Here is a 109,315-nt window from a genome sequence, read left to right as displayed (position 1 = left end):
CGCGTACTCCGCCCAGCTGCCTGACCATGCTCATGATCGCGGTGATCTGCTTGCCGCTCTTGTCGGCGTAGTGCGTGTCGCCGCCGTACCCCCACCAGTTCCAGCAGCCGCGCGGGTTGTCGAGGGAGGTGGTGGCCTGCGGATACAGGACGATCATGCGGTTGGTGTCGGCGTACTCGTTCAAGTGGGCCTGCGCCATGAACGTGTCGCCGATCTGCCCGTACGTCTGCTGGCACCCGTGCAGTGCAACCATCAGGCGGCACGAGCCGGTCGTGCAGGCCTCCGGGACGTACGCGAAGCCGTCCTTGCCCATGCTGACGGCGGCCGCGTCGCCGCCCGGGACGTGCCGGTTCTGGTCGAAGCGGACGAGGGTGCCGTTGAGCGGGGCGGTGGTCGCGGAGTTCACCGGCGTGCCGAAGAGGTGGGTGAGCATGGACCGTTCGGGATCGGTGCCGCAGGTGTTGATGTACGGGGACGCGGTGGAGGCGCAGGCCACTCTGCCGAGCGGGGAGACCCAGGCGTGCCCGGCGGCCGACGACGTGGCGTAGGAGACGTCGGCGCCGAAGTCCCGGTGGTACGTCGCCAGATCGTCGTTGACCGGCCGGTCGACGGTCCTGTCGTTGCCGCCGTGGTACAGCCAGACCGGGTCACCGGCCAGGTTCGCGACGGGGTCGACGCGGTCGGCCGCCGCGCGCTGCCTGGTCAACTGCTCTAGCTGCGCCGGTGTCTTGCGCTGCATGTACGTGTCCATGCAGGCGTAGAGCGCGGTGTTGACGCTGCCCTGCGCACAGTCGTACGCCCCCGCGCTGAAGATGCCGGCGCCCTCGAAGACGCCGGAGTGGGCGACGTGCAGCTGATCGGCGAGGTACCCGCCGGACGAGACACCGGAGACGTACGTCGACTCGACGGCGTGCGGGGTCAGTTCGCCGGGAGTGGGGGTGGGCACGGCCGCGGTGGCGGTGGGGGCGCTGCCGAGGACGGCGGTGAGGGCGAGGGCGGACGCGGCGGTGACGGCGGTGACGGCGGTGACGGCGGTGACGGCGGTGACGGTGACGGCGCGGACGAGGGGGGACTTTCCGTAGGCCATGCGAACCTCCGGGAACCGGGCGGGCGTGTGGGGGCCGCCATTCTGCGCGGGGCGCGGAGGGGGTGACGAGGTGGGCGGGGGCCACAGCGGCGGGGGCCGGGGTGTGGCCCCTCGCCACTGGCGCGGGGCGTGGCCCCCCGCCACTGGTGCGCCGCCGCGGCCCCGTCCCCGGGCCCCGGCAACGCGCCTTCGGGGGGGGGGGGCTCTCAGCGACTGACACTTCCCGGCCGTCACGTCCCCGTCGTCCGCAGCGGCTACCCGCCAAGGCGGCCGGTCAGCCGCCCACGTACTCCGCGAGATGCTCGCCCGTGAGAGTGGCGCGGGTGGCGACCAGTTCCGCGGGCGTGCCCTCGAAGACGATTTTGCCGCCGTCGTGGCCCGCCCCCGGGCCGAGGTCGATGATCCAGTCCGCGTGCGCCATGACCGCCTGGTGGTGCTCGATGACGATCACGGACTTGCCCGCGTCGACGAGCCGGTCGAGGAGGCCGAGGAGCTGCTCGACGTCGGCGAGGTGGAGGCCGGTGGTCGGCTCGTCGAGTACGTAGACCCCGCCCTTGTCGGCCATGTGCGTGGCCAGCTTGAGGCGCTGCCGCTCGCCGCCGGAGAGCGTGGTGAGGGGCTGGCCGAGGCTGAGGTAGCCGAGGCCGACGTCCGACAGGCGTTCCAGGATGCGGTGGGCCGCGGGCGTCCTGGCCTCGCCGCCACCGCCACCGCCACCGCCACCGCCGCCGTCACTGTCGCCGTCACCGAAGAACTGCAGCGCATCGTCCACGGACATCGCGAGGACCTCGGCGATGTCGCGGCCGCCGAGCCGGTACTCCAGGACCGACGCCTGGAACCGCCGCCCCTCGCAGTCCTCGCAGGGCGTGGCGACGCTCGCCATCACACCCAGGTCGGTGTAGATGACCCCGGCGCCGTTGCAGGCCGGGCAGGCGCCCTCGGAGTTGGCGCTGAACAGCGCGGGCTTCACGCCGTTGGCCTTGGCGAACGCCTTGCGGATCGGGTCGAGCAGGCCCGTGTACGTCGCGGGGTTGCTGCGCCGCGAGCCGCGGATCGGGGTCTGGTCGACGGCGACCACGCCCGCGCCCGTGGGGATCGACTTGTGCACCAGCGAGCTCTTGCCGGACCCGGCGACGCCGGTGACGACGGTGAGCACGCCGAGCGGGACGTCGACGTCGACCCCGCGCAGGTTGTGCGCGTCCGCGCCGCGGATCTCAAGCGCCCCGGTGGGCTCGCGCACGCTCTCCTTCAGCGTGGACCGGTCGTCGAAGTGGCGGCCGGTGACGGTGCCCGACGCCCGCAGCCCCTCGACCGTGCCCTCGAAGCAGACGGTGCCGCCCGCCGTGCCCGCGCCGGGCCCCAGGTCGACGACGTGGTCGGCGATGACGATCGTCTCCGGCTTGTGCTCCACGACGAGCACGGTGTTGCCCTTGTCGCGCAGGCGCAGCAGCAGGTCGTTCATCCGCCGGATGTCGTGGGGGTGCAGGCCGATCGTGGGCTCGTCGAAGACGTACGTGACGTCGGTGAGGGAGGAGCCGAGGTGGCGGATCATCTTCACGCGCTGCGCCTCACCGCCGGACAGCGTCGCCGCGGGCCGGTCGAGCGCGAGATAGCCGAGCCCGATCTCCACGAACGAATCGAGGGTCTGCTGCAGGGCGGTGAGCAACGGCGCCACCGAGCCGTACGCCCCGCTCGTGCCCAGGCCGCGGATCCACTCGGCGAGGTCCCTGATCTCCATCGCGCACAGGTCGGCGATGCTCTTGCGCTTGATCTTCGAGGAACGGGCGCCCTCGCTGAGCCGCGTGCCGTCGCACTCGGGGCAGGTGGTGAACGTGACCGCGCGCTCCACGAACGCCCGGATGTGCGGCTGCATCGACTCCTTGTCCTTGGACAGGAACGACTTCTGGATCTTCGGGATCAACCCTTCGTAGGTGAGGTTCACGCCGTTGACCTTCACCTTGACCGCGTCCCCGTAGAGGAAGTCGTGCAGCTCCTTCTTCGTGTACGCGCGGATCGGCTTGTCCGGGTCGACGAAGCCGGACTGCGCGTACACCTGCACGGTCCACTGGCTGTCCGACTTCCAGCCGGGAATGGTGAACGCGCCCTCGGCGAGCGACTTGGAGTCGTCGTACAGCTGTGTCAGATCGATGTCGGAGACACTGCCCCGCCCCTCGCAGCGCGTGCACATGCCGCCGGTGCGCTGGTACGTCGCTTTCTGCGCCTCGGTCTTGTTGCCGCGCTCGACGGTGATCGCGCCGCTCGCGCGGACCGACGCGGTGTTGAACGAGTACGCACTGGGCGGGCCGATGTGCGGTGTGCCGAGCCGGCTGAACAGGATGCGCAGCATCGCGTTGGCGTCGGTGGCCGTGCCGACCGTGGAACGGGGGTCGCCGCCCATCCGCTGCTGACCGACGGTGATCGCCGTGGTGAGCCCGTCGAGCACGTCGACCTCGGGGCGCGCCTGCGTCGGCATGAAGCCCTGCACGAAGGCGCTGTACGTCTCGTTGATGAGCCGCTGCGACTCCGCGGCGATCGTGTCGAACACCAGCGAGCTCTTGCCGGAGCCGGAGACGCCCGTGAACACCGTAAGGCGGCGCTTCGGGATCTCGATGCTCACGTCCTTGAGGTTGTTCTCGCGGGCGCCGTGCACACGGATCAGGTCATGGCTGTCGGCGGTATGCGGAGTGTTCGCCCGCGCATCGGGCTTCGTGTGCTTGTTGGGCTTGCTGGGCTTGCTCATCGTTGTCTCCGCGGGGCAGCGAGTCCCGTACGTGGCGTCGTACGGGAGGGAGTTGGCGTGAAAGCAGTGCTCTTGGTCACGCTAGCCGGGGGGTCTGACAACCGCGTCCCGGCGCTGGCCCGCAGGAGCAGGAGAGGGGGGAACACAAAAGGCAAGGAGGGAACCTCACTCCTTGCCACTCTCAACTTATAGCGCACAGGGGGCCTTGCGGCAAGGCCCCGGTCGTCCCGCACAATCTCCCCTCCGAGCTCGTCGAACAGGGGATTCTCATGGCTGACGTAATCATCGCCGGCGGCGGTCCGACCGGCCTCATGCTGGCCACGGAGCTGCGCCTCCAGGGCGTGGACGTCCTCATCCTTGAGAAGGAGACGGAGCCGACCAAGCAGTCCCGCGCGCAGGGCCTGCACGTGCGCAGCATCGAGGTCATGGACCAGCGCGGCCTGCTGGAGCGCTTCACGGAGCGGGGTCGGCAGATCACGGCGGGGGGCTTCTTCGCGGGCCTGGGCAAGGCCTGGCCCGAGCGCATGGACACCGCGCACTCCTACGTACTCGCCATTCCGCAGCAGGTCACCGAGCGCCTGCTGGCCGAGCACGCCGCCGAACTCGGCGTCGAGGTCCGGCGCGGCTGCGAGGTCGTCGGCCTCGACCAGGACGACGACGGGGTGACCGTCGAGCTGGCCGACGGCACGCGGCTGCGCTCGCGCTACGCCGTCGGCTGCGACGGCGGCCGCAGCGCCGTGCGCAAGCTGCTCGGCGTCGACTTCCCGGGGGAGCCCAGCAAGGTCGAGACGCTGCTGGGCGAGATGGAGATGACCGTGTCGCCGGAGGAGCTGGCGCAGGTCGTCGCCGAGGTCCGCAAGACGCATCTGCGGTTCGGCGCGATGCCGCTCGGCGACGGGGCGTACCGCGTGATCGTGCCCGCCGACGGGGTGGCGGAGGACCGGACGGCCCCGCCGACCCTGGAGGACTTCCAGAAGCAGCTGCGGGCGTTCGCGGGCACGGACTTCGGCGTGCACTCGCCGCGCTGGCTGTCCCGTTTCGGCGACGCCACGCGGCTCGCCGAGCGCTACCGGGTGGGCCGGGTGCTGCTGGCGGGCGACGCGGCGCACATCCACCCGCCGACCGGCGGGCAGGGTCTCAACCTCGGCGTCCAGGACGCGTTCAACCTGGGCTGGAAGCTGGCGGCCGAGGTGAACGGGTGGGCGCCGGAAGGCCTCCTCGACACGTACGAGGCGGAGCGGCACGCGGTAGCCGCCGAGGTGCTGGACAACACGCGCGCGCAGATGCAGCTGATGTCGGTCGAGCCGGGGGCGCAGGCGGTGCGCAGGCTGCTCGCGGAGCTGATCGACTACGAGCAGGTGAACCGGCACCTGATCGAGAAGATCACGGGAATCGGCATCCGCTACGACTTCGACCTCGACTTCGGCGCCACCGCGGACGGCCACGAGCTGCTCGGCCGCCGCCTGCGGGACGTGGGCCTGAAGCGGGGCCGCCTCTTCGAGCTGATGCACGGCGGCCGCGGCCTGCTGCTCGACCGGACGGGCAGCCTCTCGGCCGGGGGCTGGGAGGGCCGGGTCGACCAGGTGACCGACGTCAGCGAGGAGCTGGACGTACCGGCGGTGCTGCTGCGTCCGGACGGGTACGTGGTGTGGGCCGGTGACGAGCAGGGGGCGCTGGACGGGGCACTGCGCAGGTGGTTCGGCGACGCGACCGGGTGACGGGCGGGAGCGCGCCGCCAGGGGGCCCGGGAGGCGCGCTCCCAGAGTGGCGCTCCCAGAGACGCACTCCCGGGCGCGCGCTCCAACCAGCGCGACCGGCCCGCTCAGGCCGTGCCGCGCGGCCTGAGCACACAGAACTCGTGCCCCTCCGGGTCCTCCAGGCACTTCCACGGGACGTCGCCCTGTCCGAGGTCGAGGTCGACGGCGCCGAGGCCCCGCAGCCGGGCGACCTCGGCCGCCTGGTCCTCACCGGCGTACGGCATGAGGTCGATGTGGACGCGGTCCGGCACGGTCTTCCCGCCAGCGCCGGGCTCGCGCAGGAACTCGAGGTACGGCCCGACCCCCTGCTGCGCGGACCGCAGCACCGCCCGCTCGTCGGTCACCTCGTGCACGGTCCAGTCCGTCGCATCGCCCCAGAACCGCGCCATGGCCCGCGGATCCACGCAGTCGACCACGATGGCGGCGACGGGGCCGGTGTCCCGGTAGATCTCCCGCGGCTCAAGGACACAGAACTCGTTGCCCTCGGGGTCGGCGAGCACCGTCCACGGCACGTCGCCCTGCCCGATGTCGACGGGCTTCGCACCAAGGGCCCGCAGCCGTGCGACCAGCTCCGCCCGGTGCGCCTCGGAGGTGGTGGCGAGATCGATGTGCGTACGGTTCTTCGTCGCCGTCTTGGCCTCCGGAACGCTGACGACGTCGACGCAGACGGCGGCGGCGCCCGGCCAGACGAATCCGCCGCCCGGCTCGACGTTGGTCACACCGGGCGCCTCACTGGCAAGCTCCCAGCCGAGCGCCTCCGCCCAGAACCCGCCGATCGCGGCGTCGTCCAGAGCCTTCATGTTCACGTTCACGGGTCGCAGAGCCATGGCGGTGACGATATGCAGCCCGCACTGGCAGATCCAGACGCTGGCCACCCGGAACAAACGGGATGCGGCCGCCCGACACGATGAGGTGTGATCGCTCCATGGCTATCGCGCTGAGCACTCCGGGAGTTGACGGGCTGGCCGAGGCGGTGAACGTACTGCGGGAGTGGCAGTACGAGGGAGCGCCTCCGCAGTTGCATCCGGGTGACCTGGGCTGGTTCTGGCGCTCGGGCGCGGAGGCGACGGCCGCGGCGGTCAGGACGTGGAGCAGGGCCGGACGGATCCTGGCGATCGGCCTGCTGGACGGCCCGGACCTGCTGCGGCTGACGACCGCACCGGACGTCCACCAGGACGAGGAACTGGCACGGCGGTTGGTCGCCGACGTGACAGATACGACGCGCGGCGTACTGCCGCCCTCGGGCCGGGTGAACATCGAGGCCCCACCCGACACCCTCTTCCCGGCCCTCCTGGCCGACGAGGAGGGCTGGCCTGCCGACGACCCCTGGACGCCCCTGCGCCGCGACCTCACCGCCCCGGTCCGGCTCCCGGACTTGCGCGTCGAGGAGGTCGGCCCCGCACAGGCGCACACGTACGCGGCCGTACTCGGGGCGGCGTTCGACGGTTCGAAGTTCACGGTCGACCGCTGGCAGGCGATGGCGTCCGGCCTGCCGTACACCGACGCACGCTGCCTGCTCGCGTACGACGACGGGGGCGACGCGGTGGCGGCGGTGACGGTCTGGTCGGCGGGACCGGGCAGGCCGGGACTCCTGGAACCGATGGGCGTACACCGTGACCACCGCCGCCGCGGCCACGGCGAACAGATCACCCTCGCCGCGGCAGCCGCACTCCGAGCGATGGGCGCGTCAAGCGCACTCGTCGCCACCCCGTCCTCGAACACGGCCGCTGTGGCGACGTACGAGTCGGCGGGCTTTGAACGCCGCACGGAGACACGGGACCGCTACAGGGACACGTGAGGCCGAAGTCGACGGCGGGGCCGCGTGGGAGACGACAAGGGAGGATGGCAGCCATGCAGCGCATAGAGTTCCTGAACTACCCCATCGGCGACCAAGTGCCCACCCTGCAGTGGGGTTACCGCATCGACGGCACCGATCTGCGCGTGTACGCCGCCGACGCCACCCGCGACCTCTGGCGCCAGGAGCGCCAGGAGCGCGAGGGGGACGGGGAGGGCGACCCGGCCGCCGAGGAACGCTTCCTGCTCGGCCAGCACGACGGCCTCACCCTGGACGAAGTGGGTGACCCCGCACGCCACTTCCTCGGCGACCCGGCCCCGGATTTCGCCGCCCCTTCCGACAACACCACTCCGCTGCTGGGCTGTCAGTGCGGCATCTGGGCCTGCTGGCCCCTGCGGTCCCTCATCACCACGACCCCCGACACCGTCACCTGGTCCTCCTTCCGCCAGCCCTTCCGCAAGGAGTGGGGCGAACTCCCCATGGGCCCCTACGTCTTCGACCGCCCCGCCTACGAAGCCGCGCTCACAGCACCGGTCCAACTCGCCGCGGACCCGCTGCGGACGGTGAATGCGTGACTCGGGTCGGGACAGCCGCGCGGCGGCCGGAGTGGCGTGGCGCACTTTTGCAAGCGGATGCTTGCAAAAGTTAGCGGGGGTGCTGCACCATCGGCGTATGGCATCACTCAACGTTGGCAACCTCGGCGAGTATCTGCGCGAACAGCGGCGCAGTGCGCAGCTGTCGCTGCGGCAGCTCGCCGACGCCACCGGAGTGTCCAATCCGTATCTGAGCCAGATCGAGCGCGGCCTTCGCAAGCCGAGCGCCGAGGTTCTGCAGCAGGTCGCCAAGGCCCTGCGGATCTCCGCCGAGACGCTGTACGTGCGGGCCGGGATCCTCGACGAGAAGGAGCGGGACGAGCTGGAGACGCGCGCCGTCATCCTCGCCGACCCGTCCATCAACGAGCGCCAGAAGCAAGTGCTGTTGCAGATCTACGAGTCGTTCCGCAAGGAGAACGGCTTCGAGACGCCGTCGCACGCGGACGCGGACGCGGATACGGATACGGATGCGGATGCGAGCGACGACGGCAGTGATGCCGGTCCCGAGCAAGCACTCACAAGCTGAACGCCTTCAAGCGTTCTACGCGTTCCATACGTTTCACGTTTCACGTTTCATACGCCTCATACGCCTCACACGCCGACGCGAATCCGGGAGGACCCTCGTCATGGCCATCACCGATGACCTGCGCAAGACCCTGAGCAACCCCACCCCCGCGTACTTCGTCGCCGGGTCCGCGGACCTCGCCTTCCAGCAGGCGAAGAAGGTTCCGGGGCTCGTCGAGCAGCTGATCGCGGAGGCCCCGTCCCGCATCGACGCGGTGCGCAACACCGACCCGAAGACCGTCCAGGACAAGGCCGGTGCCCGCGCCAAGGAGGCGCAGGAGGTCCTCCAGGCCAAGGTCACCGAGGTGCTGGGCACGATCGACACCGACCTGAAGAAGCTCGGCGAGACCGCTCAGGACCTCGCGCTGCGCGGTGTCGGTGTCGCCGCCGAGCTCGCGGTCAAGGCGCGCGAGAAGTACGACGAGGTCGCCGAGCACGGTGAGCAGGCCGTGAAGTCGTGGCGCGGCGAGGCCGCCGAGGAGATCCTCGACCTGGCCGAGACCGTCGAGCCCGACGACGAGCCGAAGCCCGCCTCGGCGACGTCCGCCGAGCCCAAGGGGCCCGTCGCCGTCGCGCCGAAGAGCGCGGCCGCCGCCCCGGTGAAGAAGCCCGCGGCGAAGAAGGCCCCGGCCAAGAAGCCGGCCGCGAAGAAGACGACGCCGCCCGCCAAGTAGGGACAAGCCAAGCGCCGGGGCGGGCACTCACCGAGTGTCCGCCCCGTTGACTGGGTAGCGGGTACCGTGGCCGCGTAATCGATGAGCCGAGACTGGTGGTGGACGTTGTGCTGATGCAAGGGTTCGCGAACTTCATGTGGCTGCTGTCGCTGGCCCTGATCGTCTTCAGCGGATTCGCGCTCATCGACGCCGCGATCCGGCGCGAGGACGCCTATCGCGCGGCGGACAAGAAGACCAAGCCGTTCTGGCTGATCATCCTCGGCATCGCCTTCGTGGTGAACCTGCTCTTCCCGATCCTGTCGTTCCTGCCGATCATCGGGCTCGTTGCCACGATCGTGTACATGGTCGACGTGCGCCCTGCGATCCGGCAGATCACGGGCGGCGGCCGCCGCGGCGGCTCCAGCAGCGACGGGCCTTACGGGCCGTACAACGGCGGTCGGTAGCGGTAGGGCGCATGGCCCGGCGCATGGCCCGGCTGCTCAGCGTGCGCCCGGCGCCCGGTCCAGGAGCAGTATCGCCACGTCGTCCGTCAGGTCTCCGCCGTTGAGGTCGCGGACCTCGTTCACCGCCGCCTCCAGCAGCTCGTCGCCCTGCAACCCCGCCGCGATCTGGCGGCGGACCATCTCCACCATGCCCTCCTGGCCCAGGCGCTGGTTGCCCTGGCCGATGCGGCCCTCGATCAGGCCGTCCGTGTAGAGCATCAGGCTCCACTTGCCGCCCAGCTCCACCTGGCGGCGCGGCCAGCGGGCGCGCGGCAGGAGGCCCAGGGCGGGGCCCCCGTCCTCGTACGGCAGCAGCTCGGCGAGCCGTCCCTCGCGTGCGATCAGCGGCGCCGGGTGCCCGGCGAGGCAGAGACCGGCCCTGCGGCCGTCCGGGGCGATGTCGACCGTGCAGAGGGTCGCGAAGATCTCGTCGTCCGCGCGCTCGTGCTCCAGGACCTTCTGGAGCGTGGAGAGCAGCTCGTCGCCGCACAGGCCCGCGAAGGTCAGCGCGCGCCAGGCTATGCGCAGCTCCACGCCGAGTGCCGCCTCGTCGGGGCCGTGTCCGCAGACGTCGCCGATCATGACGTGCACGGCGCCGTCGGGCGTGCGCACGGTGTCGTAGAAGTCGCCGCCGAGCAGCGCGCGGGAGCGGCCGGGACGGTAGCGGGCGGCGAAGCGCAGCGGTGAGCCCTCCAGGAGCGGGGTCGGCAGCAGACCGCGCTCCAGGCGGGCGTTCTCCTGCGCGCGCAGCCGCGACTCGGTCAGCTGGCGCTGGGCGGCGTCGGCGCGCTTGCGCTCGACCGCGTACCGGATGGCGCGGCTCAGGAGCCTGCCGTCCAGCTCGTCCCGGAACAGGTAGTCCTGCGCGCCGACGCGCACGGCCTCGGCGCCGCGCTCGGAGTCGTCGTTCGCGGTGAGCGCGAGGACGGCGTGCCGGGGCGCGAGGCGCAGCACGTGCTTGAGCGCGACGAGCTCGTCCTCGTCCTCGTCGGTGCCGGTGCCGGTGCCGGTGCCGGTGCCAGCGCTGGTGCCGGGGGCCGGCAGGGCGAGGTCGAGCAGGATGCAGTGCACGTCGTCCGTGAGCAGCCGCTCGGCCTCGGTGAGGTTGCGGGCGGTGCGGATACGGATGGGCTTGCCCGCGGAGTCGAGGAGCTCGGGAACGCTGAGCGAGCCCGCGGGGTCGTCCTCGATCACCAGCAGGGTGAGGCCGGAGCCGTTGCCGCTGGTGCCGTGGCCGCTGGTGCCGTTGCTGCCGGTGCCGGTGCCGGTGCCGGTGATGGCGTCGGTGTCCATGGCGCTGCTGTGGCCGTTGGTGCGGGGGCCTTGGTGGGTCGGCGCCGTCGTGTCGTGCGGGGGCGCCGCATGAGCCTGACCGCCTTCCGCGGCCGGTATCGCTCTCTGCCGCGGTATGGGTACGGGCATCGTCTGGTTCCTTCCCTCCCCCCGAGGGCATGGTGCCGCGCAGGTCGACGCAGCACCGACGGGGACCATAGCGGTAGCCGCGCCTCCATTGGAATGCCGCGCGGCAAACAGCCACCGTCATATGCCGCATCCAGGAACGCAATTGGGCACGGCACGGTCCCTCGGGAGATGACGAACATCACGCCGTGAGGGTTGAGCGAGCCGCCGCGGCGTGCCCTGGGTCACATAGCCCTGCTCGGCGAGGGGAGGGGAGGGGAGGGGAGGGGCGAGAAGGAAAGGGAAGGGAAGGGAAGGGAAGGGAAGGGGGCGTGGCTGGGGAGAGGGTGTGGCGAGCCCGGCTACGTGTCGGGGCGCACGACCCCGAGTATCTGCATCGAGCCCGCGCCCGCGATCGTCACGTTCCGGCCCGGCCGCGGCGCGTGCACGATCGCGCCGTCGCCCAGATACATGCCGACGTGGCTCGCGTCCGAGTGGTAGATGATCAGGTCACCGGGGCGCATGTTCTTGACGTCGACGCGCGGCAGCTGCTTCCACTGCTCCTGCGACGTCCGCGGAATGCCCCGCCCCGCGGCGGCCCACGCCTGGGAGGTGAGCCCCGAGCAGTCGTACGACCCCGGGCCTTCGGCGCCCCACACGTACGGCTTGCCGATCTGGGCGGTGGCGAACTCGACGGCCTTCTTGCCCCGGGCCGACGACTTGCCGTCGATGTCCTTCAGGACACCCGAACTCACCCACGCCGACTGCTTCTTGCGGGCGGCCGCCTCCTCCAGCTTGCGCAGCCGCTCCTGCTCCTTCTTCTCCAGCGTCGACTCGATCTTCTCGGCGGCCGCGATCTTCCTCTTGATCTTCTTCTTCGCGGCGGCCTTCGACTTGCGGTTGGCTTCCAGCTTCGTCCAGCGGGCGGTCGCGTCCTTCGCGTAGATCCGCAGGTCGTCCTGGGTTCTCTCCAGCTCGGTCAGCATGCCCTTGGTGGCCTTCTCGCCCTGTCGCATGCGCCTCGCGCCGTCCAGGAACTGGCCCGGGTCGTCGCTGAGCATCAGCTTGGCCTCGGAGGGCATGCCACCGCCGCGGTACTGCGCGCGGGCCGCGGCGCCCGCGCGGGCCTTCAGCTTCTTGAGTTTCGCCTGGCCCTTGGCGATGTCCTTGGCCAGCTCCACGATCTGCTCGGACTGTTTCTCGGCCTTCTCCTCGGCCGCGTTGTACGCATCCGTGGCCACGCCCGCGTCGTGATAGAGCTCGTCGATCTCCTCGCGGACCTGTTCGAGGGATGTGTCCGTGCGAGGTATCGGGCTCGTGCGGGGCGTCGGACTCGTGCCGGGTGTCGGGCTCGGGTTCGCAAAGGCCGTCCCCGGTGCGGCCAGCACCGTCGCCGCGCAGACCAGTGCCACGGCCGCCACCGTCGGGTATCGCTTCCCAGTCAAGCCCCGCCACCCCCAAAGCTGATTTACCGTCAGTAACTTCCGGTCGACATCGGGATAGTGCCATGTCAGCGCTCGATACGACAGAGTCCGACAGCAACTCCAACCCCCATACGCCCCATGTGACGTACCGCACGCGGCGTTCGTTCCCGCCCGCCGCGTTCACCGGAACATCTCCGGGTCGCGTCCGGGTAGCCCCGGAGCGGCCTGGGGGGTTCACCCCGACGGCCAGGCTCGAAAAGGCCCGAGGTCACCCCGGCCGGGGCGCCAACGCCTCCCACCGCACCGTCACTTCGCCCTGCCGCCACCGTGACGTGCCGTCAAGAACGGGCCAGTCGGCGGTCAGCTCCCGCACCGCCCGGATCCACCGCTGCCGCGCCCCGTACGACGCGTAGGGCGCCGCCGCCGCCCAGGCCCGGTCGAAGTCGCGCAGGAACGCGTGGACCGGCTCGCCCGGCACGTTCCGGTGGATCAGCGCCTTCGGCAGCCGCTCGGCGAGGTCGGACGGCTGCTCCAGGGAACCGAGCCGCGTCGCGAAGGTCACCGTGCGTGGACCCTCGGGCCCGAGCGCGACCCACACGTGCCGACGCCCGATCTCGTCGCAGGTGCCCTCGACCAGCAGCCCGCCGGGGGAGAGGCGGGCGCACAGCCGCTCCCAGACGGCGGCGACCTGCTCCTCGTCGTACTGTCGAAGGACGTTGGCGGCCCGGATCAGGTCCGGCCCCGTGCCGTAAGCCTGCGGACCCCCGCCGGCACCGCCCGGCCCCGGCAGCGGGACCTCGAACCCGCCGTGCCGGAAGGTGAGCCCCTCGCGCGCGTAGGGCGCGGCGGCCGCGACCCGCGCCGGGTCGATCTCGATGCCGACGACACGCGCGCGTGGAGCGACGGTACGCAGCCGCAGCAGCAGCTCGACGGCCGTCCAGGGAGAGGCGCCGTATCCGAGGTCGACGGCGACGGGGTCCGCGGAGCGGCGCAGCGCGGCGCCGTGGACGGCCGCGATCCAGCGGTCCATGCGGCGCAGCCGGTTCGGGTTCGTGGTCCCGCGCGTCACCGTTCCCACGGGGCGGGAGGAGGTGCGTGGGGCCATGGGAGAAGGGTATGCGGCGATGGCGGGCGAGGAACGCTACGTAATGCTTTGGTAAAAACGGACAGGTCGGAAATGGAGCAGCGGGCTCCGGTGTTCTCCCTCTGGAGGAACGTACGCCCTCCCCAAAGCTGTGCCCGTAGCCATGCAAGACCTGTGCCCGTAGCCATGCACGTACGCAAGGAGGACCGTCACGTGAGCCAGTACGTGTCCAGGCTCGGGCGTCGCTCCCAGGCGGCACCCCCAAGACTCCGTATGCCCGGCTCCCAGCGGCGGCCGCGCCGCGTGGCGATGCTGAGCGTGCACACCTCACCCCTGCACCAGCCCGGTACGGGCGACGCGGGCGGCATGAACGTCTACATCGTGGAGCTCGCCAAACGCCTCGCCGCGATCAACATCGAGATCGAGATCTTCACGCGCGCCACCACCGGAGGGCTCCAGCCCACCGTGGAACTCGCGCCCGGCGTCCTCGTGCGCCACGTCGACGCGGGCCCCTACGAAGGACTCGCCAAGGAAGAGCTGCCTGCCCAGCTCTGCGCCTTCACGCACGGCGTCATGCAGGCCTGGGCGGGCCACCGGCCCGGCTACTACGACCTGGTCCACTCCCACTACTGGCTCTCCGGCCACGTCGGCTGGCTCGCCGCCGAACGCTGGGGCGTCCCCCTCGTCCACGCCATGCACACCATGGCGAAGGTCAAGAACGCGGCACTGGCCGCCGGTGACACCCCCGAGCCCGCCGCCCGCGTCATCGGCGAGACGCAGGTCGTCCGGGCCGCCGACCGCCTCATCGCCAACACCTCCGAAGAGGCCGACGAGCTCGTACGCCACTACGAGGCCGAGCCCGGCAAGGTCGCCGTCGTCCACCCCGGCGTCAACCTCGAACGGTTCCGCCCCGCCGACGGACGCGCCGCCGCCCGGCACCGCCTGGGCCTGCCGCAGAACGCCCTCGTACCGCTCTTCGCGGGCCGCATCCAGCCCCTCAAGGCCCCCGACCTGCTGCTGCGCGCCGTCGCCGTCCTGCTGGACGAGCGTCCGGCGCTGCGCTCGAACATCGTCGTCCCCATAGTCGGCGGCCCGAGCGGCAGCGGCCTCGCGAAGCCCGAGGGGCTGCAGAAGCTGGCGGCGAAGCTGGGGATCGCGGACGTCGTCCGCTTCCAGCCGCCCGTCGGGCAGGAGCAGTTGGCGGACTGGTTCAGGGCGGCCTCGGTCCTGGTGATGCCCTCCTACAGCGAGTCCTTCGGTCTCGTCGCCATCGAGGCGCAGGCCGCGGGCACACCGGTCCTCGCGGCCGCGGTGGGCGGGCTGCCCGTCGCCGTACGCGACGAGGTCAGCGGATTCCTCGTCCCCGGCCACGAACCGGCCCTCTACGCGCGCGTGCTCCGCGATTTCGCCGACCGTCCCCAACTTGTGGACCGTATGGGCGCGGCTGCCACCGCGCACGCGCAGTCCTTCGGCTGGGACACGGCGGCGTCCGCGACGGCGGACGTCTACACCGCGGCGATGCACGACTTCCGCACGTCGCGCCGTCACGTACGCTCGCACCATGGTTGAGCGGGCTGAACAGGCGAGGGCCACGACTACGGACACCGCGTCGGTCATCGAAGGAACGCTGAACGACGCCGAGCTCGAATGGGAGTCCCCCGAGCCCGGTTCGTACGTCGTGAAGCTGCCCGGCACCCGGAAGCTCTCCACGACGCTCTCGCTGCGGGTCGGCAACCACGCGCTCTCCCTGAACGCCTTCGTGATCCGTCATCCCGACGAGAACCATGAGGCGGTACACCGCTGGCTCCTGGAGCGGAACCTCCGCCTCTACGGCGTCAGTTACGCGATCGACTCGCTCGGCGACATCTACCTCGCGGGCAAGCTGCCGCTCTCCGCGGTCACCCCCGCCGAACTGGACCGCCTCCTCGGCTCGGTCCTCTCCGCCTCGGACGACTCCTTCAACACGCTCCTGGAGCTGGGCTTCGCGTCGGCGATCCGCAAGGAGTACGAGTGGCGGGTCTCCCGCGGCGAGTCCACGCGGAACCTCGAAGCGTTCAAGCATCTGACTCAGCCGAGCTGACCTGCCCCGACGCTTCCCCTGCGCGTCCGATTCTCTACGCGTCCGGTTCTCTATGCGTCCGATTCTCTACGCGTCCGGGCCGACGATCCCGGCGAGCGCGCGCAGGCCGGGACCGGTGACAACCTCGGGGCGCGCGGGGCACTACGTGCGCGGTGCGGCCACGGAATCTGCACGAGGCGCGACGGCTTCTGCCGCGACAGTGACCTCGACGGCACCGGGAGCATCCGCGACGCCCGGGGCCACCCCACCCGGAGCGACCTCCCCGGGGGTCTCCGCCCCCGCCCCCTCCTCGGGCAGCCCCCGCATCAGCCCCCAGTACCCCAGCGCGGCCCCCGTCCCGAGCACCGCACACGTGCCCCACAGCCACTCCGCACCGAACCGGTCGATCATGAAGCCGGACATCAGGGGAGCGACCAGCGCGGCCACGGACCAGGACATCGTGTACATGCCCTGGTACCGCCCGCGTCCATGAACAGGGGACAGGCGGACGACAAGACCCGTCTGGGTCGGCGCGTTGACGATCTCGGCGAGCGTCCACACGCACACCGTCAGGGCGAAGACGCCGAGCGACCCGGCGAACGCGGTGAGCCCGAAGCCGTACCCGGCGACGACCGAGGAGATCACGAGCAGCCGGCGCGGATCGCGGTGCTCGATGTAGCGGGTGACGGGGATCTGCATGACGACGATGAGCACGCCGTTCACGGCGATGGCGAGCCCGTAGTCGGCGGGCGTGAACCCCGCCTCGCCCATCGCGACGGGCAGCCCCACGGACCCCTGCTGGAAGATCAGCGCGACGACAAAGCTCAGCCCGACCACACCCATGAACCGCCCGTCCCGCAGCACGGTCCCGAGCCCCACCACCGGCTCGGCGGCCTTCTCCACCTCCGTCCGCACGGGCCGCGACTCCGGAAGCTTGGCGAAGACGACGATGGCGCAGACCATCGTCATGGCGGCCTCGATCAGGAACCCGGCCCGATAGCTGTAAGAGGCGATGAACCCGGCACCCGCGGACGAGATCGCGAACCCGAGATTGATGGCCCAATAGTTCAAGGAGAAGGCGCGCACCCGGTCCTCCGGGCGCACGATGTCCGCCATCATCGCCTGCACGGCGGGCCGGGACGCGTTGCTCGCCATGCCGACGAGGAAGGCGACGCCCGCGATGGCGACGGGGTGCTCCATGAACCCGAGAACGGCCACCGACACGGCCGTGGAGGCCTGCGCGATCAGCAGCGTGGGCCGCCGCCCGAGCCGGTCGGTCATCACGCCCGCACCGAGCGAGGACACGACGCCGCCGAGCCCGTGCAGGGCGGCGACGAGCCCGGCGTACGAGGCGGAGTAGCCGCGCTCAAGGGTCAGATACAGCGCCATGAAGGTGGCGACGAAGGCGCCGAGCCGGTTGACCAGGGTGCTGATCCACAGCCACCAGAAGGCGCGGGGCAGCCCGGAGACGCTCTCGCTGACGGCGCGTCTCATTCGTCCTTTGGTGGCGTACGGCATGGAAGTCCCCCCGGAGGTGCAAGCGGCAGAGGCGTAAGTGGCTCTGGCGGCACGCACAAATTACGAGCCGCTCACCCGACCCCGCCACTCAATTGACAACCCCCGTCAACTGTCCCGTCCCGTCCCGACCAGCACGGCACGGCCACCCCCACCTCCCCGCCCGGCCCCTCCATCCCACCCCTCGTCCGCGCGCGCGGGGCGCCCTGGGGTTCGATTACGCTCAGAGGCATGGCCGACGCACCGTACAAGCTGATCCTCCTCCGCCACGGCGAGAGCGAATGGAACGCGAAGAACCTGTTCACCGGCTGGGTGGACGTCAACCTCAACGAGAAGGGCGAGAAGGAGGCGGTCCGCGGCGGTGAGCTGCTCAAGGACGCCGGCCTGCTCCCCGACGTGGTCCACACGTCGCTCCAGAAGCGAGCTATCCGCACCGCCCAGCTCGCCCTCGAATCGGCTGACCGCCACTGGATCCCGGTCCACCGCAGCTGGCGCCTGAACGAGCGCCACTACGGCGCCCTCCAGGGCAAGGACAAGGCCCAGACGCTCGCCGAGTTCGGCGAGGAGCAGTTCATGCTGTGGCGCCGCTCGTACGACACCCCGCCGCCGGCGCTCGACCGCGACGCGGAGTACTCCCAGTTCTCGGACCCGCGCTACGCCACGCTCCCCCCGGAGCTGCGCCCCCAGACGGAGTGCCTGAAGGACGTCGTCGTCCGCATGCTCCCGTACTGGTTCGACGGCATCGTCCCCGACCTCCTGACGGGCAGGACGGTCCTGGTCGCCGCCCACGGCAACAGCCTCCGCGCCCTGGTCAAGCACCTGGACGGCATCTCCGACGCCGACATCGCGGGCCTGAACATCCCCACGGGCATCCCGCTCTCGTACGAGCTGGACGCCGACTTCAAGCCCCTGAACCCGGGCGGCACCTACCTCGACCCGGAGGCCGCGAAGGCGGCGATCGAGGCGGTCAAGAACCAGGGCAAGAAGAAGTAGCCCCGACGCTGCAGGCCCCCCTACCTGCGGGTTCTCCGCGGGTAGGGGGGCCTGTTGCTGTATTGGACCGCGGTAGGACGGTCGTTCTCAGGAGGACAGCGCCCACTGCGGGCCGTTTGGGTTTCCGAGCCAGACGGTCTGCTGATCGCGGGAGACCGTTACGCCGAACGCCCCCGTGCTCGGTGAGCCGTGCTCCTCCCAGGTAGCCGCCGCCGACTCGATCGCGTCCCACAGACGGCGAGTACCGCCCTGGCGGACCTGCCAACCGCTCTCCGTGGGGGCGAGGACGGCGAACGACTGGGTGATGCTGTCCAGCACGAACGTACTGACTGGGCCGCCGTCGATCGCTGTCGAGAAGAACCGGGCGTCCGGTGCCGCGAGCTGTGCCATGAAGGCCGGCCCGGAGCGGGACAGGATCTCTGGCCCGTATGCCGCTTTACGTGCCGTCCCGTCGTCGAGGCCGGGCAGCATGCCAAGGCTCGTCGGTGCGTCCTGTTGGCGGGCGATCATGAAGCTGGGGTCGCCGTCGCTGAACCAGCCGCTCGCGCTCTCATCGGTGACGATGAGTTTGACCAGGCCGAGAGAGCGCATCCAGCCACGGAGGGTGGTGACGATGACACCGCCCGGCCGGACCTGTTCCAGCCAGAAGGGCGGGATGCCACGGAACCCGCACGTGGCGATCAGCCGGTCGTACGGGGCTCCGTCGGCGTGGCCTACGCGGCCGTCCCCCACCAGCACATCGGGGAAGTGACCGGAGCCGGTGAGCGCTTGCCGGGCTCGTCGGGCCACGCCGTCATCCGTCTCGATCGAGGTCACGCTTCCGCTGCCGAGCCGGTGGCACAGCAGCGCTGTCGAATAGCCGGTTCCGGTGCCGATCTCCAGCACCTTCATGCCGTCCTGCACGCCCAAGTCTTCGAGCATCCGCACTACGAGGCTCGGCATGGTCGATGAAGACGTCGGGGTCGCGTTGCTGATCGGTTGCGGGTCGGCCCAGTCGATGTCATGGCCGTTGAACTGGGTCACCCATGTCTCGTCGCTGTAGACGAGCCCGAGCCACTTCGCCTTGCCGGTTGTCTCCGGCATGACCGGTTCCCAGGTGGTGACGCCGGGGGCATCACTCTCCCGGTAGAAGTGGGGGAGAAATGCATGGCGGGGCACGGCTTCCACCGCGGCCCGCCACTGCGGTGAGTGCAGCCGTCCGTCCGTCGCCAGTTGTCGGGCGAGCCTGCGTCGGAGATCGGCCGCGACCGTCTCGACGTCGATCTCATCGGCCACGGAGTCCTCCTTCCAAGAGGTCCGCGAGTGCGGCAGTCATGGGCAGGCCGGTCGGTGGTTCCATCCATGCCCACTGTCCGGAAGGGTTGCACTCGATGAAGATCCACTCCCCGCGTTCGGTCAGGGCGAAGTCGAACGCACCGAAGACGAGTCCGAAGTGCTGCAGATAGGCGCGCATTGACTGTTCGACCGCGGGTGGCGTGGCAAGCGGCGTGTACGTGTGCGTGCCGTAATCCGTACGCCAGTCGAGGAGGCCGGAGTCGATGCGTACCGCGAAGGTCTGCCCGCCGATCACCGTCGCCCGGATGTCGGCGATCTTGTCCACCCGTTTCTGGAAAAGGTGCATGGTGCCGGACACCGAATGGTCGATCTGGTCGGCGGTCACCTCCGTCACGGAGACGGTCTGAGCCCGGCCGTCGACCACGTAGAGCGGGACCGCGATCGGCTTGAAGATGACCGCGCCGCACTCCTCGATGAAGAATCGTGCGTCGTCGGGAACGTTCGTGATCATCGTGGGCGGAACCATGAAGCCGCACGCCGCCGCTGCCGCGAGCCCGGCCGGCTTGTACTCGGCATCGCCGATGCGGTTCGGATGGTTGACGTACAGGCAGTGAGGCAGAGAGGTCAGGATGCCGCCGAGCCCGTAACGCGCCTGTGCCACAGCGAACCGCTCGTCCTGCTTGTCGAGGTGGGGGAAGGCGAATCCAGCGGGGCGCCGGTAGTACACAGAACGTACGGCGCTCACGTCGGCACGGCGGCTCGGGGTCTCCAGGCTTCCCTGCCACCACCTGTCGGTGCCGCCGATCGCGACCGAACACGACAGGGTGGCGGGGAAGTCGCCGGAGTCGAACCGCACGACCGGTACACCCCGGCCGTGCAGTTCGGCGATCACGAAGTCCGCGGTCGGGTCGTCGAGATTGGTGATGACCAGGACCGGGCGATCGTCATGCGTCACCGGAGTCACTGGTCGGTGTCGTTCCCTGTGTCGCTGTCCGGGGAGTCGCTGTTGCGGTCGCCCTGGCCCGTGGTGCCGGTCGCGGGGTTCGTGCCGGAGGACGTGCCGTGGCCCGGGGCCATGGTGGGTGCCCCGGAGGTATCGAAGTACCGGGCGGTCTGTGTCTCCGGGTCCAGTTTCACTGTCGCGTAGGCGGCCTCCTCTGTGGGCGGGTAGGGGGCGATGCGACGTAGGCCCCATGGGGTTGCGGTCAGTTGTCCCTGGGGCAGCGGACTGCCTGTGGGAAAGCGATCCATGTGGTTGAACACGGTCTTCCCTCCTGTCGGATGTCTTGGTCCGGCGCACTATCGGCATGCGGTCTACAGCCGCAGCTCGGCCCAGACGAGCTTCCCCCTGTGGTGCAGGTCGTAGCCCCACCGCCAGCTCAGCGACTGCACGAGGAGTAGGCCACGGCCACCCTCGGAACGGTCGTCCGGCCAACCCGGTTCGGGAGTGCCCCGGCCCTTGTCGGCCACGCCGATCCGGATGACTTCGGCCGTCTCGCGCTGAACCACCACACGAATCACGCGACATCGCGTGTGGCTGACGGCATTACTGATCAGCTCGGAAACAATCAGCGCGCCTGACTCGGCCAACTCGCCTATGTCCCACGTGTCCAGAGCTGCGCAGACAAGCAGGCGTGCACGGCGTGCGGATTCCGGCTCGCACGGCACCGTCTCGCTGAAGCCCGGAGCATCGGTCGTGCTTGGGTCGGCGTCGGTTGTCGTCACGGGGTCGTCCCTCCGAGGCTGGAGGGCCCACGCTTCGACGGATACGTCGGGGCGGGCTCTCCTCCACGCCGTCGAGAGGCAGGAAGGGGGCCCGGCCCGCCTGCTCGATGGCTTGTACCGAGTGAACGGCTCCTGGCCGACGACGAACAGGAAAGGTCGCGCCTGGGCGCTCCGCCACAAGCCGGAAGACTTTGCGCTCCCGTGACCCCGGAGCTGGTTCGTCGAGTGACCGCAGGGTTACGGTCGGGCGATGGCAGTGAACGCCGTCCTCAAACGCCGGATGGAGGAACTCGGGCTCACCCAGGAAGAATTGGCCGGTCGGATGAACTCTGCGCTGGCAGAGATCACCGGCAGGCCCGGTGACGTATCCGACCGCTCGATCCGCAATCTGCTGAATGGCGTCACCAGACGCCCGATCGGACGCACGTGTGCAGCCCTGGAGCGCGTGTTCGGTTGCCCCGTCGAGGATTTGGGGTTCAGCGCACCACGCACCATGCAGCATTCGCAGGAGGCCCGCGTGCGGCGTCGCTCTTTCCTCGCCTCGACAACCGGGAGCGCGGCTGCCGCCATACCCATGGTGGCCCAGCGCCGGACAGTCGGTATGCCTGACGTGGCCCGAGTCGCCGCCGGTATGGGCGCCCTCGTCGACGCTGACGACCGCCAGGGCGGACACGTGGAACTGGAAACGGCCGCCGCCCGGGGACGCAACAGGGTCCTGGAACTCCAGCAGCGCAACGCCGGCGAACGCGTCCGCCGGTCGTTGTACGCACTGGCTGCCGAGTACACCACCATCGCCGCGTGGTCCTGCATCGACGCCCGCAACCTCGACCGGGCCCAGGGCTACCTGAACGAAGCGGCGACGTACGCCGGACTTTCGCAAGACGCCCTTACAGCGATGCGGGTGTGGGTCAACCTTTCGATGCTCGCCTACCAGCGGCAAAACTGGCCCGACGCACTCGCGGCAGCTCAGGCCGCACAAGCCTCCTCCGCAGCGCGTCGCGATCCGTTCTTCGGTTCGCTGGGCCGGGTCCGTGTCGCTCTGGCCTACGCAGCGCTGGGTGACGGCCGTGCGGGCCTGCGCTCACTGGGATCGGCCCAGGACACCTTCACGAAGGCGGCGGAACACGAGCGACCACGTTGGACGGCTTTCTACGGACGGGCCGAACTCGACCACCTCGCCGCAGTCGTGCAGTACAACACCGGACGCCACCCTCAAGCCGAAGCGATGGCGCACCACGCCCTGGCCAGGATCCCGGCCGCGTTCCGGCGCAACCGGGCCCTCGCGACCGCCCAGCTTGCCCTGGCGCAACTCCACCAGGGCGAGGCCGAACAGGCCACAGCCTCGGCCAACGACGTTTTCACGATCATGAGTGGGGACCCGATGCCCGGCCGTATGCGTACTCTCATGGGCGACTTCCACCGAAGCCTGTTCGTCATGGCCCCTTCCACTTCCTACGCACGAGACTGGGCAGACCGCATGCGGACCGAATGGAGCCGGGCGTGACCGACCTGAAGCACTTCCAGCGCGGAAGCCTCCCCGAAGGCTTCCGGCAGATGCTCATCGACGTCCACACCGACGCCTACGCCGACCAGATGGATGACCCTTTCCACCAGCGCTTCGCCTGGTTCGTCGACCACTGGACCGCCATGGACGGCTTCTCCTGTGTGGTGGCGTACGAGGGAGATGAACCGGCCGGCTTCGCCTACGGCGCTCCGCTCGTACCGGGCCGGGAGTGGTGGCGCTCAACCCCCTACAAGCCGAGCGACAACTGCTCCTCCACCTACGCCGTGTCCGAGGTGATGGTGCGCCCGGCTTGGCGCAAGCGGGGGATCGCCGATCGACTGCACGAGGCGCTGGTTGAGGAACGCACCGAAGACATCGCCGTGCTGCTGGTCGACGTCACGCACCCCAAGGTGCAGGCGCTCTACGAGATATGGGGTTACGCCAGAGTCGGCGAGCAGCAGCCGTTCGCCGATTCACCGGTGTACGCGGTCATGGTCAAGGACCTCGGCGAGAGCCCGTAGGGGAGCGGGGCGCCTCACGGCGACCCCGAATCCGTGATGCCCTCCGCGAGTTGGCCCACCGCGTTCAGGATGCTCTGGCCGAAGTCCGTGGGGGCCACCACCACTCCGAACGCCACCGCGAGCGCCATCGTGACCATCTGGTCGCTCCGGCTCCTGGCCTGCACCTTGCGGCGCAGCAGGAAGAAGAGGATGACGGCCAGGAGCACCGCTACGTTGATCGTCAGCACCATCGGCCAGGCCCCCTGCACGTGAAGTGACGTCCCGGCCTTCCTGTTTAACCCAGAACTCCGCGCCGTGGCCGCCCGATTACCTGTGGTTGGCAACAATGTGCTCCCTGGGGGCCGAATCGATGCGCGGCTCAAGCGATTCGCAGGTCGGACTGGGGCGAAGCTGGATCGGTGCGTTGGCCGGACCGGTGATCAGGGGACCGGCCAGATTCCCGTCCACGGGTGGTCGGACGGCATGGGGCCCGTCTCGCCCCTGCGCTTCGCCAGGCGGCGCCTCGCGATGTGGTACGCCCACGCGTGCGTGGCGACCTTCTTCTCCACGCCGAAGTGTTTGCCCGTCGCCGCCTCCAGGACCTGGTGGTACTCCTGGAGAAGGTCCCAGGACATGTTCTCGAAGTCCGCGTCGGCCCAGCCGTACAGGTGCTGGAGCTCGAACCGTACGGCGGCCAGGAACTCCATGTCCCCGCGGTCCTTCGGCTCCGTCCTGCCGCCGTGCGCGCGCACCCACTCCTGGACCTCCGGCGCCGCCCCGTTCCACTTGCTGCCCGAGTCCCTGATCTCCGCGTAGTCCACCCACGCCCAGAACGCCTCCGCGTCGGCGATGTCGGGTGCCTGGCGGTGGTGGTCCGGGCAGAGCAGGGCGAAGTTACGGACGTCCATCGAGCCGCCGAGCGACGTCGGCACGGCGTGCGCCCGGTCGACCGGGGTGCCCCAGCAGATCAGGCACGCCGGGTCCATCCCCAGGTAGTCGGCTATCGCCGCGAGCTTCGGCGGCGTCTTCCTCGCGTTCTCCGTCGTCCCGCGCGGGCGCAGCGGGAGGAGATTCACGTCGTACCAGAAGCCCGCATCCGACCCAGCGTCCTCGGGGTACGCGATCCGCAGTTCGTCCGGCACGTCGTCGCGCTGCCCGTCGGGGTTCCCGAGCCTGTGGAACGGCGTCGTCAGCTCCGTCAGGTACGGGAGCAGGTACCCCATGCCGAACTCCCGGATGATCTCGATGGCGTCGCGGTCGTAGCCGCCGGCGTCGTTGCGGTGGCCCTGCACCTTGAGGAAGAGGTGACGGGGCTTGCCGGGCATCCGGTCTTCCGCGTTCCGGAGGACCTCGAAGATGCGCCGGGCGCAGCGTTCGAAGTTCTCGTACACCGCCATGTCGTGGCACAGCAGGATCGCCTTCTCGCCGGCCGGGCCGGCCGGCCCGGCCGGGCGGGACGGGCGGGACGGGCGGGACGGGCGGGACGGGCGGGACGGGCGTCTGCCGGTACTCGCCTTCTGGCTCTTCCTGCTTCGTTGTTTCTTCTTGGGCATGAGGGGATGTTCGCGCGTGCCCGCCGTGTCGCACGCGGGTTCCAGCAAAGATCCCGGCATGCCCGCGCACGCGTGCGCCGTTGATGCGCCCCGTCCCCGTGGGCATGGAATGGGAAACAGGCAGTACGTCGTACGCCTACGAGGAGGAGACCATGGCAGAGTCCCCCACGCGCATACACGTTCCCGAAGTCCCGCTGGCGTCCTGCGGATGCGGCCCGGGGTGCAGCTGCGGCTGCCAGTCGGGCGGTTCCTGCCAGTGCGGCGGCGGCTGCGGTTGACCCGCTGACACCGCGGCCGGACAGCGTCGTGCCCCGCGCGACAACCTGACATCGCGCGGGGCACACACGGCCGACAAAGGACCTACGCCCCCTCCACCGGCGCCTGCCCCACCGGCTGTATCTCGTCCGCGTGCTCGCCCGTGACCAGGTACACGACCCGCTTCGCGACCGACACCGCGTGGTCCGCGAAGCGCTCGTAGTAGCGGCCGAGGAGCGTCACGTCCACGGCCGTCTCGATGCCGTGCTTCCAACGGTCGTCCATCAGGTGCTGGAACAGCGTGCGGTGCAAATGGTCCATCTCGTCGTCGTCCTGCTCCAGCTGGAGCGCCAGGTCGACGTCCTTGGTGATGATGACCTCCGCCGCCTTCGCCATCAGGCGCTGCGCGAGCTGGCCCATCTCCAGGATCGTGGCGTGCAGGTCCCGCGGCACCGCCGAGTCGGGGAAGCGGAGCCTCGCCAGCTTCGCGACGTGCTGGGCGAGGTCGCCCGAGCGCTCCAGATCGGCGCTCATGCGCAGCGAGGTGACCACGATGCGCAGATCCGTGGCGACCGGCTGCTGGCGCGCCAGCAGGGCTATCGCACGCGCCTCCAGGTCGTGCTGCAGATCGTCGACCTTCTGGTCGGCGGCGATCACGCTCTCCGCCATCTTCAGGTCGGCGTCGAGCATGGCCGTCGTGGCGCGCCCGATCGCGGACCCGACGAGGCGGGCCATCTCGACCAGGCTGTCGCCGATCGAGTCAAGTTCCTCGTGGTACGCGTCCCGCATGTGGCTGTCCCTCTCTCGGTACGTCTCAGGGGGCTGGCCCCTACGCTCCCACGGTGCGGCCCGGACGCGTCCGTTTCCGGCACCCCACATGAATGACCACCGTCATCAAGGTGAACTGTGGGCGACGCGTCACCGCATCCTTGATCACCCGCGCCCCGGACCGGCCGGAGGAAGTGAACCGGCACCGTCCCCACGGTGAACTCTGGGCGACGAGTGTTCGAGCGAGCACCCGTACGGCTGTGACCGGCTCTTACTCGGCGCATAACCTTGAGGCATGGACGTGAACGCGGCGGTCGCCGCAGCGGCAGCGATCGCCGGGGTGTGCACCGGTGTCATCGCCATGCTGGCGTTCCGATGGAGCGAGCGCGACCAGAAACGCCCCACCCGGACCTCCCTGCACACCGATCCCGTACTGCCACCCGGCGTGGACACGGTGCTTTCCGTGCTCCGCTCCTCAGCCGTCGTCCTCGACGAGGCCGACAGCGTGGTCAAGGCGAGCTCGGCGGCGTACGCACTCGGACTCGTACGCGGCGGGAAGCTCGCCGTCGAGCCGATGCTGCAGATGGCCCGCGACACCCGCCGCGACGGCGAGATACGCCAGGTCGAGCTGGACCTGCCGCGGCGCGGCACCGGCCGCGGAGAGGCCCTCGCGGTCTCCGCGCGGGTGGCGCCGCTGGGCTCGCGGCTCGTGCTGCTCCTCGTGGAGGACCTCACCGAGGCCCGCCGCATCGAGGCCGTACGACGCGACTTCGTCGCGAACGTGAGCCACGAGCTGAAGACCCCCGTGGGGGCGCTCTCGCTCCTCTCCGAAGCCGTCATGGACGCCTCGGACGACCCGGAGGCCGTCGAGCGCTTCGCGGGCCGCATGCAGATCGAGGCGACCCGCCTGACCAGCCTCGTCCAGGAACTCATCGACCTCTCCCGGGTACAGAACGACGACCCCCTGGAGGACGCCGAGCCCGTCCGTGTCGACGAACTGGTGGCGGAGGCGATCGACCGCAGCCGCCACCAGGCCTCCCACAAGCAGATCACCATGGCCTCGGGCGGCACCGCCGACCTCCAGATATGGGGCAACCGCGGGCAGCTCGCGGCGGCCCTCGGCAATCTCGTCGAGAACGCCGTGAACTACTCGCCCGCCCGCACCCGCGTGGGCATCGCCGCCCGCCGGGTCTCCGCTCCCGGCGGGGACCTCATCGAGGTCGCGGTCACCGACCAGGGCATCGGCATCTCCGACAAGGACAAGGAGCGCATCTTCGAGCGCTTCTACCGCGTCGACCCGGCCCGCTCGCGGGCCACCGGCGGCACCGGTCTCGGTCTCGCCATCGTCAAGCACGTGGCCGCCTCGCACGGCGGGGAGGTCACCGTGTGGAGCTCCGAGGGTCAGGGCTCCACGTTCACCCTGCGGCTGCCCGAGGCGGCCGCGCACCGCGACCGCGGATCAGGTCACGGCGGCGGACCCGACGACGGGGCCACCTCATCAGGCGACAGCGCCGGAACCGCCGCAACCACCACGTACGAACCCATTCCTGCCCCGGAGGTCCTTCCGTGACCCGAGTGCTCGTCGTCGAGGACGAGGAATCCTTCAGCGACGCCCTGTCCTACATGCTCCGCAAGGAGGGCTTCGAAGTCGCCATCGCGGCGACAGGCCCGGACGGACTCGACGAATTCGAGCGCAACGGCGCCGACCTCGTCCTGCTCGACCTGATGCTGCCGGGCCTGCCCGGTACCGAGGTCTGCCGCCAGCTGCGCAGCCGCTCCAACGTCCCGGTGATCATGGTGACCGCCAAGGACAGCGAGATCGACAAGGTCGTCGGCCTGGAAATAGGAGCCGATGACTACGTAACGAAGCCCTTCTCCTCCCGCGAGCTGGTCGCCCGCATCCGCGCGGTGCTGCGCCGCCGCGGCGAGCCGGAGGAGGTCACCCCGCAGGCGCTGGAGGCCGGACCGGTCCGGATGGACGTCGACCGCCACGTGGTCACGGTCTCCGGCTCCAAGGTCGACTTGCCGCTGAAGGAGTTCGACCTCTTGGAGATGCTGCTGCGCAACGCGGGCCGCGTACTGACCCGTATGCAGCTCATCGACCGCGTCTGGGGCGCGGACTACGTGGGGGACACCAAGACCCTCGACGTTCACGTGAAGCGCCTGCGCGCCAAGATCGAGCCGGACCCGGGGGCGCCGCGCTACCTGGTGACGGTCCGCGGTCTGGGCTACAAGTTCGAGCCGTAAACCGCGGTACGCATGACACGGGGAAGGGCGGGACCTCGGTGAGGTCCCGCCCTTCCCCGTGCTCGTACGTCGATCAGTGCTCGGCGCCGGTCCCGGTGCCGTTCTCCGTACCCGCACCGTGGTCCGCGGCGTCCGAGGACGGGTCCGCGTTGCCGGAGGGGTTGCCCGACGGCTTGCCCGAAGGCTTGCCGGACGGGTTGGTGGCGGACCCGGAGGCGCCCGTGTCGGGCTCCTGCGGCTTGCCGGACTTACCCGGCTTGGACGGCTTGCCGTCCGGGGACTGCGGGAGCTGGCTCGGGCCCCACTTGGAGAAGTAGCTGTCGGCCGGCACGACGAACGCTTCCATCTTCACGTTGCCGGTCCTGCTGAAGGCGAAGGTGACGGGCTGCGCGTTGCCGTCCTTGACCGCCTCGCGGCTGCCGGACAGGACCGCCGAGGCGTTGTCCTTGCCACCGATGACGATGGAGCCGCCGGCCGGAATGGTCAGCGGACCGTTCGGCTTGGAGTCCTTGTCGTCCTTGCCACGCGTGAGCTTGGCCTTCTTGTCGGTGCCGTCGACCGAGATGGAGTTCAGGGTCTGGGCCTTGTCACCGGCGTTGAAGATCGTCGCGGAGACCACGGCGGGTCCCTTCGACTCCAGGTCGGGCTGCGTGATGACCATGGCGTTCTGGATCTTGATGTCGCCGACGGAGATCGCGGCGTTGTCCGGCTTGACCTCCATCGTCTGTGCGTTGTTGCCTGCGGCGCACGCGGTGAGCGAGGCGAGCGAGAACGCGAGGGCGGTGGCGGCGAGGGCGCCGCGTCGAAGGCTGCGGCTCACGGCGGCGGCAACTCCTTGAACGTGGGCGGTACAGGACGGGGCGGGCGGCCGTAAAGCCGTCCTAAGTATGTGTCAGCGCGCTTAGGTTACCGAGCCGTTCCCGCGCAGTCGCACCCGACCCGCCCCTTAGGGCGCCGGACCACGCACGGGCACCCGGGACGGTCGCGGCGGGAGGAGGGCCAGGCGCCGCGCGCGGCGGGCCGCGGTCGTCGCACGAGACGCTCCTCGGTCCGTTCTCGCATAAGCGCGGTCAAGAGTCCGGGTGTCACGCCTTGCGGATTTCCCGTAAGGAATGCGCGGGAGTACGGAGGTGGGTACGGCGAGGAGTGCGGGGAATTGATCATCGCGTCACTTGGTCAATCTTGATCAATTCAGGAATCGCGTCGGGCGTCACTCAGCACATCTCTCCGGCCACCGAACGGAGTATCGGAAGTTCACCGCTTGGAACCGCGCAAACCGGGACGTTCAGCCTCTTCGGGGCCCCTCGGGGGGTGCGTGACGGGGGTGTTTCCGGCTCCCCGGAGAGCCGCTCCGACCTGCGAATACCCCGTTCCGGAGGCCCTGCGAAGCACGTTCTTGTTGCTGTTGTCAAGCCCCGAGATATGCCCTGACCTGCGAAAACGCCATTCAGAAGAGGCGGTTCTCGTGTTAGGATGGATAGCCACGGAAGGGGTACCTGTCACATGACGTTCAAGGTTGGCGACACCGTGGTCTATCCCCATCACGGGGCCGCGCTGATCGAGGCCATCGAAACTCGCCAGATCAAAGGCGTGGACAAGACCTACTTGGTGCTGAAGGTCGCCCAGGGCGACCTGACGGTGCGTGTGCCAGCGGACAATGCGGAGTTCGTCGGCGTGCGTGATGTGGTCGGGCAGGACGGCCTCGACCGGGTCTTCGAAGTACTGCGCGCGCCGTACGCAGAAGAGCCCACGAACTGGTCGCGCCGCTACAAGGCAAATCTCGAGAAGCTCGCCTCCGGCGATGTCATCAAGGTCGCGGAAGTCGTCCGTGACCTGTGGCGTCGGGAGCGCGAGCGTGGACTGTCGGCCGGTGAGAAGCGCATGCTCGCCAAGGCCCGCCAGATCCTGGTGAGCGAGCTCGCCCTCGCGGAGAACACGAACGAGGACAAGGCCGAGGCCCTGCTGGACGAGGTCCTCGCGTCCTGACGCGGACGCCCCGAGGTGCAGGACATGCCTCGGCGCTCCCGCGTCGACCAGGCGCAGCAATGCCGCGGTGCCCGCTGACCCTTCATGGAGTCGCCGGGCGCTGCGGCATGTTCGTACCCAGGCTGTTTCGTACCCGGGCCGATGTGGTGGGGCGACCCCGAAGGGCCGTTGCTGGCGTGCCGGGCTCGTGCGGCTGACTCGACCGAATGTCACGGAAGGGTCCGGTCAAGGCGTCCGTCCCGCCCGGCACGGTGTGGCCATACCCACGTCGGCCGAGCACACAAACCTGAACGGAACCGATGTCTAGCGAATCCCGTACCGCGGTGGTCATTCCCGCGGCTGGGCGGGGCGTGCGCCTCGGCCCGGGCGCCCCCAAAGCGCTTCGCGCGCTGAACGGCACCCCGATGCTGATTCATGCCGTGCGCGCCATGGCTGAGTCCCGCGCGGTCTCCCTCGTCGTCGTGGTGGCGCCCCCGGACGGCGCCGCCGGGGTCAAGACACTCCTCGACGACCACTCGCTGCCCGAGCGGACCGACTTCCTCGTCGTGCCCGGTGGGGAGAGCCGCCAGGAGTCCGTGCGGGCCGGTCTCGACGCGCTGCCGCCCGGTTTCGACATCGTGCTCGTGCACGACGCGGCCCGCCCGCTGGTGCCGGTCGACACGGTCGACGGCGTCATCGAGGCCGTACGCGACGGCGCCCCCGCCGTGGTCCCCGCGCTCCCGCTGGCCGACACGGTCAAGCAGGTCGAGCCCGCGGCGGAGCAGGGCGCGCCCGAGCCGGTCGTCGACACGCCCGAGCGCGCTCGGCTGCGCGCCGTGCAGACCCCGCAGGGCTTCGACCGCGCGACGCTCGTACGCGCCCACGAGAGCGTGACGGGACAGGTGACGGACGACGCGGGCATGGTCGAGCAGCTGGGGCTGCCGGTCGTGTGCGTGCCCGGCCACGAGGAGGCGTTCAAGGTGACGCGTCCCCTGGATCTGGTCCTCGCGGAGGCGGTCCTGGCCCGCAGGAGGGCGAACGATGGCTTCTGAGACCCCGGCCGCCGCCCACGCCGTCCTCCTTCCCCAGGTGGGCATCGGCACCGACATCCACGCCTTCGAAGAGGGCCGCGAGCTGTGGTGCGCGGGCCTGAAGTGGGAGGACCAGGGACCCGGTCTCGCCGGGCACTCCGACGCCGACGTCGTCGCGCACGCCGCGTGCAACGCGCTGTTCTCCGCGGCGGGCCTCGGCGACCTCGGCGCCCACTTCGGCACCGGCCGCCCCGAGTGGTCCGGCGCCTCCGGCCTGACCCTGCTCACCGAGGCCGCCCGCATCGTCAGGGACGCCGGCTTCACCATCGGCAACGTCGCCGTCCAGGTCATCGGCGACCGCCCGAAGATCGGCAAGCGCAGGGACGAGGCCCAGAAGGTGCTCTCCGAGGCGGCGGGCGCACCGGTCTCCGTCTCGGGGGCCACCACCGACGGCCTGGGTTTCCCGGGCCGCGGCGACGGTCTGGCGGCGATCGCCACCGCGTTGGTCGTACGTACGTCGTCGTAGGGCGGGCAATGGGGTATTCGTAGGCCTCGTACAGGCGAATGCCCCGTACGCACACCGCACGAAGGAGTGAGCCATGTCCGCCCAGCTCTCCGACGCCCTGAAAGACCTCCTCGACAGCCCGGTCTTCATCAATGTCGCGACGATCCAGCCCGACGGCAGCCCGCAGGTGTCCCCGGTCTGGGTGAAGCGGGACGGGGACGACGTGTTGTTCTCGACGACGGTCGACCGGCGCAAGGAGAAGAACCTGCGGCGGGATCCGCGGGTGACGGTGCTGGTGCAGCCCGCCGACGCGCCGTACACGTACGCGGAGATCCGGGGGACGGCGGAGATGACGACGGAGGGCGGGCAGGAGCTCATCGACGAGCTGTCGATGAAGTACACGGGCAAGAAGTACGCGGAGTTCAACCCGTCCTCGAAGGACGACACCCAGCGGGTCGTGGTGAGGGTGAGCGCGCGGAAGGTCGTCGGCAGCATCTGAGGACGGGCCTCCGCATCTGAGGACGGGCCTCACGTCACAGTCCGTGCACGGTGGGGCCAGGGGGCGTGGGGCACTGTCCCGCGCCCACTACTCTGGAGTGGTGACGATTCGCCTGTACGACACCAGCGCCCGGCAGATCCGTGACTTCAGCCCGCTCAATGACGGCTGCGTCTCGATCTACCTCTGTGGTGCCACGGTGCAGGCCGCTCCGCACATCGGGCACATCCGGTCCGGCCTGAACTTCGACATCATGCGCCGCTGGTTCGCGTACCGCGGTTACGACGTGACGTTCATCCGGAACGTGACCGACATCGACGACAAGATCATCCGGAAGTCGGGCGAGCAGGGCCGCCCCTGGTGGTCCATCGGGTACGAGAACGAGCGCGCGTTCAACAGCGGTTACGACGCGCTCGGCTGCCTCCCGCCCACCTACGAGCCGCGTGCCACCGGCCACATCACCGAGATGGTCGAGATGATGCGCGGGCTCATCGAGCGCGGGCACGCCTACGAGGCCGACGGCAACGTCTACTTCGACGTGCGCTCCTTCCCGGGCTACCTGGAGCTCTCCAACCAGGAGCTCGACAACCTGCTCCAGCCCGAGAGCGAGGGCGAGACCGGGAAGCGCGACTCGCGTGACTTCGCCATGTGGAAGCGGGCCAAGGAGGGCGAGCCCAGCTGGGAGACGCCCTGGGGGCGCGGTCGGCCCGGCTGGCACCTGGAGTGCTCGGCGATGGCCCACAAGTACCTGGGGCGTGAGTTCGACATCCACGGTGGCGGGATCGACCTGATCTTCCCGCACCACGAGAACGAGATCGCGCAGGCCAAGGCCTTCGGTGACACCTTCGCGCGGTACTGGGTGCACAACGGCTGGGTCACCATGAGCGGCGAGAAGATGTCGAAGTCCCTCGGGAACTCGGTGCTCGTGAGCGAGATGGTCAAGCAGTGGCGCCCGATCGTCCTGCGCTACTACCTGGGCACCCCGCACTACCGCTCGATGATCGAGTACAGCGAGGAGGCCCTGCGCGAGGCCGAGTCCGCGTTCGCCCGCATCGAGGGATTCGTGCAGCGCGTGGTGGAGAAGGCCGGGGGCGTCGTCGAGCCCGCCGCCCAGGTCCCGCCCGCGTTCGCCGACGCCATGGACGACGACATGGGCGTCCCGCAGGCGCTCGCCATCGTGCACACCACGGTCAGGCAGGGCAACAGCGCGCTGGCCGCCGACGACAAGGAAGCCGCCGTCGCGCGCCTCGCCGAGGTGCGGGCCATGCTCGGCGTCCTCGGCCTCGACCCGCTCGACCCGCACTGGGCCGGTGGCGAGGCCGACCGCGGCGAAGACCTGCACGGGGCGGTCGACACCCTGGTCCGACTCGTCCTCGACCAGCGCGAGGCCGCCCGGGCACGCAAGGACTGGGGCACCGCCGACGCCATCCGCGACCAGCTCAACCAGTCGGGCCTCGTCATCGAGGACAGCCCGACCGGCCCCCGCTGGACGCTCGGCCCGCGCTAGGCCACAGTCGATGTGCGCCCGGATGTGCCTCTCGGCCTTCCGGGCGGCACACTTCATAGACGTACACCGAGGTACGCAGACGTACACCGAGGTACACAGACGCACACCCGCGCGCGTACGCACGTACGCGCCCACGCATCACAACAGACAGGTAGGTCATGGCCGCTAACAACCGCCGCATGTCCGGCAAGAAGGGCGCGCAGGTCGGCAGCGGCGGCAATCGGCGCCGCGGCCTGGAGGGCAAGGGCCCGACGCCGCCCGCCGAGGCCCGCAAGGGGCACGTGAAGAACCGCATCGCCAACGCCAAGGCCAAGAAGGCCGCGGGCGGACGCCGTCCCGCCACGCTCAAGGGGCGCGGCGGCAAGGGCACGTCCGAGATGGTCGTCGGCCGCAACCCGGTCTTCGAGGCGCTGCGCGACGGCGTGCCCGCTTCCACGCTCTACGTCCAGCAGTTCATCGACAACGACGAGCGGGTCCGCGAGGCGCTGCAGCTCGCGGCCGAGCGCGGCGGCATCCACCTGATGGAGGCGCCCCGCCCCGAGCTCGACCGCATGACGAACGGCCTCAACCACCAGGGCCTCGTGCTCCAGGTCCCGCCGTACGAGTACGCGCACCCGGAGGACCTCGTCGCCGCCGCGTTCGACGAGGGCAAGGACCCGCTGATCGTCGCCCTCGACGGCGTGACGGACCCGCGCAACCTCGGCGCGGTCGTCCGCTCCGTCTGCGCGTTCGGCGGCCACGGCGTGCTCGTGCCCGAGCGGCGCGCCGCCGGTATGACGGCCGGTGCGTGGAAGACGTCCGCGGGCACCGCCGCGCGGACGCCGGTCGCGCGCGCCACGAACCTGACGCGCGCCCTGGAGCAGTACAAGAAGGCGGGCGTCGCCGTGGTCGGCCTCGCCGCCGACGGCGAGCACGAGGTCGGTGACCTGGAGGCCCTCGCGGGCCCGGTCGTCATCGTCGTCGGCAGCGAGGGCAAGGGCCTCTCGCGTCTCGTCGGCGAGACCTGCGACTACCGCGTGCGGATTCCGATGCCCGGTGGCGCGGAGTCCCTCAACGCCGGTGTCGCAGCGGGTGTCGTGCTGTACGAGGCGGCGCGGCGTCGCGCCTGATCGACTGTGATGTCCGGGCCGCGGTGGTGGTCGCGGTGATCTCTTGACGCGGTCCGGACATTTCTCCATGGTCAAGGCAGTGTCCTAAACACACATCACTCGGTTAGATGAGTGTGGACACCAGAACACCCCGCACTCCCACTGGGGGAAGCTCGTCAGGTTTTGACGATGCTCCCGCGCTGAGCATGGTGAAGGTGCCGAGCGACCCGGCGCAGGTCATCGTCAATCACGCGAGTTTCCGCGTGCAGCTTCCCGCCGCTGGGCGCACTCAATCCCCGCGCATCTCACGGCACTTGGGCACGTCCGACGAGACGGCGCGCATGCCCGCCGCCGGTGCGGCCGCCAAGCGCCGTGCGCCCGTCGTCTGGAGCGGGAAGTCCGCGCCGGACGACACGGGCGCCATCAGATTGCTGCAAGCCGTGCGCGGCGGCGGCGTACGCCGTTCGGCCGCGGAGGCCGGTCCGTACGGCGGCGGGGAGGACGCGGGCGCCACCCAGGTCATCCCCCGCGTCGACGACGGCCCCGAGACCGTCGAGACGCCCGCCGTGATCGGCCCGCGGGCCCCCGAACCCGGCACCCGGATGCTGCCGCAGATGCGGCTGCCCGGCAGCGACTACGACGAGCGGCTCGAGCAGGAGTACGCCGACCGCGACTACGAAGACGCGTACGACGACGCCGACGACACGTACGACGACGGCACGGAGCGGCCACGCAGGCACGGCTCGGACCCGGTCCGGCACGCCTATTACCCGGGCCGCCGCATGAACCTCGGCGTGGTCCTGCTCCCGATGCGCGTCTTCCTCGGGTTCATCTCCATCTACGCCGGCATGGGCAAGCTCTGCGACCCCGTCTACTTCGACGGCGGCCAGCGCGGCTCCATGGTCAAGTGGCTGAACTCGCTGCACCCCTGGGCGCTCGCCGAGCCACTGCGCGACTTCGCCCTCCAGCACCCCGTGGGCGCCGGCCTGTGCATCGCCTTCCTCCAGGTCGTCGTCGGCGTCCTGACGGTCCTCGGCCTCTGGCAGCGGATCGCCGCGTCGGTCGGCGTGCTCCTGTCGGCGGCGCTCATCGTCACCGTGAGCTGGAAGACCGTCCCCGCCTACGACGCGCCCGACATCATCTACCTCGCCGCGTGGTCGCCGCTGATCATCGCGGGCGCGCCCGTCTACTCCATCGACGGACGTCTCGCCGGTGAGGCGTGGCGCACGCTCGGGCCGCGCTCCGACATCTGGGACCTGCGGCGGCGCGTGCTGCGGCGGGGCGGTCTGATCGGCGGGGTCGTCATCGGCCTGACGCTGCTCATCGGCTCCATGCTGGGCGGCGCGGTGCGGGACGCGGACCGTGTCACCGTGCCCGGCCCCGGCGAGGCCCCGCGCAACGAACTGCCCGGCTCCGCGCTCCCCCAGGACCCGGCGAAGAAGCGGCAGAAGAAGCAGTCGCAGAGCCCGTCCGCGTCGTCGAGTTCGCCGACGCGGGGCCGCGGCACCGCGAGCCCCACGCAGGGCGCCACGGCTCCGGGCACGGCCCGTGAGACGGGCACGGTCGGTTCGGGCGGACGGCCCAGCCAGACGCAGGGCAGCAGCACGGCGGGCCAGGCACCGCCGCAGCAGTCGGCGCCGCAGCAGCCGGCCGCGGGAACGACCGCGGGGCCCTCGTCCAGCGGCGGTTCGGGCGGCGGTACGGGCGGTGCCGGTGCGTCCGGCGGTTCCGGCGGCGGTTCGGGCGGCGAGCAGCCCCGCGGCCTGCTGGGCGGTGTGCTGGGCCGCTGAGGACGCGCTACGTTCTGAGGACGTCGTACGCACGTACGCCGATGGGCCCCGCACAGCGAGTGTGCGGGGCCCATCGGCGTACCGGAGCCGTAGAGGTAGCGGGGGGCCGGGGGGTCAACGCCCCTGTGCGGCAAGCTCCTTGGCGGCCTCGGTGAGGTCCTTCGCGGTGTCGATCGCGCGCCAGTAGGCGCCCTGCGGCAGCGGGAAGCCCGCGAGGCGCTTCGCGCGGGCAAGCCGCGGGAACGTGGTGCGCTCGTGGTCGCCGAGGTCCGGCAGGAGCGAGGTGAAGTCGGCCGCGAAGACGTACACACCCGCGTTGATGAGGTACGGGGACGGCGGCGCCTCGACGAAGTCCGTGATGTGGCCGAACGCGTCGGTCTCGACGGCGCCCCACGGGATGCGGGGGCGGGCCAGGGCGAGGGTCGCGGTGGCGTCGCGCTCGGCGTGGAAGGCCGCCATCTCGCGCAGCGAGAAACGGGTCCAGATGTCGCCGTTCGTCGCGTACCAGGGCTGGTCCGCGTGCGGCAGGTGCCGGGCGGCGTACTTGAGGCCGCCGCCGCGGCCCAGGGGTTCCTTCTCGACGACCGTGCTGACGTTCAGCGGCAGGTCGGCGGAGTCGAGCCACTCCTGGAGCACCTCGGCGAGGTGGCCGCAGGAGACGACGGCGTCCGTCACGCCTTCCTCGGCGAGCCAGGCAAGTTGATGGCCGATGATCGGGGTCCCCGTGCCGGGGATCTCGACCATCGGCTTGGGCCGGTCGTCGGTGTACGGGCGGAGCCGGGAGCCCTGGCCACCGGCCAGGACGACAGCCTGCGTGGGCTTCAGCGTGGTCATGCCGGAAACCCTACGCGGCGCTGTGCGGCGGCCCGCTCAGCCCTTCTGATGGGCCGCGGCCACGCCCGTGGCGAAGGACGTGTCGCAGACGGGCCTGGCGTAGGACTGGGCGCGCGTCGGGCCGTAGACGCGCACGGCGGCACGGCCGAGCGCGCGGGCCAGCGCGGCACAGTGCCGGGCGAGCGAGGGGTGGCGGTTCACCTCCTGCTGGAGGTGTGTGAGCGCCACGCCCGGGTTCTTCTCCTGGAGTTCCAGGAGGAGCCGGTCGCGCAGGACGTCCTGCGGGGCGCGGGACTTGGCGGGCTTGGAGAGGTTGTCGGCGGATGCGGTGAGCATCGAGTCCGAGGCGTTCCCCGACCAGTTGACGCTGGTGACCGCGAGGGTCCCGGAAAGCACCAGCATCACGGGCAGGACGAGAGCGAGCGTGCGGCCGATGCGGCGGGCGGGGCCCCGGTGGGCTCGGCGCGACTTCTGGGTGTAGTTGGCGGAGTGCGTCACGCGAGGAGCGTAGCGCTAGGTGATGATTTGGCGACATTTAGTCACCCGGTCGAGCGACAGGGAATCAGGTTTCTCTGGACCGGTGTTGACGCCGCTCCGGTGAAATGACCGTTGTGCCGGGGTATTTGTCGACAACGGGTTCGGGGCGGGGCGGGCCGGACGGGCGTACGCGAAGGGCCCCGCACGCGTGGTGCGGGGCCCTACGGGACTTGGAGCCCGTCAGTCGCTGAGGCGCTCACCCGTCGAGGTGGAGAACACGTGGGTCTCACCCGGACGGGGTACGACGTGCAGCTGCGCGCCCTTGTCCGGGACCTGGCGGCCGTTGACGCGGACGACGAGGTCCTTCTGCTCGCCGCCGACCTCGGCGGTGCCGTAGACGTAGCCGTCGGCGCCGAGCTCCTCGACGACGTTCACGGAGACGGCGAGGCCGGCCGGAGCGTCCTCGGTCTCCTTCGTGAGGGACTTCGCGGCGGCGCCGTTCTGCTCGACGATGTCGAAGTGCTCGGGCCGGACGCCGACGGTGACGGTACGGTCCCCGCGGTCGGCGGCGGCGCTGAGGGCCTCCCGGTTGACGGGCACCACGCTGTTCCCGAACTTCACACCGCCATCGGTGATCGGGACCTCGACGAGGTTCATGGCGGGGGAGCCGATGAACCCGGCGACGAAGAGGTTGGCGGGGCGGTCGTACATGTTGCGGGGGCTGTCCACCTGCTGGAGGAGCCCGTCCTTCAGTACGGCCACCCGGTCGCCCATGGTCATGGCCTCGACCTGGTCGTGCGTGACGTACACGGTGGTGATGCCGAGTCGGCGCTGGAGGCTCGCGATCTGCGTACGCGTCGACACACGCAGCTTGGCGTCGAGGTTGGAGAGCGGCTCGTCCATGAGGAAGACCTGCGGCTCACGCACGATGGCGCGCCCCATGGCGACACGCTGACGCTGACCACCCGACAGGGCCTTCGGCTTGCGGCCGAGGTACTCGGTGAGGTCGAGGATCTTGGCGGCGTCCTCGACCTTCTGCCGGATCTCCGCCTTGTTCACACCGGCGATCTTCAGGGCGAAGCCCATGTTGTCGGCGACGGTCATGTGCGGGTACAGCGCGTAGTTCTGGAACACCATGGCGATGTCCCGGTCCTTCGGCGGCAGGTGCGTGACGTCGCGGTCACCGATGCGGATGGCGCCGGCGTTCACGTCCTCGAGCCCCGCGAGCATGCGGAGCGAGGTGGACTTGCCGCAGCCGGACGGGCCGACGAGGACGAGGAACTCGCCGTCCTCGATCTCGATGTCGAGACCGTCCACGGCGGGCTTGTCGCCACCCGGGTAGATGCGGGTCGCCTTGTCGAACGTAACAGTGGCCATGGTGAGGGCCCCCTTCACCGGCAGGAACGTGCCGGACGATCCGAGTAGAGGGAGTGGTGTAGTCCACCTGAGTGAACTGCTCGTGACCGTACCCCGGGGGTCAGCGGTCTGTCAGCAGTCGCGGCGCTGTGACCTTCGAGGAAATTTTCGACGGGGGTGGGGGCGGTGTTGGTTACACTGCACGGGCACGTGCGGCTGCGCCGGGCGTGCGGTGTGCCTCCTTAGCTCAGATGGCCAGAGCAACGCACTTGTAATGCGTAGGTCGTCGGTTCGAATCCGACAGGGGGCTCTCTCTTTCAGTGGCGGCCCGCCACCCTGTCCGCCCATTGGGCCAGGCGCGAGGACTCCGCCGTGTGGGTGGTCTGTTCGCGGATGTCGGCCGCGTTGTACGTCGCGTACATCGCGTGGACTCCGAGCCAGCGGAGCGGTTCCGGTTCCCAGCGGCGGACCTTGTGGTTGACCCAGGGGAGCGTGGTGAGGTCTGTGGGGCCCGCCTGGCCCGAGTCCTGTTGGACCAGGTCGCGCAGGGTGCGGGCGGCCAGGTTGGTCGTGGCGACGCCCGAGCCCACGTAGCCGCCCGCCCAGCCGAGGCCCGTGGCGCGGTCCAGGGTGACCGTGGCGCACCAGTCGCGCGGGACGCCGAGGACGCCGGACCAGGCGTGGGCGATGCCGACGCCGGTGAGCTGGGGGAAGAAGCGGGTGAGGATCGCGCGGAGTGCGTCGATCGTGGCGGGCTGGGTGCGGCCGTCGTTGTCGGTCTTCGAGCCGTAGCGGTACGGGACGCCGCGGCCGCCGAGCGCGATGCGGCCGTCGGCGGTGCGCTGGGCGTACATGTACGCGTGCGCCATGTCGCCGAGTGTTTCCCGGCCTTCCCAGCCGATCGCCGCCCACTGGGCTTCGGTCAGGGGTGCTGTGGCGATCATCGATGAGTTCATGGGGAGCCACGTGCGGCGTTGGCCCTTCAGGGACGCCGTGAAGCCCTCCGTGCAGCGCAGGATGTAGGGGGCGCGGACCGTTCCGTACGGGGTGATCGCGTGTTTTGGGTTGATCTCCGTTACCGGCGTCGACTCGTGGATGGTGACGCCCAGGGCCTCCACGGTCGCGGCCAGGCCCTGGACCAGCTTGACCGGGTGCAGGCGGGCGCCGTGCGGGGTCCACGTCGAGCCCACCGCTCCGGCCACGCGCACCCGCTCCGCCGTCTCGCGGGCGCCGTGCAGGGTGCGGTCCTTCTCGCCGTACGACAGTTCCGTGTCGTGGAACGCCTTCAGGCGGGCCAACTGGGCCGGTGTGTGGGCGATTTCCAGTACGCCGCCATGGTGGATGTCCGCGTCGATCGACTCCTCGTTCGCTACGCGGATCACTTCGGTGACGGTTTCGTTCATGGCTCGCTGGAGGCGGACTGCCGCCTCGTGGCCGTGCAGTTTCGCGTAGCGGTCGCGGCCCGCGATGCCGTTGTAGAGCCAGCCGCCGTTGCGGCCGCTCGCGCCGTAGCCGCAGAACTTCTGCTCCAGGACGGTGACGCGGAGGAAAGGGGCGGCCTTCTTCAAGTAGTACGCCGTCCACAGGCCGGTGTAACCGCCGCCGACGATGCAGACGTCCGCCGTGGCGTCGGATGTCAGGGGCTCGCGGGCGGCGGGCAGGCCGTGGTCCGCGTACCAGAACGATATGCCGCCGTTGACCGTGCCGGGCCCGTGGTGCGTGTTGTTCGCGTTCGCGCTGCTCATGGGCGGACGTTACTGCGCAGGTGGGGGCCGTGGGCAGGGGTCGGTGCGGCCGTTTCGCGCGGAGAGGCGTAAGTCCCTGGGGGTGGGTCCTTCGGCCGTCGGTGCGCGGGGTAGATTCCGATACTTTGAGCGGTACGTGTCGAATTCGATGGAGGGGTCATTCATGGCCGTACACAAGGCCGGGCACAAGGCAGCGCGCGTTGCTGCCGCGGTGGCGCTGATCTCGGTGGCCGCGTCCGCCTGTGGCCCCGGCGACGACGACGCCAAGGGCGGCGGCCGCGTCAGCGAGAAGCCCGCGGCGTCCAGTAGCGACAAGTCCCCGGACGCCGGTGCTCCGGAAGCCGAGGCCCCGTCGGCCGCCGGCGCGCAACTCGCCGATGTGCCCGCCTCGGTGAAGGGCGGCGTGATCACCGTCGGCGATCCCAAGGCCAAGCATACGGTCAAGATCTACGAGGACCCGCGCTGCCCGTTCTGCAAGAAGTTCGAGGACGGCGGGGCGCAGGCGCTGGTCAAGCCGGTCGCCGACGGCAAGGTCAAGGTCGAGTACACGATCGCCTCGTTCCTCGACAACAACCTCGGCGGCAGCGGCTCGGTGAACGCGGCGAACGCGCTGCGGGCCTCCGTGGAGGCGGGCAAGTTCCCGCAGTTCCACGCCGCCGTCTTCGCCAACCAGGCCGCGGAGGAGTCGGACGACGCCTACACCCCGGCGTTCCTGCTGAAGATCGCCGACAAGGTCGAGGGGCTGCGTGGCGGCGCCTTCGACAAGGCGGTCACCAACGGGACGTACAAGAAGTGGGTCGGCGAGGCGATGGAGTCCTTCAGCGCCGACGGCGTCAAGGGCACGCCGACCGTCTTCATCGACGGCAAGAAGGCCGACAGCGGCGCGCTGTACGAGCAGGCGGCGTTCGCCAAGGAGTTGAAGGCGAAAGGGATTTCCTGACCTGGGGGCGGAGGCGGGGGTGGGGCAGGGCGCGGCGGGGTGCGGGTTCGGGGTCGCCCCCCCCGCGCGGAAATCCCCGTGCGGTCGTACAGGCCCGTCGGTAGTGTCCCGGACGTGATCGATATTCGCATTCCGGACGAGCTGGTCGAGTCGCAGCACCTGTACGCGGGAGAGCCGGGGCGTGCCTTCATCGCCGCGCTCCCCGCGCGCGTACGGGAGTTCGTGGAGCGCTGGGACCTGACCGTCGACGGCGACCCGATGCACGGCATGGCGGCGCTCGTGCTGCCCGTGGTGCGCGCGGACGGTACGCCCGCCGCGGTCAAGTTCCAGCTCCTGGACGAGGAGACCGAGGGCGAGCCGGTCGCGCTGCGCGTGTGGGACGGCGACGGGGCGGTGCGCCTCCTCGACCACGACGCCGCCACCGGCACGATGCTGCTCGAACGGCTCGACTCCGGGCGGATGTTGTCCACGATGGCCGACACCCGCAAGGCCGTCCTCGTCCTCGCCGAACTCCTCGCCCGGCTCACCGCGACGCCCGCCCCCGAAGGCATGCGCGGGCTCGGCGACATCGCCGCCGAGATGGTCGACGGCCTGCCGAAGGCGCTGAAGGCGATCGCGGACCCCGGCGAGCGTGCCCTCGTCGAGCGGTGCGGGGGCGCGGTGCGCGAGGTCATGGGGGAGCCCGGCGACCGGATGCTGCACTGGGACCTGCACTTCGAGAACGTCCTGGCGAGCGACCGCGAACCGTGGCTCGCCATCGACCCGAAGCCGCTCGCGGGCGACCCCGGCTTCGACCTCTGGCCCGCCCTCGACAACAAGTTCGACGCGGACGACGTGCTGTGGCGGTTCGACGCGATGACGGAGGTCCTTGCCCTCGACCGTGAGAGGGCGCGGGCCTGGACGCTCGGGCGGGTCCTGCAGAACGCGTTGTGGGAGGCCGAGGACGGGCGGCCGATGGTGGCCGACGACATGGAGATCGCGCGGCGGTTGCTGGGCCGGTAACCGCTCGGCAGGCGAGACGGCGTTGACTCGGCGCGGGGCGCGTGGCTTGCTGCCCCCATGATTCGTACCGCCACGCCCGCAGATGTCCCCGTCATCCACGCCCTGGTCCGTGACCTCGCCACGTACGAGAAGGTGCCCGACGAGGCGAAGGCCACCGAGGAGCAACTGCGCGAGGCGCTCTTCGGGGAGCGTCCCGCCGCCTTCGCGCACATCGCCGAGGACGACGCGTCCGGCGACGTGGTCGGGTTCGCGCTGTGGTTCCTCAACTTCTCGACGTGGCGCGGTGTGCACGGCATCTACCTGGAGGACCTGTACGTACGTCCCGAGGCGCGCGGCGGCGGGCACGGCAGGGCGCTCCTCACCGAGCTCGCGCGGATCTGCGTGGAGCGCGGCTACGAGCGCCTCGAATGGTCCGTACTCGACTGGAACGAGCCGTCGATCGACTTCTACCGGTCGCTGGGGGCGCTGCCCCAGGACGAGTGGACCGTGTACCGGCTGACCGACGGCGCGCTGGACGCGCTCGGCCGTTCATAGAGCGCGCCGGGCCGCGGCCAGGACACCGCGGAACCGGTCAGAACTCGTCCACCGTGTGCGGCAGCAGCGGCGTGCGCAGGGCCGCGTCCAGCGCCGCCGCCGTGCCCGGGGTGTGCTCCGTGGCGAGGCCCGCGCGGACCAGGGCGTCCGTCGTCGTGCCGCCCAGGTAGCAGGCCGCCAGGTCGCGCACGTCGAGGGTGAGGTCCGCGGGGTCCCCCGTCCTCTCGTACGTACAGCCCTCGGCGGACGCCGTCAGGCGGTGGCGGCCCTCGTTGGCCGGGAGGCGGTCGTCGCGTACGTCGAGGACCACGTCCACCGGGGCCGCCCAGGAGCGGGCCTCCAGTGCTCCGCGCACGTCGACGAGGCGGACCCAGAGCGCCGGGAACTCGCCGGTCACGCGCACCTGGTCGCGGTCGGCGGAGAAGAGGTGCAGCGGGTCGTCGACGGGCCGTCCCCACGCGCGGATGAGGCCCGTCAGGTCGATCGACGCGAGGTAGCGCCAGAGGGCGGCCGCGGCGGCGGGTGTGTCCGCCTCCAGCTCGTCCAGGCGGACGAGACCGGGGGCGTCGTCGCGGGTCCTGGTGCGGTAGATCGCGTAACCGGCGACAGTGTCGTCAGTGGCGCCGAGGACGACCACCCGGGGTGGTGACAGCTCGTCGTCCTCCTCGTCCTCCTCCACCAGCCACTCCTCGCGCCACCACGCCTCACCGCGGGCGATGCGGCCTGCGCGGTCGGCGCGTGTGCGGTCGTAGTACTCCCCGAGCACGCCGTACGCCTCGGAGGGGGCGATCAGGCGCAGCGGGCGGTCGTCCGGGGTGATGCGCAGGGCGAGCGGGCGCCGGGAGTCGATCTCCACGGTGTGGCCGTGGGTGGCGGGGCCGAAGCCGAACCTTCCGTAGATCGCGTCCTCCGACGCCCACAGGGCCGCGATCGGCGCGCCGTCCGCCGACGCCCGCGCGAACAGCTCCGCGAGCATGCCGGAGAGCACGCCGCGCCGCCGGTGCGTCGGTGCCACGGAGACGAACGTCAGGCAGGGGCAGGGCAGCTCGCCGCCCGGCACGGACACGGTGAAGGGGAACGCCGCGACGAGTCCGACGAGTTCGTCTCCCTCGTACGCCCCGACGCGGGTGCAGCCGCGCAGCAGGTCGTGGTGGTGTTTGCGCTTCTCGTCCTCCGGGTTCTCGTGGAAGACGAGGTAGGAGAGGGAGAGCGCGCGGTCGATCCCGGCCTCGGGGATGTCGCGGAACTGGACGGATTCCATGCCCATATAACGGACGGTAGTTCCCGCATGCCGCGCGGGCACCCGGGTTTTCGCCGTCAGGCGGGGCGGGCCGTCGGGGTCAGGGGACGAGGACGACCTTGCCCATCGTGGCGCGGGACTCCAGGGCGCGGTGTGCGGCGGCGGCCTCCGCGAGGGGGAAGCGCTGCACGGCCGGAGTGAAGTGGCCCAGCGACGCGGCGGTGAGGGCGGCGAGCTCCAGCGTGCGGACCGGGTTGTCGCCGTCCGCCTTCCGCATCATCGCCGGGCCGAGCACGTTGAGCTGCGTGATGCCGCGCGCGGCGAGCTCCTCCTCGGTGAACTCGAGATCCTCGCCGTCGTCGTCGGCCTGTGGCCCCTTGCCCGACCAGCCGAAGACGATGTGCGTGCCGCCGGGGCCGAGCAGGTCCACCGCGTGCCGTCCCGCGTCGCCGCCCACGCCGTCGAAGACGACGGTGGCCGCGCGGCCGTCGAGCTGCTCCGCGAGGTACGTGCGGACCTCGTCGGGCCACTTCGGGTCGGTGTAGTCCACGGCGAGGTCGGCGCCGTTCGCGCGGACGCGGGCCGTCTTCTCCGGGCCGCCCGCCAGGCCGATCACGGTGGCGCCGCGGTGCTTGGCGTACTTCGTGAGGAGCGTGCCGATGCCGCCCGCGGCGGCGGGGACCACGGCCACGGAGTCGGGCGTCAGCGTGGCGAACCGCAGGATGCCCATCGTCGTACGTCCCGTGCCGATCAGGGCGACCGCCTCCGCGGAGTCGAGGTCGTCCGGGACCTCGTGCAGGCGGGACGCCTCGGTGACGACGCGCTCGGCGTAGCCCCCGGGGGCGAAGCCGATGTGGGCGACGACGCGCTTGCCCAGCCAGTGCGCGGGGACGTCGTCGCCGAGCTCGTCGACGATGCCCGCGATCTCCCGGCCCGGGATGGTGGGCAGGGCCGGGAGTTCGGGGAGCGGGCCCTGTATGCCCTCGCGGATCGCGGTATCGAGGAGGTGCACGCCGGCCGCCGCCACGGTGATGCGGACCTGGCCCTTCGCCGGTTCGGGGTCCGGCGTCTCTTCGAGGACGAGGTTCTCGGCGGGGCCGAAGGCGTGGAGGCGGATGGCGCGCATGAGGTGCTCCTTGAGGGGGTGTCGATGTACGACCCGGAGTGTCGACGTACCCCCACCCTTCAACCTGAAGTGGACTTGAGGTCAAGCGTCGACCTGGTCAGTGCCAGCGACACCGCCTCCACCGCGCTGTTGAACGACACCTCGGACAGCAGCCCCGGCGCCGCGACCTGATCGCCCACTACGTAGACGCCGTTTCCGCGGTCGATCGCGGGACGGTCCCTCCAGGTCGTGCCCGGGCGGTCCAGCGCGCCCGTACGGCCGTTCGCGACCGAGGCGCGGCGCCACGTGACACGTTCGCGCCAGCCCGGGAAGCCGAGGTCGAGCAGGTGCTCCGCGTGGGCCACGCCGTCGGCCTTGGTCTCGTCGGGGGAGAGGGGGATCTGGGCCTGTACGAGCTGCTCACCGGCGGGTGCGAGCGTACGGTCCTGGGCGGTGAAACGCTCCACCCAGCCCGTCCTGTCCAGGTCGGAGACGACGAACAGGTCACCCCTTCGGGAACGGAACGCCACGTCGACGAGTGTCGTGCGGCCGCTCTCCCAGCGCAGGGACGCGTCGCCGAGGAGCCGCCGGGCCGCGTCGAGGGACGTCGCGACGATGACTGGCCCGTCCTGGGGGAGGGCGTCGAGCGTGTCCACCCGGTCCAGCGTCTCCGTGCGTACGCCCATGTTCCAGGCCAGCGCGGCCATGCGGTCGACGACGGAACCCCAGCCGCCGCGCGGGTAGTGCGCCTGCGGGGGCAGCTTGGTGGTGCGGCGCAGCCTTTCGTGCACGAAGCGGGCGGAGAGCGAGCCGGGGTCGTGGTGGTAGGTGGCGACGGCTACGTAGTGCGCGGCGGCGCGTGCGCCCTCCTCGCCGACCTCCTCCGTGGCCCACGACATGAAGTCACGGTCGACCGGGGCCTGTTCCGTCTTGCGGTGCAGCAGTTTGAGCATCGCGAGGGGCGGGGTGCGGCGCAGTGCGCCCCCGTGGAGCAGGCGCAGGCGGGCGCCTTCGAGGGGTGGGAGAGGGGCGAGCGGGCCGATGAGGTCGCGCTGCTTGAGCCAGGTCCACAGGGGGCCGCCGTTGTAGAGGGCGTGGGGGCCCTCGTTCGTCTTGTACGTGCCTTCGGAGGTGCGGGCGCGGCCGCCGAGGGTGTGGTGGGCCTCGCGGAGGGTGACGCGGGCGCCCGCCTCGGCGGCGCTGATGGCCGCGGTGAGACCGGCGAGGCCGCCGCCGATGACGGTGAGCTTGAGGCTTGGCGTGGTGGGGGGCTTGGACGTGGGCATGGAGGTGGGCTCCCTCGGGCCGGGTGCTTGGACTTCACCTCTTGGACGGACGGGGGCCGCCGGAATGTGACATCGGGTCGGGGAACGGGTTCTCGGGTGGTCGGCGGGCGTTGTCAGTGGCGGGGTGCACGATGGGGGGATGGCGCAGAGGACGAAACCGGTGCGGGTGGTCGAGGCGGTACGACGGGCCGCGGTGCGGTTGCCTCCGCTGCGGCCGTACGACGGAGGGGAGTTGCGGCCCGACGGGGACTACGACGGGGTGGAGTTCCGGGACCTGGACCTGGGCGGGCAGGACGGTGGTGGGGCCCTGTTCATGGACTGCGCGGTGACGGGGTGCGCGGTCGACGAGACGCGGCTGGTCAGGGCGCGGTTCGTGGACTCCGTGCTGACGGAGCCGCGCGGGGTGGGGACCGATCTCGCCGAGGCGTCGCTGCGGGACGTCGAGGTCGTCGACGCGCGGCTCGGGGGCGTGCAGTTGCACGGGGGCGTGCTGGAGCGGGTCGTGGTGCGCGGCGGGAAGATCGACTACGTGAACCTGCGGAAGGCGCGGCTGCGGGACGTCGTGTTCGAGGGGTGCGTGCTGGTGGAGCCGGACTTCGGGCAGGCGTCGCTCGAGCGGGTGGAGTTCCGGGACTGTGTGGTGCGGGGGGCCGATTTCACGGGGGTGCGGATGAAGGACGTCGACCTGCGGGACGCGGCGGAGCTGGACATCGCGCGGGGCATCGAGCGTCTCGCCGGTGCGGTGATCAGCCCGTCCCAGCTGATGGAACTGGCTCCGGCGTTCGCGGCGCAGGTGGGGGTGCGGGTGGCGGGGCCTGGGGAGTAGCCCCAGCTTTCTTGGCCCTTACCGGGTCCGGGGGAAGCGGGACAGGAGGGACCAGATCGCGGGGTTGTCCGCGAGGGAGTCGTGGAGGTCCGTCAGGTCGGCGACCAGGTCGTGCAGGAAGTCGCGCGCCTCGCGGCGGAGCTCGGTGTGGGAGAACGTCAGCGGCGCCTCGTCCGGGTCCATCCAGTCCGCCTCGATGTCCACCCAGCCGAAACGGCGGGCGAACAGCATGCGGTCCGTCGACTCCGTGAAGTCGAGCTCCGCGTACTGGGGGCGGGAGGCGCGGCTGCCCATCGGATCCTTGTCGAGCGTCTCGACGATGTCGCACAGCGCCCACGCGAAGTCCAGCACGGGAACCCATCCCCAGGCTGTGGACAACTCCCGGTCGGCCTTGGTGTCCGCCAGATACACGTCTCCGCAGAACAGGTCGTGCCGCAGCGCGTGGACGTCCGCGCGGCCGTAGTCCAGCTGGGCGGGGTCGGGGAAGCGGCGGGAGAGGGCGTAGCCGATGTCGAGCACGGGTCGATGGTGTCATGGCCCGGGCGTGTGGGTCGGCGTCATGCGGCTGACCTGCAGAAACGATGCCGCTCATGCGTTCGAGTGAACGGTTTGCGGTTCCGTGGGGGCTGGGAGGCCTAGGCTGACAGTGTCGCGTTGAGCGAAGGAGGTTCCGTCATGGCAGCACTGCCACTTCCGGAGTACGAGCCCTGTCAGGAGTTCGACCGCCGGTCTCTGGTGAGTCTGGTCCAGGACCGGGTGCCTGCCATGCCGGTGGAGGAAGCCTTCGTCTGGTTCAACGCGGTTGCCCCCAAGGGGTGGCGCGTGGAGTTGATCGAAGGGGAGATCCACGTGACGCCTCCACCCAATGGGGAGCATGAGGAATTCGTCGCCGAGATGAGCCATCAGGTGGCCGTTCGGCGGCCGGGGAAGGAACTGCGTTCCTATACGGGCATCGGCCTGTACCTGCCAGGTGCCTCTTTGTCCGGTCAAGTCGAGCCCGACCTGGTGATTGCCCCGAAGGGCAGCTTCGCCAACGATGACAAGTACCACGACCCCGCCGCCGTCCTCCTCGTGGCGGAAGTGACCTCCCGGTCCACCGGCGACAACGACCGTCACAAGAAGATCCTCGGTTACGCCCGCGCGGGCATCCCCGTCTACCTGCTCATCGACCGCGAGGCGGGGAACGCCGTGCTGTACACGGAGCCCGCGGGCGAGGAGTACGAGCACCAGGAGATCTTCAAGCTCTCCAAGGTCGTTCCCCTTCCGGAGCCTCTCGGCTTCGAGCTCGACACCAGCGAGTTCTGAACCGCCTTACGACGGCCTCACGGCAGCAGGCGTTGTTCCTTGGCCACTGAGACCGCTCCCGCCCTCGTGTCCACGCCCAGCTTGTCGTAGATGCGGCCCAGGTGGGTTTTGACCGTGGCCTCGCTGATGAACAGGGCTCGGGCGATGTCGCGGTTGCCGAGGCCCTGGGAGAGCTGGCCGAGGATGTCGCGTTCGCGGTCGGTGAGCGTGGGCCGGGGGGCGCGCATGCGGGCCATGACGCGGGTGGCGACCGGGGGTGAGAGCGCGGTGCGGCCCTGGGACGCGGCCTGGATCGCGGAGAAGAGTTCCTCGGGGCGCTCCGCCTTGAGCAGGTAGCCCGTCGCGCCCGCCTCGATGGCGCGGGTGATGTCCGCGTCCGTGTCGTAGGTCGTCAGGACCAGGACGTGCGGGGTCGGGGCCGGGGCCGACGTGATGCGGCGGGTGGCTTCCACGCCGTCGATGCCCTCGCCCAGTTGCAGGTCCATCAGGACCACGTCCGGCGTCAGTTTCGCGGCCAGCGCCACCGCTTCCTCGCCCGTGCCCGCCTCGCCGACCACCTCGATGTCCGGTGCGCTGCCGAGCAGGGCGAGCAGGCCCGCGCGTACGACGACGTGGTCGTCGCAGACCAGCAGGCGGACGGGGGCGGGGATGGGGGCGGGCGCGGTGTCGGTCACTGGGCCTCCAGCGGGGTCAGCGGGATCAGTGGGGTCAGCGGGATCGATACGGAGAGGACCGCGCCCTCGCCGGGCGCCGACTCGATCGTCAGTGTGCCGCCGAGCTGGCGGGCCCGCGCGCGGATCGCGGGCAGGCCGTGTCCGCGTACGCCCGTACCCGTACCCGTACCCGTGCCCGCTGCGGTCGGCGGCGTGAAACCGCGGCCGTCGTCCGCCACGTCCAGGACCACCTGGTCGTCGAGGAACGTGAGGGTCAGCGCCGCCGTCGTCGCGTCCGCGTGCTCGCGTACGTTCGCCAGGGCGCCCTGCGCGATGCGCAGCAGCGCCGAGCTGACCCGGTCGGGCAGCGGCGGCGGGGTGCCCTCCGCGTGGAAGCGGACGGTGAGTCCCGCCCCCGACTCGCGCTCCGACTCGCGCTCCGACTCGCGCTCCGCGAGGGCCCGCAGCGCCTGGGCCACGTCGCCGCCGTCCGCGAGGTCCGCGGGAGCCAGGTCCTGCACGAAGCGGCGGGCCTCCGCGAGACCGTGCTCCGTGATCGACTCCGCGGTGCGGACGTGCGTGCGCGCCTTCGCCGGGTCCGTGTCCCAGACGCGGTCGGCGGCCTGCAGCAGCATCTGCTGACTGGACAGGCCCTGCGCGAGGGTGTCGTGGATCTCCATGGACAGGCGCTGTCGCTCGGCGAGGGTGCCCTCGCGGCGCTCCGTGGCGGCCAGTTCGCGGCGCGTACGGATCAAGTCGTCGATCAGTTCGCGCTGGCGGGCGGCCTGGCGCTGCATGTACAGGAAGACGGCCGCCGCGACGGCCGCCCACGCGGGCGGCGCGAACAGCAGTATCGGGTCGAAGGCGCCCGCGAGTTGCAGCTGTGCGACGACCACGAAGGCGGTCAGGACGGCCACCAGGAAGAGGGCTGCGCGCGGCGGCAGCGTACGGAGCCCGGTGTAGAAGAGCGGCACCGCGCACCACGCGAAGCTCGGCGCGAGTATGACGATCACGACCCAGACGGCCACGACGAGGCTCAGCCAGATCAGGCGGCGCGGCGCGGTGGGGCGGGCGCCGACGGTGGGGCCGAGCACGTAGAGGAGGGCGAGGGAGACCGCGAGCGCGATGATCCACGGGGTGCGGGGCTCACCGGGGTGCCGCATCAGGAAGCGTGCCAGCGACGACCCGAGGAGCAGGAAGAACGCGGTGTGCATGACGGCCGCGAGCCAGCGGGCGTCGGGGTCCGGCGTGCGGGGGTCGAGCCCTGGTGCGCGGGGGTCGAGGCCCGGTGTGCGGGGGTCGAGGCCCGGTGTGCGCTGTCCCATGGCGGGGCCTCCTTCTCGTACTGCCATCCTGAACTGGGCAAACACCCCCATTGTGGCCCGCCGGGGCCCCGCAGGGGTCAGCCGATCGGTTGACCCTGGTGTCGGCCGAGTCGCGCGCGGCAGCGAGCCGGTACGTGGAGGGGTGGGGCGTGGATGCGAGCTGAGGATGGATGGCAGAGGGAAGCACCTCCCCTCGAACCCCACTTCCACGGACCACCACCCCAGGAGCCCCCGATGCAGAAGCTCTCCCGCCGCACCCGCGTCCTCACCGTCGCCGCCACCGCCGCCGTCCTCGGCGCCGGTACCTTCGGTGCCGTCTCCGCCACCGCAGGCACCCCCGACGCCGCCTCGAAGGCCGCCGTCACCGCCGACGCGGGCAACAAGAACCTGACGCAGTCCACGCACCTCACCGTCGCCGCCGCCACCAAGGCCGCGCAGGCCACCCTCGACGCGGCGAAGAAGGAGAACCAGCGCGTCTCCGTCGCCGTCGTCGACCGCAACGGCAACACCATCGTCGAGCTGCGCGGCGACGGCGCGGGCCCGCAGTCCCCCGAGTCCGCCGTGAAGAAGGCGTACACCGCCGTGTCCTGGAACGCGCCCACCTCCGAGCTGACCAAGCGCCTGGAGCAGGCCCCGAACCTGAAGGACATCCCCGGCACCCTGTTCCTCGCGGGCGGCGCGCCGGTCACCGCCAAGGGCGCGCCCGTCGCGGGCATCGGTGTCGCGGGCGCCCCGAGCGGCGACCTGGACGAGAAGTTCGCGAAGGCGGGCGTGGCGGCGCTCAACCGCTGAGCCGCACGCAACCGCTGAGCGCGCGCGACCGCTGACCATCTTCCTGCGCAGGCTGTTCCCGGTCCCCGCGCCCGTCCGCGCGGGGGCCCGCACGACGAGGAGATCCGCCATGAACACCACCGCTGCCGACCGGCGGCTGCTCGACGCCGCCCGGGCCGGGAACGCCGCCGAAGTGACCGCCGCCCTCGACGAGGGCGCCCGCGTCGAGGCACGCGACACCGAGCTGCGCAGCCCGCTGCTGCTCGCCGCCACCGGCGACCACGTGGAGGCGGCCCGCGTACTTGTCGCCGCCGGTGCCGACGTCAACGCGCAGGACCACCGTTCCGACAGTCCGTGGCTGGTCACCGGCGTGACGGGCAGCGTCGCCATGTTGCGCGTACTGCTGCCCGCGGGACCTGACCTGAAGCTGCGCAACCGCTTCGGCGGGATCTCCGTGATCCCCGCGTCGGAGCGCGGGCATGTCGCGTACGTACGGGAAGTGCTGCGTGTCACCGACACCGACGTCGACCACGTCAACGACCTCGGCTGGACGGCCCTCCTCGAAGCCGTGATCCTCGGCGACGGCGGCCGCGCGCACCAGGAGATAGTCGAGCTGCTCCTCGCCGCGGGCGCGACGCCGGACCTCGCGGACCGGGACGGCGTCACCCCGCTCGCGCATGCCGAGCGGCGCGGTTTCGACCGCATCGCGGCGCTGCTGCGGAACGTGTCATGAAGGCGCCCGCGGCAGCCCGGCGGCGGGCGCTCGCCGCCACGACGGCCGTACTGGCACGCGGCCCGCACGAGGACGTCGCCGAGTCCGCGGACGGCCGTACCGCGTAGGTCGCCGTGTCCGCGGACTGCCGTACCGCGTACGTCGCCGTGTCCGCGGCCGGCCGCACCGCGTACGTCACGGGCGGCTTCACCCGCGACGGCTATGGGAACGGCATCTCGGTCGTCGACGCGGAGGACGGCTCGGTGCGCCGACTCCCGGCCGGGGAGCGACCGTTGGGCGTCGCGGTGCTCTGACCTGACTCCGCCGCGACACCGGGCGGCGGCCATACCGCCCCGCCCCGAACATTTGCCGCATAAGATCACCGGCGTGCAACTGCGATCCACGGCCGCCCGAGCCGCCACCGCCACCTGTGCCCTCACCCTGCTCGCGACCGTCGCCGGCTGCAGCGGCGCGGGTGTCGACGGCACGCCGGGCGCCGACGGCCTGCGCGACCCGTACTTCCCCAAGCTGGGCAACGGCGGCTACGACGTGGCGCACTACGGCCTGACCCTCGGCTACGACCCCGACTCCCGGCACCTCACCGGGACCGCGGAGATCACCGCCCGCGCCACCAAGAACCTCAGCTCCTTCGACCTGGACCTCAAGGGCCTGGACGTCTCCGGCATCACCGTCGAGGGCAAGGCCGCCCGCTTCCAGCGCGCGGGCCACGAGCTGCGGGTCCGCCCGGCCGACGAGCTCGACCGGGGCGAGACGTTCCGCGCGGTCGTCCGCTACTCCGGCACTCCGGAGACCATCACCGACGACGACGGCGCCGAAGAGGGCTGGCTCAAGACGGACGACGGCGCGCTCGCGCTCGGCGAACCGGCCGGGTCGATGGCGTGGTTCCCCGGCAATCATCACCCGAGCGACAAGGCCTCGTACGACATACAGGTCACCGTTCCCAAGGGCCTGAAGGCCGTCTCCAACGGCGAGTTGACGCGCGAGTCGACGAAGAACGGCCGCACCACGTTCGCCTGGCACAGCGCCGAACCCATGGCGAGCTACCTGGCGACCGTGGCCATCGGCGAGTACGAGATGCAGACGTCGACGACGGAGGACGGGCTGCCCGTCATCACGGCCGTCGACCCCTCGCAGGCGAAGGCGAGCAAGAAGGTCCTTGCGAAGATCCCGGACGTCATCGAGTGGTCCGAGTACAACTTCGGCCCCTACCCCTTCTCCTCCGCCGGAGCGATCGTCGACCGCGAGGACGACGCGGGCTACGCGCTTGAGACCCAGAACCGCCCCGTCTTCCCGGGTGCCCCCGACACCGACCTCCTCGTCCACGAGCTGGCCCACCAGTGGTTCGGCAACTCCGTCACGCCCAAGTCGTGGCGCGACATGTGGCTCAACGAGGGCTTCGCGACGTACGCGACGTGGCTGTACGACGAGGACCACGACGGGGACAGCGCCCAGAAGACCTTCGACGCGCTCTACAAGGGCGACTACTACGAGGACAAGGCGGACAACGAAGCGATCTGGGCGTTCCCGCCCGCCAGGCCCACGGACGCCGCGAGCATCTCCGACCCGCCCGTCTACGAACGGGCCGCCATGGTCATCCACAAGATCCGTCAGGCCGTCGGCGACGACACGTTCTACGACATCGTGCAGGGCTGGACGAAGACGTACCGGCACAAGAACGCGGACACCAAGGACTTCACGGAGTACGTCGAGCAGAACGCGGGCGGCGACGACGCGCGCGACGAGGTCAGCAAGATCTGGGGCGACTGGCTGTACGGGGACGGAAAGCCGGACCGCCCCTGACCCGTGTGTCACCGGGCCGCCCCCGGCCCGTGTGTCAGAGGGGCTTGCGCAGGACCGCGCACGGGCGGTGCAGGGCGCGGTCCTCGCGGTGCCCGATGACGAGGTAGCCGAGCGCGGTCCAGAAGCGGAGCGCCTTCGGGTTGTTCTCCAGGACGGCGAGGCGTACGGCGTCGCGTCCCGCCGCCCGGAACCGCTCCTCGACGAGCGCCGTCACCTCCCGCCCCACGCCCGTGCGGTGCAGGTCCGCGTCGACCAGGAGCAGCCCGATCCACGGGTCGGGGTCGGTGGGGTCCGGGTGGTGGGCGAGCGTGAGGACGACGCCGACGAGACGGCCCCGCGAGCGCGCGAGCAGCACCTCGGCGTCCGGGTGCGCGAGCTCGTCCGCGAGGGCCTTGGCGACCCGCTCGACGCGGATGTCGTCGGGGTCGGGGAAGTCGCCGCTGAGCGCGAAGAACGCGCGGTTCGACGCGTAGAGCCCGGTCACCTCGGTGAGGAGGTGGCCGGGCAGCGCGCCGTCGACGGCGACGAGCGGTTCGAGGATCATGCGGGGCAGGTTAAGGCTTGGTGGCTGCGGGGCCCGCGAGGTCCGTGAGCGCCGCGCGTTGCTTGCGCAGGGCGCGCCATTCACTGAAGGCGCCCCAGGCCGCGCAGCCGAACGCGCCCACGAAGCAGGCGACCCAGCCGGACGAGCGTTCCTGCGGGTCGAGCAGTTTGTCGACGGTGAGGACGCCGAAGAACACGGCGGAGGTGAGGGCGCCGTAGAACTTCTGGCGTGTGATGCGCTGCTGTCTGCGCGGGCCTTCGGAGAGGCGCAGGGCGTAGATCGCGACGTCACCGAAGAGGTGCTCGGCGCGCCCGTAGGCGTCGTGCTTTTCGGTTGCCGCGAGATGCTGCCGCACCTCCTCCACGTGGGCGCGGGCCTCGGCGGCCTTCATGCCGTGCCGCCCGCGCAGCAGCCCGTCCAGGCGCGCCAGCCACTGCTCGTCGTCCAGGCCACCGACCGGCCGGGACGGCGTGAACCAGCCGTTGATCCTCTCCTCGGGCAGCAGGAACGCGGCGACGGCCAGCGGGATGCCGAGCAGCATGAGGACCGGCGCGGGCACGCGGAACAGCCGCTCGTCGGAGAGCGTGTTGGCGAGGGCGATGGTGGCGGCGAGGGCGACGGCCGCTCCCGCCAGGAACCACCACATGCCCCGGAACAGCCCGGCGGCACGGGCGACGAAGGCGACGCACCCCGCGCTGACTGCGACGCCGATCCCCGTGAGCCCCGCGACCGAGGACCAGTTCACCCCGACCCACAGCCCGTCCTGGATCCAGACGAGACCGAAGACGGCGAACACGAGGAACCCCATGGAGCCGAGCGCGGCGCCGAGCCGCTCGGCGGGCCGCAGCCCACGCGTGTCGATCCCGGCCCGGTACGTCTCGCTGACCCGTTCGGCGGCGACGCCACGGGCGTACGAGGTCGGGTCCCCGAACACCTCACGGGCGGGCTGCCCGGCCTCCTCGACGAGCTGACGTGCCTCGGCGAGCACCTCATCGGCGAACCCGACCGGCACCTCCTCGTCGAAGGCGAGCCGCACCTGGACGGTGTCGGCCCAGTCCTCGTCCTCCTTGCGCGCCCAACTGATCTCAGCTGCGGGTGTCTTGCTCATGTGCTTCCCCCTCGGCCGGCAGGAGCGAGGCGACGGTACGGGAGAAGTTCCCCCAAGCGGCCTGGTCACGCCGCAGTCTCGCCCGCCCCTCCTCGGTGATCCGGTAGTACTTCCGCCCTGGTCCGCCGTCGCCCGCCCCCCACTCGACCTCGACGGCGCCTTCCTCTTCGAGGCGCGTGAGGGCGGGATAGAGGGTCGCGGGCTTCACCCCGTCGAGCCCCGCGTCGCCGAGCCGACTGAGCAGGGCGTACCCGTAGCTCTTCGGCTCGCCGTCGAGGATGCCGAGCAGGCAGAGGGGGAGCGCGGCGCGGGTCCAGGCGGTGGGTGGGGCGTCGGCCACGGGTTCCTCTCTTCGGCGGATGGTTCGTGTCTTCGGTTTCGCGAACTATTCCAGTATCCAGAATAGTCGCCCATCTGTACAACCCTGTCCCGTCACCGTCACCGCTGCCATCTCACCGAAGCTCGAACCAGACGTTCTTGCCCTCACCGCCCTCACCGTGAGGCCGAGCCGCAGGCGCTACGCCCCAGTCGTCGGCAAGGGCCTGCACGAGCAGCAACCCACGCCCGTGCTCGCTGTCCCGCGAAACGTCGAGCGCGGCGAGGGGTTCGGTGGCCGCGTGATCGTCGTACACGGCGACGCGCACGCCGTCGCGCAGGACCACGGTCTCCAGGTCGATGGTCAGTGAGCCTGTGTGCGTCACGGCGTTGGTCACGATCTCGGAGACGAGGGTGCGGGCGGTGTCGGTGAGGTCGGGCCGGTGGCCGTTGGCGGTGAGGAGCATCGCGACGGTGTCGCGGCAGATCTTGGGGGAGAGGGGGGTGTTGGGGGTGGTGAGACGGTAGGTCTGCGACGTTCTGCTCGGCTGGTCATCCATCAGGTCAACTCCCTTTGCGGGAAAGGCTGGTGTGCGGCGAGCCACCGTGGCTTGGTCGCCCGGGGCGGCGACTGCTCTGCGGGTTCACTGGCGGGCCGTGCGGTTGACCTCGAAAGTAGGGACAACCTTGCCCAGGGGCAAGGTTGTCGCTTCGGGTTCACCCGAGTGAGTGGACCGGCTCATCGCGACACGGCAGACTCGGACCCGAAGGGAAAGTGACGATGCCGCTGAGAGAAAACCCCACCGCTCGACAGGTCAGACTGGGCGCCGAACTCCGGAAGTTGAGGGAACTGGCAGGCAGGACGGCACGTGAAGCCGCAGGTCTGCTATCCACCGACCAGGCGAAGATCAGCCACATGGAGTCGGGCCGCATCGGGATCAGCGAGGAGCGGATCCGGCGCCTCGCGGCGTTCTACTCGTGCGACGACGTGAAGCTGGTCGATGCGCTTTGCGTCATCGCGGGGGAGTCGCGCGGGCAGGGTTGGTGGGACGAGTACAGGGGTGTGCTGGCACCGGGGTTCCTGAACATCGCGGAGTTGGAGCATCACGCGACGTGTCTGCGCAGCGTTCAGACGCTGAATGTGCCCGGTGTTCTCCAGACCGAGGAGTACGTGCGAGCGCTGCACGGCAGCCGCGCTTCCACGCTGCCCGCTGCGGAAGTCGACGTACGCGTGGAGTACCGGCTGAGGCGCCGGAGGATCTTCGAGCGGGACGTGCCGCCACCATTCGAAGCGATCGTGCACGAGGCGGCGTTGCGTATGCGCTTCGGCGGCCGAAAGGTCGCCAAGGGGCAGCTGAAGTACTTGCTGGAGGCTTCGGACTGGCCGTCGGTGACGGTCCGGGTCATCCCGTTCACCAACGAGCACTTCATCGAGGTGACCAGCCCTCTGCTGTACGCGGGAGGCGTCGTGCCGCAGTTGGATACCGTGCAGATGGACAGTCCCGTGGGCGGTCTCTTCATCGGTGCCGCCGCTGAACTAAAGAGGTACAGAAGGCTTCTGGACTTGGCCGAGCAGTCCTCGTTGTCCGAGGTGGAGTCCCGCCATCTCATCCGCCGCATCGTGCGAGAGCTATGAGAGGTCGAGAAATGCCTGGCACGCAGTGGCAGAAGTCGTCCTTCTCAGGCGTGGAGGGTCCGAACTGTGTCGAACTGGCCAGCGTCGAAGGGCACCTCCTCCTCCGCGAGAGCGACGACCCGGACACGGTGATAGCCACCACGCCCGCGCGCCTGAACGCCTTGGTCCGCTGGCAGAAGTCCCAGCGCCGAAGTCCAAAGGTTCGGGAGCCTGCTCGACACCGCTGAACGTGTCTCACTGAGCGTGCAGGAGTCCTGGCAACTCATCCACCGGATTGCGAGAGAGCTATGAGGTCCCCTTCTATGCCGAGGCAATGGCAGAAGTCGTCCTTCTCGGGTATCGACGCCGAGAACTGCGTCGAGCTCGCCCGAGACGAGGAGCACCTCCTCCTCCGCGAGAGCGACGACCCGGACACGGTGATAGCCACCACGCCCGCGCGCCTGAACGCCTTGGTCCGCTGGCAGAAGTCCCGCTGACTCGACGGCAGGTGCTGAGTCACGTCAGGAGATCGCGCGCCTCGGCTAGACCTTGATCCCCGACAGCTTCGACAACCTCAACAACTCTGCGTTGCTCCTGCGGTGCAGGGACGACAGCACACGGAACACCTCACGCGAGGTCGAGAAGCGGGTCCGCAGTCTCATGGCCGATCTCGGCCTGTTCTTCGGTGCGCTGGACTTCGCCGTCACCCCCGAGGGGCGTTGGGTCTTCTTCGAAGTGAACCCCAACGGCCAGTGGCACTGGCTTGCTGTCAAGGCCGGGGTGCCGCTCGTTGAAGCCATGGCGGACGCACTACAAGGAGAGACCGCATGACCGAAGCGCCCGCATGGGCCGACGCCGCTCGTGCCCTCGCCGACAGGGTGACCGCGAACGCGCCCGGATGGCATGAAGCCGTCAGCAACACCCCGCGCCACCAACTCGTCCCGCGCTGGTGGCAGCGCATCCCGAACAGTCCCACGCAGGTGTGGGAGCTGGTGAGCCCGCCCGAGAGCTCCGCCGAGCTTCTGCACGCCGCCTACACGGACGAGACGCTGGTAACCCGCGTCGGCCCCACGCACGCCGACCACGCGGCCCCGGGTGAGCGTGCGCAGGGTGACCCCACGTCGTCCAGCACGCTGCCGGGACTCATCGTGTCCATGGCTCATCGGCTCGACGTGCAGCCCGGGCAACGTGTGCTCGACGTGGGCACCGGTTCCGGGTACTCCGCCGGTCTGTTCGCGCGCCGCTTCGGGGACGAGCACGTGACGAGCGTGGACGTGGACCCGTACTTGGTCGAGGTTGCCCGTGCGCGTCTCGCCGAGTTCGGGCGAGCCCCTCGACTGGAAGCTGTCGACGCGACGGGGGAACTCCCCGATGACGAGTACGACCGCATCATGGCGACCGTTTCCGTGCGGCCCGTCCCCGCCTCGTGGCTCCGCGCGCTCTCCCCCGAGGGACGAGTCGTCACGACCGTTGCGCACACCGCCCTGCTGATCACAGCGGACATGGGCACGGACGGAATCGCGCGGGGCACGGTGCAGCCCGATCCGGCGACGTTCATGGAGACCCGGCGCGAAGCGGACTACCCGGGGAAGCTGGACGACGTGTTCGTGACCGCCCGAGTACGCACGGGCGATGACGTACGGACCCCCGAGGGGGCGATTCCCGACCTGTGGCAGGAATGGCCGCTCCGGTGGCTGTTCGAGCTGGACACACCCGGGGTCGAGACCCGCGCGGCCACGTACCCGGACGACGGTCGGCGCGTGGTGTGGCTGCTCGCCGCGGACGGCTCATGGGCCCGGGCCGAGGATGGACCGTCGCCCCTGGTGCACCAGGGTGGTCCCCGCCGGCTCTGGGACGCTCTGGAACGTGTTCGCAGGAGATGGGAGGAGAACGGCAGGTTCTCTCTGCACTCGATGCGCGCGGAACTCCCCCCCGAGGGCAGCCACCTGCTGACTCCTGACGAGTCATGGCGCTTCACCATCTGACACTGCCCCGGACCTGCGGTCATCGATCAGGGGCGCGGATGCCGAAGGGCCCCGGCAGCGGTGCTGCCGGGGCCCTTCGTACGGTCAGGGTCGGGGCCCTGGTGCCGTCAGGCGTCGACTCAGACGTTGACGCCGAAGTCCTGGGCGATGCCGACCAGGCCCGAGGCGTAGCCCTGGCCGACCGCGCGGAACTTCCACTCGGCGCCGTTGCGGTACAGCTCGCCGAAGACCATGGCGGTCTCGGTGGCGGCGTCCTCGGAGAGGTCGTAGCGCGCGATCTCCGTGCCACCGGCCTGGTTGATGATGCGGATGAAGGCGTTCCGCACCTGGCCGAAGTTCTGCGAGCGGTTCTCGGCGTCGTAGATCGAGACCGGGAAGACGATCTTCTCGATGTCGGCCGGGAGGCCCGCGAGGTTCACGTTGATCTGCTCGTCGTCGCCCTCGCCCTGGCCCGTGACGTTGTCACCGGTGTGGACGATGGTCTGGTCCGGCGTCGCCTTGTTGTTGAAGAAGACGAAGTGACCGTCCGAGTAGACCTTGCCCTCGGTGTTCACCGCGATCGCGGAGGCGTCCAGGTCGAAGTCGGTGCCAGTGGTGGTGCGGACGTCCCAGCCGAGGCCCACGGTGACGGCGGTCAGGCCCGGAGCCTCCTTGGTGAGCGAGACGTTGCCACCCTTGGACAGGCTTACTGCCATTGTTGGGAGTCCCTTCCCTCGTTGCATACGTACGGGCTTCGTACTGGGGACGAAGCTACCGTCACCCCTAACAACGCGGACCAGGGTCCCCAGGGTTCCGCATCGCTTTACTTTCTTTACCCGTGTCCGCGGAGAGACGTGCGAAAAGGGTGTGACGTGAGCCCGACAGACGCGGGACCATAGGGGCATGTCCGGTCCCCATGTCATCCGCGGCTCCGTCTCCCTGCCCGAGGCCGAGCTCATGTGGCGTTTCTCGCGGTCTTCGGGGCCGGGCGGGCAGCACGTGAACACCAGTGACTCCCAGGTGGAGCTGCGGTTCGACCTCGCGAACACGGACGCGCTGCCCGAGGTGTGGAAGCGGCGCGCCCTCGAACGGCTCGGGCCGCGGCTCGTCGACGGCGTCATCGCCGTACGCGCGAGCGAGCACCGGTCGCAGTGGCGGAACCGGGAGATGGCGGCGACGCGGCTCGCCTCCCTGCTCGCCGAGGCGACCGCGCCGCCGCCCAAGCCGCGGCGCGCCACCAAGATTCCTCGCGGCATCAACGAGCGGCGCCTTCGCAACAAGAAACAGCGGAGCGAGACCAAGCGGGGGCGCTCCGGGCGGGGCTGGGGCTGACGCGCCCCTGTCGAATCGGTGTCCCCCGACGGGGCCGCGCTAGCCCAGTTGGCGGTAGCGGCCGCGGAAGTAGGTGAGGGGACCGGACTCACCGGCCGGTACCGACGCCGTCAGTACGCGGGCGATCACCAGCGTGTGGTCGCCCGCCGCCACCGTCTGTTCCGTGCGGCACTCCAGTGTCGCCAGCGCGCCGCCCACCATCGGGGCCCCGGACGCCGCGCCCCGTACGTAGGGGATGTCCTCGAAGAGCAGGCGGTCGCTGATGCGGCCCTTCATCGCGAAGCGGCCCGCGATGTGCCGCTGGCTCTCGGCGAGTACCGACACCGCCCACAGCGGCTGCTCGGCCAGCAGGTCGTCCATCCGGGAGCCCTCGCGCAGGCTGACCATGACCAGGGGAGGGTCGAGGGAGACGGAGAGGAAGGCCGTGGCCGTCATGCCCACGTCCTCGCCCAGCGGGGCGGTCGGGTCGTCCGGGTCCAGGCCGGGCTCGCGCGCCGTCACCAGGACCACGCCCGCGGCCAGGCGGGACATCGCCGCGCGGAACTCGTCGTTGCTCACCCCATCAGCATGCCCATCCGATGACGGGGAACGTGGGGCAGGCGGGGCCGGGAGAGTCTTCAGTACGTGAGCCACATCGTCGAAGCTAGCCCGTGCGTGTCATACAAAACATCGGGCTCCGGTCCCAGAGGGGTCCTAGGACTGAGGGCGGACCGGCCGACGCGGGAGGCGACGTAGCTGGCACGGAGTGCCACGACCTGCGGTGGACTAGTCCAAGGGACTGGACCAACGGCGGCTTCTCACCTGTGACTTGAGTCACAGGACCCATATTTTGTTGACCCTGTGTACCGAGTGAGCTGCTCGCTGTGATTCAGTGACGGTGGCAATAAGACACTGGACGACAGTGAAAGACACTGAGGGCACAAAGGCACAAGGTCAAGGTCACGGAAGACCACCGCCAACAGAGGTCCACACCGAAGAAACACTGCGGGCGCCGCGCATCCTGGAGTTGCTGTCGAGGTCTCGGGGAGAACGAGCATGGAGACCGAGTCGGAGCCGTACGTCCGTCTTGCGACCCTGCGGCAGCTGCACCAGGTGGTAGCGGAGCTGAACACGGCCCGGAGCCTGGCGGACACGCTGCAGACCGTCGCCGACGGCGTCGTCAACGGCCTTGGCTATGAATTGGCCTGCGTCAATCTCGTGCGCCCGGACGGCGACCTCGTCGTCGCCGCCTTCGCGGGCAACCCCTCCGCCGAAGCCCTCATCACCGGACGTGTCGGCTCCCGCGACGCCTGGGAGCGCCGGCTCGCCATGGGCGAGGCCTGGGGAGCCCTGCGCTTCATCTCGTACACCGAGGGCTGGGTCCTCGACGACGACGACGTCCCGCAGTGGTACACCGAAGGCCCCGAGCCCCGCTTCGAGGACGAGTGGCACCCCTCCGACCGCCTCTTCGCCCCCATGTACGCGACCGGGGCCGCCGGCGGTGAACTCCTCGGCGTGATCTCCGTGGACCGGCCACGCAACGGCCGCAGGCCCGGCGCCTGGGGCCGCGAGGCCCTCCAGATGTACGCCTTCCAGGCCGCCATCGCGATCAGCAACGCCCGCCTCCGGGCCAACATGCAGCGCGCCCTGGTCCGCCTGGAGAGGGAACAGCAGGCACTGCGGGCCAGCGAGGAGTCCTTCCGGCAGGCCTTCGAGTACGCGCCCTCCGGCATGGCCATCGCCGAGATGGGCGGCGACCAGCACGGGCGGATCCTGCGCACCAACGACGCGCTGTGCCGCCTCCTCGGACGGCCCGCCTCCGCCATGCGGCGCTACTCGTTCTCCGATCTCGTCCACCCCGAGGACATCGGCACCCTGCTGCGCACCAGCGCCGAGGGCGGCCGCGCCGAACTGCGGCTCGCACGGCGCGACAGCACGTACGTGTGGGTGTCGCTGCGCAACTCCGTCGTCGCCGACGCCGCCGACGGGCCCCGCTTCCTCCTCACGCACGTCGAGGACATCGAGGACCGCAAGCGCCGCGAGCTGCAGCTCGCCCACCGGGCCAGCCACGACTCCCTCACCGGACTGCCCAACTCCGCCGAGCTCCGCGCCCGCCTCAGTGCCCGTCTCTGTCGCAGGCCCCACGCGGGCCAGCCCAGCGCGGTGGACTCCCTCGACGCGGCCTACGAACACGGCTTCGACTTCGGGCACGCCTCCCATCATCAGCAGGAAGAGGGCTTCGACCACCACGTCCACACTGTCGCCCCCGAGGGCGGCGACGGCGACGTGGACGACGGCAGGAAGGGCCTCGCGGTCCTCTTCTGCGACCTCGACGGCTTCAAGTCCATCAACGACCGCTTCGGCCACCACACCGGCGACGCCGTCCTCATCGAGGTCGCCCGCCGCCTGACCAGCGGGGTGCGGGACGGGGACACCGTGGCGCGGCTCGGCGGCGACGAGTTCGTCGTCCTCGCCGACGGGCTCGGCCGCGCCGACGCCCAGGACCTCGCCGTCCGGCTGCGGAACGCGATCATCCCGCCGATCCGCGTCGACGGAAGAGCGGTCCGCGTAGGGGCGAGTTTCGGCATCGGATGGGCCCACTGCGGGATGTCGGCCGACGAAGTGTTGCACTCCGCTGACCAGCGGATGTACGTGGAGAAACGGTCCCGTGCCAAACAGCACAGGCGGGCCGGATAACGCCCTGGATGAGGCCGACGCCACCCCTTGGCCACCAGGGAACCGGGTAGGCTCCCCGCGTCAGCGATGTGAGGGAGTGACCAGGGAATGACGCCCGGCAATAACGGCGAGAACACGCCGAGCGCGCCGCAGGGCGACGACGATCCGTTCGGCTACCTGTACGAGGACGGGCAGGCCGCCGGAGCGACCCCGCCCAGCGGCGGGGGCGGCTACGGGTACCCGGGTCCCCGGTCCTCGTACAACCACGTCCGCGCGGTAGGCGACCGGCGCCCGGCGTACGGCCAGCAGACCTACGGCGGTCAGCAGGCGTACGGCCAGCAGACGTACGGCCAGCAGGTCCCGCACCAGCAGCAGGCCCAGCAGCCCCAGCAGGGCTACGGGCAGCCCAACGCCCACTACACCGCCCCGGAGGCGCAGCCCGGCGGTGCGCCCGTCGCGTCGCCGCAGTACGCGCCCGCGGGTGGCGGTGGCCGTGGCCGCGGGCCGAACACCAAGGGTCTGCTGATCGCGGCGGTCGCCGTCGTCGCGGTCGTCGCGCTCGGTATCGGCGCCGCGCTGATCACCGGCAACGACGACGACAAGGGCTCGGACGCGGGGGCGGGCAGCACGCCGTCGCAGGCCGAGAGCGTCAAGCCCAGCGACAAGCCGACCAAGAAGCCCGAGAAGAAGGCGGAGCTCCCCGAGACGGACGCGAAGGCCCTGAAGCTGGAGGGCGGCACGACGACGGCGTCCGACGTACAGGGCGCCAAGGCGGGCGGCGGGGTCTACGTCGCCGGGTTCGACAAGGTCGGCGCGCAGCTGACGTGGACGGTCGACGGGATTCCGAAGGCCGGGTCGTACAGCCTCCGCGTGAACTACGGAGTGCCGGGCAAGGACTCCAACGCCACCATCCTCGTCAACGGCAAGAAGCAGACCCGTCCCCTGAACATGAAGAACTTCGCCCACGCGGAGGAAGGGGACTGGGAGAAGGGCTGGACCAACACCTGGGCGGTGGTCCAGCTCACCAAGGGCACCAACACCGTCACCCTCACCTGCGCACAGAGCGACCTGTGCGGGACGACCGGAGCGAACATCGACCAGATGTGGCTCGTCGAGGGAAGCAACGGCTAGCCGCCGGGGCTGCTGACTACTTCAGCAGCCCCAGGAACCCCGCCACCGTCCCGGCCATCGCCTCGCGAGCCGGGGCGAGGTATTTCCGGGGGTCCACGCCCGTCTCGTGGGCGCCGAGGTAGGCGCGGACCTCGCCCGTGAACGCCGCGTTGAGGGCCGTGCCCACGTTGATCTTCACCATGCCGGACGTGATCGCCTGCCGGATCTCGTCGTCCGGTACGCCACTTGAGCCGTGCAGGACGAGGGGTACGGGTACGGCGGCCGCGAGGGCGGCGATCAACTCGTGGTCCAGGGATGCCGTGCGTTCCGTCATCGCGTGCGAGGAGCCCACCGCCACCGCGAGGGCGTCCACGCCCGTCTCCGCGACGTACGCGGCCGCCTCCGCCGGATCAGTCCGCACGCCCGGCGTGTGCGCGTCCAGCGGCGCCTCACCCTCCTTGCCGCCCACCTTGCCGAGCTCCGCCTCGACCCAGATGCCACGCTCGTGGCCCCAACGGACCGCGTCCGCCGTCGCCTTCAGGTTCTCGCCGTACGACAGCTTCGACGCGTCGAACATCACCGAGCTGAACCCCTCGGGGTGCGCGGCGCGCAGCAGTTCGGCGTCCGTGACGTGGTCCAGGTGGAGCGAGAGCGGCGCCGACGAGGCGCGGGCCACCGCCGCCGTCGCCGCCGCGATCGCGGAGAGGCGGCCGCCGTGGAACTTCACCGCGTTCTCCGATATCTGCAGGATGGCGGGGGTCCCGGCCCGCTCCGCGCCCAGCGCGACCGCCTCCGCGTGCTCCAGGGTGATGACGTTGAACGCGGCGACGCCGTGACCCGCGGCGCGGGCCTCCGAGACGAGTTCGCCGGTGCTGACCAGTGGCACGGTTCTCTCCCATTGCTCCAGGCCGGTTGCTCCAGGCCGATTGCTTCAGGCGGTGCGGCGGTTCAGGCCGCGGTGACCTGCCCGGTCACCGCGACACGAGGCAGCAGATCTTTGTACGTGGAGGGGTCGAACTCACCCGCCACCGGCGCCACCACCGTCGCTGCCGACAGGGCCACGGCGCGGGCCAGGCGGTCCGGCCACGGAAGGCGTTCGGCCAGGCCGGAGAGGAGGCCCGCGACCGCCGAGTCGCCCGCGCCGGTCGGGTTGCCGCGGACCCGCTTCGGGGGCCGGGCGCGCCAGCCGCCGTCCGCGGTGACGGCGAGGAGGCCGTCGGCGCCGAGTGAGGCGACCACGGCGTGGGCGCCTCTGCGGCGGGCGTCGCGGGTGGCACGGTTGGGCTCGTGGGAGCCGGTGAGCTCGGCGAGTTCGTCCGCGTTGGGCTTGACGATGTCGGGGCGGGCGGCGACGCCCCGGCGCAGCGGCTCCCCGCTCGTGTCGAGCAGGACGGGGACGCGGGCGGCCCGTGCGGACCGTATGAGGAGGGCGTACGCGCCGACGGGGACGCCCGGCGGGAGGCTGCCGCAGAGGGCGACCGCGGTCAGGTCGTCGCGGTGCAGCAACTCCTCGTAGGAGTCCAGGAAAGCGGCCCACTCGGCGGGGGTGACGGCCGGGCCCGGCTCGTTGAGCTGGGTGGTGTCGCCGGTCGCCGCGTCGACGACGGCGAGTGTGCGGCGGGTGTTGCCCGCGACCGGGGCGAGGGCGTCCGTGATGCGCGGCTCGGCGGCGAGGCGTTCGCGCAGGGTGCGGCCGGTGTCGCCGCCCGCGAAACCGGTGACGGTGACGTCGTGGCCGAGGGCGGCGAGCACGCGGGCGACGTTCAGGCCCTTGCCGCCGGGGCGTTCGGTCACCTCGGTGACGCGGTGCGAGGCGTGCGGGGTGAGAGTGGGGACGCGGTAGGTGATGTCGAGCGCGGCGTTCAGTGTGACGGTGAGGATCACTCGTACCACCCCCGAAGTGCCTGTTCGTTCGACGTTCTCAGCGACGTGCCAAGCGACGTGCCCAGCGACGTTCGCAGGGCTCTGATCATGCCAAACAGAAGGCGGTTGGCCCAGGGGGGTGGGCCAACCGCCTTCTGTTCGGGTGGGGTTCGGGTGGGGTTGTCAGGGGGTTAGAAGGGTTCAACCACCCATTCGCCCTTGCGCATGACGCCCTTGACGTCGAAGGCCGCGTCCAGGACCACCAGGTCCGCGTCCTTGCCGGGCTCAAGGGAGCCCACCTTGTCGTACTGGCCGAGGAGCTTGGCCGGGTTGGCGGAGACGGCGCGGACCGTGTCCTCGACGGACAGCCCGTCGACGGTCACCGAGCGCTTGAACGCGCGGTCCTGGGTGAGGGTCGAGCCCGCGATCGAGCCGCCCTCGACGAGCCGCGCGACGCTGTCCTTCACCTCGACCTCCAGCGGGCCGAGCATGTAGCGCCCGTCGCCGAAGCCCGCCGCGTCCATCGCGTCGGTGATCAGCGCGACGCGGTCCGTGCCCGCGTGGTGGAAGGCCAGCTCGAAGGCGGCCGGGTGGAGGTGGGTGCCGTCGTTGATGAGCTCGACGGTGATCCGCTCGTCCTCCAGGAGCGCGGCGATCGGGCCCGGCGCGCGGTGGCCGAGGCCCGGCATGGCGTTGAACAGGTGCGTGGCGACGGTGGCGCCCGCGTCGATCGCCTCGACGGTCTGCTCGTACGTCGCGTCCGTGTGGCCGATCGCCGCGATGACGCCGTGCTCGGCGAGGAGGCGTACGGAGTCGATGCCGCCCGGGAGTTCGGTGGCGAGCGTGACCATCCTGGCCTGGCCGCGGGCCGCGTCGAGGAGCTTGCGGACGTCGGCGGGGTCGGGGTGGCGCAGCAGGCCCTCGCTGTGGGCGCCCTTGCGGCACGGGGAGATGAACGGGCCCTCGAAGTGGATGCCCGCGAGGTCGCCCTGCTCGGCGAGTTCGGAGAGGATGCCCGCGCGCTGGGCCAGGAAGTCCATCTCGCCGGTGACCGTGGAGGCGACGACGGTGGTGGTGCCGTGCAGGCGGTGCGTGTGGATGCCCTTGAGGACGTCCTCGACGGTGCCCGAGGTGAAGGAGGCGCCGCCGCCGCCGTGGTTGTGGATGTCCACGAAGCCGGGGACCAGCCAGTGGCCGGTGAGGTCGAGCCTCTCCGTCCGTGTGTCCGTCTGTGTGGCCGTCTGTGTGTCCGTCTCCGTGTCCGTCTCCGTGTCCGCGGGAGCGCTCCCGCTGATGCGGCTTCCTTCGACGATCACTCGGCCGTTGGTGAGGGTCCCGGTGGGCAGTACCACCTGTGCACCGGCGAGAACCTTGCTAGTGGCCATCAGGTGGGTACCTCCGTGGGGTGGGTGTTGGTGTCGGTGGCCGTGCTCTTCGAGGGTTCTTGGTTGACCAGGTCCCAGGCCAGCAGGCCCGCGCCCAGGCACCCCGCCGTGTCGCCGAGGGCCGCGGGGACGATCTCCGGCAGCGTCTGGAACTCGACGACGCGCGCCGCGACGGCCGCCCGCAGCGGCGTGAACAACGTTTCCCCCGCCTCGGCGAGGCCGCCACCGATGATCAGGGTGTGCGGGTCCAGCAGAGTGAGGGCGGTGAGCAGGCCGTCGGCGAGCGCGTCGACGGCGTTCCGCCAGACCTCCTCGGCCCTCGGGTCACCGGACTCCACGGCCTTCGCGCAGTCCGCGGCGTCCGCCTCCGGGTCGCCGCTCGCCTCGGCCCACGCCTTGCTGACCGCGGACGCGGAGGCGAGGCGCTCCAGGCAGCCGCGCTGGCCGCAGCCGCAGGGCGGGCCGCCGGGGCGTACGACGATGTGGCCGATCTCGCCGGCCGAACCGTGCGCGCCGGGTTCGATGGCGCCGCCGATGCCGATGGCGCCCGCGATGCCGGTACCCAGGGGGACGAACAGGAAGCGGTCGGCGCCCTTGCCCGCGCCGATGCGGCCCTCGGCGAGGCCGCCCGTGCGGACGTCGTGGCCCAGGGCCACGGGGACGCCTTCCAGGCGGGTGCTGAGGAGGTCCCGGAGGGGGACGTTGCTCCAGCCGAGGTTGGCCGCGTACACGGCGAGGCCGCGCTCGGCGTCGACGATGCCGGGGACGGCCACTCCTGCCGCCGCGGCGGGTTCGCCGTAGTGGGCGATGCCGTGGGCGCGGAGGTCCGCGGCGAAGTCGAGGATCGTCTCCACGACTGCGTCGGCGCCGCGGGAGCGGCCTGTGGGGCGGCGGGCCTCGTGCAGCAGGGTGCCGTCCGCCCCTACCAGGGCGGCCTTCATTCCGGTGCCGCCCACATCGAGGGCGATGACGTGTCTCACGGGGACAGTCTCGCGCGTCACCCCGTGAGAGGTCTAGTCCACTTCTGGGGGGCGTGTTGGGGCGGGGGGCTTTTTGGGGGGCGTGTCCCTGTTTCGCTGCGGTGTCGTGGGGGCGGAGATACCCCGCCGCTCCGCGGCGGTCTTCCCACCCGCCCGCCCGTTGCCCCGCACCTGTCGCCCCCGGTAAAGCCCCGCCGCTCCGCGCCGGAACCACCCCGCCGCTCCGCGCCGGAACCACCCCGCCGCTCCGCGCCGGTCTCCCCACCCGCCCACCCGTTGCCCTGCACCTGTCGCCCCCGGTAAAGCCCCGCCGCTCCGCGGCGGTTCTCCCACCCGCCCGCCCGTTGCCCTGCACCTGTCGCCGCCGGTAAGACTCCGCCGCTCCGCGGCGGGTTCCTACGGGGTGGGTCGGTGCGGGGTGAACGGGTGGGTGGGTGGGAGTGATCCGCCGCGGAGCGGCGGGCCAGGGCGTTGCGTCCAGCGGGGCGGGTGGGTTCCGGTGAGGGCTTCCGCCGCGAGCGGCGGGTGGGGTAGGGGCGGCTACTGGTTCGGCCCCGCTGCGTCCAGCGAAGCGGGTGGGTTCCGGTGGGGGCTTTCGCCGCGAGCGGCGGGGGCAGGGTCCCCTCCCGGGGCGGGGTCAGGTGTGGTTACTGGTTTGGGCGCCCCGCCAGGATCACGCTGCGAGTGAGGTTGCGCGGGTGGTCCGGGTCGTAGCCTCGGGACTCGGCCAGGGCCACCGCAAGGCGTTGTGCGCGGATGAGGTCGGCCAGGGGGTCGACCTCCTGGCGGGCTACCAGTTCGCCGCCGACGCGGGCCACGTCCTCCGCCAGGCCGTCGGGCAGCATGCCGAACATCCAGGTCACCCGGCCGGGGCCGGTGATGGAGATGGGGCCGTGGCGGTACTCCATCGCCGGGTAGGACTCCGTCCAGGCGCCCGCGGCCTCCCGCATCTTCAGGGCGGCTTCGAGCGCGAGACCGTACGTCCAGCCGCGGCCGAGGAACGTCCACTGTTCCGCTCCGACGACCGTCGTCGGCAGCGGCTCCGTCACCGCGAGTTCCGCGTCCACCGCCGCGTCCCGCACCGTCTTCAGGCCGGGGATGTGACCGAGGCCGGCGCGCAGGAAGGCGAAGGCCGTCGTGGCGAAGCGGGTCTGGACGACCGATTCCTCGTCCGCCCAGTCCAGGACCGCCACCGAGTCCGCCGCGTCCATGACGGGCGTCTTCGGGTCGGCGGTGAGCGCGAGGGTCGGGACCGTGCCCTTGAGGCGGTTCAGGAGGTCGAGGACCTCCGTCGTCGTGCCGGAGCGGGTGATCGCCACGACGCGGTCGTACGTACGGTCCGCGGGGAACTCCGAGGAGGCGAACGCGTCCGTCTCGCCCAGGCCCGCCGCCTCGCGCAGCGTCGCGTAGGCGATGGCCATGAACCAGGACGTCCCGCAGCCGGTGACGGCGACCCGCTCACCGGGCCTCGGCAGATCGTCGAAGGCGGCGGCCGCTTCCACCGCCCGGCGCCAGCAGGCGGGCTGAGTGGCTATTTCTTCTGCGGTACGCGACATGCGCCAAGGCTCCTCGTCAGTGCGGGATGTTCCATGTGCCGTGCATGAACGAACGTTGTGCTGTGCCGGGATGTTGACAGCGGCCTCATGTGCATAGCAGTCGCCGGGCGCGGCCTGCAACGCTCGGGGCCGGTGGGACGCCGTTGCACAAGTGAGACTCGGGTGGTGTAGACCTTGTGTCCGGACTCGGGAGAAAATCGCAGTTCGGCAAGGTGCGGAACGTAGAAGCAAAGCAATGAGGGTGGGACAGCTGTGCAGCGGCGCGTGACAGGACTGACCGCGGCGGTGGCCGCACTTGGCATGGCGGGCGTACTCGCCGGCTGCGGCGGTCCCGGCGACTCCGGCGACGTCACCCTCAAGCTGGTGGCCGCCGACTACGGCGACTCCGCGGCGAACAGCTCCAAGAAGTACTGGGACAAGGTCGTCAAGGGGTTCGAGGAAGAGAACCCCGGCATCAAGGTCGACGTCACCGTGCACTCCTGGAACGACGTGGACCGCGAGGTCAAGGAGATGGTCAAGAAGGGCGACGCCCCGGACCTGGCGCAGATCGGCGCGTACGCCGACTACGCCGCGCAGGGCAAGCTCTACGAGGCCGACGAGCTCCTCTCCATCGCCACGCAGGCCGACTTCCTCGCGCCGCTCTCGCGCGCCGGTGAAGTGAACCGCATCCAGTACGGCATGCCGTTCGCCTCCTCCACCCGCCTGCTCTTCTACAACACCAAGCTCTTCAAGGACGCGAACCTCACGCCGCCGCAGAGCTGGAGCGAGCTGCAGGCCGACGCGAAGGCGCTGAAGGCGCGCGGCGTGAAGATCCCGTACGCGCTGCCGCTCGGCCCCGAGGAGGCGCCCGCCGAGACGCTGATGTGGATGCTCAGCGGCGGCGGCGGTTACACCGACAACGTCGGCTCGTACGCCATCGACTCCCCGCAGAACGCCAAGACGTTCGCCTGGCTGCGGGACGAGCTCGTCGGCAAGGGCCTGACCGGCCCGACGGCGCCCGCGGAGATGAACCGCGCGGAGGCGTTCGCGGCGTTCTCGCGCGGCGAGGTCGGCATGCTCAACGGCCACCCGACGCTGATGAAGATGGCCGCCAAGAAGGGCGTGAAGTTCGGCATGGTGCCGGCGCCCGGCGTCAACGGCAAGGCGCAGGCCACGATGGGTGTCGCCGACTGGATGATGGCGTTCAAGCAGAACGGTCACCGCAAGGAGGCCGGCAAGTTCCTGGACTACGCGTACAGCAAGAAGAACGTCCTCGACTTCTCGAACGAGTACGACATCCTGCCGGTGACGACCTCCGCGTCCGAGGCGATGGCCAAGGACCGCGGTCACACGGAGCTCGGCAAGTTCCTCGACGAGCTCCCGACCTCCGAGCTGTACCCGGTGGGCAAGACGTCGTGGGCGCAGGTCTCCGCCGACATCAAGAAGGACATCGGCAAGACGGTCGGCGACGGCGGCGACCCGAAGTCGGTGCTGGGCCGGATCCAGAGCCGGGCGATGACCGAGGAGAACGCCGAGTAGCGTGCTGGCATGACCGTTCACGACCCGGATGAGCCGGACGCCTCGGATGGACACTCCGATCTCTCCGGGCTCTCCGACCTCTCCGGCCGCGACCGTGCCGTGCTCGCCCTCGAACGGCGGTCGTGGCCCGGTCCCGGAGCCAAGGAACGTGCCATCCGCGAGGAACTCGGGATGGTGCCGGTGCGCTACTACCAAATCCTGAACGCCCTTCTCGACGACACCCGCGCGCTCGCGCACGACCCGATTACGGTCAATCGGCTGCGCCGGGTGCGGGAGTCCCGGCGCGACGAGCGCTGACGCGGCTAAGGTCGGGCCCATGGGTGACCCTACGTACTCACAGTCGGACCTGCCCGAGCCCGTGACGCCCGCCGGGCGCGACGGCCTCGCCGCGCTCCTCGCCCGGCCCGAGCGCGCGGTCGTGGCGCTGGACTTCGACGGCACGCTCGCGCCGATCGTCGCCGATCCGGAGCAGGCGCGCGCCCACCCGGACGCGGCGACCGTGCTCGCCGCGCTCGCCCCGCGCCTGCGGTCGGCGGCCGTGGTCACGGGCCGCCCGGCGGGCGTCGCCGTGCGTTACGGCGGGTTCGCGGGCGTGCCGGGCCTGGAGCACCTCGCCGTCCTGGGGCACTACGGCGCCGAGCGCTGGGACGCCGTCACCGGCACGGTGCGCGCCGCCGAGCCGCACCCCGGGGTCGCGGCCGTGCGCGCCGAGCTCCCCGGGTTCCTGGACGCGATCGGCGCCTGGCGTGGCACGTGGATAGAGGAGAAGGGGCGGGCCGTCGCGGTGCACACGCGCCGCGCGGAGGACCCTCAGGCGGCCTTCGACGCGCTGCGGGAGCCGCTCGCCGAGCTGGCGGACCGGCACGGCCTGATCGTCGAGCCGGGCCGCCTCGTCCTGGAGCTGCGCCCGCCCGGCATGGACAAGGGCGTGGCCCTCGCCGAGTACCTGCGGGAGGTCGGTGCCGAGTCCGTCCTGTACGCGGGCGACGACCTCGGCGACCTGCCGGCCTTCGGCGCCGTGGAGAAGCTCCGCTCGGAGGGTGTGGCGGGGCTGCTCGTGTGCAGCGGCAGCTCGGAGGTCGCGGAGCTGGCGGGCCGGGCGGACCTGGTGGTGGACGGACCCGCGGGCGTGGTGCGGCTGCTGTCGTGGATCGGCGCGCAACTTCAGTGACCCCCGGGCGCTCCGGTGACCGGCCCTCCGGTGACCGGCGCTCCAGTGACTCCGAGTCATGCCGTTGACCGTAGTGAGGGGCCCCGCGCCGGGCCCATGGACAAACGGAAGGGGTGCTTGGACTGCGCGGGGCCGGGGCCGGGACCGGGACGGCTGCCGGTGGGGACTGTCCGCGGTCAGCCCGTGAGCGCCCGCAGCTGGTCCAGGAACCACTGCGCGGGCGGCAGCGCGGTCGCCGCCGCCGCGAGGCGCTTCGTGCGTTCGGCGCGCTCGTCCCACGGCATGAGCAGCGCCGTGTGCAGCGCGTCGGCCGTGGCCGTCACGTCGTACGGGTTCACGGAGAGCGCGTCCTCGCCGAGCTCCTCGTGGGCGCCCGCCTCCCGCGAGAGGACCAGCGCGCAGCCGTCGTCGGAGACGACGGGGACCTCCTTGGCGACGAGGTTCATGCCGTCGCGGATGGGGTTGACCAGGGCCACGTCCGCCATGCGGTAGGCGGCGAGTGAGCGCGCGAAGTCGTCCTTGACGTGCAGGACGACGGGGGTCCAGCCGTCCGTCCCGTACTGGGAGTTGATCTCCGTGGCGACCCGGGAGACCTCCTCCGTGTAGTCGCGGTAGACGGCGAGGTCCTGCCGGGACGGGTAGGCGAAGGCGACGTGCACGACGCGTTCGCGCCACTCGGGGCGGGTCTCGAGGAGTTCCCGGTAGGCCAGCAGGCCGCGCACGATGTTCTTGGACAGCTCGGTGCGATCCACCCGCACGATCCGCTTGCGCGGCTCCCCGTCCTGCTCGCCCGCCTGCTCCCGCAGCGTCCGCATCCGCTCCTCGACGTCGTCCCACCGCGACCGCTCCCGCAGGAAGTCCGCGTCGGCACCGAGCCCGTGCACCCCGATCCGGGTGCCCGACGTGCCGCCGACGACCCGCACGCAGCACTCGGTGAACGCGTCGGCCCACCGCCCGGTGAGGAAGCCGAGCCGGTCCGCGCCGAGCATCCCGCGCAGCAGCTGTTCGGCCACGTCGTCGGGGAGCATCCGGAAGTAGTCGGCGGGCGCCCACGGGGTGTGCGAGAAGTGGCCGATGCGCAGGTCCTCGCGGAGTTCGCGCAGCATGCCGGGCACCAGCGCCAGGTGGTAGTCCTGCACCAGGACTGCCGCCCCCGGCGCCGCCTCGCGGGCCAGCGCCTCGGCGAACGCCCGGTTGTACGTCTCGTACGCCGCCCACTGCGCCCGGAACTCCGGTCCGAAGGCCGGTTCCAGGGGCGTCTGGTACAGCATGTGGTGGACGAACCACAGCACGGAGTTCGCGATGCCGTTGTACGCGTCGGCGTGGACGCGCGCGTCGATGTCCAGCATCCGTACGCCGGGTTCCCCGACTCCGCGCCGCACGGCCTCGCGGTCGCCCTCGCCGAGCGCCGCGCACACCCACAGCGCGTCCGCCTGGTCGCCGATCGCGCTGAGTCCTGAGACGAGCCCGCCGCCGCCGCGCTTCGTGGTCAGCTCACCGTCCTCTCCGACGGTGTACGAGACGGGGCCGCGGTTGGACGCGACGAGGACCTGCGCTGCTGACGGTGCGGACTCGGAGACCATGTGGCAAAACGTAGCCCGTCCTGTAAACCCTCAAACGTACGGCGGCCGGACTCTCCGGGAAGGGGATCCGGCGGCGGGGTGCGGCGGTGTGCCGCCGTGTGCCAGGACGTGCCGTCGTGTGCCGCTGGGCCGGGTGGGGTCAGTCGCGGCGCTTGCGTGCCGCGACGATCACCAGCACGCCGAGCCCGCAGAGCGCGGTCGCGGTCCCGCTGAAGAGCAGGGCCCGGGAACTGCCCGTGTCGGCGAGCTCACCGCCCGCGCCGTGCCGCTCTTGGCGGTGCTGCTCCTGGGCGGGTGCGTCGGCGGAGGGCTCGGCGAACGGCTGGAAGACCGCGGCGGCGGCGGGCGCCGCGGTCGCGGTCGGGACCCCGGCGGCGACGGCGAGGGCGACACTGGCCGTGGCGAGCGCCAGTCCGCCCACCCGCCGCATGACTCGCATGGCATCTCTTGCCCACGCACATCTGACCGACGTACATCTGACCCACATAAAAGAACAATGTAGGCAAAGCGCATGACATCCGTCGGTTACGCCACGCGACGATGCGCGTACTCGGAGATATCGGCCATCGGCGGCCGCTCCTCCGTGTCCACCGCGTGTGTCCTCGGCTCGAACCCGTGCACTCCCCGGACGAACTGCGTCAGCTCAGGGCGTACGAGATGACCGCGCGCGAGCCGCACCTGCGCCGTCCGGTATATCGCCGCCGCCATCCGCCCGAGCGCCTGCCCGTCCTGGTGCCGGTGCCTGCGCACCCCCACGTCGACCTGCGCCAGCGCGTCCAGGCCCACGGTGTGCAGCGCGTCGACGAGCAGGCCCAGCTCCACGCCGTACCCGACGGGGAACGGCAGCCGCTCCAGGAGCGACCTGCGCGCCGCGTACTCGCCGCCCAGCGGCTGCACGAACCCGGCGAGCCGCGGCCAGTGCATGTTCAGGAGCGGCCGCGCCATCAGCTCCGTCACCCGGCCGCCCTGCCCGTCCGCCCCCGCGAGCGGGCGGTCGTACATCGCCTTCACGAACGCCACGTCCGGGTCGGTGAGCAGCGGGCCGACTATCCCGGAGACGAAGTCGGCGGAGAACTCCTTCAGGTCCGCGTCGACGAACGCCACGATGTCGCCGCTCGTCGCGAGCAGCGACCGCCACAGCACCTCGCCCTTGCCCGCGACGGCGGGCAGCCGCGGCAGGATCGCGTCGCGGTGGACGACCTTGGCGCCCGCGGCGGCGGCGACCTCCGCCGTACGGTCCGTGGAGCCGGAGTCGACGACGAGCAGCTCGTCGACCAGCGGAACCTTCTCCATCAGCTCGCGGCGGATCTCGGCGACGATCTCGCCGACCGTCCTCTCCTCGTCGAGCGCGGGCAGCACGACGCTCACCGACGCGCCGCCCGCCCGTTTGGCGGCGGCGAGGCGGTCCCGGGGGCGGTCGGCGACGGACCAGGAACGCCTGCTCAGCCAGTGCTCGACCTCTTCCAGCACGGTCGTGGTCCTCCCATATGTGATCCATCTCGCTGTTCGGACGACTATCTCAAGGGTCCGGGGCTTCGGTTACAGTCTTGAACAACGCCGGTGGCCATCGCATGTCGGGGTCACCACCGCGTTCACGCACAACAATCGAAACCCATAATCGAATACCGCTCATCCAGAGGGGCAGAGGGATACGGCCCGTTGAAGCCCCGGCAACCACCCAGTCGGTCTCGCGCAGTCAAGCGCAGCGAGGCTCCCGGCTAGCGAAGGTGCCAATTCCGTCTCGCGGCGAGATGCGTCGCGAGGAAGATGAGGAGAAAGGGCCTCGCCTCCATGGCTGTGCAGACTGTCGCCACCGAAAGCACCACCTCTTCCGTCTCTTCCGTAGACCTCGGGCCCGCGTCCGGCCTCTCCTGCCGTGAGTGCGGCACCAAGTTCCCGCTCGGCCCGATCTTCGCCTGCGTCGAGTGTTTCGGCCCCCTCGAAGTCGCGTACGACCTGCCGCTCGGTGACCCGGAAGCCCTGCGCAAGCAGATCGAGGCGGGCCCCGCCAACATCTGGCGCTACGCCCCCCTCCTGCCGGTCCCCGCCGACGTGGCCGACAAGCCGAACCTGAACCCCGGCTGGACCAAGCTCGTCAAGGCCGACAACCTCGCCAGGGAACTCGGCGTCCAACAGGGCAAGTTGTTCGTCAAGGACGACTCCGGCAACCCCACGCACTCCTTCAAGGACCGCGTCGTCGCGCAGGCGCTCGAAGCGGCGCGCGCCTTCGGCTTCACCACGCTGTCCTGCTCCTCCACGGGCAACCTCGCGGGCGCGGTGGGCGCCGCGGCGGCCCGCGCCGGCTTCCGGTCCTGCGTGTTCATCCCGCACGACCTGGAGCAGGGCAAGGTCGTCATGGCCGCGGTCTACGGCGGCGAGCTCGTCGGCATCGAGGGTAACTACGACGACGTGAACCGCTTCTGCTCCGAGCTCATCGGCGACCCGCTGGGCGAGGGCTGGGGCTTCGTCAACGTCAACCTGCGGCCGTACTACGGCGAGGGCTCCAAGACCCTCGCGTACGAGATCTGCGAGCAGCTCGGCTGGGAGCTGCCCGACCAGCTGGTCATCCCGATCGCGTCCGGCTCGCAGCTCACGAAGATCGACAAGGGGCTCAAGGAGCTCATCGCCCTCGGCCTGGTCGAGGACAAGCCCTACAAGATCTTCGGCGCGCAGGCGGAGGGCTGCTCGCCGGTGTCGGCGGCGTTCAAGGCGGGCCACGACGTGGTCCGCCCGCAGAAGCCGAACACGATCGCCAAGTCCCTCGCGATCGGCAACCCGGCCGACGGGCCGTACGTGCTGGACATCGCGCGGCGTACGGGGGGTGCGGTGGAGGACGTGAACGACGAGCAGGTCGTCGAGGCGATCAAGATCCTTGCCCGCACGGAAGGGATCTTCGCGGAGACGGCGGGCGGTGTGACGGTGGGCGTCACGAAGAAGCTTTTTGAGGCGGGGCTCCTTGACCCGGCCCTCACCACGGTCGTCCTGAACACCGGGGACGGCCTGAAAACCCTCGACGCCGTTGCCGAGACCTCTCAGGCGACGGCGACGATCAAGCCGAGCCTTGAGGCGTTTCGCTCCGCGGGTCTTGCCGGCTGAGGTTGTTGCTTCCCTGCGGGACGGCTGTGGCTGGTCGCGCAGTTCCCCGCGCCCCTGACGGGGCGCCACCTGACCGCCCCCTGACATACCGAGGTGAACCGTATGAGCGTCAACGTCCGTATCCCCACCATTCTCCGTACCTACACCGGCGGCAAGGCCGAGGTCGTCGCCGAGGGGGCGAACCTCGGGGAGGTCATCGCCGACCTGGAGAAGAACCACAACGGCATCGCCGCCCGCGTCCTGGACGACCAGGGCAAGCTGCGCCGCTTCGTCAACGTGTACGTGAACGACGACGACGTCCGGTTCGAGCAGGGTCTTGAGACGGCCACTCCGGACGGCGCGGGCGTCTCGATCATTCCCGCCGTCGCCGGCGGCTGATCTTTTCGCAACCACTCTGCGTTATCTGAATTGCCCCCTCCGCGAGAGAAACGGAGGGGGCAATTCTGCATGGTTGAGCGCGGTACAGTTGGGAAGCGCGCCCCGCCGCCCGTGCCGAGCGCATATACGAAGTCGGCCTCTGTCCGACAAGAAGTAGCCAAAGAGCGCTGCCCATTTGAACCTTTTGCGGCTTTTGCCTGGCCCGACTTGCCCTGAATTCGGACGGAATCTCCGTAAATTACCGATCGGGCGTGCCCAGAATTCTCGTCCGATTGACCTGTTGCAGACGGCAGTTGGACAGATACATTCAGCGGCGGTCGACGCGTTCCGGCGCACACCCCTACCAGTGGGGGGTGAGGTCTGACCCGGGTCCGCGAAGTGCGGTCCTGTGCAAGGGCCAGTAATAGGGGAGTTAGGCATGGCTCAGGGCACCGTCAAGTGGTTCAACGCGGAGAAGGGGTACGGCTTCATCGCGGTCGACGGTGGTGCGGATGTTTTCGTCCACTACAGCGCGATCCAGATGGACGGTTACCGCACCCTTGAAGAAGGTCAGCGAGTCGAGTTCGAGATCTCGCAGGGCCAGAAGGGTCCGCAGGCGGACATGGTCAAACTCGCCGTCTAGCTCGGCGCGACCGACCACCGAAGCAAGCATCGCGAGGGGCTCGTATCCCAACAGGGGTACGGGCCCCTCGTGTGTGCCGGACCGGCCCCGGGATGCTTCCGGACCTCTCCCTCGGATCCCCCCGGGATCCGTGAGAGGCGCTTGCACTCGCAGGGGTCGAGTGCTAATCATTGGGCTTAGCACTCTCCCAGTGAGAGTGACAGAACTTGGATCGGGTCGGTGAGGCCCGCAGGCCGGGTGGGGCAAGGAACCACAAGGGCTGCAGGCCGTCCGTCGCGGGCACCAGCACGGTCCGTTTGCTTTTCCACCCCGTCCGGGAGGACCACTTCACATGGCCAAGATCATCGCGTTCGACGAGGAGGCACGGCGCGGCCTCGAGCGCGGCATGAACCAGCTCGCCGACGCCGTCAAGGTGACCCTGGGCCCCAAGGGTCGCAACGTCGTCCTCGAGAAGAAGTGGGGCGCCCCCACGATCACCAACGATGGTGTTTCCATCGCCAAGGAGATCGAGCTCGAGGACCCGTACGAGAAGATCGGCGCCGAGCTGGTCAAGGAGGTCGCGAAGAAGACGGACGACGTCGCCGGTGACGGCACGACGACCGCGACCGTCCTGGCCCAGGCCCTGGTGCGCGAGGGTCTGCGCAACGTGGCCGCCGGTGCCAACCCGATGGCCCTGAAGCGCGGCATCGAGAAGGCCGTCGAGGCCGTCTCCGGCGCCCTGCTCGAGCAGGCCAAGGATGTCGAGACCAAGGAGCAGATCGCTTCCACGGCCTCCATCTCCGCCGCCGACACGCAGATCGGCGAGCTCATCGCCGAGGCGATGGACAAGGTCGGCAAGGAAGGCGTCATCACCGTCGAGGAGTCCCAGACCTTCGGTCTGGAGCTCGAGCTCACCGAGGGTATGCGCTTCGACAAGGGCTACATCTCGGCGTACTTCGCCACCGACATGGAGCGTATGGAGGCGTCGCTCGACGACCCGTACATCCTGATCGTCAACTCGAAGATCTCGAACGTGAAGGACCTCCTTCCGCTCCTCGAGAAGGTCATGCAGTCCGGCAAGCCGCTGCTGATCATCGCCGAGGACGTCGAGGGCGAGGCCCTGTCGACCCTGGTCGTCAACAAGATCCGTGGCACCTTCAAGTCCGTCGCCGTCAAGGCCCCGGGCTTCGGTGACCGCCGCAAGGCCATGCTCGGCGACATCGCCATCCTCACCGGTGGCACGGTCATCTCCGAGGAGGTCGGCCTCAAGCTGGAGAACGCCGGTCTCGACCTGCTCGGCCGCGCCCGCAAGGTCGTCATCACCAAGGACGAGACGACGATCGTCGACGGTGCCGGTGACAGCGACCAGGTCCAGGGCCGCGTCAACCAGATCCGCGCCGAGATCGAGAACAGCGACTCGGACTACGACCGCGAGAAGCTCCAGGAGCGCCTGGCGAAGCTCGCGGGCGGCGTGGCCGTCATCAAGGCCGGTGCCGCGACCGAGGTCGAGCTCAAGGAGCGCAAGCACCGCATCGAGGACGCCGTGCGCAACGCCAAGGCGGCCGTCGAAGAGGGCATCGTCGCCGGTGGTGGCGTCGCTCTCCTCCAGGCCACCGCGGTCTTCGAGAAGCTGGAGCTCGAGGGTGACGAGGCGACCGGCGCCAACGCCGTGAAGCTCGCCCTGGAGGCCCCGCTCAAGCAGATCGCCGTCAACGGTGGTCTCGAGGGTGGCGTCGTCGTGGAGAAGGTCCGCAACCTCACCGTCGGCCACGGCCTCAACGCCGCGACCGGTGAGTACGTGGACATGATCGCCGAGGGCATCCTCGACCCGGCGAAGGTCACGCGCTCTGCCCTGCAGAACGCCGCGTCCATCGCCGCGCTGTTCCTCACCACCGAGGCCGTCATCGCCGACAAGCCGGAGAAGGCGGGCGCTGCCCCGGCCGGCGGCGGCATGCCGGGCGGTGACATGGACTTCTGATCGACCTCTGGTTGATCACGTCCTGACGTACCGAGGGCGGCACTCCTTCTCACGAAGGGGTGCCGCCCTCGGGCGTTTCTCGTGGGTGGGACCGGCTACGGCAGGCGGTCCAGGATCCAGGTGCAGAGTTCCTCGGTGACCAGGGTGTGCGGCTCGTTCCGGGAGGCGCAGAGGAACTCGTCCAGCTCGCTCTCCTTCTCCGCCGCGGCCGTCACCGGCTCGTACAGCTTCTCGTGCGTGTCGATGTCGCGCAGGGCGATCGCGCTGACCGTCGGCACGAAGCAGTGTTCGCGGATGTCCGCATGGGAGCGGAGGCCGATCAGGGCCGGGATCTTGTTCAGCTCGTCGGCGAGGATGCCGAAGCCTTCCAGGGTGCCGCCCGGCGCGCCGTCGATCTCGGGCAGCCCCGACGTATTGACGTGCGGCCGCCGCAACGTCACCACCCGCAGCTGCGCGACGAGTTCGTCCTCCCCCGCGGGCTGCGTGTAGAGCCGCGTACCGGTGATCGCCAGCCCCTTCCCGTGGAACGCCTGCTCACCGGGCCGTATCCCGTTGCTCTCTCCGATACGCACCCCGTTCGCCACACCGATCTTCTTGGGCCGCGAAGGCCACCCGCCCACCCGCTCCAGCTCCGCGAGGAACGTGCCGCGCTCCTTGTCGGTCTCCGGGTCGTCACCCCACTCGCTGATGTGCTGCCACAGCAGCTGCCGCGCGGCCGGGCTGTTCATCTGGTTGGAGAACGCGGCGTTGAGGCTGCGGATGTAGTGCGCGAACGCCTGCAGCGCGATCGGGATCCACGCGCCGCGGTGCGGGCTGTCGTACGAGAAGTACAGCGCGGTCTGGTGGTCGTTCGCCTGCCCGCCCTCGTGCTCCATCTTGGCCAGCGCGTACCGCGTGACGAGGCCGCCCATGCTGAACCCGCCGACGGTCAGCGGGTGGTCGCCCGTGCGGCGCGCGATGGCCTCCAGGATCGCGGCCCGTACGACCTCGGCGTTCTCGAGTATCGACGCACTGCGCTCGTCGAACCCGAGCAGGATGACGTCGCGGCCGCGGTTGCGGAGTTCGGTCAGGAACGGGTACGGGCCGCGCTCCAGGATCTCCCAGGAGAAGTCCAGCTCGCTCGGCCCGCTGTTGAAGCCGTCGCCGAGGATCACCGGGCGGGTCAGGCCCTTCTCCTTGTCGGCGAGGTACACCCAGGCGGTGCCGCCGGGCAGCGCCCACTCGTCGTCGGGCGTCGGCGCCTCGGCGGGGGCCTCCCGTGCCTCCTTCGGGCCGGGGGCCAGGGTGATGCGGGCGGCGGCACCGATCGCCTCGGCGACCTCGCGCTCGTCCAGTTGCTCCAGGTCGGGCTGAGTGGGCTCGTTGGAGTCGGTCATGAGGGTCCCCTCCGGTCGTGTCCGGTCATGTCGTGTCCGGTCGTGCCGCTTCGATGACGTGGGGTGCCATCATCGGCACGGCCCGTGATCGGGGGTGGGGCCCCAGCGGCCTTTCGGACAGCACGCGTTCGGCCGTTCCCGTGCGGGGCGCGGGCAGGGGCGGGGCTGTCGGCCGGGGGTGACCGGGCGGTACGGGGCGGGGGCGGCGGCGGAGCGGTGGTGTGTCGGCCACGTGGGGGCGGGACGGGGGGCTTCTGCTGCCCGCCCGGCGGGGAAAGTATGTCGCGAAGACGACGCGCGTCAGTCGGCGTAGTCCTTGAGCTTCTCGGTGGCCAAGGTGATGTTCACCGGCTCGGGCAGCCGGACGGTGTCCCCGAAGGGGTAGGTCGGGCAGCGCTGGTACGCCCCGTTCATGGGTTCGCTGAAGACGACGAGTGCGCCCTTGTCGCGGTCGACGAGCAGGTAGACGGGGACGTCCGCCGCCGCGTAGCCGTCGTGCTTCTCCACGCGGTCACGGAGGTGAGTGTCCGAGTCCTTCGAGGTGACCCCGACGACCATCAGAACGCCCTCGGTGTCGGCCCACATGCCTTCCTGGCCCACGAAGTGGTCGACCGGTGCGAGGGCACCGTCCGCGTAGGCCCTGCCGTTCCGGTACGCCTCCACCTTCAGATCCTGTTCGGGGTACAGCAGCAGTTCGGGGCGCTGCTGCATGCACTGGGTCAGCAGCCACATGACGATGGCCCTGTGGCGCTGGTCCGGCATCGGCTTGACCTTCAGCTTTCCTCGGATGAATTCGAGCTTCACCGCGTCGGGAGCATGCTTCTCCAGATGCTCGAACTCCTCGACGGTCATCTGGGCGTGCTCTTCGATGCTGGGGGTCATGGCGTCGCCTCCTCCCCTACATCGTGCCCCGCTTCTGGTGCGAGTGAGCCGCACGCTCATGGCTGTGTCCTCTCCTGTGAGCGGGATGCCGCTGCGCGGGCGGTGGCAGCATGCGCGTGGACCCGGGCCGATGGCAGCGCTGAGGGGTGGCGCCGGTGTCCGGGCCCGCCCCGGCAGGGGCCGCACACTCCGCCGGGCAGGACCTCCGGGCGGCCGGGAGCCCCGCAGGTGCCGCACTCCAGGACGCGGAGCGTGGGGAGGGCGATGGGCTCCGGTGGCAGTTTCGTCGTGAGGCGGCTGCGGACCAGGGCCGCCGGGCTGTGGACGGGGCTCGGCAGCCCGCAGGTCAGCGCACGCAGGATGTCCGCCTCGGCGGCGCCGCGCGCGAACCACTCCCTGACCTGCGGTTCAAGACGTACGCAGTCGCCGTACGAGAGGGACAGCGCGGGGGCCGTTCGGCCGAGGGCCGCGAGCAGGACGAACGCGCGGCTGCGGGTGGGGGGCCGGTGCCTGTCCGGTCCCGCTTCCCCTGGCCCCGCTACTTCTGACCCCGGTTCCTCCGATCCTTCTCCCTCCGGTACGTCGCCCCGTGTGAACGCCGTCCACCAGGCCTCGTCCCGCGCGGTGCGGGAGAACCACGTTCGGGTGATCCAGCGGGCGCTGCCGCTGCCGCTCAGGTGTTCCCTGCCGCGCCTCAAGTGCCCGGCTTCCTGGATCCTGTTGAGGGCCGTACGGAGGGCGCACTGCCCGTACGGGAGGTACTTGGCCAGTGTCTTCACGGAGATGTCCGTGCCCTCGGGCAGCCGGTCGAGGTACGCGGCGATGGACGCCTCGCGGGGCGGCAGGTGGAGGAAGTCGTCGTTCGTCCGGGGGAGTTGGGCCGGGGTGGAGCGTTTCCCGTAACCCGGGTTGGCCATCGGGTGGGGGTCCGCGTGTGGGGTCGCGTGCGCGGGCAGGAAGGCGGCACTAAGCTTGGCGTCAGCCATGGATCGGAACTTGTTCTTTCGATCGTGATGGTTAAACCCCCGCAGGTGTTCCAGCACCGGGCGGGGGTTGTTCGTTATGCGGGCACGCTAAGCGGTTGTCACGCTGCGTGGCAAGTCGAACGCGAAAAGTGTTTGGCCGGTCAACTCTCGGGGAGGGTGGGTGGGTTGAGGCCCGCCTCCCTTTCCACTGAAAGGGGGCTCGGTGATCGCGGCTTGAGCGTCGGGGTGGGTGCGGGGGCGGCGTCTTCGGTGGGCCGGTGTCTTCGTCGGTCACCGGGGCCGCCCGGGGTTTTGCGGAGTGTGGCGGTTCCGGGTCGGGAGTAAAGGGCGCTCCGCTGCGCTGCGCGTCGGCTGCGCCGATTCCGCTCCGCTCCACCCTTGACTCCCGCCCCTGCACCGCAGTTGAACGTTGACCCGGACGGCCAGGGGTGAGGCGGCGGACCTCTCTGGATGGGTCATCGGCTTTCGCTGCCGGGTGCGGCCCGGCTCAACGTGAGGCGTCCTCACCGCATGCGTGCGGCTGCGCTGCTCGGGTCATCTGCTCGCGTTGCCGGGTGCGGCCCGGCCCAACGTGAGGCGCCGTCACGGTCTGGGTCGGGTCATCGGCTTTCGTTGCATGGTGCGGACCGGCCCAACGTGGGTGGGAGTGGTGGTCGGTCTGCCGAAGGGCTGCCCGGGGCCGTCCCCTCCGGCACCTACTTTGGGAAAGTTGCGAATCGGCTGGCCGCGCGCCCCCTCGGCAGACCGAATGCGCCCCCTGTCGGGTGGGATTGCTGACTCGGCTGCGTGAGAGCAGTGCTCTGGGTGACGGCGTGCGGCGTGCGGGGTGCGCGGGAGGGGTGGCGGTCGGGTCGGGCCGCCCCCTCTCCGGCACCTACTTTGGGAAAGTTGCGAATGCCTTCGCCGCGCGCCCCCCCGGCAGATGCCGATGCGCCCCCCGGCATGTCCTCTCTGCCGCGCCGGATGCGCGAGATCGGTGACGTGGGTGGGGGCGTGTGGGGTGTGGGTGGGGGGCGTGCGCCGGGTCGGTTCGCAACTTTCCCAAAGTAGGTGCCGGAGGGGGCCGGGGCCGGGGGCGGCGGCGCTTCGGTCTGCCCGGGGTGGTCACCCCGCGCACACCGTACCGACCTCACCCCCGACCATGACGGCGACGGTGAGGGCGACTCACGTTGGACCGGTCCGCACCCTGCAACGAGAGCCGATGACCCGCCCCAAACCCTGAGGACGACTCACGTTGGGCCGGTCCGCACCCGGCCGCGAGAGCGGATGACCCGACCGGCGAGGCCGCGCGGCTGGCGGCGCCGCCACCGGGGCGGTCGGCCACGTTGGACCGGGCCGCACCCGGCAGCGAAAGAGAGTGACCCACCCAACCGCCCCCGCAGCCCCCACCCCTGGCCGTCCGGGTTAACGTTCAACTGCGGTGGAGGGGCGGCAGTCAAGGGTGGAGCGCAGCGGAATCGGCGCAGCCGACGCGACCGTAGGGAGCGCCCTTTACTGGCGGCCTGGAGGCGCCACAATCCGCTAAAAACCGGGCGGCCCCGGTGACCATCAAAGGTGCAGGGTCAGTCCAACTTGCCTGTCAGTGACCCCGGTTCCGGTGCCTCGTCAGTCGTGCTTGATGTTGGTGATGAACGTGGACCACGTTGCGGCTCGGAACACGAGGTTCGGGCCTTCGGGGTTCTTGGAGTCTCGGACGGGGATGAAGTCGGGACTCCCGGGGTGCCCGTCGGCGACCTCCAGGCAGTCGCCGCCATCTCCGGCGCTGTGGCTGGACTTGCGCCAAACGGTCACGCTCAGGTCGTACTTAGGGATGCTGTTCCTCATGGGCGTAATCGTGCGCCATCGAATCGACTAGGGCCAGGGAGCCTTGGGGTGGAAGACCCAACGCTTGCAGGAGATTGAACGTCATGGAGTGACGGGCGACTGTCGCCGGGTCGTCGATCAGCCTTCCTGTGTCCAGCCCTTCGATGAAGCAGAGAGGCGGGGCGTCCGCGAACTCCATGAGCTTCAAGGAACCGCCCATCCCGGCGTGTGCTCCGGCGCTGAACGGCAGTACCTGCATGATGATGCGGTGTCGGCGAGCCAGATCGGCTACATGGCGCAGGGCCTCCGCCATGGTCGCGGGCCCACCGACTGGGCGCCGGAGCGCGGCCTCGTCCAGAATCACCCACAACAACGGGGTTGTTGGATTGTCCATGAGGCATCCACGGTCCATGCGGGTCGCCACCAGCTCCGAGATCTGCTCGTCCGTGGCCATCGGCCGGTAGGACCGGAACAGGGCGGCGGAGTATGCCGGCGTCTGGATCAGGCCGGGGACCAGCAGCGGCAGGTAGTGCCTGATCGTCGTCGCCACCGCTTCCGCCTCCGCCGCCTCCGCGAAGTGGTCCGGGTACTTGGACTTGGCCAGCGCACCGCAGTTACGGGCGAAAAAGCCCCCCGTCCCCAGCACCTCATCGAAGTGCACCGCGTACTCCAAGTGCATCCGCCGCGTCCCCGCCTCCAGTTGGCCGATAAATGAGCCGCTGACGAAGAGGGGCGCCCCCAGCGCCTCCTGGGAGAGGCCCGCCCGCTCGCGCGCGTGGCGGAGTTCGCAGCCCAGGAGGGCTCTGGGGTTCGACGAGGGGTCGAGGTCCTTGGGGCGGGTCATGGGCAACTCCTCCACTGAACACGGAGCGTTGTTGGGACGCCTGCACTTTTCAGCCTACGCACAGTTGGACACTCTGGGTGATGGAACGAGAACACTCAGTGTGAAAGGCGGAGGTCATGGCGCTGACGGCGGAGGAACGGGTGCGGGCGGCGGAGGAAGCCGTACGGCAGTTGAAGGCGGGGCTCGCGGAGGTGGGGGTCACGTTGCCCTCGCTGCGGATCGACCCGCTGACCGCGGCGGCCGAGGGGGCGTTGCCTCTCGTGGAGCTGGGGCGCTGCAACCTGGACACCGCGCTGCGGCTGGCCGCCGTGCTGGAGGAGGCGCGGTGAACGGGGAGGATCCGCGGGTGCCGGATACGGGGACGTACGCCGTCGACTACCGGGACGGGAGTGTGGGGGAGGTGATGGGCTGTGAGGGGGGACTAGTGCAGCTCAGACCGATCGGCGGGGGCAGGGAGTGGGACTGTCCGCCGGCGGCGGTCGGTGACGCGGAGCCAGGTGAGGTGCTCCGGGCGAAGGTGAAGCAACTGAACCGGCAGGTGCAGGCGCGGCCCTGGTGAGCGGGTCGGCGAGTCGGTGACGCGTGGCACCGGGCGTCGAGCGCGACACGACGTGGGACATCCTGCTCAAGGCGTGGCGGGAGCTGCACGTGCCGGAGGGCCGGCAGGCCGAGATCGATGAGGGGAAGGTGGTCCTGAGGCCGCCGCCGGACCGGCATCACAGCGGTATAGCTGATGCCCTGCAGAGGGTTCTCTACCGATCGGCTCCGGATGAGCTGGGGGTCTACCAGACCCTCGGCCTCCACATCGCCCCCCTGGGCAAGCTGTACGTCCCGGCCCTCGTACTCGCCCCGCGCGAGGCCGTGGACGCGGCGGAGGCGCTGCTCGTCGTCCGTCGACACGGCGGGCTTCCCGGGCTGACTGAGGCAGCGGGGCCTGACGCGCGAACGGCGCTCCGCACGGGCCGTACCGCACCCGTGCGGAGCGCCGCCCTGTCCGTCAGGTCAGGAGAAGTACAGGGAACGGAACTTGACGTTGGGGTCGGCCTCCCCGCCCACGCCTACGTCCGTGCGGGTGCCTGTGCACTCGTCCTCCGAGAAGAGCATCACCTTCGATGCGGTCCAGTTCTTGAACTTCCAGGCGTCCTTGCTCTTCCCGGATTCGACTTCGGCGACCTCAAGACACACCTCCGAGTCGGGGTCTTCCAGCTTTGTGCTCTGCGGGTTCGCGGGGTCGCCCCACGCGTAGAGGGCGTGGCCGTCGGCCGCGGCGGCCGAGTTGGGCACGGCCGTGAGGAGAACGAGGGCGCCGAGGGCTGCGCCGATGGTGTGACGTAGACGCATGAGGTGAGTTCCGTTTCTTGCCGGGGGCTAGGGCCCCCGAAGCATGACGGCAACCTGATGGACTTCCCTGTATGCGTCACTCAAAACCACCCGCAAGAAGTGTGCAGAAACGAATTTCCTACGGCCGTGTGGGTGAGCGCCGGACCGCTGCGAGGCGGGTCAAGCCGCCGGGAGGGCGGTGAAGGTGGCCTGCTCGTGGTTGGCGTCCAGGGCGCATGCCTCGCGGGCCCTCACCGCACGGTCGACCTGGTCCTTGTCGTGGATGCGGGTCTTGCGGGAGACCGTGAGGAGCACGATGCGGCGGGCCGGGCGCGGACCTCGGGCCCCATCGAATGGCTTCTAGTCCGTGGTGCGGGCGTTGTCGAGGGCTGTGCGGAGGTGGCCGGCGGAGGTGGTGAGGAGGGTGGCGGCCGTGGGGCCGTCGACGCCGCCGAGGATGGTGAGGATGGCGTTCTTCACCTCCCCGTCGGTGGCGGTGAGAGCCGCCTCGATCTCCTCGTCGGACGCGCCGGTGGCGAGGGCGACGATGCGGCGGGAGCGGGCCCGCAGCTTCTCGTTGGACGCGCGCACGTCCACCATCAGGTTTCCGTACGTCTTGCCGAGGCGGATCATCGTGATCGTCGACAGCATGTTGAGGACGAGCTTCTGGGCCGTGCCCGCCTTGAGGCGGGTGGAGCCGGTGAGGAGCTCGGGGCCTACGACGACCTCGATGCCGTGTTCGGCCGCGGCGGCCAGCGCGCTGTCCGCGTTGCAGGAGAGGCCGATGGTGAGCGCGCCGTAGTGGGAGCGGGCGTACTCGACGGCGCCGATCGCGTAGGGGGTGCGGCCCGACGCGGAGATGCCTACGACGACGTCGTCCTCGGTGAGGTTCAGGCCCTCCAGGTCCTCGGCGGCGAGCTCCTTGCTGTCCTCCGCGCCCTCGACCGCCTTGACCATGGCGCTCGGCCCGCCCGCGATGAGCCCGACGACGTCACCCGGGTCGGTGTTGAACGTGGGCGGGCACTCGGACGCGTCGAGCACGCCGAGGCGTCCCGCCGTGCCCGCGCCCGCGTAGATCAGCCGGCCGCCGCGGGCCATGCGCTCGGCGGTGCCGTCGATGGCGGCGGCGATGGCGGAGAGCTGCTCCGCGACCGCGGTGGCCACGGAGGCGTCCTCGCCGTTCATGATCTTCGCGATCTTCTCGGTGGGCAGCCGGTCGATCTCGGAGAGCTCGGGCCGGAACGCCTCGGTGGTGAGGGTGGCGAGCTGGGCGCGGAGCTCTCCGTAGGTGTCGCGCGGCTCGCTCGCGCCGCTCGTGCCGGTCGCGTCGGTGGTCGAGGTCATGGCGTCTGCGGCTCTTTCGTGTGCGGGGGGTGGTCGGGGTGGGAGGGGTCAGCGACTGGCTGCGCCGCCGCGTGGGCGGTGGCGGTGCGCGAGTGCTTCGTAGGACGCGGCGAGCGCGGGGGCCGCCGTCTCGTACGTCCGCTGCGCCACGCCCACGAACAGGCAGTCCACGACGAGGAGTTGACTCGTACGGGACGACATCGCGGCGGGGCGGAGCTCGCTCTCGCGGGCCGTGGAGGTGGTCAGTATGTGATCGGCGTACTGGGAGACCGCCGCGCCGGGGCGACCGGTGATCGCGATGGTCGTGGCGCCGTGCTCGAAGGCGACGCGGAGGGGTTCGATGACGTCGCCGGTCGAACCGGAGTGGGTGATCGCGATCGCCACGTCCTTGGCGCGCAGTGTCACGGCGTTGGTGACGGCGAGGTGCGGGTCGGAGTGCGCGTGCGCGATGTGCCCGATGCGGAGCAGCTTCTGGGCGAGGTCCTGGGCGACGAGGCCCGAGGCGGCGACGCCGTAGATCTCCACGCGGCGGGCGGTGGCGAGCGCGGCGACGGCGGCGCCGAGCTGCACGGTGTCGAGGCCCGCGGCGGTGTCGGCGAGGGTCTGCTGCTCGTCGTAGGCCAGCTTCGCGACGACGTCCGCGATCGGGTCGTCGACGGCGATGTCCGCGGTGACGGCGGGGGCGCGGCCCGACTGCTGCTGGGCGGCGAGGCCGGCCAGGGCGAGGCGCAGGTCGCGGTAGCCGGGGTAGCCGAGGAGGCGGGCGGTGCGCACGACGGTCGCCTCGCTGGTGCCGGTGAGCTCGGCGAGTCCGGTGACCGTGAGGGCGGCGCATCCCGCGGGGTCGCCGGCGACGGCCTCGGCGACCCGCTGCATGGAGCGGGTCATCGACGGCGCGAGCGTCCGCACCTTGGCCGCGAGGGCGGCGGGGGCGGGGGGCGCGGCGTCCGCGAAAATTTCCTTCACATCATGGGTCACCTTTGAAAGATATTTTCGGACTGGTGGCCGGTCAAGACCCCGTTGGTCCTGAGCTCGGGCGGGACCTCGGTCATCTTCGGGGGCCCGCTGCGGCTTTTTCTTCGCGGTGCGTACGGGGCGACAATGGCTGCATGGACACGATCGACCCCCTGGAGCAGGCGTTGCACGCCGCTCGCGCCCTTGTCCTCGCCGACCTGGTGGCCCGAGAGGTCGCCCAGGCCGAGGTCGTCTCGCTCGTCGAGGAATCGGTGGCGCACCGCCGCTGGTGGGTCGAGCAGTGGCCCGAGGGCATCGAGTACGTCGCCGGTCTCGTCGCCCAGGACGTGCAGGACGCGCTCCTGGAGCGGTACGGGCGGTGGCCGCTGTGCCCGGTCTGCGGCTCGGGCGACCCGCACGCGCTGGACGTGGAACCGGAGCTGGGGCCCGATCCGCACTGGGTGTGCGGGAAGGCGGGCGTGGTGGTGGCGCCGGTCGGGGGTCTGACGTGACCGTCTACATAGACCCGCCCACGTGGCCGGGGCACGGCCGCATGTGGTCCCACCTGGTCAGCGACGTCTCCTTCGAGGAGCTGCACGCGTTCGCGGCCGCGGTGGGCTGCCCGCCGCGTGCCTTCGAGCGCGATCACTACGACGTGCCCGCGGAACGGTACGCGGACGCGGTGCGGGCGGGCGCGGTGGAGATCGGCTCGAAGGAGCTGGTGCGGAGGCTTACGGGGGCGGGGTTGCGGCGGCCCAAGGGGCGGCCGGCTTAAGGGGCGAACGCCGGGCGCCCAGGGGTGAACGCCGGGCGCCCGTTCAGTTCCAGGAGGGGCTTCTGGTGTCGTCCTCGGCGGGGGTGGGGGAGGTTGCCGCGGACGACGTGACCACGCGAGTGGGGTTGCCGCGGTGCAGGCGCAGGGAGACCGCTACCGCCGCGATCGCCGTCGCCGTCATCGCCGCTCCCGCCCACGCCGTCGCCCCGTAGCCGAGCTTCAGGTCGATCACCGTGCCGCCCAGCCAGGGGCCGCCCGTGTTGCCGAGGTTGAACGCCGCCGTCGTGGTCGCGCCCGCCAGGGTGGGGGCGGCGCCCGCGACGTTGAACATGCGGGCGTTGAGCGCCGGGGCCGTGTAGAACGCGGAGACGCCGAGCAGGAACGAGAGCGTGATCGCGGCGGCGGGGGTCGCGGCGAACAGGGCCAGGGAGATCAGGAAGACCGTGGACGCGGCGATGCCGGTCAGGAGGACGCCGAACAGGTGGGCGTCCGCCACGCGGCCGCCGATGGTCGTGCCGACGAGGGCGCCGACGCCGAAGAGGCCGAGGACCGAAGGGACCCAGCTCTCGGAGAGGCCGGACACGTCCGTGAGGAGCGGGGAGAGGTACGAGAACGCGCAGAAGACGCCGCCCGCGGCGAGGGCGGTGATCGCGATCGACAGCCAGACCTGGCGGTCCGCGTAGATCGACAGTTCCTTCTTCAGCTGGGGCTTCTCGGCGGGGAGCGGGATGCGGGGGATGAGGGTGAGGACACCGACGAGTGCTACGGCGGACGCGGCGCCCACCGCCCAGAACGCGGAGCGCCAGCCCAGGTTCTCGCCGAGGAACGCGCCCACGGGGACGCCGAGCACGTTCGCTATGGACAGGCCGCCGATCATGACCGCCATGGCGCGGGCCCGCTGGTTGAACTCGACCATCGCGATGGCGACGGCCGCGCCGACCGCCCAGAACCCGGCGCAGGCGAGGGCGCTGATGACGCGGGACGCGAAGAGAATCTCGTAGGTGGGTGCGAGGGCGCCTGCGACCTGGCCCAGGCCGAAGACCGTGATGAGGGTGATGAGCGTGGTGCGGCGGGGGAGGCGGAGGGTCGCCACGGCGAGGAGGGGGGCGCCGATGACCATGCCGATGGCGAAGGCGGAGATGAGGAGACCGGCGCGGGGGATGGAGACGTTCATGTCGTCGGCGATGGGCGGCAGGAGCCCGGAGAGCATGAACTCACTGGTGCCCAGTGCGAAGACGGCCAGGCCGAGCATGTAGACGGCGACGGGCATGCGGGCGGCTGCGCCGGGCTTGGGTGGGGGGACGGAGTTCGGCATAACAGGAGTGAACGTATGCGTAGCAGCTGTCATTCCCGGCGGCCGGACGCCGGTCAGGCCCGGCGCAGGCCGTACGCGTGGTGCGGTGTGCGGTCCGGGAGGCGGGTGTAGCCCGCTGCCGTGGCCACCCGCTGGGACGCCGTGTTCTCGGGGGTCGTCAGGGCCAGCAGGGACGTCACCTCGGGGTGGGTGAAGGCCCAGGTGGAGAGCGCGCGGAGGGCCGTCGTCGCGTAACCGTTGCCGCGGGCCCACTCCACCAGGTCGTAGCCGACCTCCACGCATCCGTCGTCGTCCGGCGGCCCGTGGAAGCCCATGCCGCCGACGGCCACCTCGTCCGCGGTGCGGACCAGGGCGTACAGGCCCCATCCGGGACGGTGCACCCCGGCGACGTACGCCTTGAACAGCAGGCCCGCGGCCGCCTGCGTACCTCCGAAGGGCGCGCCGCCGAGCCACGTGAGACCACCCGTGCCGCCCTCGGCGAGGTCCGCCGCCGCCGCGGGGGTGACCTCGCGGAGGGAGAGCTCGCCCGCGGGCAGGGCGTGCGGGTTGTGCCAGCGCCACCGCGTGACCCGGGCGCGGCCCGGCAGGTCGCCGCGGCCCGTGGCCCACAGCAGGGTCGTCCACGGCGTGCCGCCCGCGGGCGTCGGCGGGACGTGCGGGAAGAGGTGGGACAGGACCGCCTCGGGGAGGGGGGCGGGCGGCTCCGTGTCCACGCCCAGCGCGTGGGCGATGTCGTACGTGTGGAGCAGCAGCTCCGTCACGCCCATCGCCGCGAAGCCCGACGCGTCCGCGCCGCCCGACGGGTAGGAGTGGTAGGCGCGGACGCCGCGCGGTGTCGTGCGGACCACCGCGGACAGCAGGCCGCCGGCCGCCTCGATCGCGTGGATCGCGCCCTCGGGGCCCGTGCCTTTGTCGAGTGCGGTGTCGAAGGGCACCCAGCCGTCGGTGGCGCGGCCCGTCAGCTGGCACGCGTACGCGGCGAGTACGCCCGCGATGTGTTCGGAGGTCTTCAGGCCGCTCCAGTCGAGCCCGCCCGCCTTCGCGCTCCAGTCGCGGTCCACCGCCGCGCGCAGCACCGCGGTCGCGTGCGCGACGGCCTCGTCGATCTGGTCCCCACCCATGTGCACCATGGGGGAGAGCGTACGTACGAGGTTGGTCAGGGCGACAGGAGTTTTAGTTCCGTCGCCAGGTTCTCGCGCGCCGGGGTCTCCCAGTTCGACATCCCGTACGGGGTGCGGAACAGGCGGGGCAGCGCCATGAGCTGCCGCAGGACCTCCGCCCTGCCCTGCCGGAACGCCTCGTCCGGCACGAACGCGTACTCCTCGCGGACCGCCGCCGCGTACGCCGCGTACGCGTCCGAGGGCGCCGCCAGGATCGCCAGGTCGGCGTCGCACAGCGTCTCGCCGTTGGTGTCGCCCTCGGCGGGGTCGTGCGTGACGGTGAGCCGGACCAGGCGGGCGACCTCCGCCGTCCGCTCCTCCGTCAGGCCCGCCTCGGGCAGTGCGCGTTCGGCCAGGCGGGCGGAGCGCTCCTCGTTCTCGGAGCGCTCGGGGGCGTACACCGCGTCGTGGAACCACGCGGCCAGGCGGACGAGTTCGGGGTCCTCGGCGTGCTCTTCCAGTACGTCGATGTGGTCAAGGACCGCCGCCAGGTGATCGGTGGTGTGGTAGCGGCGCTGCGGCTCGGCCCAGCGGGCGAGGAGGCGCTCCGCGTAAGCGGCGGGGTCGGTGCCGGACGTGCCTCCGCTCGCGCGGAGCAGAGTCGCGGCCCAGCGGGCGTGCAGGTCCTTGTCGTCGGCCATGGAGCCGACCCTAGCCCGAAGGCCCCGGCCCTGGCCCGGAGGCCCCGGCCCCAGTCCGAAGGCCCCCGCCGCACGGTTTCGCCGTTGCCATGCGCGGCCGTACGCGGTTGGCTGCCGCCATGACCACCACTGACGAGAACACATACGAACCCGAGCGGGCAGGACGACTCCTGCGTGCCGAACGCGACGCCCTCGTACCGCTGTTGCGGGCCGCTCCCGACGACGCGTACGCGATCCGCACCTGCTGTCCGGGCTGGACCGTGCGGCACGTCCTCGCCCATTGCGGCTCGGCGCTGATGCGGGTCGTGGAGGGCCGCTTCGAGGAGGGCGTGTACTCGCCCGAGTGCAATGACCGTGACATAGCGGAGCGCGCCGACTGGTCCCACTCGCGTGTCGTGGACGAGCTGGAGCACGCCATGACGGAGGCCGGGCCCGTCCTCGCCGCCGCCAAGGGGTACCTGGACGGCGTCGCGCTGGGCGAGTGGGTGCACGCCGGTGACGTACGCGAGGCGTGGGGGAAGCCGGGCGCGTACGGGGGTGACGGGCTCGACGACGCGCTGGCGCTGCTCGGACAGTTCAGCAGGTCGGCGCATGCCGCGTCGCCGCTGCCGCTGCACGCGGACCTCGACGGCAGGGACGAGCCGCTGATCCTGGGCGTCGCCGACGGCACGCGGCCGCCCGCCCGCTACATCGGGGACGCCCCGACGCTGATCCGGCTGTGCGCGGGACGCCCGCTGGCCGGTACGCGGTACGAGTTGGCGGGCGCCACGGAGAAGGAGTTGGCGTTGTTCGGTTGAGGGGGAGGCGGGGGAGGGGAGGAGGCGGAGGGGGCGGCGGTAATTGGGGGGCCTTCGGTGGTCAGTGTCACGGTCAGTGTTCGTGGCCGCCGCCCTTCTCCTCCGCCGCGCCGTCCCCCTTCTCCGCCGCGCCGCCCCCCTTCCCCTCCGCCCCGCCCGCGTACACCGTGAACGCCGCCGTGCGGACCTCGCCCCCGTGCTTGAAGTCCAGGAACAGGCGGTACGCGCCCTTGCTCGGCGCCGCCGTGCCGAACGAGATGCCGGGGCCCGCCTCCGTCTTCCCGTCGCCCGGCGTGCCGTTCGGGTGTACGTGGAGGTAGGCGAGGTCGCCCGAGCGCAGCGCCACCAAGTGGCCGTACGCCCCCAGGTAGGGCTGGAGATCGGTCACCGGCCTGCCGTTCTTCGCCACGCTCAGCGTGAGGTCGCCGCCCGCGCCCGTCTTCAGGTCGCCCTTCAGCGTGACGTCGTAGCCGTCGACCTTCGTGGTCGTGCTGTGCGCGGGCAGGGTGCGCGGTTCGTACGTCCCCGCCACGCCGAGGTCCGCGCCCAGCGTCAGGCCCTCCTTCGCGCCCTCGGGGCGGAAGTCGGCGAAGACGCGGTAGCCGCCCGCCTCGGGGAGCCGGACGTCGGTCGACCAGGTGCCGTCCGCCGCGCGCGTCGGGTGGAGGTGGCGGTAGGTCGTCAGGTCGCGCGAGGCGACGATGAGGTGCAGCTCCTTGTCGTGCTCCTTCGCGTACGCGGTGACGTTCCGGCCCGTCGCGTCCTCGACGACGGTGAAGCGGAGCTGTTGTTTCCTGTCCGCCGCGATGTGGGCGTCCGCGAGCTTCAGCGTGTAGCCGCGGTCGGAGATCTGTAGGCCGCCGGGAGTGTGTCCCGCCTTCTCCTTCTCCGTCTCCTCCCTCGTGTCCTCGTGTTCCCCGTGCCGGGCCGTCGACGTCCTGTCACTGTCCCTGCCCCTGTCCGTGACCGGGTCCACGCCCGTGCCGACGCCGTACGCGGTGCCGAAGGTCGCGGCGACTGCGGCGGCGAATGCGGTGATCTTCAGGCCGGTGTTCATGACGGCTCCTCCGGGGTTCCGGTGCGGTATGCGACATGACGAAGATACCCCTGGGGGGTATTAAGTCAAGACGGAAGTTCTGCTTGCGGACGGTACCCCCTAGGGGTATACATGGATTCCGTCAGCGATACCCGGGCCGGGTATCGGCGCCCCACCCGTACAGGAGACCCAGACATGGCCACCACCACCCCCGGTGCCGCCGCGGCGGCCGCCTCCGCCGCCGAGGTCGAACTCGCCATCGGTGGCATGACCTGCGCCTCCTGCGCCGCCCGCATCGAGAAGAAGCTCAACCGCATGGACGGCGTCGAGGCGACCGTCAACTACGCCACCGAGAAGGCCAAGGTCACCTACCGCGGCGACGACGTCTCCGTGGGGGACCTCATCGCCACCGTCGAAGCCACCGGCTACACCGCACAGGAACCCGCCCCCGCGCCGACAGGGAGCTCGGTCGACGGCGGCAGGGACGAGGGCGCCGACGAAGACGGCGACGCGCTGCGGCCCCTGCGCCGGCGCCTGACCGCCGCCGTCCTCCTCTCCGTGCCGGTCATCGCGATGGCGATGGCCCCGGCGCTCCAGTTCGAGTACTGGCAGTGGCTGTCGCTCACCCTCGCCGCACCCGTCGTGACATACGCGGCCTGGCCCTTCCACAAGGCGGCGTTCACCAACGCGCGGCACGGCGCGGCGACGATGGACACGCTGATCTCCGTCGGTACGTCGGCGGCGTTCCTCTGGTCCCTGTGGGCGCTGTTCTTCGGCACCGCGGGCACGCCCGGCATGACGCACCCCTTCGAGCTGACCATCGCCCGCAGCGACGGTGCCGGGAACATCTACCTGGAGGCCGCGGCCGGCGTCACCGCGTTCATCCTCGCCGGGCGCTACTTCGAGGCCCGGTCGAAGCGGAAGGCGGGCGCCGCCCTCAAGGCGCTGCTCCAGCTCGGGGCGAAGGACGTCACCGTGCTGCGGGAGGGCGGACGGGAGGGCGGACCTGAGGGCGTGCGTGAAGAGACGGTCCCGGTCGGCGAGCTGCGGGTCGGTGACCGGTTCCTGGTGCGGCCCGGCGAGAAGATCGCCACGGACGGCAGGGTCGTCGAGGGCACCTCGGCCGTGGACGCCTCCATGCTCACCGGCGAGTCCGTACCCGTGGAAGTGGGCGTGGACGAACCGGTCACCGGTGCCACGCTCAACGTCGGCGGGCGGCTCGTCGTCGAGGCCACCCGCGTCGGCGCCGACACCCAGCTCGCCCGGATGGCCAAGCTCGTCGAGGACGCGCAGAACGGCAAGGCCGCGGCCCAGCGCCTCGCCGACCGGATCTCCGCGGTGTTCGTGCCGGTCGTCATCGGCCTGGCGCTCGCCACCCTCGGGTTCTGGCTCGGCAACGGGGCGGGACTCACCGCCGCCTTCACCGCCGCGGTCGCCGTACTGATCATCGCCTGCCCGTGCGCCCTGGGCCTCGCCACGCCGACCGCCCTCATGGTCGGCACCGGCCGCGGCGCCCAGCTCGGCATCCTCATCAAGGGCCCGGAGGTCCTGGAGTCCACCCGCAAGGTCGACACGATCGTCCTGGACAAGACCGGCACCGTCACGACCGGCAGGATGACGCTCCTCGCCACCCACACCGCTCCCGCCATCCACACCGCTCCCGCCACCCACACCGCCCCCGGCACCCCGGTCGCCGACGTCCTGCGCCTGGCCGGTGCCCTGGAGCACGCCTCGGAGCACCCCATCGCCCAGGCGGTCGCCGCCGGTGCCGCCGCCGAGGTGGGCGAACTGCCCGTTCCGGAGGACTTCGTCAACGTCGCGGGGCTCGGCGTGCAGGGCATCGTCGAGGGGCACGCGGTGCTGGTCGGCCGCGAGCAGCTGCTCGGCGAGTGGGAGATCCGGCTGCCCGCCGAGCTGGCGCGCGCCAAGTCCGAGGCCGAGGCGGCGGGACGTACCGCCATCGCGGTCGCCTGGGACGGCGAGGCGCGGGCGGTCCTGGAGGTCGCCGACGCGGTCAAGGACACGAGTGCCGAGGCCGTCGAGCGACTGCGTGCGCTCGGTCTGACCCCGATCCTGCTGACCGGCGACAACAAGGCGGTCGCCGCATCGGTCGCCGCGGAGGTCGGCATCGCCCCGGAGGACGTGATCGCCGAGGTCATGCCGCAGGACAAGGTCGACGTGGTGAAGCGGCTGCAGGCGGAGGGACGCAGCGTGGCGATGGTCGGCGACGGCGTCAACGACGCGGCCGCGCTGGCCCAGGCCGACCTGGGGCTCGCGATGGGCACGGGCACGGACGCGGCGATCGAGGCGGGCGACCTGACGCTCGTACGGGGTGACCTGCGGGCGGCGGCCGACGCGATCAGGCTCTCGCGGCGCACCCTCGGCACGATCAGGTCGAACCTGTTCTGGGCCTTCGCCTACAACGTCGGCGCGCTGCCGCTGGCCGCCGCCGGACTGCTCAACCCGATGATCGCGGGCGCGGCCATGGCGTTCTCGTCGGTCTTCGTGGTCGGGAACAGCTTGAGGCTGCGGGGATTCAAGCCGCTGTCCTGACAGGCTTCCCGCGCATTCTTCACGGGGTTTCCCCCGGTTTCTCCGCACGTTTCCCCCACCCCGGTGCGAGCGACTCGGCTCGCACCGGGGTGTGCCGGTGTGTTCTGCGCGTAGGCTGGTAATTGGACTAGACCTATGTGCCCGGGATCGCGAGCAGCGAGCAGAAGGAAGAGACATCCATGAGCAAGCGTGCAGTCCTGGAGGTGATCGCCCTCGACGCCGAGGACGCCGTCGCCGCCCAGGCCGGCGGAGCTGACCGCCTCGAGCTGGTGACCGACATGGCCGCGGACGGCCTCACCCCGTCCCGCGAGACCTTCGCCGGGATCCGCTCCGCCGTCGACATCTCGCTGCGCGTCATGCTCAGGCTGACCGACGGTTTCTCCGTGGGCGACGCGGGTGACGGGGGTGGAGTCGACGCACTGCTGCGCCGCACCCGCGAACTCCGCAGCGAGGGCGCCGACGAGTTCGTGCTCGGCTTCCTCGACGAGGCGGGCGGCGCCGACCTGCCGACCGTCGAAGCGCTGGTGGAGGCCCTCGACGGCTGCCGCTGGACCTTCCACCGGGCCATCGACCGCGCCGCCGACCGCGACGCCCTGCGCAAGCAGCTCGCCGACCTGCCCGGCCTTGACACCTACCTCACCGCGGGCTCCGCCGACGGCGTCGACGACGGCCTGCCGACGCTGCTCGCCGAGTCGGCCCGGCGCGGCGAGCCCGGGTACGAGCCGCAGCTCCTCATCGGCGGCGGGCTGCGCCTCGACCACCTGCCGCGGCTGCGGGCCGCCGGTGTCGACGCGTTCCACATCGGCGGGGCCGCGCGCCCCGACGGCTGGTCGGCGCCCGTCTCCGCCGCCGCCGTCGCCCAGTGGCGGGCCGCGCTCGACGACTGACCGGGTCCCCGCCCGCTCGTTCCGCTTTCCCGTTTGATCGTTCCTCCGCGGGACGCGATAGAACTGGGTCGACACTGAGGGGACTTCATGCCGACACCAGAGAAAACGCGTCCCGCGGAGCGGATGCTCACCGCCGGAACGCTGCCCGTGGCCGCGACACTGCTCACCGGAACGATCGCGCTCTACATCGCGCTCGTCGCGTTCGGGAACATCACCGACTACGAGACGAACCAGCAGTTCGTACGCCATGTCCTCGCGATGGACACCACCTTCAAGGACAACGGCCTGAAGTGGCGCGCGGTGGAGTCCACCGCCCTCCAGGACGCGGCGTACGTCGGGATCATCGCCTGGGAGACCCTGGCGGCGCTGGTCCTCGGCACGGCGACGGTCCTGTGGGTGCGGGCCCTGCGCCGCCCCGCGGAGCGGCGCAGGGCCCAACTCACCGGCAGCATAGGCCTGATGATGATCCTTCTCCTCTTCGGAGTCGGCTTCATCGGGATCGGCGGCGAATGGTTCGCCATGTGGCAGTCGGAAGCCTGGAACGGGCTCGACGCGGCCATCCGCATGATCACGTTCGCGGGCATCGTGCTCATCGTCACGCACTTGCCGGCGGCGACGGGGACAGTCCGCGAGGAGGGCAGACCCTGAGCCTTACGCCAACTGCTTCGGCAGATCGGCCGCATGGACGACGATCAGGCCCGACACGGCACGGGTCAGCGCCACATACAGGCGGCGCAGGCCCGTGCGTTCGTCGGGCTCACCGGCCACGACGGCGGACGGTTCGTCGAGCACCACGTAGTCGTACTCCAGGCCCTTCGCGAGGGACGCGGGCACGAGCGTGAGCCGGGTGTCGGGCGTCGTCTCCTGACCGGGGTCGAGATACGTGATCCCGGCTGCCGTCAGCGCGGCGGCGAGGGCGGGGACGCGGGCGTCCGCGGCGATCAGGCCGACGGAGCCCTCCTGCCGCAGCGACTCGGCGCACGCGTCGAGACAGCCGGCGTCGAGGCGGTCCGCGTCGCCCGCGTCGAGGCAGCCCGCGTCGAGGCCCTCCGCGGCGTCGTCCGCGGTGCCCGCCACCCGGCGCACCGCGAGCGACCCCGGCGACTCACGCACCGAGTCGACCGCCGCCAGACCGGGCGCGATGTCCGGCAGCAGCCGCGACGCGTACGCGATGACCTCGCGCGGTACGCGGAAACCGGCCGTCAGCTCCTCTACCACGGCACTCTCCTTGCCCAGGTGTGCCAGCGCCTCGTCCCAACTCCGGGTCGCCCACGGGGTGGTGCCCTGCGCGAGGTCGCCCAGCACGGTCGCCGAGCCGGTCGTGCAGCGGCGGCCCACCGCGCGGTACTGCATGGGGGACAGGTCCTGCGCCTCGTCCAGCACCACGTGACCGAGGGAATGGGTGCGGGCGACGAGGTCGGTGGCCTCGTCGATGAGGACGGCGTCCGCGGCGGACCACTTGGCGGACTTCACGCTCCGCGCGGGCTTGGCCCAAAGGACGGCCTTCTGCTCATCCTCACTCAGCACCCCCTCCGCGTGCGCGGCGAGGAACCCGGCGTCGGACAGCAGCCGCAGCACGAGCTTGGCGGGGTCGACGGCCGGCCACACGGCCTTCACGGCCGCCTTCACCGCGGCGTTGCGGGCGACGGCGTCCTGCACGCGGTCGTCCGGGGCCTCGCCCGCCTGCTCCATGCGGACGAGCACGGCGTGCGCGATGCGCTGCGGCAGGGCGTCGCGCGCGGCCCCGTACCGGATATCCCGTGCGAGCAACTCCTCGACGATCTCGACCAGTTCGTACGAGGGAATCCGCCACCGGCGCGAACCGCGCACCACCATGATCGGCTCGGTGGGGAGGCTGACGTGCGACCGTACGGCGTTGCGCAGCACCTCGGCCATGCGGGCGTCACCCTTGACGAGGGCGGCCCCGGCGTCGTCCGTGCCGCGCACCTCCACGTGGGCGACGAGGTCGTCGACGGTGGCCTGCTTGACCTCCAGCTCGCCGAGGGCGGGGAGGACCTGCTCGATGTAGTGCAGGAAGGAGGCGTTCGGTCCGATGACGAGGGTGCCGGTGCGGGCGAGTCGCTCGCGGTGCGCGTAGAGCAGGTAGGCGACCCGGTGCAGCCCGACGGCGGTCTTGCCGGTCCCGGGCCCGCCCTGCACGCAGACGCTGCCGCTGAGCCCACTCCGGACGATCTCGTCCTGCTCGGGCTGGATGGTGGCGACGATGTCGCGCATCGGCCCCACGCGCGGCCGCTCGATCTCCTGCTGGAGGAGCTTGCTGGTCCGCTCGGCCTCGCCCGGGTCACTGAGGTGCTCGTCCTCGTACGCGGTGAGGTCCCCGCTCGTGTACCCGAAGCGGCGGCGCAGCGCGATGTCCATCGGGTCCTTCTTCGAGGCCCGGTAGAACGGCTGCGAGACGGGCGCGCGCCAGTCGATGACCATCGGGTCCCCGTCGGCGTCGTGCACGTGCCGCCGCCCGATGTAGAACTGCTCCCCTTCGGCACCCTCGGCCTGTTCGGCGCCGGGTGCGTGCAGGTAGTCGAGCCGCCCGAAGAACAGCGGCGTATGAGCAAGATCGGCAAGGGACTTGATCCGCTCCTCGAGCTGCCGCGACAGGACGGCGGCGTTCACCCAGTTCGCGGTGACGTCACGAATGTCGAGGGCCTCGGCGTCCTCACGCATGGCGCGCAGGGCGGACCGGGACGCGGCGAGATGCGAACGTTCTCTGGCCAGGGGCCCGGCGGGTTCGGGAGGTTCGGGGTGGGCGTGCTGATCGTGCTGCTCGTGCTGGGCGTGCACGGGTTGCCTCCGGCGGTTCTGCGGTGTCGTGTGCGGGCCTCTGCTCTGCCGCTGCTCGGGCGAGAAGACCGCCCGGTTTCCGTCCGGACGGCAGCGCTCCGCGGGGGAGGCGGGGAAGGGAGCATCCTAGGACGGGGGTGGGTGCGGGGGCCAACGGATTATGGGGGGCGGGGGCGCGGGCGTTTTTAGAGGCGCGGGGAACGGCGCGATCAGCCACGACGGACCCGCGCCCGGGAACGGGTTGCAGCGCCACGGCGCGGGGGGCTTTTGGGGGCGCGGGGAACGGCGCGATCAGCCACGACGGACCCGCGCCCGGGGACGGGTTGCAGCGCCATGGCGCGGGGGGTTTTTAGGGGCGCGGGGAACGGCGCGATCAGCCACGACGGGCGCGCGCCCGGGGGCGGGTTGCAGCGCCATGGCGCGGGGGGTTTTTAGGGGCGCGGGGAACTGCGCGATCAGCCACGACGGGGCCGCGCCCGGGGGCAGGCCGTTGCGCCACGGCGCGGGGGGCTTTTGGGGGTGCGGGGAACTGCGCGATCAGCCACGGCGGGGCCGCGCCCGGGGGCGGGTTGCAGCGCCACGGCGCGGGGGGCTTTTGGGGGCGCGGGGAACTGCGCGATCAGCCACGGCGGACCCGCGCCACGGCGTGGGGAACTGTGCGAGCGGTCACGGCGGGCGGGCCCGCACCGCCCCCCTCACTCGTCCGCGAGTTCCGCCACGCCCGTCACCCGATGCAAGGGATACGTGCGGACCTCGTCCGCCGTGTGGTCGTAGGCCGTGACGAACCCGCCCTCGACCCGCACCGGGGCGATCACGCGCTGGCTCGCCGTGCCCTCCGCGTTGACGTAGCCGATCCAGAGCGCCTCACCCGTCAGCACCGCCGCCTGCATCGTGGCAAGGGTCTCCGCCGCCGTCGTACGGGGAAGGCTGCCGTCCGACGGCGACGTCGACGTCGGCGCCTCCTTGCGCGGCGCCGTCGACGCCAGATCACCCGCCCGGATCGCCCGCACCGCCGCACCGATGAGCGTGTCGCCGGGCAGCGGCGGACCGTCCGGCACCGGCTCGGGGGCCGAACGCGGAGGCGTGCGGTGGGCGTGCGCGCGGGTGATGAGGACGTCGCCCTCCGCGCTCTCCGCCGCCGGTGCGAAACCCATCGCACGCAGCCCGTCGAGGAGCGTGCCGGGGTCCGCCTGGGCGGCGAGCACGGTGGGCGCGAGGCGGCGCAGCCGCAGGCTCTGGGCGCGCTTGTCGGCGAGGATCTCGTTGAGGAGTGCCTCGTCGTCGCAGCGGACGTACGCGGAGGCGGCGCCGATCCGCAGGTGGCCGTGTTTCCGCGCCACGTCGTCGATCAGATACGCGAGGGGCTGCGGGACGGGGGTGCGTGAGTGCGCGGTCAGGAACGCGTGCAGGTCGGACGCGGACTGCCCGGCGTCGAGCGCACGGCGTACGGAACCGGGTGTGAAGCGGTAGACGGTGGCGCCGCCCTTGGACTCCACGTCGGCGAGGACGGCGAGGGCGTCGCCGAGCGGCCGCTCCAGCGGGCCGGGGGCCACGGCGGTGAGGTCGGCCTGGAGCAGGACGTGGTCGAGGGGCTCGGGGAGGAGGGGGGCGAGGAGCCGGGTGGCGTGGGCGGCGGCGAGGCTCCGCTCGGCGGACGTGCGGTCGACGCGCGGCTCGGAGGAGGACGACGTGCGGTCGACATCCGGCCCGGACAACGACGTGCCGTCGACGTCCGCCCCGGACAACGACGTGCCGTCGACGTCCGGCTCGGACAACGACGAGCGGTCGACGCCCGGCCCGGCCAACGACGCGCTGTCAGCGCGAAGCCCGGCCAACGACGTGCTGTCAACCCCCGGCCGCCCGGACGACGACGTCCCGGACAACGACGCGCTGTCACCCCCCGGCCAGGACAACAACGCCCGCCCGTGCGACGACAACGCCCCCCTCCCCGTCACACCCAGCATCTCCGCCTCGTTCAGCGTCCACTGGGCGATGCGGGAGCGCAGGTCCTGCGGGGTCGGTGAGTCGGACGGGTTCGCGGCGCCGTCCTGGGCCGCGCGGCCGCGGGAGGCGGAAGGACGCTCCCAGCGGAGCCAGGCCAGGAGGGACTCGGGGGCGGGTGCCGTGCCCTCGGGCAGCGTGGCGGCGAGTGCGAGGACCCGGTGCCGTACCTCGGGGGCCGTCGAACGGTCCAGGTGCGGGCCGAGCGCGGACAGCGTGCGGTCCTTGCCGTCGCGGCCGCCCACGAGCCCCGCCGTGCGCGTCGCCGCGAGCCAGGCCGTGGCCAGCGCCGCCCACCGCTCGGCCGCGGGCAGCTCCTGCCACGCGTCGTACGCGGGCGTCGCGGCGTACCGCTCGTCGGCCTCGCCGTCGGAGGCGAGGAGCCCCGCCGCGTAGGCCAGTTCGACCCAGAACGCGGCGAGCGGCTCGGACGTGTCGAGCGCCACCGCGGTCCGCTTCAGGTCGCGCACGCTGAGACCGCCCGCGCGCAGCACCGCGGGCCCGCCCTCGTCCCAGTCCTTGAGGAGCTCCTCGACGGTGGCGAGCGCGGTGTACGCCTGCCCGGCGGCGGCCGCGTCCACAACCTGTGGACGGTATTCGCGGGCGGCCTCGATGGACGGCGGCACCGGCTCGGGCGTGCGGTGGGCGCGGCCCCCGCGCAGGTGCAGGGCCGCCTCGCGGGGCAGTACGACCGTGCCGGGCGCGGTGGGAAGGAGCAGGCCCCGGTCGAGGAGCCAGCGCAGGTGGCGTGCCGGGTCGGCGGTGACCTGGCCGTAGGGCGGGCCCCACACGAGCCGGGACAGCACCTCGACGGAGTCCGCGGGCGCCTCGTCGAGCAGCGCCGACATCCGCGTACGGTCCGTGAAGAGCGCGGTCAGCGACCGTACGGCCGACACCGGGTCGTGCGTCGTGGGCAGACCGGCCGCCGCGACGATGTCCTGGACCCGGGTCGGCGACATCCCGGCCGTGGCCTCGGCGACGGTGGGGCCGAGGCCGGTCGGGGACGGGTGCTGCGGGCTCGGGGCGAGGAGCTCGCGGGCGGTGCGGACGAGCCGCAGCCGGTCGTCGGGCCCCCACACCAACGCCTGCTCGTGGAGGGTGGCGAGGGCGCGCGGCAGGGCGGCCTCGACGGCGGCGTCCCCGTCGTCCCCGGCGAGCAGGTCGCGCACGTCCCCGTACGAGGCGGGTTCCGGTGCCACGGCGAGCACCTCGGCGACCTGCTGCGCGAACCGGTCGAGCCGCTCCAGCGCCCGCACCACGGAGGCCCGGGTCCCCGCACGGGTGGCGAGCTGCGTGAGGTCGTTCGGCACGGGGTTCAGGAGATCGGGCCGGGTCCGCAACAGGTCGGCGAGCGCGCCGTCCTCCCGCGACCGGAGTGCTTCGGCGAGGGATCGGGGCGTGTCCGCGCCACGCGACGGTGCGGGGTCGCTCGCGTCGGCGTTGTCCGTGGGCTGCGGCTCGGTGCTCATCCGGTTCACGGTAGCGGGTCGGGCCGTGTCCCCGGTGTGCTGACGCCCGTCCGGACTCAGCCGCACCCGCCCTACCCCTGCCGCCCGTCCAGCGGCCCGAACACCGCGAGCGCCTCCGTGTCGCTGTCGCGGGCCCGCAGGTAGTGGTCCGCCCAGTCCGCGATGCCGGGGTAGTCGCACTCCCGGGTCAGGCGGGTGACGGCGGCGTCGATGTCGTACCGGGTCGTGCGCAGGTCGATGCCGGGGCCCAGGAGGGCCCAGTGGGCGCCCGGGCGGCCGTAGGGCATGCCGACGCTGCCGGGGTTGATGACCGTGCGGCCGTGGGCGAGGCGGACGAACGGCATGTGGGTGTGGCCGCACACCACCGTGCGTACGGCGGGGTCGACGCCTTCGAGGACCTCCGCCCACCGTTCGGGGCGGGAGTCGACCAGGACGATCTCCTCGTCGTCGCGGGGCGTGGCGTGGCAGAAGAGGACGTCGCCGAGGCCGGAGAGGGTGAGGCGCGCCGACTGCGGGAGCCGCTCCAGGAGGTCGAGGTGGTCCGCGCCGAGCCGGTCGGCCGCCCAGGGGCCGATGGGGTCGGGGATGGTGTCGCGGTGGCCGCGGCGGTATTCGAGCAGCTCGCGGTCGGCGTTGCCGCTGATCAGGACGGCGCGGTCGCCCAGCTCGGCCAGCCGGTCGAGGACCTCGGCGGGCTGCGGGCCCGCCGTGATGTCACCGGTCAGCACCACCCGGTCCGCGGCCCGCACCTCCGGCTCCGCGAGGACGGCTTCGAGGGCGGGCAGGACGCCGTGGATGTCGGAGAGAACGGCCACTCGGGTCAGCATGATCACAACCATGCGGTGGCGGTCCCGTCCCGGTACAGCCGCTTTCGCTCCGCGCGTACCGCCGCCGGTGCGGCACACTGGACGTTTGGCCTACGGAAAGGGCGCTCGCGTGAACGGTCCCCTCATCGTCCAGTCGGACAAGACCCTCCTGCTCGAGGTCGACCACGAGCAGGCGGACGCCTGCCGCCGTGCCATCGCGCCCTTCGCGGAGCTGGAGCGGGCGCCCGAGCACATCCACACCTACCGGGTCACCCCGCTCGGGCTGTGGAACGCGCGGGCCGCCGGGCACGACGCGGAGCAGGTCGTCGACGCGCTCGTGGAGTTCTCGCGGTACCCCGTGCCGCACGCGCTGCTCGTCGACGTCGCCGAGACGATGGCGCGGTACGGACGGCTCACGCTCTCCAAGCACCCCACCCACGGACTCGTCCTCACCACCACCGACCGGCCGGTGCTCGAGGAGATCCTGCGGTCGAAGAAGGTGCAGCCGCTCGTCGGTGAGCGCCTCGACCCGGACACCGTCGCCGTGCACCCCTCCGAGCGCGGCCAGGTCAAGCAGACGCTGCTGAAGCTGGGCTGGCCCGCCGAGGACCTCGCCGGATACGTCGACGGCGAGGCGCACAAGATCGACCTGGACGAGGCGGGCTGGTCGCTGCGCCCCTACCAGCAGCAGGCCGTCGAAGGGTTCTGGCACGGCGGCAGCGGTGTGGTCGTGCTGCCCTGCGGCGCCGGCAAGACGCTGGTCGGCGCGGGCGCCATGGCGCAGGCCAAGGCCACCACCCTCATCCTCGTCACCAACACGGTCTCCGCCCGCCAGTGGAAGCACGAACTGGTGAAGCGGACCTCCCTGACGGAGGACGAGATCGGCGAGTACAGCGGGACGCGGAAGGAGATCCGGCCCGTCACGATCGCCACGTACCAGGTGCTCACGACGAAGCGGAAGGGCATCTACCCGCACCTCGAACTCTTCGACTCGCGCGACTGGGGTCTCGTCATCTACGACGAGGTGCACCTGCTGCCCGCGCCCGTCTTCAAGTTCACCGCCGACCTCCAGGCCCGCCGCCGCCTCGGCCTGACCGCGACCCTCGTACGTGAGGACGGGCGCGAGTCCGACGTCTTCTCGCTCATCGGGCCCAAACGGTTCGACGCCCCGTGGAAGGAGATCGAGGCGCAGGGCTACATCGCGCCCGCCGACTGCGTCGAGGTCCGCGTCAACCTCACCGACAGCGAGCGGCTCGCGTACGCCACCGCGGAGGCCGAGGAGAAGTACCGCTTCTGCGCCACCACGGCGACCAAGCGGAAGGTGACGGAGGCGCTGGTCAAGAAGCACGCGGGCGAGCAGACACTCGTCATCGGGCAGTACATCGACCAGCTCGACGAGCTCGGCGAACACCTCGACGCGCCCGTCATCAAGGGCGAGACGACCAACGCGCAGCGCGAGAAGCTCTTCGGCGCGTTCCGCGAGGGCGAGATCTCCGTCCTCGTCGTCTCCAAGGTCGCCAACTTCTCCATCGACCTGCCCGAGGCGACCGTCGCCATCCAGGTGTCCGGCACGTTCGGGTCGCGGCAGGAGGAGGCGCAGCGGCTCGGCCGTGTCCTGCGGCCCAAGGCCGACGGGCACGAGGCGCGTTTCTACTCCGTCGTCGCGCGCGACACCATCGACCAGGACTTCGCCGCCCACCGGCAGCGGTTCCTCGCCGAGCAGGGGTACGCGTACCGGATCGTGGACGCGGACGAGCTCCTGGCCGGGGGCTGAGAGGCGGCGGGGGCTGCCGGTGCGTTTCCCGGCCGTCTCCCGTCCCGCGCCGCCCGTCGGTACCCTGGGGACCGCCGGGCGGCCGACGCGACCGGCCACGTCAAGGGCAAGGAGGGCACCATGCCTCACCAGGAAATCTACGAGGTGCTCTACACCGAGCCGGCGGCGCAGGACCGTGACCGCCTCGACCCCGCCCGCAGGGCGTCTTTCGACAAGGCCATCGACATACTCGCGCGCGACCCGTACACCGAGCGCTCCCGGTCGATCGGCGTCGGCGAGCAGGACCGGGAGATCCGCCTCACCTCACAGATCGTGGCTGAGTACATGGTGTCGCGAGGTCGTCTGCTCCTTGTCGTCCTTCGGGTGTTCGACGACGCGGACATCCTGCTGGCCGAGGACTGAGACCCGCAGCACCGGCCAGGCCGCCAGTGCGAGCAGCGCGTACGGGGACGCCAGTGCCTGCTGCCACCACGGGAGGTGCAGGTCCAGGTCGCCCTCGTGCGGGAGCAGCCAGAACGTGCGGGCCGCGAAGAGGACGGCCACCGCGGCCGCGACGCGCGGGCGGCCCGCCGCGATCAGGACGGCCGACAGCGGCACGCACCACACCCAGTGGTGCGACCAGCTGATCGGGGAGACCAGCAGCGCCGTGAACGCGGCCAGGAGCAGCGCGCGCGGCTCGTCGGGCGCGCGACGGACCAGCCAGAGCCCGACGACGGCCGCCACGGCCGCCGGGAC

General features: G+C 71.0%; 109 protein-coding genes, 1 tRNA gene and 1 riboswitch (2 of these 111 running past the window's edge). Of the genes, 54 read left to right on the top strand and 56 right to left on the bottom strand.

Annotated features, from left to right (window positions below; genetic code table 11):
- Positions 1-1,087 carry the 5' portion of a PHB depolymerase family esterase gene (locus tag NOO62_RS39290; protein WP_414930852.1) on the bottom strand. It extends 32 nt beyond the left edge of the window, so the window shows 1,087 of its 1,119 coding nt (coding positions 1-1,087); its start codon is at positions 1,085-1,087; its stop codon lies off the left edge, out of view.
- A 274-nt stretch (positions 1,088-1,361) separates the two neighbouring features.
- Complete coding sequence (locus NOO62_RS18620) at positions 1,362-3,827, bottom strand: excinuclease ABC subunit UvrA (protein ID WP_268772019.1); 2,466 nt, start codon at positions 3,825-3,827, stop codon at positions 1,362-1,364.
- A gap of 269 nt (positions 3,828-4,096) precedes the next feature.
- Here NOO62_RS18620 and rox point away from each other — a divergent pair, with 269 nt between their 5' ends.
- A complete protein-coding gene (rox, locus tag NOO62_RS18615; RefSeq protein ID WP_268772017.1) occupies positions 4,097-5,545 on the top strand; it encodes a rifampin monooxygenase in 1,449 nt (482 codons plus the stop codon).
- Positions 5,546-5,649: 104 nt separating this feature from the next.
- On the opposite strand, the gene NOO62_RS18610 is transcribed toward rox, so the two are convergent.
- Complete coding sequence (locus NOO62_RS18610) at positions 5,650-6,411, bottom strand: VOC family protein (RefSeq protein WP_268772016.1); 762 nt, start codon at positions 6,409-6,411, stop codon at positions 5,650-5,652.
- Positions 6,412-6,509: 98 nt separating this feature from the next.
- Between NOO62_RS18610 and NOO62_RS18605 the strand changes: the two genes are divergently transcribed.
- The 5 genes from NOO62_RS18605 (at position 6,510) to NOO62_RS18585 (ending at position 9,653) form a co-directional block, all read left to right on the top strand.
- Entirely contained in the window at positions 6,510-7,382 is an 873-nt protein-coding gene (locus NOO62_RS18605) for a GNAT family N-acetyltransferase (RefSeq protein ID WP_268772015.1), read from the top strand.
- Between the two features lie 53 nt (positions 7,383-7,435).
- On the top strand, positions 7,436-7,954 hold the full coding sequence (locus tag NOO62_RS18600) for a hypothetical protein (RefSeq protein ID WP_268772014.1): 519 nt from the start codon (positions 7,436-7,438) through the stop codon (positions 7,952-7,954).
- Between the two features lie 97 nt (positions 7,955-8,051).
- Positions 8,052-8,498, top strand: a complete 447-nt coding sequence (locus NOO62_RS18595; RefSeq protein WP_268772013.1) for a helix-turn-helix domain-containing protein — start codon at positions 8,052-8,054, stop codon at positions 8,496-8,498.
- Between the two features lie 100 nt (positions 8,499-8,598).
- A complete protein-coding gene (locus NOO62_RS18590; protein WP_268772012.1) occupies positions 8,599-9,210 on the top strand; it encodes a hypothetical protein in 612 nt (203 codons plus the stop codon).
- Between the two features lie 113 nt (positions 9,211-9,323).
- Positions 9,324-9,653: a DUF2516 family protein gene (locus NOO62_RS18585; protein WP_268772011.1), complete on the top strand. Its 330-nt coding sequence runs from the start codon at positions 9,324-9,326 to the stop codon at positions 9,651-9,653.
- A gap of 36 nt (positions 9,654-9,689) precedes the next feature.
- Here the strand turns inward: NOO62_RS18585 and NOO62_RS18580 are convergent, their stop codons facing one another.
- The 3 genes from NOO62_RS18580 to NOO62_RS18570 all read right to left on the bottom strand — a co-directional run bounded on the left by NOO62_RS18580 (position 9,690) and on the right by NOO62_RS18570 (position 13,619).
- The gene (locus NOO62_RS18580; protein ID WP_268772010.1) at positions 9,690-11,114 is read right to left on the bottom strand and encodes a PP2C family protein-serine/threonine phosphatase; all 1,425 of its coding nucleotides are present in this window, start codon (positions 11,112-11,114) and stop codon (positions 9,690-9,692) included.
- 338 nt (positions 11,115-11,452) lie between these two features.
- Positions 11,453-12,535, bottom strand: coding sequence for a C40 family peptidase (locus NOO62_RS18575; RefSeq protein WP_268772009.1), 1,083 nt, complete (start codon positions 12,533-12,535; stop codon positions 11,453-11,455).
- Between the two features lie 247 nt (positions 12,536-12,782).
- Positions 12,783-13,619, bottom strand: a complete 837-nt coding sequence (locus NOO62_RS18570; protein WP_268772008.1) for a class I SAM-dependent methyltransferase — start codon at positions 13,617-13,619, stop codon at positions 12,783-12,785.
- 192 nt (positions 13,620-13,811) lie between these two features.
- Here NOO62_RS18570 and mshA point away from each other — a divergent pair, with 192 nt between their 5' ends.
- A complete protein-coding gene (gene mshA / locus NOO62_RS18565) occupies positions 13,812-15,167 on the top strand; it encodes a D-inositol-3-phosphate glycosyltransferase (protein ID WP_268772007.1) in 1,356 nt (451 codons plus the stop codon).
- Positions 15,160-15,678: a YbjN domain-containing protein gene (locus NOO62_RS18560; RefSeq protein WP_268772006.1), complete on the top strand. Its 519-nt coding sequence runs from the start codon at positions 15,160-15,162 to the stop codon at positions 15,676-15,678. The genes mshA and NOO62_RS18560 overlap by 8 nt, the downstream gene beginning before the upstream one ends.
- A gap of 141 nt (positions 15,679-15,819) precedes the next feature.
- On the opposite strand, the gene NOO62_RS18555 is transcribed toward NOO62_RS18560, so the two are convergent.
- Positions 15,820-17,151, bottom strand: coding sequence for an MDR family MFS transporter (locus NOO62_RS18555; protein ID WP_414930851.1), 1,332 nt, complete (start codon positions 17,149-17,151; stop codon positions 15,820-15,822).
- Positions 17,152-17,403: 252 nt separating this feature from the next.
- Here NOO62_RS18555 and NOO62_RS18550 point away from each other — a divergent pair, with 252 nt between their 5' ends.
- Positions 17,404-18,165, top strand: coding sequence for a phosphoglyceromutase (locus tag NOO62_RS18550; protein ID WP_062773105.1), 762 nt, complete (start codon positions 17,404-17,406; stop codon positions 18,163-18,165).
- An 87-nt stretch (positions 18,166-18,252) separates the two neighbouring features.
- Here the strand turns inward: NOO62_RS18550 and tgmC are convergent, their stop codons facing one another.
- From tgmC to NOO62_RS18530, 4 genes are read right to left on the bottom strand one after another with little or no spacing between them, the layout of a single operon-like run.
- Entirely contained in the window at positions 18,253-19,440 is a 1,188-nt protein-coding gene (gene tgmC / locus NOO62_RS18545) for an ATP-grasp peptide maturase system methyltransferase (RefSeq protein ID WP_268772004.1), read from the bottom strand.
- Positions 19,430-20,395 (bottom strand): ATP-grasp ribosomal peptide maturase, encoded by a 966-nt coding sequence (gene tgmB / locus NOO62_RS18540; protein ID WP_268772003.1) that lies wholly within the window; start codon positions 20,393-20,395, stop codon positions 19,430-19,432. Before tgmB ends, tgmC begins: the two co-directional genes overlap by 11 nt.
- Before the next feature lie 5 nt (positions 20,396-20,400).
- Entirely contained in the window at positions 20,401-20,703 is a 303-nt protein-coding gene (gene tgmA, locus NOO62_RS18535; RefSeq protein WP_268772002.1) for a putative ATP-grasp-modified RiPP, read from the bottom strand.
- Positions 20,704-20,754: 51 nt separating this feature from the next.
- Complete coding sequence (locus NOO62_RS18530; RefSeq protein WP_268772001.1) at positions 20,755-21,165, bottom strand: ATP-binding protein; 411 nt, start codon at positions 21,163-21,165, stop codon at positions 20,755-20,757.
- Between the two features lie 250 nt (positions 21,166-21,415).
- On the opposite strand from NOO62_RS18530, the gene NOO62_RS18525 reads away from it, so the two are divergent.
- Positions 21,416-22,669 carry a helix-turn-helix domain-containing protein gene (locus NOO62_RS18525; RefSeq protein ID WP_268772000.1) on the top strand — a complete coding sequence of 418 codons (1,254 nt, stop codon included), beginning with the start codon at positions 21,416-21,418 and terminating at the stop codon, positions 22,667-22,669.
- The gene (locus NOO62_RS18520) at positions 22,654-23,190 is read left to right on the top strand and encodes a GNAT family N-acetyltransferase (protein WP_268771999.1); all 537 of its coding nucleotides are present in this window, start codon (positions 22,654-22,656) and stop codon (positions 23,188-23,190) included. The genes NOO62_RS18525 and NOO62_RS18520 overlap by 16 nt, the downstream gene beginning before the upstream one ends.
- A 14-nt stretch (positions 23,191-23,204) precedes the next feature.
- Here the strand turns inward: NOO62_RS18520 and NOO62_RS18515 are convergent, their stop codons facing one another.
- The 3 genes from NOO62_RS18515 to phoU all read right to left on the bottom strand — a co-directional run bounded on the left by NOO62_RS18515 (position 23,205) and on the right by phoU (position 25,766).
- On the bottom strand, positions 23,205-23,420 hold the full coding sequence (locus NOO62_RS18515; protein ID WP_268771997.1) for a hypothetical protein: 216 nt from the start codon (positions 23,418-23,420) through the stop codon (positions 23,205-23,207).
- Between the two features lie 189 nt (positions 23,421-23,609).
- A complete protein-coding gene (locus NOO62_RS18510) occupies positions 23,610-24,722 on the bottom strand; it encodes a hypothetical protein (protein WP_268771996.1) in 1,113 nt (370 codons plus the stop codon).
- Positions 24,723-25,082: 360 nt separating this feature from the next.
- Positions 25,083-25,766 (bottom strand): phosphate signaling complex protein PhoU, encoded by a 684-nt coding sequence (phoU, locus tag NOO62_RS18505; RefSeq protein ID WP_268771995.1) that lies wholly within the window; start codon positions 25,764-25,766, stop codon positions 25,083-25,085.
- Between the two features lie 274 nt (positions 25,767-26,040).
- Here phoU and NOO62_RS18500 point away from each other — a divergent pair, with 274 nt between their 5' ends.
- Positions 26,041-27,315, top strand: coding sequence for a sensor histidine kinase (locus NOO62_RS18500; protein ID WP_268771994.1), 1,275 nt, complete (start codon positions 26,041-26,043; stop codon positions 27,313-27,315).
- Positions 27,312-27,992 (top strand): response regulator transcription factor, encoded by a 681-nt coding sequence (locus NOO62_RS18495; protein ID WP_030682312.1) that lies wholly within the window; start codon positions 27,312-27,314, stop codon positions 27,990-27,992. The genes NOO62_RS18500 and NOO62_RS18495 overlap by 4 nt, the downstream gene beginning before the upstream one ends.
- 73 nt (positions 27,993-28,065) lie before the next feature.
- On the opposite strand, the gene NOO62_RS18490 is transcribed toward NOO62_RS18495, so the two are convergent.
- On the bottom strand, positions 28,066-28,812 hold the full coding sequence (locus tag NOO62_RS18490; protein WP_268771993.1) for a copper chaperone PCu(A)C: 747 nt from the start codon (positions 28,810-28,812) through the stop codon (positions 28,066-28,068).
- 683 nt (positions 28,813-29,495) lie between these two features.
- Between NOO62_RS18490 and NOO62_RS18485 the strand changes: the two genes are divergently transcribed.
- The 7 genes from NOO62_RS18485 (at position 29,496) to NOO62_RS18455 (ending at position 36,374) form a co-directional block, all read left to right on the top strand.
- Positions 29,496-29,978 carry a CarD family transcriptional regulator gene (locus NOO62_RS18485; protein WP_003953493.1) on the top strand — a complete coding sequence of 161 codons (483 nt, stop codon included), beginning with the start codon at positions 29,496-29,498 and terminating at the stop codon, positions 29,976-29,978.
- Between the two features lie 299 nt (positions 29,979-30,277).
- Positions 30,278-31,009 (top strand): 2-C-methyl-D-erythritol 4-phosphate cytidylyltransferase, encoded by a 732-nt coding sequence (gene ispD / locus NOO62_RS18480; protein WP_268771992.1) that lies wholly within the window; start codon positions 30,278-30,280, stop codon positions 31,007-31,009.
- On the top strand, positions 30,999-31,514 hold the full coding sequence (gene ispF, locus NOO62_RS18475) for a 2-C-methyl-D-erythritol 2,4-cyclodiphosphate synthase (protein ID WP_268771991.1): 516 nt from the start codon (positions 30,999-31,001) through the stop codon (positions 31,512-31,514). Before ispD ends, ispF begins: the two co-directional genes overlap by 11 nt.
- Before the next feature lie 73 nt (positions 31,515-31,587).
- Positions 31,588-31,992, top strand: coding sequence for a PPOX class F420-dependent oxidoreductase (locus tag NOO62_RS18470; RefSeq protein ID WP_268771990.1), 405 nt, complete (start codon positions 31,588-31,590; stop codon positions 31,990-31,992).
- A 100-nt stretch (positions 31,993-32,092) separates the two neighbouring features.
- Positions 32,093-33,496: a cysteine--tRNA ligase gene (cysS, locus tag NOO62_RS18465; RefSeq protein WP_268771989.1), complete on the top strand. Its 1,404-nt coding sequence runs from the start codon at positions 32,093-32,095 to the stop codon at positions 33,494-33,496.
- A 158-nt stretch (positions 33,497-33,654) separates the two neighbouring features.
- Complete coding sequence (rlmB, locus tag NOO62_RS18460) at positions 33,655-34,605, top strand: 23S rRNA (guanosine(2251)-2'-O)-methyltransferase RlmB (RefSeq protein ID WP_268771987.1); 951 nt, start codon at positions 33,655-33,657, stop codon at positions 34,603-34,605.
- Positions 34,606-34,712: 107 nt separating this feature from the next.
- Positions 34,713-36,374 (top strand): DoxX family membrane protein, encoded by a 1,662-nt coding sequence (locus tag NOO62_RS18455; protein ID WP_268771986.1) that lies wholly within the window; start codon positions 34,713-34,715, stop codon positions 36,372-36,374.
- Between the two features lie 114 nt (positions 36,375-36,488).
- On the opposite strand, the gene NOO62_RS18450 is transcribed toward NOO62_RS18455, so the two are convergent.
- The 3 genes from NOO62_RS18450 to NOO62_RS18440 form a co-directional block, all read right to left on the bottom strand.
- Positions 36,489-37,208, bottom strand: a complete 720-nt coding sequence (locus NOO62_RS18450; protein ID WP_268771985.1) for a nucleotidyltransferase family protein — start codon at positions 37,206-37,208, stop codon at positions 36,489-36,491.
- A gap of 36 nt (positions 37,209-37,244) precedes the next feature.
- Positions 37,245-37,706: a hypothetical protein gene (locus tag NOO62_RS18445; protein ID WP_268771984.1), complete on the bottom strand. Its 462-nt coding sequence runs from the start codon at positions 37,704-37,706 to the stop codon at positions 37,245-37,247.
- Between the two features lie 219 nt (positions 37,707-37,925).
- Entirely contained in the window at positions 37,926-39,062 is a 1,137-nt protein-coding gene (locus NOO62_RS18440) for an ABC transporter ATP-binding protein (RefSeq protein ID WP_268771983.1), read from the bottom strand.
- A gap of 215 nt (positions 39,063-39,277) precedes the next feature.
- Here NOO62_RS18440 and NOO62_RS18435 point away from each other — a divergent pair.
- A tRNA-Thr gene (locus NOO62_RS18435) sits at positions 39,278-39,351 on the top strand.
- A gap of 7 nt (positions 39,352-39,358) precedes the next feature.
- Here the strand turns inward: NOO62_RS18435 and NOO62_RS18430 are convergent.
- Positions 39,359-40,786: an NAD(P)/FAD-dependent oxidoreductase gene (locus NOO62_RS18430; RefSeq protein WP_268771982.1), complete on the bottom strand. Its 1,428-nt coding sequence runs from the start codon at positions 40,784-40,786 to the stop codon at positions 39,359-39,361.
- A gap of 163 nt (positions 40,787-40,949) precedes the next feature.
- On the opposite strand from NOO62_RS18430, the gene NOO62_RS18425 reads away from it, so the two are divergent.
- The 3 genes from NOO62_RS18425 (at position 40,950) to NOO62_RS18415 (ending at position 43,262) form a co-directional block, all read left to right on the top strand.
- Positions 40,950-41,726: a DsbA family protein gene (locus NOO62_RS18425; RefSeq protein ID WP_268771981.1), complete on the top strand. Its 777-nt coding sequence runs from the start codon at positions 40,950-40,952 to the stop codon at positions 41,724-41,726.
- 114 nt (positions 41,727-41,840) lie between these two features.
- Positions 41,841-42,728 (top strand): aminoglycoside phosphotransferase family protein, encoded by an 888-nt coding sequence (locus NOO62_RS18420; protein WP_268771980.1) that lies wholly within the window; start codon positions 41,841-41,843, stop codon positions 42,726-42,728.
- A 57-nt stretch (positions 42,729-42,785) separates the two neighbouring features.
- Positions 42,786-43,262, top strand: a complete 477-nt coding sequence (locus tag NOO62_RS18415; RefSeq protein ID WP_268771979.1) for a GNAT family N-acetyltransferase — start codon at positions 42,786-42,788, stop codon at positions 43,260-43,262.
- 37 nt (positions 43,263-43,299) lie between these two features.
- On the opposite strand, the gene NOO62_RS18410 is transcribed toward NOO62_RS18415, so the two are convergent.
- The 3 genes from NOO62_RS18410 to NOO62_RS18400 all read right to left on the bottom strand — a co-directional run bounded on the left by NOO62_RS18410 (position 43,300) and on the right by NOO62_RS18400 (position 46,893).
- Positions 43,300-44,523: a GNAT family N-acetyltransferase gene (locus tag NOO62_RS18410; protein ID WP_268775685.1), complete on the bottom strand. Its 1,224-nt coding sequence runs from the start codon at positions 44,521-44,523 to the stop codon at positions 43,300-43,302.
- A gap of 79 nt (positions 44,524-44,602) precedes the next feature.
- Positions 44,603-45,628, bottom strand: a complete 1,026-nt coding sequence (locus NOO62_RS18405; RefSeq protein WP_268771978.1) for a zinc-binding dehydrogenase — start codon at positions 45,626-45,628, stop codon at positions 44,603-44,605.
- A 59-nt stretch (positions 45,629-45,687) separates the two neighbouring features.
- A complete protein-coding gene (locus tag NOO62_RS18400; protein WP_268771977.1) occupies positions 45,688-46,893 on the bottom strand; it encodes an NAD(P)-binding protein in 1,206 nt (401 codons plus the stop codon).
- A gap of 139 nt (positions 46,894-47,032) precedes the next feature.
- Between NOO62_RS18400 and NOO62_RS18395 the strand changes: the two genes are divergently transcribed.
- The gene (locus NOO62_RS18395; protein WP_268771976.1) at positions 47,033-47,719 is read left to right on the top strand and encodes a pentapeptide repeat-containing protein; all 687 of its coding nucleotides are present in this window, start codon (positions 47,033-47,035) and stop codon (positions 47,717-47,719) included.
- A gap of 18 nt (positions 47,720-47,737) precedes the next feature.
- Here the strand turns inward: NOO62_RS18395 and NOO62_RS18390 are convergent, their stop codons facing one another.
- Entirely contained in the window at positions 47,738-48,238 is a 501-nt protein-coding gene (locus NOO62_RS18390) for a hypothetical protein (protein ID WP_268771975.1), read from the bottom strand.
- Positions 48,239-48,394: 156 nt separating this feature from the next.
- On the opposite strand from NOO62_RS18390, the gene NOO62_RS18385 reads away from it, so the two are divergent.
- Complete coding sequence (locus NOO62_RS18385) at positions 48,395-49,024, top strand: Uma2 family endonuclease (protein WP_398973496.1); 630 nt, start codon at positions 48,395-48,397, stop codon at positions 49,022-49,024.
- 17 nt (positions 49,025-49,041) lie between these two features.
- Here NOO62_RS18385 and NOO62_RS18380 read toward each other — a convergent pair whose 3' ends face one another.
- Positions 49,042-49,698, bottom strand: a complete 657-nt coding sequence (locus NOO62_RS18380; protein WP_268771974.1) for a response regulator — start codon at positions 49,696-49,698, stop codon at positions 49,042-49,044.
- Positions 49,695-51,002, bottom strand: coding sequence for a sensor histidine kinase (locus NOO62_RS18375; RefSeq protein WP_414930850.1), 1,308 nt, complete (start codon positions 51,000-51,002; stop codon positions 49,695-49,697). Before NOO62_RS18375 ends, NOO62_RS18380 begins: the two co-directional genes overlap by 4 nt.
- Positions 51,003-51,236: 234 nt before the next feature.
- Between NOO62_RS18375 and NOO62_RS18370 the strand changes: the two genes are divergently transcribed.
- The 4 genes from NOO62_RS18370 (at position 51,237) to NOO62_RS18355 (ending at position 54,306) form a co-directional block, all read left to right on the top strand.
- Complete coding sequence (locus NOO62_RS18370; protein ID WP_150184792.1) at positions 51,237-51,794, top strand: GlcG/HbpS family heme-binding protein; 558 nt, start codon at positions 51,237-51,239, stop codon at positions 51,792-51,794.
- A 109-nt stretch (positions 51,795-51,903) separates the two neighbouring features.
- The gene (locus NOO62_RS18365; protein WP_268771973.1) at positions 51,904-52,506 is read left to right on the top strand and encodes an ankyrin repeat domain-containing protein; all 603 of its coding nucleotides are present in this window, start codon (positions 51,904-51,906) and stop codon (positions 52,504-52,506) included.
- A 113-nt stretch (positions 52,507-52,619) separates the two neighbouring features.
- The gene (locus NOO62_RS18360) at positions 52,620-52,799 is read left to right on the top strand and encodes a hypothetical protein (RefSeq protein ID WP_268775981.1); all 180 of its coding nucleotides are present in this window, start codon (positions 52,620-52,622) and stop codon (positions 52,797-52,799) included.
- Positions 52,800-52,872: 73 nt separating this feature from the next.
- Positions 52,873-54,306, top strand: a complete 1,434-nt coding sequence (locus NOO62_RS18355; protein WP_414930849.1) for a M1 family metallopeptidase — start codon at positions 52,873-52,875, stop codon at positions 54,304-54,306.
- A gap of 34 nt (positions 54,307-54,340) precedes the next feature.
- Here NOO62_RS18355 and NOO62_RS18350 read toward each other — a convergent pair whose 3' ends face one another.
- The 4 genes from NOO62_RS18350 to NOO62_RS18335 form a co-directional block, all read right to left on the bottom strand.
- Positions 54,341-54,850, bottom strand: coding sequence for a GNAT family N-acetyltransferase (locus NOO62_RS18350; RefSeq protein ID WP_268771972.1), 510 nt, complete (start codon positions 54,848-54,850; stop codon positions 54,341-54,343).
- A 10-nt stretch (positions 54,851-54,860) separates the two neighbouring features.
- Positions 54,861-55,958 carry a hypothetical protein gene (locus tag NOO62_RS18345; protein WP_268771971.1) on the bottom strand — a complete coding sequence of 366 codons (1,098 nt, stop codon included), beginning with the start codon at positions 55,956-55,958 and terminating at the stop codon, positions 54,861-54,863.
- The gene (locus NOO62_RS18340; protein ID WP_268771970.1) at positions 55,936-56,298 is read right to left on the bottom strand and encodes a PadR family transcriptional regulator; all 363 of its coding nucleotides are present in this window, start codon (positions 56,296-56,298) and stop codon (positions 55,936-55,938) included. Before NOO62_RS18340 ends, NOO62_RS18345 begins: the two co-directional genes overlap by 23 nt.
- Positions 56,299-56,410: 112 nt before the next feature.
- Positions 56,411-56,833: an ATP-binding protein gene (locus NOO62_RS18335; RefSeq protein ID WP_268771969.1), complete on the bottom strand. Its 423-nt coding sequence runs from the start codon at positions 56,831-56,833 to the stop codon at positions 56,411-56,413.
- Positions 56,834-57,054: 221 nt separating this feature from the next.
- Here NOO62_RS18335 and NOO62_RS18330 point away from each other — a divergent pair, with 221 nt between their 5' ends.
- The 5 genes from NOO62_RS18330 to NOO62_RS18310 all read left to right on the top strand — a co-directional run bounded on the left by NOO62_RS18330 (position 57,055) and on the right by NOO62_RS18310 (position 59,873).
- Positions 57,055-57,909 (top strand): helix-turn-helix domain-containing protein, encoded by an 855-nt coding sequence (locus tag NOO62_RS18330; RefSeq protein ID WP_268775681.1) that lies wholly within the window; start codon positions 57,055-57,057, stop codon positions 57,907-57,909.
- Entirely contained in the window at positions 57,906-58,136 is a 231-nt protein-coding gene (locus NOO62_RS18325; RefSeq protein WP_321170581.1) for a DUF397 domain-containing protein, read from the top strand. Before NOO62_RS18330 ends, NOO62_RS18325 begins: the two co-directional genes overlap by 4 nt.
- A 75-nt stretch (positions 58,137-58,211) precedes the next feature.
- Positions 58,212-58,385 carry a DUF397 domain-containing protein gene (locus NOO62_RS18320; protein ID WP_268771967.1) on the top strand — a complete coding sequence of 58 codons (174 nt, stop codon included), beginning with the start codon at positions 58,212-58,214 and terminating at the stop codon, positions 58,383-58,385.
- 52 nt (positions 58,386-58,437) lie between these two features.
- Positions 58,438-58,719 (top strand): hypothetical protein, encoded by a 282-nt coding sequence (locus NOO62_RS18315; RefSeq protein ID WP_268771966.1) that lies wholly within the window; start codon positions 58,438-58,440, stop codon positions 58,717-58,719.
- Positions 58,716-59,873: a methyltransferase domain-containing protein gene (locus NOO62_RS18310; protein WP_268771965.1), complete on the top strand. Its 1,158-nt coding sequence runs from the start codon at positions 58,716-58,718 to the stop codon at positions 59,871-59,873. The genes NOO62_RS18315 and NOO62_RS18310 overlap by 4 nt, the downstream gene beginning before the upstream one ends.
- Positions 59,874-59,992: 119 nt before the next feature.
- Here NOO62_RS18310 and NOO62_RS18305 read toward each other — a convergent pair whose 3' ends face one another.
- Entirely contained in the window at positions 59,993-60,568 is a 576-nt protein-coding gene (locus NOO62_RS18305) for a TerD family protein (protein WP_055567315.1), read from the bottom strand.
- Between the two features lie 187 nt (positions 60,569-60,755).
- On the opposite strand from NOO62_RS18305, the gene arfB reads away from it, so the two are divergent.
- Positions 60,756-61,184 (top strand): alternative ribosome rescue aminoacyl-tRNA hydrolase ArfB, encoded by a 429-nt coding sequence (arfB, locus tag NOO62_RS18300; RefSeq protein ID WP_150217749.1) that lies wholly within the window; start codon positions 60,756-60,758, stop codon positions 61,182-61,184.
- A gap of 39 nt (positions 61,185-61,223) precedes the next feature.
- Here the strand turns inward: arfB and NOO62_RS18295 are convergent, their stop codons facing one another.
- Positions 61,224-61,715 (bottom strand): flavin reductase family protein, encoded by a 492-nt coding sequence (locus NOO62_RS18295; RefSeq protein ID WP_414930995.1) that lies wholly within the window; start codon positions 61,713-61,715, stop codon positions 61,224-61,226.
- A 504-nt stretch (positions 61,716-62,219) separates the two neighbouring features.
- On the opposite strand from NOO62_RS18295, the gene cdgB reads away from it, so the two are divergent.
- Together cdgB and NOO62_RS18285 are read left to right on the top strand one after the other, a co-directional pair.
- Entirely contained in the window at positions 62,220-63,860 is a 1,641-nt protein-coding gene (gene cdgB, locus NOO62_RS18290) for a diguanylate cyclase CdgB (protein ID WP_268771964.1), read from the top strand.
- 87 nt (positions 63,861-63,947) lie between these two features.
- Complete coding sequence (locus NOO62_RS18285) at positions 63,948-64,970, top strand: carbohydrate-binding protein (RefSeq protein WP_268771963.1); 1,023 nt, start codon at positions 63,948-63,950, stop codon at positions 64,968-64,970.
- 16 nt (positions 64,971-64,986) lie between these two features.
- On the opposite strand, the gene NOO62_RS18280 is transcribed toward NOO62_RS18285, so the two are convergent.
- The 5 genes from NOO62_RS18280 to NOO62_RS18260 form a co-directional block, all read right to left on the bottom strand.
- Entirely contained in the window at positions 64,987-65,835 is an 849-nt protein-coding gene (locus tag NOO62_RS18280; protein ID WP_268771961.1) for a class II fructose-bisphosphate aldolase, read from the bottom strand.
- A gap of 62 nt (positions 65,836-65,897) precedes the next feature.
- On the bottom strand, positions 65,898-66,833 hold the full coding sequence (locus NOO62_RS18275; RefSeq protein WP_268771960.1) for a 1-phosphofructokinase family hexose kinase: 936 nt from the start codon (positions 66,831-66,833) through the stop codon (positions 65,898-65,900).
- Between the two features lie 170 nt (positions 66,834-67,003).
- Positions 67,004-68,197, bottom strand: coding sequence for an N-acetylglucosamine-6-phosphate deacetylase (gene nagA / locus NOO62_RS18270; RefSeq protein ID WP_268771959.1), 1,194 nt, complete (start codon positions 68,195-68,197; stop codon positions 67,004-67,006).
- Positions 68,197-69,177: an ROK family protein gene (locus NOO62_RS18265; protein WP_268771958.1), complete on the bottom strand. Its 981-nt coding sequence runs from the start codon at positions 69,175-69,177 to the stop codon at positions 68,197-68,199. Before NOO62_RS18265 ends, nagA begins: the two co-directional genes overlap by 1 nt.
- Before the next feature lie 647 nt (positions 69,178-69,824).
- A complete protein-coding gene (locus tag NOO62_RS18260; protein ID WP_268771957.1) occupies positions 69,825-70,733 on the bottom strand; it encodes an SIS domain-containing protein in 909 nt (302 codons plus the stop codon).
- A 300-nt stretch (positions 70,734-71,033) separates the two neighbouring features.
- On the opposite strand from NOO62_RS18260, the gene NOO62_RS18255 reads away from it, so the two are divergent.
- The 3 genes from NOO62_RS18255 to otsB are packed head-to-tail and all read left to right on the top strand — an operon-like array spanning position 71,034 to position 73,422.
- Complete coding sequence (locus tag NOO62_RS18255; RefSeq protein WP_268775679.1) at positions 71,034-72,251, top strand: ABC transporter substrate-binding protein; 1,218 nt, start codon at positions 71,034-71,036, stop codon at positions 72,249-72,251.
- 9 nt (positions 72,252-72,260) lie between these two features.
- Complete coding sequence (locus NOO62_RS18250; protein ID WP_268771955.1) at positions 72,261-72,548, top strand: DUF3263 domain-containing protein; 288 nt, start codon at positions 72,261-72,263, stop codon at positions 72,546-72,548.
- Between the two features lie 19 nt (positions 72,549-72,567).
- Complete coding sequence (gene otsB, locus NOO62_RS18245; protein ID WP_268771954.1) at positions 72,568-73,422, top strand: trehalose-phosphatase; 855 nt, start codon at positions 72,568-72,570, stop codon at positions 73,420-73,422.
- A gap of 176 nt (positions 73,423-73,598) precedes the next feature.
- Here the strand turns inward: otsB and NOO62_RS18240 are convergent, their stop codons facing one another.
- The 3 genes from NOO62_RS18240 to NOO62_RS18230 form a co-directional block, all read right to left on the bottom strand.
- Positions 73,599-75,005, bottom strand: coding sequence for an alpha,alpha-trehalose-phosphate synthase (UDP-forming) (locus NOO62_RS18240; protein WP_268771953.1), 1,407 nt, complete (start codon positions 75,003-75,005; stop codon positions 73,599-73,601).
- A 139-nt stretch (positions 75,006-75,144) separates the two neighbouring features.
- Positions 75,145-75,444, bottom strand: a complete 300-nt coding sequence (locus NOO62_RS18235; RefSeq protein ID WP_268771952.1) for a hypothetical protein — start codon at positions 75,442-75,444, stop codon at positions 75,145-75,147.
- An 86-nt stretch (positions 75,445-75,530) separates the two neighbouring features.
- Entirely contained in the window at positions 75,531-76,475 is a 945-nt protein-coding gene (locus NOO62_RS18230) for a glucosyl-3-phosphoglycerate synthase (RefSeq protein WP_268771951.1), read from the bottom strand.
- 156 nt (positions 76,476-76,631) lie between these two features.
- A riboswitch (SAM riboswitch) is annotated at positions 76,632-76,779 on the top strand.
- Here NOO62_RS18230 and thrC point away from each other — a divergent pair.
- The 4 genes from thrC (at position 76,773) to groL (ending at position 81,058) form a co-directional block, all read left to right on the top strand.
- On the top strand, positions 76,773-78,101 hold the full coding sequence (gene thrC, locus NOO62_RS18225) for a threonine synthase (RefSeq protein WP_268771950.1): 1,329 nt from the start codon (positions 76,773-76,775) through the stop codon (positions 78,099-78,101). Its footprint overlaps the riboswitch before it by 7 nt.
- Positions 78,102-78,203: 102 nt before the next feature.
- Positions 78,204-78,479, top strand: coding sequence for a ubiquitin-like small modifier protein 1 (locus tag NOO62_RS18220; RefSeq protein WP_268771949.1), 276 nt, complete (start codon positions 78,204-78,206; stop codon positions 78,477-78,479).
- A gap of 418 nt (positions 78,480-78,897) precedes the next feature.
- Positions 78,898-79,101 (top strand): cold-shock protein, encoded by a 204-nt coding sequence (locus NOO62_RS18215; protein ID WP_005315736.1) that lies wholly within the window; start codon positions 78,898-78,900, stop codon positions 79,099-79,101.
- 331 nt (positions 79,102-79,432) lie between these two features.
- Complete coding sequence (groL, locus tag NOO62_RS18210) at positions 79,433-81,058, top strand: chaperonin GroEL (RefSeq protein WP_268771946.1); 1,626 nt, start codon at positions 79,433-79,435, stop codon at positions 81,056-81,058.
- Positions 81,059-81,153: 95 nt separating this feature from the next.
- Here groL and NOO62_RS18205 read toward each other — a convergent pair whose 3' ends face one another.
- The 5 genes from NOO62_RS18205 to NOO62_RS18185 all read right to left on the bottom strand — a co-directional run bounded on the left by NOO62_RS18205 (position 81,154) and on the right by NOO62_RS18185 (position 86,949).
- Positions 81,154-82,434, bottom strand: a complete 1,281-nt coding sequence (locus NOO62_RS18205; protein WP_268771945.1) for an esterase/lipase family protein — start codon at positions 82,432-82,434, stop codon at positions 81,154-81,156.
- Positions 82,435-82,734: 300 nt separating this feature from the next.
- Complete coding sequence (locus tag NOO62_RS18200; protein WP_268771944.1) at positions 82,735-83,316, bottom strand: Uma2 family endonuclease; 582 nt, start codon at positions 83,314-83,316, stop codon at positions 82,735-82,737.
- Between the two features lie 56 nt (positions 83,317-83,372).
- Complete coding sequence (locus NOO62_RS18195) at positions 83,373-84,302, bottom strand: hypothetical protein (protein WP_414930848.1); 930 nt, start codon at positions 84,300-84,302, stop codon at positions 83,373-83,375.
- Between the two features lie 1,605 nt (positions 84,303-85,907).
- Entirely contained in the window at positions 85,908-86,126 is a 219-nt protein-coding gene (locus NOO62_RS18190) for a DUF397 domain-containing protein (RefSeq protein WP_268771943.1), read from the bottom strand.
- Positions 86,107-86,949 carry a helix-turn-helix domain-containing protein gene (locus NOO62_RS18185; protein WP_268771942.1) on the bottom strand — a complete coding sequence of 281 codons (843 nt, stop codon included), beginning with the start codon at positions 86,947-86,949 and terminating at the stop codon, positions 86,107-86,109. The genes NOO62_RS18190 and NOO62_RS18185 overlap by 20 nt, the downstream gene beginning before the upstream one ends.
- A gap of 116 nt (positions 86,950-87,065) precedes the next feature.
- Here NOO62_RS18185 and NOO62_RS18180 point away from each other — a divergent pair, with 116 nt between their 5' ends.
- Entirely contained in the window at positions 87,066-87,278 is a 213-nt protein-coding gene (locus NOO62_RS18180) for a hypothetical protein (protein ID WP_268771941.1), read from the top strand.
- 673 nt (positions 87,279-87,951) lie between these two features.
- On the opposite strand, the gene NOO62_RS18165 is transcribed toward NOO62_RS18180, so the two are convergent.
- From NOO62_RS18165 to NOO62_RS18150, 4 genes are all read right to left on the bottom strand, one after another.
- Positions 87,952-88,290: a hypothetical protein gene (locus NOO62_RS18165; RefSeq protein ID WP_268775980.1), complete on the bottom strand. Its 339-nt coding sequence runs from the start codon at positions 88,288-88,290 to the stop codon at positions 87,952-87,954.
- 159 nt (positions 88,291-88,449) lie between these two features.
- Positions 88,450-88,584, bottom strand: a complete 135-nt coding sequence (locus tag NOO62_RS18160) for a hypothetical protein (RefSeq protein WP_268771940.1) — start codon at positions 88,582-88,584, stop codon at positions 88,450-88,452.
- 45 nt (positions 88,585-88,629) lie between these two features.
- Positions 88,630-89,613, bottom strand: a complete 984-nt coding sequence (gene murQ, locus NOO62_RS18155) for an N-acetylmuramic acid 6-phosphate etherase (protein ID WP_268771939.1) — start codon at positions 89,611-89,613, stop codon at positions 88,630-88,632.
- A gap of 48 nt (positions 89,614-89,661) precedes the next feature.
- Positions 89,662-90,591, bottom strand: a complete 930-nt coding sequence (locus NOO62_RS18150; RefSeq protein WP_268771938.1) for a MurR/RpiR family transcriptional regulator — start codon at positions 90,589-90,591, stop codon at positions 89,662-89,664.
- Positions 90,592-90,722: 131 nt separating this feature from the next.
- On the opposite strand from NOO62_RS18150, the gene NOO62_RS18145 reads away from it, so the two are divergent.
- The gene (locus NOO62_RS18145; RefSeq protein ID WP_150169295.1) at positions 90,723-91,079 is read left to right on the top strand and encodes a hypothetical protein; all 357 of its coding nucleotides are present in this window, start codon (positions 90,723-90,725) and stop codon (positions 91,077-91,079) included.
- A complete protein-coding gene (locus NOO62_RS18140; RefSeq protein ID WP_268771937.1) occupies positions 91,076-91,342 on the top strand; it encodes a DUF4031 domain-containing protein in 267 nt (88 codons plus the stop codon). The genes NOO62_RS18145 and NOO62_RS18140 overlap by 4 nt, the downstream gene beginning before the upstream one ends.
- A 43-nt stretch (positions 91,343-91,385) precedes the next feature.
- Here the strand turns inward: NOO62_RS18140 and NOO62_RS18135 are convergent, their stop codons facing one another.
- From NOO62_RS18135 to NOO62_RS18125, 3 genes are all read right to left on the bottom strand, one after another.
- Positions 91,386-92,612, bottom strand: a complete 1,227-nt coding sequence (locus tag NOO62_RS18135; protein WP_268775676.1) for a Cmx/CmrA family chloramphenicol efflux MFS transporter — start codon at positions 92,610-92,612, stop codon at positions 91,386-91,388.
- Positions 92,613-92,710: 98 nt separating this feature from the next.
- The gene (locus NOO62_RS18130; RefSeq protein ID WP_268771936.1) at positions 92,711-93,787 is read right to left on the bottom strand and encodes a GNAT family N-acetyltransferase; all 1,077 of its coding nucleotides are present in this window, start codon (positions 93,785-93,787) and stop codon (positions 92,711-92,713) included.
- 26 nt (positions 93,788-93,813) lie between these two features.
- Positions 93,814-94,458: a hypothetical protein gene (locus NOO62_RS18125; RefSeq protein ID WP_268771935.1), complete on the bottom strand. Its 645-nt coding sequence runs from the start codon at positions 94,456-94,458 to the stop codon at positions 93,814-93,816.
- Positions 94,459-94,577: 119 nt separating this feature from the next.
- Here NOO62_RS18125 and NOO62_RS18120 point away from each other — a divergent pair, with 119 nt between their 5' ends.
- Positions 94,578-95,255: a maleylpyruvate isomerase family mycothiol-dependent enzyme gene (locus NOO62_RS18120; RefSeq protein ID WP_268771934.1), complete on the top strand. Its 678-nt coding sequence runs from the start codon at positions 94,578-94,580 to the stop codon at positions 95,253-95,255.
- Between the two features lie 73 nt (positions 95,256-95,328).
- Here NOO62_RS18120 and NOO62_RS18115 read toward each other — a convergent pair whose 3' ends face one another.
- Positions 95,329-96,312: a hypothetical protein gene (locus NOO62_RS18115; RefSeq protein WP_268771933.1), complete on the bottom strand. Its 984-nt coding sequence runs from the start codon at positions 96,310-96,312 to the stop codon at positions 95,329-95,331.
- 174 nt (positions 96,313-96,486) lie between these two features.
- Here NOO62_RS18115 and NOO62_RS18110 point away from each other — a divergent pair, with 174 nt between their 5' ends.
- From NOO62_RS18110 to NOO62_RS18100, 3 genes are all read left to right on the top strand, one after another.
- The gene (locus tag NOO62_RS18110; RefSeq protein ID WP_268771932.1) at positions 96,487-98,844 is read left to right on the top strand and encodes a heavy metal translocating P-type ATPase; all 2,358 of its coding nucleotides are present in this window, start codon (positions 96,487-96,489) and stop codon (positions 98,842-98,844) included.
- A 179-nt stretch (positions 98,845-99,023) separates the two neighbouring features.
- Positions 99,024-99,731 carry a copper homeostasis protein CutC gene (locus NOO62_RS18105; RefSeq protein ID WP_268771931.1) on the top strand — a complete coding sequence of 236 codons (708 nt, stop codon included), beginning with the start codon at positions 99,024-99,026 and terminating at the stop codon, positions 99,729-99,731.
- An 87-nt stretch (positions 99,732-99,818) separates the two neighbouring features.
- Entirely contained in the window at positions 99,819-100,379 is a 561-nt protein-coding gene (locus NOO62_RS18100) for a DUF2165 domain-containing protein (protein WP_268771930.1), read from the top strand.
- Between the two features lie 3 nt (positions 100,380-100,382).
- Here the strand turns inward: NOO62_RS18100 and NOO62_RS18095 are convergent, their stop codons facing one another.
- The 3 genes from NOO62_RS18095 to NOO62_RS18085 all read right to left on the bottom strand — a co-directional run bounded on the left by NOO62_RS18095 (position 100,383) and on the right by NOO62_RS18085 (position 106,827).
- Positions 100,383-102,464, bottom strand: a complete 2,082-nt coding sequence (locus NOO62_RS18095) for a HelD family protein (RefSeq protein WP_268775675.1) — start codon at positions 102,462-102,464, stop codon at positions 100,383-100,385.
- 761 nt (positions 102,465-103,225) lie between these two features.
- Positions 103,226-106,000, bottom strand: coding sequence for a helicase C-terminal domain-containing protein (locus tag NOO62_RS18090; protein ID WP_268771929.1), 2,775 nt, complete (start codon positions 105,998-106,000; stop codon positions 103,226-103,228).
- Positions 106,001-106,071: 71 nt separating this feature from the next.
- Positions 106,072-106,827: a metallophosphoesterase family protein gene (locus NOO62_RS18085; protein ID WP_268771928.1), complete on the bottom strand. Its 756-nt coding sequence runs from the start codon at positions 106,825-106,827 to the stop codon at positions 106,072-106,074.
- A gap of 109 nt (positions 106,828-106,936) precedes the next feature.
- On the opposite strand from NOO62_RS18085, the gene NOO62_RS18080 reads away from it, so the two are divergent.
- Positions 106,937-108,580, top strand: coding sequence for a DNA repair helicase XPB (locus NOO62_RS18080; RefSeq protein WP_268771927.1), 1,644 nt, complete (start codon positions 106,937-106,939; stop codon positions 108,578-108,580).
- 120 nt (positions 108,581-108,700) lie between these two features.
- The gene (locus tag NOO62_RS18075; RefSeq protein WP_268771926.1) at positions 108,701-108,982 is read left to right on the top strand and encodes a hypothetical protein; all 282 of its coding nucleotides are present in this window, start codon (positions 108,701-108,703) and stop codon (positions 108,980-108,982) included.
- On the opposite strand, the gene NOO62_RS18070 is transcribed toward NOO62_RS18075, so the two are convergent.
- Positions 108,884-109,315, bottom strand: partial view of a glycosyltransferase 87 family protein gene (locus tag NOO62_RS18070; RefSeq protein ID WP_268775674.1) — the end only. It continues 726 nt past the right edge of the window; only the last 432 of its 1,158 coding nucleotides appear in the window; its start codon lies beyond the right edge, outside the window — the gene reads right to left on this strand; it ends in the stop codon at positions 108,884-108,886. The genes NOO62_RS18075 and NOO62_RS18070 overlap by 99 nt on opposite strands.

The sequence above is a fragment of the Streptomyces sp. Je 1-369 genome, assembly GCF_026810505.1.
In the GTDB taxonomy this organism is placed as follows: domain Bacteria; phylum Actinomycetota; class Actinomycetes; order Streptomycetales; family Streptomycetaceae; genus Streptomyces.
The sequence above is the reverse complement of the archived record's forward strand: the minus strand, read 5'-3'. Positions and strand labels throughout refer to the sequence as shown.

What these genes read in the sequence shown, in the direction of transcription:
- NOO62_RS18620 (WP_268772019.1), bottom strand. Translation starts at nt 3,827, where the DNA reads ATGAGCAAGCCCAGCAAGCCCAACAAGCACACGAAGCCCGATGCGCGG.
- rox (WP_268772017.1), top strand. Translation starts at nt 4,097, where the DNA reads ATGGCTGACGTAATCATCGCCGGCGGCGGTCCGACCGGCCTCATGCTG.
- NOO62_RS18610 (WP_268772016.1), bottom strand. Translation starts at nt 6,411, where the DNA reads ATGGCTCTGCGACCCGTGAACGTGAACATGAAGGCTCTGGACGACGCC.
- NOO62_RS18605 (WP_268772015.1), top strand. Translation starts at nt 6,510, where the DNA reads ATGGCTATCGCGCTGAGCACTCCGGGAGTTGACGGGCTGGCCGAGGCG.
- NOO62_RS18600 (WP_268772014.1), top strand. Translation starts at nt 7,436, where the DNA reads ATGCAGCGCATAGAGTTCCTGAACTACCCCATCGGCGACCAAGTGCCC.
- NOO62_RS18595 (WP_268772013.1), top strand. Translation starts at nt 8,052, where the DNA reads ATGGCATCACTCAACGTTGGCAACCTCGGCGAGTATCTGCGCGAACAG.
- NOO62_RS18590 (WP_268772012.1), top strand. Translation starts at nt 8,599, where the DNA reads ATGGCCATCACCGATGACCTGCGCAAGACCCTGAGCAACCCCACCCCC.
- NOO62_RS18585 (WP_268772011.1), top strand. Translation starts at nt 9,324, where the DNA reads ATGCAAGGGTTCGCGAACTTCATGTGGCTGCTGTCGCTGGCCCTGATC.
- NOO62_RS18580 (WP_268772010.1), bottom strand. Translation starts at nt 11,114, where the DNA reads ATGCCCGTACCCATACCGCGGCAGAGAGCGATACCGGCCGCGGAAGGC.
- NOO62_RS18570 (WP_268772008.1), bottom strand. Translation starts at nt 13,619, where the DNA reads ATGGCCCCACGCACCTCCTCCCGCCCCGTGGGAACGGTGACGCGCGGG.
- NOO62_RS18560 (WP_268772006.1), top strand. Translation starts at nt 15,160, where the DNA reads ATGGTTGAGCGGGCTGAACAGGCGAGGGCCACGACTACGGACACCGCG.
- NOO62_RS18555 (WP_414930851.1), bottom strand. Translation starts at nt 17,151, where the DNA reads ATGAGACGCGCCGTCAGCGAGAGCGTCTCCGGGCTGCCCCGCGCCTTC.
- NOO62_RS18550 (WP_062773105.1), top strand. Translation starts at nt 17,404, where the DNA reads ATGGCCGACGCACCGTACAAGCTGATCCTCCTCCGCCACGGCGAGAGC.
- NOO62_RS18525 (WP_268772000.1), top strand. Translation starts at nt 21,416, where the DNA reads ATGGCAGTGAACGCCGTCCTCAAACGCCGGATGGAGGAACTCGGGCTC.
- NOO62_RS18520 (WP_268771999.1), top strand. Translation starts at nt 22,654, where the DNA reads ATGGAGCCGGGCGTGACCGACCTGAAGCACTTCCAGCGCGGAAGCCTC.
- NOO62_RS18515 (WP_268771997.1), bottom strand. Translation starts at nt 23,420, where the DNA reads ATGGTGCTGACGATCAACGTAGCGGTGCTCCTGGCCGTCATCCTCTTC.
- NOO62_RS18510 (WP_268771996.1), bottom strand. Translation starts at nt 24,722, where the DNA reads ATGCCCAAGAAGAAACAACGAAGCAGGAAGAGCCAGAAGGCGAGTACC.
- phoU (WP_268771995.1), bottom strand. Translation starts at nt 25,766, where the DNA reads ATGCGGGACGCGTACCACGAGGAACTTGACTCGATCGGCGACAGCCTG.
- NOO62_RS18500 (WP_268771994.1), top strand. Translation starts at nt 26,041, where the DNA reads ATGGACGTGAACGCGGCGGTCGCCGCAGCGGCAGCGATCGCCGGGGTG.
- NOO62_RS18485 (WP_003953493.1), top strand. Translation starts at nt 29,496, where the DNA reads ATGACGTTCAAGGTTGGCGACACCGTGGTCTATCCCCATCACGGGGCC.
- ispD (WP_268771992.1), top strand. Translation starts at nt 30,278, where the DNA reads ATGTCTAGCGAATCCCGTACCGCGGTGGTCATTCCCGCGGCTGGGCGG.
- ispF (WP_268771991.1), top strand. Translation starts at nt 30,999, where the DNA reads ATGGCTTCTGAGACCCCGGCCGCCGCCCACGCCGTCCTCCTTCCCCAG.
- NOO62_RS18470 (WP_268771990.1), top strand. Translation starts at nt 31,588, where the DNA reads ATGTCCGCCCAGCTCTCCGACGCCCTGAAAGACCTCCTCGACAGCCCG.
- rlmB (WP_268771987.1), top strand. Translation starts at nt 33,655, where the DNA reads ATGGCCGCTAACAACCGCCGCATGTCCGGCAAGAAGGGCGCGCAGGTC.
- NOO62_RS18455 (WP_268771986.1), top strand. Translation starts at nt 34,713, where the DNA reads ATGAGTGTGGACACCAGAACACCCCGCACTCCCACTGGGGGAAGCTCG.
- NOO62_RS18450 (WP_268771985.1), bottom strand. Translation starts at nt 37,208, where the DNA reads ATGACCACGCTGAAGCCCACGCAGGCTGTCGTCCTGGCCGGTGGCCAG.
- NOO62_RS18440 (WP_268771983.1), bottom strand. Translation starts at nt 39,062, where the DNA reads ATGGCCACTGTTACGTTCGACAAGGCGACCCGCATCTACCCGGGTGGC.
- NOO62_RS18430 (WP_268771982.1), bottom strand. Translation starts at nt 40,786, where the DNA reads ATGAGCAGCGCGAACGCGAACAACACGCACCACGGGCCCGGCACGGTC.
- NOO62_RS18425 (WP_268771981.1), top strand. Translation starts at nt 40,950, where the DNA reads ATGGCCGTACACAAGGCCGGGCACAAGGCAGCGCGCGTTGCTGCCGCG.
- NOO62_RS18415 (WP_268771979.1), top strand. Translation starts at nt 42,786, where the DNA reads ATGATTCGTACCGCCACGCCCGCAGATGTCCCCGTCATCCACGCCCTG.
- NOO62_RS18410 (WP_268775685.1), bottom strand. Translation starts at nt 44,523, where the DNA reads ATGGAATCCGTCCAGTTCCGCGACATCCCCGAGGCCGGGATCGACCGC.
- NOO62_RS18405 (WP_268771978.1), bottom strand. Translation starts at nt 45,628, where the DNA reads ATGCGCGCCATCCGCCTCCACGCCTTCGGCCCCGCCGAGAACCTCGTC.
- NOO62_RS18400 (WP_268771977.1), bottom strand. Translation starts at nt 46,893, where the DNA reads ATGCCCACGTCCAAGCCCCCCACCACGCCAAGCCTCAAGCTCACCGTC.
- NOO62_RS18395 (WP_268771976.1), top strand. Translation starts at nt 47,033, where the DNA reads ATGGCGCAGAGGACGAAACCGGTGCGGGTGGTCGAGGCGGTACGACGG.
- NOO62_RS18385 (WP_398973496.1), top strand. Translation starts at nt 48,395, where the DNA reads ATGGCAGCACTGCCACTTCCGGAGTACGAGCCCTGTCAGGAGTTCGAC.
- NOO62_RS18375 (WP_414930850.1), bottom strand. Translation starts at nt 51,002, where the DNA reads ATGGGACAGCGCACACCGGGCCTCGACCCCCGCACACCGGGCCTCGAC.
- NOO62_RS18370 (WP_150184792.1), top strand. Translation starts at nt 51,237, where the DNA reads ATGCAGAAGCTCTCCCGCCGCACCCGCGTCCTCACCGTCGCCGCCACC.
- NOO62_RS18365 (WP_268771973.1), top strand. Translation starts at nt 51,904, where the DNA reads ATGAACACCACCGCTGCCGACCGGCGGCTGCTCGACGCCGCCCGGGCC.
- NOO62_RS18350 (WP_268771972.1), bottom strand. Translation starts at nt 54,850, where the DNA reads ATGATCCTCGAACCGCTCGTCGCCGTCGACGGCGCGCTGCCCGGCCAC.
- NOO62_RS18345 (WP_268771971.1), bottom strand. Translation starts at nt 55,958, where the DNA reads ATGAGCAAGACACCCGCAGCTGAGATCAGTTGGGCGCGCAAGGAGGAC.
- NOO62_RS18335 (WP_268771969.1), bottom strand. Translation starts at nt 56,833, where the DNA reads ATGGATGACCAGCCGAGCAGAACGTCGCAGACCTACCGTCTCACCACC.
- NOO62_RS18330 (WP_268775681.1), top strand. Translation starts at nt 57,055, where the DNA reads ATGCCGCTGAGAGAAAACCCCACCGCTCGACAGGTCAGACTGGGCGCC.
- NOO62_RS18325 (WP_321170581.1), top strand. Translation starts at nt 57,906, where the DNA reads ATGAGAGGTCGAGAAATGCCTGGCACGCAGTGGCAGAAGTCGTCCTTC.
- NOO62_RS18320 (WP_268771967.1), top strand. Translation starts at nt 58,212, where the DNA reads ATGCCGAGGCAATGGCAGAAGTCGTCCTTCTCGGGTATCGACGCCGAG.
- NOO62_RS18310 (WP_268771965.1), top strand. Translation starts at nt 58,716, where the DNA reads ATGACCGAAGCGCCCGCATGGGCCGACGCCGCTCGTGCCCTCGCCGAC.
- NOO62_RS18305 (WP_055567315.1), bottom strand. Translation starts at nt 60,568, where the DNA reads ATGGCAGTAAGCCTGTCCAAGGGTGGCAACGTCTCGCTCACCAAGGAG.
- arfB (WP_150217749.1), top strand. Translation starts at nt 60,756, where the DNA reads ATGTCCGGTCCCCATGTCATCCGCGGCTCCGTCTCCCTGCCCGAGGCC.
- NOO62_RS18295 (WP_414930995.1), bottom strand. Translation starts at nt 61,715, where the DNA reads ATGTCCCGCCTGGCCGCGGGCGTGGTCCTGGTGACGGCGCGCGAGCCC.
- cdgB (WP_268771964.1), top strand. Translation starts at nt 62,220, where the DNA reads ATGGAGACCGAGTCGGAGCCGTACGTCCGTCTTGCGACCCTGCGGCAG.
- NOO62_RS18285 (WP_268771963.1), top strand. Translation starts at nt 63,948, where the DNA reads ATGACGCCCGGCAATAACGGCGAGAACACGCCGAGCGCGCCGCAGGGC.
- nagA (WP_268771959.1), bottom strand. Translation starts at nt 68,197, where the DNA reads ATGGCCACTAGCAAGGTTCTCGCCGGTGCACAGGTGGTACTGCCCACC.
- NOO62_RS18260 (WP_268771957.1), bottom strand. Translation starts at nt 70,733, where the DNA reads ATGTCGCGTACCGCAGAAGAAATAGCCACTCAGCCCGCCTGCTGGCGC.
- NOO62_RS18255 (WP_268775679.1), top strand. Translation starts at nt 71,034, where the DNA reads ATGGCGGGCGTACTCGCCGGCTGCGGCGGTCCCGGCGACTCCGGCGAC.
- NOO62_RS18250 (WP_268771955.1), top strand. Translation starts at nt 72,261, where the DNA reads ATGACCGTTCACGACCCGGATGAGCCGGACGCCTCGGATGGACACTCC.
- otsB (WP_268771954.1), top strand. Translation starts at nt 72,568, where the DNA reads ATGGGTGACCCTACGTACTCACAGTCGGACCTGCCCGAGCCCGTGACG.
- NOO62_RS18240 (WP_268771953.1), bottom strand. Translation starts at nt 75,005, where the DNA reads ATGGTCTCCGAGTCCGCACCGTCAGCAGCGCAGGTCCTCGTCGCGTCC.
- NOO62_RS18235 (WP_268771952.1), bottom strand. Translation starts at nt 75,444, where the DNA reads ATGCGAGTCATGCGGCGGGTGGGCGGACTGGCGCTCGCCACGGCCAGT.
- thrC (WP_268771950.1), top strand. Translation starts at nt 76,773, where the DNA reads ATGAGGAGAAAGGGCCTCGCCTCCATGGCTGTGCAGACTGTCGCCACC.
- NOO62_RS18220 (WP_268771949.1), top strand. Translation starts at nt 78,204, where the DNA reads ATGAGCGTCAACGTCCGTATCCCCACCATTCTCCGTACCTACACCGGC.
- NOO62_RS18215 (WP_005315736.1), top strand. Translation starts at nt 78,898, where the DNA reads ATGGCTCAGGGCACCGTCAAGTGGTTCAACGCGGAGAAGGGGTACGGC.
- groL (WP_268771946.1), top strand. Translation starts at nt 79,433, where the DNA reads ATGGCCAAGATCATCGCGTTCGACGAGGAGGCACGGCGCGGCCTCGAG.
- NOO62_RS18205 (WP_268771945.1), bottom strand. Translation starts at nt 82,434, where the DNA reads ATGACCGACTCCAACGAGCCCACTCAGCCCGACCTGGAGCAACTGGAC.
- NOO62_RS18200 (WP_268771944.1), bottom strand. Translation starts at nt 83,316, where the DNA reads ATGACCCCCAGCATCGAAGAGCACGCCCAGATGACCGTCGAGGAGTTC.
- NOO62_RS18195 (WP_414930848.1), bottom strand. Translation starts at nt 84,302, where the DNA reads ATGGCTGACGCCAAGCTTAGTGCCGCCTTCCTGCCCGCGCACGCGACC.
- NOO62_RS18190 (WP_268771943.1), bottom strand. Translation starts at nt 86,126, where the DNA reads ATGAGGAACAGCATCCCTAAGTACGACCTGAGCGTGACCGTTTGGCGC.
- NOO62_RS18185 (WP_268771942.1), bottom strand. Translation starts at nt 86,949, where the DNA reads ATGACCCGCCCCAAGGACCTCGACCCCTCGTCGAACCCCAGAGCCCTC.
- NOO62_RS18180 (WP_268771941.1), top strand. Translation starts at nt 87,066, where the DNA reads ATGGCGCTGACGGCGGAGGAACGGGTGCGGGCGGCGGAGGAAGCCGTA.
- NOO62_RS18165 (WP_268775980.1), bottom strand. Translation starts at nt 88,290, where the DNA reads ATGCGTCTACGTCACACCATCGGCGCAGCCCTCGGCGCCCTCGTTCTC.
- murQ (WP_268771939.1), bottom strand. Translation starts at nt 89,613, where the DNA reads ATGACCTCGACCACCGACGCGACCGGCACGAGCGGCGCGAGCGAGCCG.
- NOO62_RS18145 (WP_150169295.1), top strand. Translation starts at nt 90,723, where the DNA reads ATGGACACGATCGACCCCCTGGAGCAGGCGTTGCACGCCGCTCGCGCC.
- NOO62_RS18135 (WP_268775676.1), bottom strand. Translation starts at nt 92,612, where the DNA reads ATGCCCGTCGCCGTCTACATGCTCGGCCTGGCCGTCTTCGCACTGGGC.
- NOO62_RS18130 (WP_268771936.1), bottom strand. Translation starts at nt 93,787, where the DNA reads ATGGTGCACATGGGTGGGGACCAGATCGACGAGGCCGTCGCGCACGCG.
- NOO62_RS18125 (WP_268771935.1), bottom strand. Translation starts at nt 94,458, where the DNA reads ATGGCCGACGACAAGGACCTGCACGCCCGCTGGGCCGCGACTCTGCTC.
- NOO62_RS18120 (WP_268771934.1), top strand. Translation starts at nt 94,578, where the DNA reads ATGACCACCACTGACGAGAACACATACGAACCCGAGCGGGCAGGACGA.
- NOO62_RS18115 (WP_268771933.1), bottom strand. Translation starts at nt 96,312, where the DNA reads ATGAACACCGGCCTGAAGATCACCGCATTCGCCGCCGCAGTCGCCGCG.
- NOO62_RS18110 (WP_268771932.1), top strand. Translation starts at nt 96,487, where the DNA reads ATGGCCACCACCACCCCCGGTGCCGCCGCGGCGGCCGCCTCCGCCGCC.
- NOO62_RS18105 (WP_268771931.1), top strand. Translation starts at nt 99,024, where the DNA reads ATGAGCAAGCGTGCAGTCCTGGAGGTGATCGCCCTCGACGCCGAGGAC.
- NOO62_RS18100 (WP_268771930.1), top strand. Translation starts at nt 99,819, where the DNA reads ATGCCGACACCAGAGAAAACGCGTCCCGCGGAGCGGATGCTCACCGCC.
- NOO62_RS18090 (WP_268771929.1), bottom strand. Translation starts at nt 106,000, where the DNA reads ATGAGCACCGAGCCGCAGCCCACGGACAACGCCGACGCGAGCGACCCC.
- NOO62_RS18085 (WP_268771928.1), bottom strand. Translation starts at nt 106,827, where the DNA reads ATGCTGACCCGAGTGGCCGTTCTCTCCGACATCCACGGCGTCCTGCCC.
- NOO62_RS18075 (WP_268771926.1), top strand. Translation starts at nt 108,701, where the DNA reads ATGCCTCACCAGGAAATCTACGAGGTGCTCTACACCGAGCCGGCGGCG.